This is a genomic window from Tersicoccus sp. Bi-70, assembly GCF_001968825.1.
Classification (GTDB): domain Bacteria; phylum Actinomycetota; class Actinomycetes; order Actinomycetales; family Micrococcaceae; genus Tersicoccus.
This window is the reverse complement of the sequence record NZ_MIEU01000011.1, coordinates 452198-556029: the sequence shown is the minus strand read 5'-3', so window position 1 is coordinate 556029 and position 103832 is coordinate 452198. Positions and strand designations below refer to the sequence as shown.

92 protein-coding genes, 1 tRNA gene and 6 pseudogenes (1 of these 99 cut by a window edge) are annotated in these 103832 nt (G+C 70.9%); 40 read left to right on the top strand and 59 right to left on the bottom strand.

All coding sequences use genetic code 11. From position 1 onward, the window contains the following. A pseudogene (locus tag BGP79_RS09175) lies at positions 1-366 on the bottom strand (DNA polymerase V subunit UmuC); the annotation flags it as partial. Positions 367-572: 206 nt separating this feature from the next. Between BGP79_RS09175 and BGP79_RS09170 the strand changes: the two are divergent. Further along, positions 573-1037 carry a hypothetical protein gene (locus BGP79_RS09170; RefSeq protein ID WP_233121303.1) on the top strand — a complete coding sequence of 155 codons (465 nt, stop codon included), beginning with the start codon at positions 573-575 and terminating at the stop codon, positions 1035-1037. A gap of 185 nt (positions 1038-1222) precedes the next feature. Here the strand turns inward: BGP79_RS09170 and BGP79_RS09165 are convergent, their stop codons facing one another. After that, positions 1223-2164, bottom strand: coding sequence for a GlxA family transcriptional regulator (locus BGP79_RS09165; RefSeq protein WP_076694684.1), 942 nt, complete (start codon positions 2162-2164; stop codon positions 1223-1225). 108 nt (positions 2165-2272) lie between these two features. Between BGP79_RS09165 and BGP79_RS09160 the strand changes: the two genes are divergently transcribed. The 4 genes and pseudogenes from BGP79_RS09160 (at position 2273) to BGP79_RS09145 (ending at position 6779) form a co-directional block, all read left to right on the top strand. Next, a complete protein-coding gene (locus tag BGP79_RS09160) occupies positions 2273-2584 on the top strand; it encodes a putative quinol monooxygenase (protein ID WP_014909223.1) in 312 nt (103 codons plus the stop codon). Positions 2585-3212: 628 nt separating this feature from the next. Then, positions 3213-4538 (top strand): annotated as a pseudogene (locus tag BGP79_RS09155) (ISL3 family transposase). A 418-nt stretch (positions 4539-4956) separates the two neighbouring features. Next, entirely contained in the window at positions 4957-5610 is a 654-nt protein-coding gene (locus tag BGP79_RS09150; protein ID WP_083701753.1) for a TetR family transcriptional regulator, read from the top strand. A gap of 125 nt (positions 5611-5735) precedes the next feature. Further along, positions 5736-6779, top strand: coding sequence for an NAD(P)-dependent alcohol dehydrogenase (locus BGP79_RS09145; protein ID WP_076694680.1), 1044 nt, complete (start codon positions 5736-5738; stop codon positions 6777-6779). A 693-nt stretch (positions 6780-7472) separates the two neighbouring features. Here the strand turns inward: BGP79_RS09145 and BGP79_RS09135 are convergent. Beyond that, positions 7473-8585, bottom strand: coding sequence for a YeiH family protein (locus BGP79_RS09135; protein ID WP_233121300.1), 1113 nt, complete (start codon positions 8583-8585; stop codon positions 7473-7475). 423 nt (positions 8586-9008) lie between these two features. Here BGP79_RS09135 and BGP79_RS09130 point away from each other — a divergent pair, with 423 nt between their 5' ends. After that, entirely contained in the window at positions 9009-9449 is a 441-nt protein-coding gene (locus BGP79_RS09130) for a hypothetical protein (RefSeq protein WP_143588354.1), read from the top strand. Positions 9450-9548: 99 nt separating this feature from the next. On the opposite strand, the gene BGP79_RS09125 is transcribed toward BGP79_RS09130, so the two are convergent. Next, on the bottom strand, positions 9549-10133 hold the full coding sequence (locus BGP79_RS09125; RefSeq protein WP_198928452.1) for a recombinase family protein: 585 nt from the start codon (positions 10131-10133) through the stop codon (positions 9549-9551). A 63-nt stretch (positions 10134-10196) separates the two neighbouring features. Between BGP79_RS09125 and BGP79_RS09120 the strand changes: the two are divergent. The 5 genes and pseudogenes from BGP79_RS09120 to BGP79_RS09100 all read left to right on the top strand — a co-directional run. Then, positions 10197-10325, top strand: a pseudogene (locus BGP79_RS09120) (DDE-type integrase/transposase/recombinase); the annotation flags it as partial. A 377-nt stretch (positions 10326-10702) separates the two neighbouring features. Further along, entirely contained in the window at positions 10703-11815 is a 1113-nt protein-coding gene (locus BGP79_RS09115; protein ID WP_198928451.1) for a low temperature requirement protein A, read from the top strand. Positions 11816-11920: 105 nt separating this feature from the next. Continuing rightward, positions 11921-12277 carry a DinB family protein gene (locus BGP79_RS09110; protein WP_233121298.1) on the top strand — a complete coding sequence of 119 codons (357 nt, stop codon included), beginning with the start codon at positions 11921-11923 and terminating at the stop codon, positions 12275-12277. A gap of 151 nt (positions 12278-12428) precedes the next feature. Beyond that, a pseudogene (locus tag BGP79_RS09105) lies at positions 12429-12995 on the top strand (transposase); the annotation flags it as partial. 327 nt (positions 12996-13322) lie between these two features. Next, a complete protein-coding gene (locus BGP79_RS09100) occupies positions 13323-14327 on the top strand; it encodes an IS481 family transposase (RefSeq protein ID WP_076694674.1) in 1005 nt (334 codons plus the stop codon). Positions 14328-14331: 4 nt separating this feature from the next. Here the strand turns inward: BGP79_RS09100 and BGP79_RS09095 are convergent, their stop codons facing one another. Together BGP79_RS09095 and BGP79_RS09090 are read right to left on the bottom strand one after the other, a co-directional pair. Next, the gene (locus BGP79_RS09095) at positions 14332-15051 is read right to left on the bottom strand and encodes a FadR/GntR family transcriptional regulator (RefSeq protein WP_143588352.1); all 720 of its coding nucleotides are present in this window, start codon (positions 15049-15051) and stop codon (positions 14332-14334) included. An 87-nt stretch (positions 15052-15138) separates the two neighbouring features. Beyond that, entirely contained in the window at positions 15139-16446 is a 1308-nt protein-coding gene (locus tag BGP79_RS09090; RefSeq protein WP_233121323.1) for a GntP family permease, read from the bottom strand. Between the two features lie 182 nt (positions 16447-16628). On the opposite strand from BGP79_RS09090, the gene BGP79_RS09085 reads away from it, so the two are divergent. The 3 genes from BGP79_RS09085 (at position 16629) to BGP79_RS09075 (ending at position 19487) form a co-directional block, all read left to right on the top strand. Beyond that, complete coding sequence (locus BGP79_RS09085; protein ID WP_076694671.1) at positions 16629-17825, top strand: mandelate racemase/muconate lactonizing enzyme family protein; 1197 nt, start codon at positions 16629-16631, stop codon at positions 17823-17825. Positions 17826-17901: 76 nt separating this feature from the next. Further along, positions 17902-18861: a sugar kinase gene (locus BGP79_RS09080; RefSeq protein WP_158067164.1), complete on the top strand. Its 960-nt coding sequence runs from the start codon at positions 17902-17904 to the stop codon at positions 18859-18861. After that, positions 18858-19487, top strand: a complete 630-nt coding sequence (locus BGP79_RS09075) for a bifunctional 4-hydroxy-2-oxoglutarate aldolase/2-dehydro-3-deoxy-phosphogluconate aldolase (RefSeq protein ID WP_076694667.1) — start codon at positions 18858-18860, stop codon at positions 19485-19487. Before BGP79_RS09080 ends, BGP79_RS09075 begins: the two co-directional genes overlap by 4 nt. Positions 19488-19546: 59 nt before the next feature. Here the strand turns inward: BGP79_RS09075 and BGP79_RS16940 are convergent, their stop codons facing one another. From BGP79_RS16940 to BGP79_RS09055, 4 genes and pseudogenes are all read right to left on the bottom strand, one after another. Continuing rightward, entirely contained in the window at positions 19547-19978 is a 432-nt protein-coding gene (locus BGP79_RS16940) for an integrase core domain-containing protein (RefSeq protein WP_076694666.1), read from the bottom strand. Beyond that, a pseudogene (locus BGP79_RS09065) lies at positions 19887-21032 on the bottom strand (IS30 family transposase); the annotation flags it as partial. The pseudogene BGP79_RS09065 and the gene BGP79_RS16940, both read right to left, overlap by 92 nt. A gap of 147 nt (positions 21033-21179) precedes the next feature. Next, positions 21180-22145, bottom strand: a complete 966-nt coding sequence (locus BGP79_RS09060) for a helix-turn-helix domain-containing protein (RefSeq protein ID WP_076694663.1) — start codon at positions 22143-22145, stop codon at positions 21180-21182. Between the two features lie 91 nt (positions 22146-22236). Continuing rightward, positions 22237-23430, bottom strand: a complete 1194-nt coding sequence (locus tag BGP79_RS09055; RefSeq protein WP_076694662.1) for an alcohol dehydrogenase catalytic domain-containing protein — start codon at positions 23428-23430, stop codon at positions 22237-22239. 192 nt (positions 23431-23622) lie between these two features. Here BGP79_RS09055 and BGP79_RS09050 point away from each other — a divergent pair. Beyond that, positions 23623-24198, top strand: a pseudogene (locus BGP79_RS09050) (excinuclease ABC subunit A); the annotation flags it as partial. A gap of 1181 nt (positions 24199-25379) precedes the next feature. Here BGP79_RS09050 and BGP79_RS09040 read toward each other — a convergent pair. Continuing rightward, a complete protein-coding gene (locus tag BGP79_RS09040) occupies positions 25380-25976 on the bottom strand; it encodes a GNAT family N-acetyltransferase (RefSeq protein WP_076694659.1) in 597 nt (198 codons plus the stop codon). Positions 25977-26103: 127 nt separating this feature from the next. On the opposite strand from BGP79_RS09040, the gene BGP79_RS09035 reads away from it, so the two are divergent. Then, positions 26104-27501: an MFS transporter gene (locus BGP79_RS09035; protein ID WP_076694657.1), complete on the top strand. Its 1398-nt coding sequence runs from the start codon at positions 26104-26106 to the stop codon at positions 27499-27501. A gap of 36 nt (positions 27502-27537) precedes the next feature. Here BGP79_RS09035 and BGP79_RS09030 read toward each other — a convergent pair whose 3' ends face one another. From BGP79_RS09030 to aceA, 3 genes are all read right to left on the bottom strand, one after another. Further along, positions 27538-28272, bottom strand: a complete 735-nt coding sequence (locus BGP79_RS09030) for a tyrosine-protein phosphatase (RefSeq protein ID WP_076694656.1) — start codon at positions 28270-28272, stop codon at positions 27538-27540. Positions 28273-28629: 357 nt separating this feature from the next. Next, positions 28630-30270: a malate synthase A gene (gene aceB, locus BGP79_RS09025; protein ID WP_076694654.1), complete on the bottom strand. Its 1641-nt coding sequence runs from the start codon at positions 30268-30270 to the stop codon at positions 28630-28632. A 305-nt stretch (positions 30271-30575) separates the two neighbouring features. Further along, positions 30576-31907: an isocitrate lyase gene (gene aceA / locus BGP79_RS09020; protein WP_076694653.1), complete on the bottom strand. Its 1332-nt coding sequence runs from the start codon at positions 31905-31907 to the stop codon at positions 30576-30578. Between the two features lie 138 nt (positions 31908-32045). On the opposite strand from aceA, the gene BGP79_RS09015 reads away from it, so the two are divergent. Continuing rightward, positions 32046-33533, top strand: coding sequence for a helix-turn-helix domain-containing protein (locus tag BGP79_RS09015; RefSeq protein ID WP_076694651.1), 1488 nt, complete (start codon positions 32046-32048; stop codon positions 33531-33533). Here BGP79_RS09015 and BGP79_RS09010 read toward each other — a convergent pair. Next, the gene (locus BGP79_RS09010; protein ID WP_076694650.1) at positions 33530-34099 is read right to left on the bottom strand and encodes a helix-turn-helix domain-containing protein; all 570 of its coding nucleotides are present in this window, start codon (positions 34097-34099) and stop codon (positions 33530-33532) included. The genes BGP79_RS09015 and BGP79_RS09010 overlap by 4 nt on opposite strands. Before the next feature lie 116 nt (positions 34100-34215). Between BGP79_RS09010 and BGP79_RS09005 the strand changes: the two genes are divergently transcribed. After that, on the top strand, positions 34216-35499 hold the full coding sequence (locus tag BGP79_RS09005) for an MFS transporter (RefSeq protein ID WP_076694648.1): 1284 nt from the start codon (positions 34216-34218) through the stop codon (positions 35497-35499). Here BGP79_RS09005 and BGP79_RS09000 read toward each other — a convergent pair. Further along, positions 35477-36403: a 5'-3' exonuclease gene (locus BGP79_RS09000; RefSeq protein ID WP_076694647.1), complete on the bottom strand. Its 927-nt coding sequence runs from the start codon at positions 36401-36403 to the stop codon at positions 35477-35479. The genes BGP79_RS09005 and BGP79_RS09000 overlap by 23 nt on opposite strands. Before the next feature lie 130 nt (positions 36404-36533). After that, positions 36534-37520: an aldo/keto reductase gene (locus BGP79_RS08995; protein WP_076694645.1), complete on the bottom strand. Its 987-nt coding sequence runs from the start codon at positions 37518-37520 to the stop codon at positions 36534-36536. 100 nt (positions 37521-37620) lie between these two features. Here BGP79_RS08995 and BGP79_RS08990 point away from each other — a divergent pair, with 100 nt between their 5' ends. Further along, the gene (locus tag BGP79_RS08990) at positions 37621-37998 is read left to right on the top strand and encodes a hypothetical protein (protein WP_076694644.1); all 378 of its coding nucleotides are present in this window, start codon (positions 37621-37623) and stop codon (positions 37996-37998) included. A 105-nt stretch (positions 37999-38103) separates the two neighbouring features. On the opposite strand, the gene BGP79_RS08985 is transcribed toward BGP79_RS08990, so the two are convergent. From BGP79_RS08985 to BGP79_RS08970, 4 genes are all read right to left on the bottom strand, one after another. After that, positions 38104-38970: a 3-hydroxyacyl-CoA dehydrogenase family protein gene (locus tag BGP79_RS08985; protein ID WP_076694642.1), complete on the bottom strand. Its 867-nt coding sequence runs from the start codon at positions 38968-38970 to the stop codon at positions 38104-38106. Continuing rightward, a complete protein-coding gene (locus BGP79_RS08980) occupies positions 38967-39755 on the bottom strand; it encodes an enoyl-CoA hydratase/isomerase family protein (protein ID WP_076694641.1) in 789 nt (262 codons plus the stop codon). Before BGP79_RS08980 ends, BGP79_RS08985 begins: the two co-directional genes overlap by 4 nt. Before the next feature lie 2 nt (positions 39756-39757). Next, positions 39758-40954: an acetyl-CoA C-acyltransferase gene (locus BGP79_RS08975; protein ID WP_076694639.1), complete on the bottom strand. Its 1197-nt coding sequence runs from the start codon at positions 40952-40954 to the stop codon at positions 39758-39760. A gap of 323 nt (positions 40955-41277) precedes the next feature. Further along, a complete protein-coding gene (locus BGP79_RS08970; RefSeq protein ID WP_076694638.1) occupies positions 41278-41889 on the bottom strand; it encodes a TetR/AcrR family transcriptional regulator in 612 nt (203 codons plus the stop codon). Positions 41890-42030: 141 nt separating this feature from the next. Here BGP79_RS08970 and BGP79_RS16605 point away from each other — a divergent pair, with 141 nt between their 5' ends. Further along, a complete protein-coding gene (locus BGP79_RS16605) occupies positions 42031-43464 on the top strand; it encodes an ABC transporter permease (protein WP_076694636.1) in 1434 nt (477 codons plus the stop codon). 252 nt (positions 43465-43716) lie between these two features. After that, positions 43717-44643, top strand: a complete 927-nt coding sequence (locus BGP79_RS08960) for a hypothetical protein (RefSeq protein WP_076694635.1) — start codon at positions 43717-43719, stop codon at positions 44641-44643. 288 nt (positions 44644-44931) lie between these two features. Here BGP79_RS08960 and BGP79_RS08955 read toward each other — a convergent pair whose 3' ends face one another. Next, positions 44932-45885 (bottom strand): L-lactate dehydrogenase, encoded by a 954-nt coding sequence (locus tag BGP79_RS08955; RefSeq protein ID WP_076694832.1) that lies wholly within the window; start codon positions 45883-45885, stop codon positions 44932-44934. A 110-nt stretch (positions 45886-45995) separates the two neighbouring features. Here BGP79_RS08955 and BGP79_RS08950 point away from each other — a divergent pair, with 110 nt between their 5' ends. From BGP79_RS08950 to BGP79_RS08940, 3 genes are read left to right on the top strand one after another with little or no spacing between them, the layout of a single operon-like run. After that, on the top strand, positions 45996-46970 hold the full coding sequence (locus BGP79_RS08950) for a 1,4-dihydroxy-2-naphthoyl-CoA synthase (protein ID WP_076694830.1): 975 nt from the start codon (positions 45996-45998) through the stop codon (positions 46968-46970). A 16-nt stretch (positions 46971-46986) separates the two neighbouring features. After that, entirely contained in the window at positions 46987-48222 is a 1236-nt protein-coding gene (locus tag BGP79_RS08945; RefSeq protein ID WP_076694633.1) for an AMP-binding protein, read from the top strand. Between the two features lie 2 nt (positions 48223-48224). Beyond that, on the top strand, positions 48225-49106 hold the full coding sequence (locus BGP79_RS08940; protein WP_076694632.1) for a 1,4-dihydroxy-2-naphthoate polyprenyltransferase: 882 nt from the start codon (positions 48225-48227) through the stop codon (positions 49104-49106). Positions 49107-49141: 35 nt separating this feature from the next. On the opposite strand, the gene BGP79_RS08935 is transcribed toward BGP79_RS08940, so the two are convergent. Further along, positions 49142-49603 carry a DUF4229 domain-containing protein gene (locus BGP79_RS08935; RefSeq protein WP_076694630.1) on the bottom strand — a complete coding sequence of 154 codons (462 nt, stop codon included), beginning with the start codon at positions 49601-49603 and terminating at the stop codon, positions 49142-49144. A gap of 83 nt (positions 49604-49686) precedes the next feature. Here BGP79_RS08935 and BGP79_RS08930 point away from each other — a divergent pair, with 83 nt between their 5' ends. Continuing rightward, positions 49687-50145: a PLD nuclease N-terminal domain-containing protein gene (locus BGP79_RS08930; RefSeq protein ID WP_076694629.1), complete on the top strand. Its 459-nt coding sequence runs from the start codon at positions 49687-49689 to the stop codon at positions 50143-50145. Positions 50146-50387: 242 nt separating this feature from the next. Here BGP79_RS08930 and ccsB read toward each other — a convergent pair whose 3' ends face one another. The 5 genes from ccsB to BGP79_RS08905 form a co-directional block, all read right to left on the bottom strand. After that, positions 50388-51437, bottom strand: coding sequence for a c-type cytochrome biogenesis protein CcsB (gene ccsB, locus BGP79_RS08925; RefSeq protein ID WP_076694627.1), 1050 nt, complete (start codon positions 51435-51437; stop codon positions 50388-50390). Then, positions 51437-53062, bottom strand: a complete 1626-nt coding sequence (locus BGP79_RS08920; protein ID WP_076694828.1) for a cytochrome c biogenesis protein ResB — start codon at positions 53060-53062, stop codon at positions 51437-51439. The genes ccsB and BGP79_RS08920 overlap by 1 nt, the downstream gene beginning before the upstream one ends. Before the next feature lie 110 nt (positions 53063-53172). Next, entirely contained in the window at positions 53173-53883 is a 711-nt protein-coding gene (locus tag BGP79_RS08915) for a cytochrome c biogenesis CcdA family protein (RefSeq protein ID WP_076694826.1), read from the bottom strand. Between the two features lie 74 nt (positions 53884-53957). Further along, on the bottom strand, positions 53958-54575 hold the full coding sequence (locus BGP79_RS08910) for a TlpA disulfide reductase family protein (protein ID WP_076694626.1): 618 nt from the start codon (positions 54573-54575) through the stop codon (positions 53958-53960). A 9-nt stretch (positions 54576-54584) separates the two neighbouring features. Beyond that, a complete protein-coding gene (locus BGP79_RS08905) occupies positions 54585-55241 on the bottom strand; it encodes a histidine phosphatase family protein (protein ID WP_076694624.1) in 657 nt (218 codons plus the stop codon). 140 nt (positions 55242-55381) lie between these two features. Between BGP79_RS08905 and BGP79_RS08900 the strand changes: the two genes are divergently transcribed. After that, complete coding sequence (locus tag BGP79_RS08900) at positions 55382-55942, top strand: YceI family protein (RefSeq protein ID WP_076694623.1); 561 nt, start codon at positions 55382-55384, stop codon at positions 55940-55942. A 154-nt stretch (positions 55943-56096) separates the two neighbouring features. Beyond that, positions 56097-56966, top strand: coding sequence for a hypothetical protein (locus tag BGP79_RS16750; protein ID WP_076694621.1), 870 nt, complete (start codon positions 56097-56099; stop codon positions 56964-56966). Positions 56967-56979: 13 nt separating this feature from the next. On the opposite strand, the gene BGP79_RS08890 is transcribed toward BGP79_RS16750, so the two are convergent. The 5 genes from BGP79_RS08890 to BGP79_RS08870 form a co-directional block, all read right to left on the bottom strand. After that, positions 56980-57252, bottom strand: a complete 273-nt coding sequence (locus BGP79_RS08890) for a glutaredoxin family protein (protein WP_076694620.1) — start codon at positions 57250-57252, stop codon at positions 56980-56982. Positions 57253-57357: 105 nt separating this feature from the next. After that, positions 57358-57456 (bottom strand): 30S ribosomal protein bS22, encoded by a 99-nt coding sequence (locus BGP79_RS08885; protein WP_003792170.1) that lies wholly within the window; start codon positions 57454-57456, stop codon positions 57358-57360. A gap of 175 nt (positions 57457-57631) precedes the next feature. Then, positions 57632-57841, bottom strand: coding sequence for a helix-turn-helix domain-containing protein (locus tag BGP79_RS08880; RefSeq protein ID WP_076694618.1), 210 nt, complete (start codon positions 57839-57841; stop codon positions 57632-57634). Between the two features lie 217 nt (positions 57842-58058). Next, positions 58059-58715: a helix-turn-helix transcriptional regulator gene (locus BGP79_RS08875; RefSeq protein WP_083701715.1), complete on the bottom strand. Its 657-nt coding sequence runs from the start codon at positions 58713-58715 to the stop codon at positions 58059-58061. A 41-nt stretch (positions 58716-58756) separates the two neighbouring features. Beyond that, positions 58757-59872 carry an acetoin utilization protein AcuC gene (locus tag BGP79_RS08870; RefSeq protein ID WP_083701750.1) on the bottom strand — a complete coding sequence of 372 codons (1116 nt, stop codon included), beginning with the start codon at positions 59870-59872 and terminating at the stop codon, positions 58757-58759. A 161-nt stretch (positions 59873-60033) separates the two neighbouring features. On the opposite strand from BGP79_RS08870, the gene BGP79_RS08865 reads away from it, so the two are divergent. Together BGP79_RS08865 and BGP79_RS08860 are read left to right on the top strand one after the other, a co-directional pair. Continuing rightward, the gene (locus BGP79_RS08865) at positions 60034-61443 is read left to right on the top strand and encodes a TrkH family potassium uptake protein (protein WP_083701749.1); all 1410 of its coding nucleotides are present in this window, start codon (positions 60034-60036) and stop codon (positions 61441-61443) included. Between the two features lie 22 nt (positions 61444-61465). After that, positions 61466-62104 (top strand): TrkA family potassium uptake protein, encoded by a 639-nt coding sequence (locus BGP79_RS08860; protein ID WP_076694612.1) that lies wholly within the window; start codon positions 61466-61468, stop codon positions 62102-62104. Between the two features lie 96 nt (positions 62105-62200). Here BGP79_RS08860 and proC read toward each other — a convergent pair whose 3' ends face one another. The 7 genes from proC to BGP79_RS08825 form a co-directional block, all read right to left on the bottom strand. Beyond that, the gene (gene proC / locus BGP79_RS08855) at positions 62201-63073 is read right to left on the bottom strand and encodes a pyrroline-5-carboxylate reductase (protein WP_076694611.1); all 873 of its coding nucleotides are present in this window, start codon (positions 63071-63073) and stop codon (positions 62201-62203) included. Positions 63074-63468: 395 nt separating this feature from the next. Beyond that, positions 63469-64293, bottom strand: coding sequence for a sugar phosphate isomerase/epimerase (locus BGP79_RS08850; RefSeq protein ID WP_076694609.1), 825 nt, complete (start codon positions 64291-64293; stop codon positions 63469-63471). Further along, the gene (locus BGP79_RS08845) at positions 64290-65318 is read right to left on the bottom strand and encodes a Ppx/GppA phosphatase family protein (protein ID WP_076694607.1); all 1029 of its coding nucleotides are present in this window, start codon (positions 65316-65318) and stop codon (positions 64290-64292) included. The genes BGP79_RS08850 and BGP79_RS08845 overlap by 4 nt, the downstream gene beginning before the upstream one ends. Positions 65319-65360: 42 nt before the next feature. Beyond that, complete coding sequence (topA, locus tag BGP79_RS08840) at positions 65361-68126, bottom strand: type I DNA topoisomerase (RefSeq protein ID WP_076694605.1); 2766 nt, start codon at positions 68124-68126, stop codon at positions 65361-65363. A 105-nt stretch (positions 68127-68231) separates the two neighbouring features. After that, on the bottom strand, positions 68232-68939 hold the full coding sequence (locus tag BGP79_RS08835) for a pentapeptide repeat-containing protein (protein WP_198928450.1): 708 nt from the start codon (positions 68937-68939) through the stop codon (positions 68232-68234). A gap of 19 nt (positions 68940-68958) precedes the next feature. Next, entirely contained in the window at positions 68959-70884 is a 1926-nt protein-coding gene (locus BGP79_RS08830; RefSeq protein ID WP_233121295.1) for a methyltransferase, read from the bottom strand. 37 nt (positions 70885-70921) lie between these two features. Next, positions 70922-71347, bottom strand: coding sequence for a pyridoxamine 5'-phosphate oxidase family protein (locus BGP79_RS08825; protein ID WP_076694602.1), 426 nt, complete (start codon positions 71345-71347; stop codon positions 70922-70924). Between the two features lie 73 nt (positions 71348-71420). Between BGP79_RS08825 and BGP79_RS08820 the strand changes: the two genes are divergently transcribed. Further along, positions 71421-73922 carry a DEAD/DEAH box helicase gene (locus BGP79_RS08820; RefSeq protein WP_233121292.1) on the top strand — a complete coding sequence of 834 codons (2502 nt, stop codon included), beginning with the start codon at positions 71421-71423 and terminating at the stop codon, positions 73920-73922. Positions 73923-73965: 43 nt separating this feature from the next. Here BGP79_RS08820 and BGP79_RS08815 read toward each other — a convergent pair whose 3' ends face one another. Continuing rightward, positions 73966-75972, bottom strand: a complete 2007-nt coding sequence (locus BGP79_RS08815; protein WP_076694600.1) for an FAD/NAD(P)-binding domain-containing protein — start codon at positions 75970-75972, stop codon at positions 73966-73968. 281 nt (positions 75973-76253) lie between these two features. Here BGP79_RS08815 and BGP79_RS08810 point away from each other — a divergent pair, with 281 nt between their 5' ends. Continuing rightward, positions 76254-76802: a GNAT family N-acetyltransferase gene (locus BGP79_RS08810; RefSeq protein WP_076694599.1), complete on the top strand. Its 549-nt coding sequence runs from the start codon at positions 76254-76256 to the stop codon at positions 76800-76802. Between the two features lie 83 nt (positions 76803-76885). Here BGP79_RS08810 and BGP79_RS08805 read toward each other — a convergent pair whose 3' ends face one another. From BGP79_RS08805 to ssd, 9 genes are all read right to left on the bottom strand, one after another. Beyond that, positions 76886-78283 (bottom strand): NtaA/DmoA family FMN-dependent monooxygenase, encoded by a 1398-nt coding sequence (locus BGP79_RS08805; protein ID WP_076694597.1) that lies wholly within the window; start codon positions 78281-78283, stop codon positions 76886-76888. Next, a complete protein-coding gene (locus BGP79_RS08800) occupies positions 78280-79539 on the bottom strand; it encodes an LLM class flavin-dependent oxidoreductase (RefSeq protein ID WP_076694596.1) in 1260 nt (419 codons plus the stop codon). The genes BGP79_RS08805 and BGP79_RS08800 overlap by 4 nt, the downstream gene beginning before the upstream one ends. Before the next feature lie 233 nt (positions 79540-79772). Next, complete coding sequence (locus BGP79_RS08795; protein WP_076694594.1) at positions 79773-80138, bottom strand: Rv3654c family TadE-like protein; 366 nt, start codon at positions 80136-80138, stop codon at positions 79773-79775. Beyond that, positions 80135-80599 (bottom strand): TadE family type IV pilus minor pilin, encoded by a 465-nt coding sequence (locus BGP79_RS16930; RefSeq protein ID WP_076694593.1) that lies wholly within the window; start codon positions 80597-80599, stop codon positions 80135-80137. Before BGP79_RS16930 ends, BGP79_RS08795 begins: the two co-directional genes overlap by 4 nt. 1 nt (position 80600) lies before the next feature. Beyond that, the gene (locus tag BGP79_RS16925) at positions 80601-81137 is read right to left on the bottom strand and encodes a DUF4244 domain-containing protein (protein ID WP_233121290.1); all 537 of its coding nucleotides are present in this window, start codon (positions 81135-81137) and stop codon (positions 80601-80603) included. Positions 81138-81299: 162 nt separating this feature from the next. After that, positions 81300-81932, bottom strand: a complete 633-nt coding sequence (locus BGP79_RS08775; RefSeq protein ID WP_158067160.1) for a type II secretion system F family protein — start codon at positions 81930-81932, stop codon at positions 81300-81302. Between the two features lie 43 nt (positions 81933-81975). Further along, complete coding sequence (locus BGP79_RS08770) at positions 81976-82773, bottom strand: type II secretion system F family protein (protein WP_076694588.1); 798 nt, start codon at positions 82771-82773, stop codon at positions 81976-81978. Further along, entirely contained in the window at positions 82770-83975 is a 1206-nt protein-coding gene (locus tag BGP79_RS08765; RefSeq protein WP_076694587.1) for a TadA family conjugal transfer-associated ATPase, read from the bottom strand. Before BGP79_RS08765 ends, BGP79_RS08770 begins: the two co-directional genes overlap by 4 nt. Further along, entirely contained in the window at positions 83972-85108 is a 1137-nt protein-coding gene (ssd, locus tag BGP79_RS08760; RefSeq protein ID WP_158067158.1) for a septum site-determining protein Ssd, read from the bottom strand. The genes BGP79_RS08765 and ssd overlap by 4 nt, the downstream gene beginning before the upstream one ends. On the opposite strand from ssd, the gene BGP79_RS16600 reads away from it, so the two are divergent. Beyond that, positions 85092-85328 carry a hypothetical protein gene (locus tag BGP79_RS16600; protein WP_076694585.1) on the top strand — a complete coding sequence of 79 codons (237 nt, stop codon included), beginning with the start codon at positions 85092-85094 and terminating at the stop codon, positions 85326-85328. The genes ssd and BGP79_RS16600 overlap by 17 nt on opposite strands. 400 nt (positions 85329-85728) lie before the next feature. Continuing rightward, positions 85729-87378, top strand: a complete 1650-nt coding sequence (locus BGP79_RS08750) for a bifunctional 3'-5' exonuclease/DNA polymerase (protein WP_076694584.1) — start codon at positions 85729-85731, stop codon at positions 87376-87378. A 13-nt stretch (positions 87379-87391) separates the two neighbouring features. Here BGP79_RS08750 and BGP79_RS08745 read toward each other — a convergent pair whose 3' ends face one another. Genes BGP79_RS08745 through BGP79_RS08735 form a run of 3 tightly spaced genes read right to left on the bottom strand, consistent with a single transcriptional unit; the run spans position 87392 to position 90742 of the window. Continuing rightward, positions 87392-88087, bottom strand: coding sequence for a CoA pyrophosphatase (locus BGP79_RS08745; RefSeq protein ID WP_076694583.1), 696 nt, complete (start codon positions 88085-88087; stop codon positions 87392-87394). Next, the gene (gene nth, locus BGP79_RS08740; protein WP_083701712.1) at positions 88084-88932 is read right to left on the bottom strand and encodes an endonuclease III; all 849 of its coding nucleotides are present in this window, start codon (positions 88930-88932) and stop codon (positions 88084-88086) included. Before nth ends, BGP79_RS08745 begins: the two co-directional genes overlap by 4 nt. After that, complete coding sequence (locus BGP79_RS08735; RefSeq protein WP_076694582.1) at positions 88925-90742, bottom strand: hypothetical protein; 1818 nt, start codon at positions 90740-90742, stop codon at positions 88925-88927. Before BGP79_RS08735 ends, nth begins: the two co-directional genes overlap by 8 nt. Before the next feature lie 248 nt (positions 90743-90990). Here BGP79_RS08735 and acs point away from each other — a divergent pair, with 248 nt between their 5' ends. Together acs and aroQ are read left to right on the top strand one after the other, a co-directional pair. Further along, on the top strand, positions 90991-92967 hold the full coding sequence (gene acs / locus BGP79_RS08730; protein ID WP_076694580.1) for an acetate--CoA ligase: 1977 nt from the start codon (positions 90991-90993) through the stop codon (positions 92965-92967). Positions 92968-93025: 58 nt separating this feature from the next. Continuing rightward, on the top strand, positions 93026-93478 hold the full coding sequence (aroQ, locus tag BGP79_RS08725) for a type II 3-dehydroquinate dehydratase (protein WP_076694579.1): 453 nt from the start codon (positions 93026-93028) through the stop codon (positions 93476-93478). Between the two features lie 41 nt (positions 93479-93519). Here the strand turns inward: aroQ and BGP79_RS08720 are convergent, their stop codons facing one another. Further along, positions 93520-94701: a MarP family serine protease gene (locus BGP79_RS08720; RefSeq protein ID WP_076694577.1), complete on the bottom strand. Its 1182-nt coding sequence runs from the start codon at positions 94699-94701 to the stop codon at positions 93520-93522. A gap of 342 nt (positions 94702-95043) precedes the next feature. Here BGP79_RS08720 and BGP79_RS08715 point away from each other — a divergent pair, with 342 nt between their 5' ends. Then, complete coding sequence (locus BGP79_RS08715; RefSeq protein ID WP_076694814.1) at positions 95044-95721, top strand: Crp/Fnr family transcriptional regulator; 678 nt, start codon at positions 95044-95046, stop codon at positions 95719-95721. 91 nt (positions 95722-95812) lie between these two features. Here the strand turns inward: BGP79_RS08715 and BGP79_RS08710 are convergent, their stop codons facing one another. The 3 genes from BGP79_RS08710 to BGP79_RS08700 form a co-directional block, all read right to left on the bottom strand. Beyond that, entirely contained in the window at positions 95813-96703 is an 891-nt protein-coding gene (locus tag BGP79_RS08710; RefSeq protein ID WP_143588349.1) for an NUDIX hydrolase, read from the bottom strand. 4 nt (positions 96704-96707) lie between these two features. Beyond that, positions 96708-97196, bottom strand: coding sequence for a RidA family protein (locus BGP79_RS08705; RefSeq protein WP_076694575.1), 489 nt, complete (start codon positions 97194-97196; stop codon positions 96708-96710). A gap of 61 nt (positions 97197-97257) precedes the next feature. Next, positions 97258-97464: a hypothetical protein gene (locus BGP79_RS08700; protein WP_076694573.1), complete on the bottom strand. Its 207-nt coding sequence runs from the start codon at positions 97462-97464 to the stop codon at positions 97258-97260. A 36-nt stretch (positions 97465-97500) separates the two neighbouring features. Between BGP79_RS08700 and BGP79_RS08695 the strand changes: the two genes are divergently transcribed. From BGP79_RS08695 to BGP79_RS08685, 3 genes are all read left to right on the top strand, one after another. Further along, the gene (locus tag BGP79_RS08695) at positions 97501-99759 is read left to right on the top strand and encodes a transglycosylase domain-containing protein (RefSeq protein WP_076694572.1); all 2259 of its coding nucleotides are present in this window, start codon (positions 97501-97503) and stop codon (positions 99757-99759) included. A gap of 89 nt (positions 99760-99848) precedes the next feature. Continuing rightward, the gene (locus BGP79_RS08690) at positions 99849-100805 is read left to right on the top strand and encodes a metallophosphoesterase (protein ID WP_076694570.1); all 957 of its coding nucleotides are present in this window, start codon (positions 99849-99851) and stop codon (positions 100803-100805) included. A gap of 399 nt (positions 100806-101204) precedes the next feature. After that, positions 101205-101281, top strand: a tRNA-Pro gene (locus BGP79_RS08685). Positions 101282-101382: 101 nt separating this feature from the next. On the opposite strand, the gene BGP79_RS08680 is transcribed toward BGP79_RS08685, so the two are convergent. Continuing rightward, on the bottom strand, positions 101383-102459 hold the full coding sequence (locus BGP79_RS08680; RefSeq protein WP_076694569.1) for a GlxA family transcriptional regulator: 1077 nt from the start codon (positions 102457-102459) through the stop codon (positions 101383-101385). Positions 102460-102510: 51 nt separating this feature from the next. Here BGP79_RS08680 and BGP79_RS08675 point away from each other — a divergent pair, with 51 nt between their 5' ends. Further along, complete coding sequence (locus BGP79_RS08675) at positions 102511-102906, top strand: cupin domain-containing protein (RefSeq protein WP_083701710.1); 396 nt, start codon at positions 102511-102513, stop codon at positions 102904-102906. A 153-nt stretch (positions 102907-103059) separates the two neighbouring features. On the opposite strand, the gene BGP79_RS08670 is transcribed toward BGP79_RS08675, so the two are convergent. After that, on the bottom strand, positions 103060-103832 hold the 3' portion of the coding sequence (locus BGP79_RS08670; protein WP_233121288.1) for an ABC transporter substrate-binding protein. 469 nt of this gene lie beyond the right edge of the window; the window shows 773 of its 1242 coding nt (coding positions 470-1242); the start codon falls outside the window, past its right edge; the stop codon is at positions 103060-103062.

Genomic DNA, 103832 nt, shown 5'->3' with positions numbered 1-103832 from the left:
GCGGGCCATGATCGCGTCCACGTGCCCGGCCGGCATCGCCTCGACGTCGCACACCCCACCCAGATGGCCATTCTGCTTGGCCACCCTGTTCGCGAACTTCGCCAGGGTCTTGGTCGGGCCAATGCCGACGCACACGGGCAGCCCGGTGTGCCTGGCGACGGCGGCGCGGATCACCCGCCCCTGGTCGGTGTAGGTGCCGCGGCGGGCGTCCAGGTCCAGGAAGCTCTCGTCGATCGAGTAGACCTCCTGCCAGGCGGCGTACCGGCCCAGCAGCTCCATGGTGCGGGCGGAGAGGTCGCCATAGAGCTCGTAGTTCGACGAGCGGGCGATCATGCCCCATTCCCCGCGGTATTGCGTCAGATGCATGATTCGTACTGGCGTCTGCGTCGGTAACACTATCGGTCGGCTCGAGTGCCCCGCGACTTTCCGCACGCTGAGTTGCACCGCCTCATTGATGTCGCGTTTAATGCATGATTAGAGCGTTACACGGATGGATTGGGTGCTGATGGGTCGGATTCCGCACGGTGCGTCGTCGCTGTATCTCGCAGGCGGGGTGACGTTCCTCAACGCCTATGAGGCTGACCTTCGACGTGATAGCCGCCGCCCCGGCACGAGTCGCGTGCCTGCAGGACAGTAGCGGCGTCTTCGGCGAAGTCGGCGTCTACGCGACGCCGCTACCGGGCAACAGAAACTACTCGGTCGGACTCAGCGACACCGTCGGCGTCCGCGACGACGGAACTTTCATCGACCCGGCGGCGATTCGATCGCTGGACGAACGCGCACGCGAATACGTGACACGGGCGCTGCCCGGTCTCCACCCAGAGCCGCGCGACTTCCTTCACTGCTGGGTGACCGACCTCCCGTGGAGTGAGGACGGCGTGGCCGTGTGGGAGGCAGGCTCTGTCCTTTTTGTGGCCGGTCACAATTTGTTCAAGCAGGCACCTACACTGGGTCGCGCTCTTGCCCGGGCTGCGACCGGCGGCGGTCTCCGCGCCGAGCTCACGCCCGAAGCGCGCCTCGGAGAGGCCCAGAGCTAGGGCGTGTCTCCCAATCGCGGGGGGGGTAACCCGCGATTCTGGCCGGCAAACTGCACAGCTGCCCAACCCCGACCGTCCGGGAAGCCGGGACACGTCGCATGGCTTGTGCTGCGGGCGTGTCGAGTGGGTCGTGCAGGGGCGTCGACGCGACGTGCTGAGAGGTGGTTCTAAGGCATGGCGATAGGTCAGGAACGGCGTCGCTCCCTGCGCAGGAGGGAGCGCAGAGTCTCGGCGTTCGCGTAGCCGACCCGTAGCGCGATCTCGGCGGAGGTGAGGTCCGTGGTTGCTGAGAGGTGCCGAGCTCGTTCGATGCGAAGCCGTTGGGCGAAGCCGAGCGGAGTGAGGTTGAGCGCCGCACGGACTCGTCGTTCGAGGGTGCGCCGGCTGGTGCCGAGCGACTGCGCGACGAAGGCGACGTTGAACGGTTCGTCCAGGCGGGCGCGCACGAAGCGTTCGAACTCGACGACGATCGGGTCCTCGTGCCGGAGATGTTCGTAGGCGACGAAGGCCGCCTGCGACGGGCGCTCGTCGATGATGAGCAGCTTGGCGACATGTTGGGCCAGGTCGGGACTGATCGATCGCACGAGTGAGAGCGCGAGGTCGATGTGGGCGAAGGCGGCGCCGGCGGTGACGAGGTTCCCGTCGACCACGACCATGGTGTCGAGATCGAGGGCGACGGTCGGATAGCGCTTCAGGAACTCCGGCCCCAGGAACCAGCTGGTCGTCGCCTGCCGACGATGCATCCGTCCGGTCTCGGCGACGGCGAACACGCCGGTGCACGCCGCGGCGATCCGGGTGGTCGCCTCGTCGAGGCGCCCGAGCGAGGCGATGACCGAACGAGCATCTCGGCTCTGGAGGGCGTCGTTGGTAGCGGCGGCCGTAAGGGTTCCAAGCGCAGGGACGACGACCACGTCGAACTCTCCGGACTCCGACAGCGGGTGGTCCACCGACAGGGTCATCGATGCCGTCGTGGTCACTCGCCGTTTCGGTCCGAGGATGGCGAGTTCGATCGGGTCGATCCGCGGGTCGACATCGCCGCGGGCTCCGTCGGCCACCCGCACGATGTCGATGATCGACGCGATGGCTGAACCGAAGCAGCCGTCGATTGCGATCAGTCCGATACGCATGACGTAAACAATAGCAATACTGCCGTGTACGCCACTCCCCACCGGCCCTCGCTCGTCATATGATGAGGTCGCTTCACCAAGAAACCTCGACACCTAGGAGAGTCCCTCATGTCCACACCCGCATCACTTCCGTATGCCTTCGTCGCCAAGATCGTCGCGGCCGATGGACAGCACGACGCGGTTGCCGATCTGCTCGCCGGCGCTGTCGCACTCGCCAACGAAGAAGTAGGAACGATTGTCTGGTTCGCGGTCAGGACCCACGCCGACACCTTCTGGATCTTCGATGCATTCCCCGACGAGGCCGCTCGCGACGCCCACGCCAACGGCGCCATCGTCGCAGCCCTGATGGCCAACCAGCACCTCCTCAGCGCAGCACCCGAGATCCTGGCGGCCGACGTCCTCGCGTCCAAGCTCCCGTAGTCCGCCAGCGCACGAGACGATCGCGCCCCGCCGAGCCGTCGCCAGGTGGCGACGTAACGCCATGCTGCGTTGCCGAGCGGTGCGAGGCCTATCGGCACACGGACAGGATGCCGGCCGCGAGTGCTCAGCCGGCGAGAGGTCCGTCGCAGAGGAGAGCGACGTCGGTGTCGGCAGAGCCGTGAGGCCAGCGCTTCGCGCGACCACCAGAACCGAACAGCCCCTGCCCTGCGTTTGCGCAGGTCAGGGGCTGTTCGCCGGAGCCGCCTGTCGGAATCGAACCGACGACCTAATCACGTCGGCTTTGCGTCTATCGCTTGATGCGCCCACTGGGCGAACGAGCCGCTGACCTGCGCAAACGCCGAGCGTAGGGGACGCCGCCATCCGGTGGTGACCGACGACGACCGACCAGTACCGACCGTTTCACCGGAGCTTGCGGCGGCGTCGAAGCCGAGCAAGCTCCATTCCTTTAGATCACCACGCCCTCCTCGCCGGTCCCGTCGTCGTCGAAGACGTTTCAGGGGTCTTCTCAGATGACGGTGTAGGTCGGCCGGGCGCGTCGGTCCGCAGATAGACGTCGAGATCTCCCGACGATGGAGGTTCCTACGCCATCCATCCGAAAAACCTCGACGTGTCCGACGCTACCCCGCCGGCCGGCTTCGGCCGCCCTGACCTGACCGCCTTCGCTCGACTCGACGGCTTCGGTCTGAGCGTGACCGGACAACGACTTGAACCGGATCGTGCGGTCCTCGCGTGCCGCGTGGTCGAACCAGATCAGTGGTGCCGACGGTGCGGCAGCGAAGGCGCTGCTCGTGACACCGTGATCCGGCGGTTGGCCCACGAGCCGCTGGGCTGGCGACCGACCGTGCTGTAAGTTGTAGTGCGCCGCTACCGCTGTGCCGACTGCGGACACGTGTGACGCCAAGACACCAGCGCCGCGGCGGAGCCACGCGCGAAGCTCTCGCGCACCGGGCTGCGGTGGGCGCTGGAAGGGATCGTGGTCGCACACCTCACCGTCGCCCGTGTCGCCGAGGGACTCGGGGTCGCGTGGGACACCGCCAACAACGCGGTCCTCGCTGAAGGCAAGCGGCTGCTGATCAGCGACCCCACGCGGTTTGAGGGCGTGAAGGTCATTGGGGTCGATGAGCACGTCTGGCGCCACACCAGGCGTGGCGACAAGTACGTCACCGTCGATCATCGACCTCACCCCGGTCCGCGATGGCGCCGGCCCAGCAAGGCTGCTGGACATGGTCAAGGGCCGGTCGAAGGCGGCGTTCAAGACCTGGCTCGCCGACCGCGACGACGCCTTCCGTGACGCGGTCGAGGTGGTCGCGATGGACGGCTTCACCGGGTTCAAGACCGCCGCTGCAGAGGAGATCCCGGACGCGGTCACGGTGATGGATCCCTTCCACGTCGTGCGCCTGGCCGGTGACGCCCTGGACAGGTGCCGGCGCCGGGTCCAACTCGCGATCCACGGGCACCGTGGGTTCAGGGACGACCCGCTCTACAACTCGCGGCGCACGCTGCACACCGGCGCGGACCTGCTCACCGATAAGCAGAGCGACAGGCTACGCGCGCTGTTCGTTGATGACGCTCACGTCGAGGTCGAGGCGACCTGGGGTGTCTGCCAGCGCATGATCGCCGCCTATCGCCACGAGGACCGGCAACGTGGCCGCGAGCTCATGGAGAAGCTGATCACCGACCTCAGCGCCGGCGTCCCCAAGGTGCTCACCGAGCTCACCACCCTGGGCCGGACCCTGAAGAAGCGAGCCGCTGACATGCTCGCCTACTTCGAACGACCCGGCACCAGCAACGGGCCGACCGAGGCGCTCAACGGACGGCTCGAACACCTGCGCGGCTCCGCACTCGGGTTCCGCAACCTGACCAACTACATCGCCCGAAGCCTGCTCGAGACCGCGGCTTCAGACCCCAACTCCTACACCCCCGATTGGGATGAGCCGCTATGCATGGCGTGACATTCGAAGAACTCGACCAGGTGAGCCCGACGCTTGCCCCTCGTGGAGGGTTCAGCACGGCGGAGGAACGGTGCGAGACATCGTCGTGAAGATCGCGGAACCTGTAGGGACCGTCGCTGAAGAAGAGGCAGCGAGGTCTTAACGTGCGCAGCCCGCCCGTGAGTGATCCGCTGACGGACACACGAGCCCGATATTCGTGAACGAGATCCTTGCTCACCGATGCAGTAAGAGGCTGTGCATAGATCTGCGCCCCACGACACGAAGGCAGCAATGCCGGCGGGAACTGAGGGCCGGATGTGATTGGAGATCTGCTGCAGGGTGGAACCTCCAGCGAGGGAAACTTCGCGCCTAGATAGGCCGTGGCAGTTTCTGCCAGGCAGGTGTAGCGTCACCCCCGTGATGGAGTGCGAAATCGAGCCGCGAGAGGGCGCGCGCCTTCGCGCATCGGAACAATGCTGCGCACTGTTCGTCATCCGCGGCACCATGGACCTGACGATCACAGAGATCGCGAGCGAGATCGGCATTTCGCAGCGAACGTTTCATCGGTACTTCTCGGTCAAGGCTGAGTCGGTTGGGCCAGTGTTCGACTGGTGCATTCGACGTTTCAACGCGGTGATCGTCGAAATGGATCCAGACATCGCCTTGACGGAGGTGCTGCGCCTCGCGTTCCGGGCAAGCTTGCTGAGCGAATCGGCCGAGCGCACTTTGCAGCTGTTTCCCCTCGTGTTTCGCAACTCGGAGATGTGGTCGGTGTTCATGAAAAGGGTTCATGACGGTGAGCTGTCGGTCGCGCCCGTGTTGGCTCCCCGGCTCGGGTTGGCGGCGGACTCTGTCGCCGCGCGCGCGGCTGCCGCAGCCGTGGCGAGTTCGATTCGGATCGCCCTCGAGGACATGGTCACAGCGGGCGCTGATCCGGAGATCGCTTACGTGCGGACCCTCGCACAATTCACGTCGGGACCTCTCGTTGCCACCCCGCGCCGCCTCCCCGAGGTGAGCAGCCCGCCTCGCCACGCGAACCTGACGTCGATGGGAGGTGCGAACTCAACGCCCTGATCGAACAACACTGGCGCTTCGACGAGTCGCCTCCTGCGATCGCAAGGCAACCAGGCGACCGCAAACCATCATCCCCCACGAAGCCCGCTAATGGCATATCTGTGAACAGAAAAGGAAGCACATTCATGAAAGCAGCACGACTGAACGAAGTAGGGTCGAATTTCGTTATCGAGGACATCCCGACTCCAGAACCTGGGCCTGGGGAGGTCCTGATACGAATCGGTGGATCCGGGGCATGCCACTCCGACCTGCACGTCAAGTCCGGCGAGATTCCGGGTGTCGCTTTCCCCCACACCTTGGGTCATGAGAATGCAGGCTGGATCGAGTCCTTCGGTCCCGGCGCAGAAGGCAACGGGTTCGAGGTCGGCGACGCCGTCGTCGTGTTCGGCGGCTGGGGCTGCGGTCACTGCCGTTTCTGCCTGGGAGGCAAGGAACAGCTCTGCAACACATTCCTGTGGGGCGGCATGGGTCCAGCAGGCGGGTATGCGGAGTACATGGTCGTGCCGTCCGTGCGGCATTTGCTTCCGGCAGACGGACTCGACCCCGTAGAAGCAGCCGCTCTCACCGATGCAGCCCTTACGCCTTACTCGGCGGTCAAGAAGGCACTGCCCCACCTCGTGCCCGGCACTAGCGCGGTCTTGATCGGCGCTGGAGGGCTCGGCCAGTACGGGGTCCAGTTCCTGAAACTGCTCTCCCCGGCAAAGGTGATTGTTGTCGACACCGACGAGAAGAAGCGCCAGGCCGCACGCGAGCTCGGAGCCGACGTCACCGTCGACCCCCGAGATACTGATGCCGCGGAACAGATTCGCACTGCCGCCGGCCGGGACGGGGTAGCGGCTGTTCTTGACTTTGTCGGAATCGACACGACCTTGGCCCTTGGCGCTGGAGCGGTGGACCGGCTCGGTATCTTTGTGCTCGTCGGGCTCGCGGGCGGCAGCTTCCCGTTCTCGTTCTTCCGCTTCGCCGCCGAAGCAGCGATGACGACGAGCAACTGGGGTACCCGGAATGAACTCGAGGAGGTACTCGCGCTAGCCCGCTCTGGGCGACTGGTATCGGCAATTGAACGACACCCACTTTCGGAAATCAACGAAGTGTTCGAACGCCTCGCCACCGGTCAGATCCCCGGACGGGCCGTGCTGGTCCCGGGAGCGCCCTCCTCGAAGGGCTGAGCGCCCAACGGCCAGGACGATGCCCCTCCCACGAGAGAACAACAAGCTGGGGCATCGTCCTCGCCACCACGATCGGGAATCGTTGACGCAAGCGGAACTGATCATTCCCGCGGACGTGCACCGTATCGCTCGACGTGTCGAAAGATTGAGCCGATTGCTCCGCTTGCGCGCTCCGAGTCGAGCACGATCCTCAGCATCAGAAGTTGGCGCACATCAACCTGAAGCACTTAGACCCGCTCATCTTCGGGGAAGCGCTCGCAACTCTGGACGCCGCGCGGAAGATCCGCAGGAAACCTCCGCTCGACCACACAACGAATTTGGGTCCCGCCCCTCAGGACAGCGTGTCGACGGAGTCACAGGTATCCGGCGTGAACGCCCGTCACGAGACCGGAGGAGTCCGCTTGCGCCCTTCACGCGGTGAAGCGAAACGAACGACGACGCGCCCACAAGCCGGTCCCTGCTCGAGCTGCGCGAAGGACTGAAGGTGCTTCAAAGTGTCGGACCTGCGGGTCTTGTCCACCCTCGCCGTACGGGATGACCTTGCGCTCGGCCGCTTGGTGCAGGTGCACATCGCCGACGCTCGGCTGGCCCGGCCTCTCACTGCTGTCTGGCATCCGGACCGGTCACCGTCCGGTGCCGCCGCCCTCCTGCTCAACACTGCTCGATCGACCGCTACCCGCTGAGACGCTCCGCTCAGAGCTGATTGAAGACCGCCTGCACGCCGAGACTCGTTGCGGCCACAAGCACCCACAGGATGATGCCGAGCAGCATCGGCCGAAACCCGGCTCGGCGCAGCGCGCTGAAGTCCGTGGAGATCCCGATTGCTGCGAGGGCGCAGGTAATGAGAAAGGTCGCCGCCGACCCGAGGGCGGGGGCCGCGGCCGCCGGAAGGAGCCCGACGGTGCGGAGGAACACGACCACAAGGAACCCGATCAGGAACCACGGCACCAGTCGGAAGATCCGGATGCCGCCGGCGCGTCCGGCACTGTCGCCCGACGTGCTCTGCTCGCGGGTGGTGCGTCGTGCCTCCAGTCCGGCCAGCCCAACCACGATCGGGATGATCATGAGAGTGCGCACCAGCTTCACGACAACGGCGGTGTCGGTTGCCTGACGGCCGTAAACCGTCGCCGTCGCGACAACCGACGAGGTGTCGTTCACCGCGGTCCCCGCGAACACGCCGAAGGCGTGCTGCGAGAGGCCGAGCGCGTGACCGACCAGGGGAAAGACGAACACGGCGGCGATATTGCACAGGAAAATTGTCGACATCGCGTAGGCAACATCCGCGCTGACGGCACCGATTACCGGTGTGACCGCCGCGATCGCGGACGCACCACAGATGCCGGTCCCGACGCCGATCAGGGTGCGGAGCGCGTCAGATACGCGCAGCAGACGGCCGATCCCCCACGCCGCGACGAGGCACACCACCAGCGTGGTCAGCATCACCGGCAACGTCTGCCCGCCGATGCGCAGCACCTCCCCGATGGAAAGCTGCGCGCCGAGCAGGACGACCGCAGCCTGCAGGACCCGGCTCGACGCGAACCGGACCCCGGACTGCAGGACACCAAGACCGCCACCCTGGCGCCGTCGGACCAGCCACCCCACAAGGGCACCGACGACGACCGCGGGGACGGGCCCCCCGACTACCGGGACGGCGCGCCCCACGAAAGTGGCGACGATCCCAATCGCGACGGCGAGGACAAGTCCCGGCACTAACGAACGAAACTGAGCAAGGGAACGGACGGTCACCTTGCAACCTTCCCATCTCGCCTCGAGCCGGGCAAGCATCGGCTCGTTGTCGGCCGACAAGCTGGTCTTGCTGCCGTGCTCAGGACCAGATGCTCCGGTCAGCTCTCGCTGTCGGCCACGTCGACGACGATCTGACCTCGGCCGATCATCGGCAGGTGCAGTGGCTGCTGAAATACTCGCGCGGTGATAGAAGCGATTGCCTCACCTGCTGGTGTTGGTCTCGGTGCTGGCACTGGGAGAGCCGTTCACTCAGGCTGACGTCGTTACCTACGCACCGCTTGCTGTTGCACTGCTGCTCCTGGGTGTTGATGCCAAACGCGTCGCGCCGGCCGTTCACTAGTTCCACATAGGAGATACGTCATGCACCGGTCGTGTTAGGGACTGCTGCAGCAGTCCCCCTTACCTCGGATTGTCTCGGCAGAGGATCGGAGAGACACCACTTCACGCAACGCCGCCGCGCAGTTGGTGAGGTACGGTCAACGGATGGCTGAGGGTGTGCAGTCTCGTCGTCGTGTCGAACCAGCGCTGATTGTTGCGGCGACGCTGTCGTGGATTCCGCCGCTCTTGCTCGTGCTCGTTCGGACAATCTGGACCGGAGCGCCGACCCGAATTCCTGTGCACTGGGCCGGGGACAGTCCGGATCAATGGGGCTCGGCGACGGCGTTCTTCTGGACGATGCTGGTTCCCGGTCTGGGCGGTTCGCTTATCTGCTCGCTGCTGGTCTTTCCGCTTTCGACCGATGTTTCCCGCCGCGCGGCAGCCGCGGTGATGGGAGGGCTCAGCGCCGGTACGGGGGCCATCGCGAGTGTCTGGATCGCCGCGCTGCTCACAGCGGCGCATGTCTCGGCCCCGTTCCTCGTCGTGCTGGTCGCTGTCGCCTGGGGCGCGCTGGTCGCCGCAGTCAGCCTCGTACGCCGGGAGTGATGGCAAGCCAGCGATCCGTCTGACTTCCCGTGCCGGCACCGCTCGCCGAGCAAATTGGAGACTGGGTCGCTTCTGATCCATCGACGCTGGCCACAAACACTACGCACGGTCGGCGGCCGTCCCGTCGCCGTCGGCGGCGACGGGACGGACTGCGAGCATCCGATACAGCGTCGTGCGGTCGATGCCGAGTTCGCGTGCGACCGCCGTCTTCGGCACCCCGGTGTTGACGAGTCGTCGGGCTTCGGCGATCTGGTCGTCGGTGAGCTTCCGCGCCCGGCCCTTGTACTTGCCGGCGGCTTTGGCGATGCGGATGCCTCCGCGTTGGCGTTCGCGGATGAGGGTGCGTTCAAACTCGGCGAACGCGCCGAGGAGGTTGAGCATGAGCCGGCCGATCGCGTCGTCGGTGTCGCGGCTGTAGGTCTGCTGTTCCTTGACGAACTCGACCGAGGCGCCCTTCGCGGTGATCTCGTCAACGATGTCTCGCAGGTCACCGAGGGAGCGGGCGAGCCGGTCCATCGATGCGACGCGGACGATGTCTCCGTCACGGACGTACCCGATGCAGTCGAGCAGTGCGGTCCGGTCGGTGCGAGAGCCGCCGGAAATCTTCCGGCTGCACACCACCAGCGACCAAGCTGCCCAGTCGACCGACAGTCCGGAGCGATCTCCGATGTCGCCGGTGTCCACCAACCTCCGCGATCGCCTGTGGCTCCCCGGCCAACGACGCGAACTCCAACTGCGCTGGCCGGGGACTCGAAGCTCTACCTGTGCGCGGTCAAGGACGTCTTCTCAAACCGGATCGTCGGGTACTCGATCGATCGCCACATGACCGCCCAGCTCGCCGTGGACGCGCTCACCATGGCCGTCGCCCGCCGTGGCGGACGCTCAAACGTGGGACAGCGCGAACGTGGTGGACCATGAGGTTGCCCGAGACGGGAACCTGGTCACCCAGCCGCTCACCCGATGACCTCCCGGCCCGCTGTTCCGCCATCGTGGTACCGTCCAGCCAGGCCGCCCAGCCCACCGGCGCCGGAAACCGCTCGTAAGCAGCCCCGGTACGCCACATGGCGCAGGCGGGGCTAATTGCAGGCTCGACACCCGGCATCTCACTACCCGCGACCCTCCTGGAGGTAGGTAGCACATGAAACGAGCAATGGTCATTGTGGTCCTGGCCGGCGCAGCCGCCGGCGGGATCGTCGCCAGAGAACTCTGAGCCGGGCAGCGAGGCCGGCGCGCGGGACAGCGGCAGCGGGTCGGTGGGCGACCTAGAGCTGTTCTTCGACCTGGTGTTCGTGTACGCGATGGCGCAGCTGACCGAGCTGGTGCGGGACGACGTTTCGTGGCGGGGTTTCGGTCATGGTGTGCTCGGCCTGCTGGCGGTGTGGTGGGCCTGGGTCTGCTACACGTGGCTCACCAACACCTTCACCACGAATCGGGTGGTATTTCGCTGCCTGGTCATCGCCGCCATGGCTGCGATGCTGCTGGCCGCAAGCGCACTCCCGACCGCGTTCAGCACCGGAGCCCTCGTCTTCGGGCTTGCCCTGCTCACCATCCGCGTCATCCACCTGGTCTTGTTCGTCGTGGCCGCCTCCCACGACGACGAACACCTCCGTGCAGGCCTACTGCGGCTGGTCCCGAGCCTGCTCATCGCACCCGTCCTGATCGCCGTCGCCGCCGCTTTCCCATCCCCCTACCGAGAGCTGCTCTGGATCGGTGCAGCCATCATCGACTTCGGCGGACCCCTGGTCGCCGGGGTCGAGGTTTTCCGGGTGGTGCCCTCCTACTTCGTCGAGCGCCACGGCAACATCATCATCATCGCGCTCGGTGAAGCCGTCGTCGGGCTGGGCACCGGGGCCAGCGAGCACCTGCAGCAACCGGTCGTGCTCGCCGCCACCGTCCTCGGAGTCCTGATCGCCGCCTCGCTGTGGTGGACCTACTTCGGTCTGACCGCCGGCGCCGAGCAACGCCTCAAAGACGCCGACGGGTCCGAACGCGCCCGACTGGCCCGCGACGCCTACAGCTACCTCCACCTTCCCCTGGTCGCCGGGGTCGCCTTCTTCGGCTTCGGCGCCAGCGCGGCGCTCGAGCACGTGTCCGACCCCTTACCGCTGCTGCCGGCGATCGCCCTCAGTGGCGGGGTGGGCCTGTTCTACGCCGCCGATGCCGCCTACCGATGGCGCGATCACCATCAGCTCGTGCTGGACCGCCTCCTCACGGCGGCCGCATCCCTGCTCATCATCCCGTCAGCACTGACCATGCCCGCATGGTCAGTGCTGACGGCTCTCACCGCGGTCGGCGCCCTGCGCCTGACGTGCGAACTCGTGCGACGGCCGCGGATCGGTCCCGCAGTCGCCGGCCAAGTCCACTGAGGTCGGAACGCCTAGGGCGTGTCTGACAATGAATCCAGGGGTCGGTTGGCACCTTCGAAGACGTGTCCGCAGTTCCCGACTCGCTGAAGCTCGAGGGTGCCCGCTTTGTCGGCAGGGGCCTGCGGGACGCAGCGGCGCGCCGGGGAGCCGTTCCACCCGCTCGGCCAGCCCCGCGCGGGTGCGGAGGACGATGGTGTCGACCTCGACTTCTTCGCGTCCACGCCCCCGCCCTACGAGGGGGTGCTCGCGGTACGGTCCGAGCGCCTGGCCCAGGTCCGCGAGTTCCTGGCGTCCGTGGACGACGTCGGCCTGGACGAAGAACGCCGCCACCCGTGGAGCCCCGAGTATCAGGAGACCGTGCGCTCGTGCTTCCACGTGATCCTCGAGGAGGAGTGGGAGCACCTGCGCTACGCCCTGCGCGACCTGGACGCCCTCGACGACGCCGCGGCCCAGGGGCGCTGAACGACCACGGTCGTCGCCGCAATATTCCCTGCACGGGGAATGGGACTGTGGAAGGGCACGGATGCGCGGTCTCGCGAGATCTACGAGTGGGCGCTCTAGTCGTTCGACCTCGTGAAGATCCCCTCCATCAGGGCGGGCAGTGCCGACCAGAGCGACCGCGGTGATGGATCCCTTCCACGTCGTCCGGCTGGCCGGGGATGCCCTCGACCGCTGCCGGCGCCGCGTCCAGCAGACACTCCACGGTCACCGCGGCCGGGCCACCGACCCGCTGTACCGGGCGCGGCGGACCCTGCACACCGGAGCGGACCTGCTCACCGACCGACAGAAGACCCGTCTGGAGGCGCTGTTCGCCACCGACGACCACGTCGAGGTCGAAGCCACCTGGGGCGTCTACCAACAGATGATCGCCGCCTACCGTGAACCCGATCCCGTCCGCGGCAAGGCCCGCATGCAGGCCCTGATCGACGCCACCGCCAGCAGCGTCCCCGGTGCGCTGACCGAGGTCATCGTCCTCGGCCGGACGTTGAAAAAGCGGACCGTCGACGTCCTGGCCTACTTCGACCGGCCCGGCACGTCGAACGGCCCCACCGAGGCCCTGAACGGCCGGCTGGAACACCTCCGGGGAAGCGCCCTCGGCTTCCGGAACCTCACCCACTACATCGCCAGATCGCTCCTGGAAACCGGCGGATTCAGACCCCAACTACACCGTGGATTGTGAAGAGCCGGGATAGTGCTCGAGGGATTGCGTGAACGGGGCGAGTTCGGGGAAGACGTTGCGGACGACAGCTATCCCGTTGAAGATTTCCCAGCTGCGTCGTCGGGGCCATCTCTCCCCCTCACCGGCTGCTGCTGACCCATCCGATGGTGTGGTGCCCAAGCCGGCATGCGAATGTGGATCCGCGCGCCGGAGATCAATTGAGTACAGCTAGCTGTGATGTCCAGGGACGTTGTCCCGTTCTGGGGCGGTGAGTGGGGGCTGACAGATGAAGGCCTCCGGATGTGAAGTGGAGCTGTCAAGGAACCACTCAACGACCCGGAGGCCTTCATGTCCCACGCTAACGCTGTCCTGACCCCGATCACCCGGTTACGGCTGGCCAAACTCGTCGTCGATGAGGGGTGGACGCTCACCGCGGCCGCGAAGATGTATTTGACCACGCCCAGGACCGCGAAGAAGTGGGCGAAGCGGTACCGAGCCGAAGGGGCCGCCGGGATGGTCGACCGCAGTTCCCGGCCCCACCGGTCACCGACCCGCACCCCGACCCGCCTGGTCCGGGCCATCGTGTCCCTGCGGTTGCGGCACCGGATGGGCCCGGTCCAGATCGGCGGGCGGCTCGGGGTGCCGGCCTCGACGGTGCACGCGGTCCTGGTCCGGTGCCGGCTCAACCGGCTGGCCCGGATCGACCGGGTCACCGGCGAACCCCTACGCCGCTACGAACACGACCACCCCGGGTCCCTGCTCCACGTGGACGTGACCAAGTTCGGCAACATCCCCGACGGCGGAGGCTGGCGGTTCACCGGACGGGCCACCGGGGTGCGCAACCGGGCCACCACCCTGACCCGGGCCAACGCCGGGGACCGGCCCCGGCCCACCCGCCGCCGGGTCGGCATGGCCTACCTGCACACCGTCATCGATGACCACTCCCGCGTCGCCTACGCCGAGGTCTGCGCCGACGAGAAAGCCGCCACCGCCGTCGGGGTACTGCGCCGGGCGGTCGCCTGGTACGCCGACCACGGCGTCACCGTCGAACGCGTGCTCTCCGACAACGGGGCCGCGTACCTCTCCCACGCCTGGGCCGACGCCTGCGCCGAACTCGGGATCACCCCAAAACGGACCCGGCCCTACCGGCCCCAGACCAACGGCAAGATCGAACGCTTCCACCGCACCCTGGCCGACGGGTGGGCCTACGCCCGCTTCTACTCCACCGAAACCGAACGCCGGAACGCCCTACCGGGCTGGTTGCACTTCTACAATCACCATCGACCCCACACCGCAACCGGAGGCCAACCACCCATCACCCGACTGACCAACCTCCCTGGACACCACAGCTAGCTGACTAACGGATATTGTCCAGTGCGCGCAGTTCCTGCCGCACCGCGTCGACGTGAGCGCGGGCGAGACGTGCTGCGTTCTCCGAGTCGCCGGCGAATACTGCCTCCGCTATGTCGCAGTGATCGAGGTGCGCGTGTCGTTGTCGGCCTGGGATTGTGATGACCCGTAGCGAGTACTGCAGGAATTGGGGCGCGATCGAATCCCAGATGTCGAGGAGGAGTGGATTGGAGCTCGCTTCGGCGATCTGCCGGTGAAACTGCGCGTCCAGCGTCACGAATACCTGCTGCGACACCTCCCTGGGCGCGGCGGCGGCAAGAATGGATTGGATCACCTCGCGATGATGATCGGATATGCGCGCGGCGGCCAGCTCGGCGCTGCGCGCTTCGATCGCTTCTCGTGCTTCGAGCAGGTCAGTCATCGTGTAGCCGCCTGACAGGGTGCGGTCGCTGATCGCCGTGTTGACGGGGCGGTCGCTCACGACGAAGACTCCGCTGCCATGGGAGCTGCGGAGGTAGCCCGCCGCTGACAGGGTGCGCACGGCCTCTCGCATCGAGCTGCGTCCGACGCCGAATTCCTTCGCGAGGGCGGGCTCGGCGGCGAGTTTCGTGCCCGCGGGGTACTCGCCTGAGGTGATCTTCAGTTCGAGTTGCTCGGCGGCGACATCGGAGACTTTGCGTCGTGCTCCACGATGGTCGGCGGACATCGACCCTTCGGCAACTTCCACGGGCGGGTGCTCCTCCTGCGTTTTGCTGTGCACTCTACTTCACCTCGTGTCGCGCCTCCGTCGGTGGATGTCGAGCGCCGGTTGCGCTCAGACGAAGATGTCTGCGATCAACACGAAGACCAGCACGACGAGCGAAAGCATCGACTGAGCCAGCGTGTACGTCTTGAGGGTGCCGCGCGTGGAGAGCCCGAACAGGCTCCGCAGCATCCAGAAGGCGTTGTCGCTGAACTGCCCGCCGAAGCAGCCGCCGGCGCCCGCGGCGAGGACGACCAGGATGGGCGAGACGCCCAGGTCGCCCATGAGGGGTGCCATGATGCCGATCGCGGTGATTCCGGCGACGGTCTGTCCGCCGATCGCCATACGCAAGATCGCGGCGATCGCCCACACTGCGAGCAGCGGCAGTACGGCGTTGGCGCCGAGGAGGCCGGAGAGCACTTCCTGGATGCCGGTTCCGGCGATGATGGCGCCGAGCGATCCGGCGACCGCGGTGACGACGAGGATGGTGCCCACGGTTTCGAGCGCCTTGCCCACCTCGATGTCCTGGGCGGCCAGTCCACGCTTCGCGACCGTGATGATCAGGGCCGTGAGGGTTCCGAGGAGCAGGGCGATGACGGGCGACCCGAGGAAGGCGATCACCGGCACCTCGACGCCGAACAGGGGCACGACGATCGCGGTGACGATCAGTCCGAGGACGACGAGCACTGGCGCCAGCGCTGTGAGCATGCCGAGTTTCGGTGCCTCGGACTCCTCCGGAACGAGGATTGCCTCGTCACGAGTGTCTTCGTCGGCCGCCTTCCACCAGCGCAGCCGTTCGATCACGAGCAGGTACAGGAACGTCGTGAGCAAGACGGCCGGGATCGCGAAGAGGAAGCCGGGAAGGAGCATCTTGCTGGGGGAGATGCGCAGAGCTCCGAGATAGGCGAGCATGGCAGCGCCCGGCACCACGAGGGCGTTGCCCGCTGCCAGACCCATGGCGACCGGGCCCGCCAGAGATGCGACAGGGCGGCCCGTGCGATGGGCAACGGTGCGCGCGATGGGTGCGACGAGCACCAGCAGGACATCGAAGTAGATCGACGGCGTGATGGTCGACAGCGTGAGGCTGAACGCGTACGGCGATGCTCTCTTGCCGAACAGGCCGACGATCCCGCCGACGATGCGTTGCACGGCGCCGTAGCTGGCCATGAGCGTGCCCATGATGACGCCGAGGCTGATGAGCAGACCGACTTCCGCCATCAGGGCACCGAAGCCCTCGTTCACGCCGGTGACGACGTCCTCGAAGCCCATTCCCGAGGCCAGGCCCAGCACGATCGTTCCCAGCAACAGCGCGAGGGCCGGGTTCACCTTCAATCGCACGATCACCAGCGCAATCGCCACGAACACCACGACGAAGAGCACGATCAACCAGGTTGCCGACATCATTGTCACCGCTTTCAGACTCGAGTCCGACTGACTCCTCAGATCACTTAACCATAGAGGGACACGGTAAATCTATCCATTCACCGCAAATTGCAAGGGTTGGAACTTGGCTGAGTCATCTGAGGACTGTTACGCTGAGGTAGACGTCGGAAGGACACTCAATGAAGATCGAGCGCGTCGAGACCTTTGTGCTCCGCACCCCTCTCGGTGCGGACACGTTCTACTCCTCGCAGGCCCAGTTCCCCGAGCGGACGAGCCTCCTGGTCCGTCTCACCACCACCGACGGCGTCGTCGGGTGGGGTGAAGGGGGTCAGTACGGGCCGCCTGAACCGGTGCAGAGCTGCATCGATGACGTTCTGGCCGGTCGGCTGGTGGCTGCCCCCGATGCGAGCCCCGGCGTCATCTGGGACTTGCTGTACTCGACGACTCGGGACTACGGGCAGAAGGGCCCGTACATCGAGGCGATCAGCGCGATCGACATCGCCCTCTGGGACATCATGGGCAAGACGTTGAACACATCTGTCTCCACGCTCATCGGCGGACGGTTCCGCAAGAGCGTGAAGGCCTACGGCACCGGAGGGTACTACTCCTCGGCGGGGTTCGTGCCCGGACGAGACCTCGACGAGCTATCCGACACCGTCTCGGGGTACGCGGCAGACGGCTTCGGCATGCTGAAGATCAAAGTCGGTCTGCTGGACGTCCGCGACGACGCCCGCCGGGTGATCGCCGTCCGCGAGGCCCTCGGCGACGATTTCACTCTGCTCGCCGACGCCAACCACGCCTACAACTCCAGTTCCGCGATCGCGATGGGCCGTGTCCTGGAAGACCACGGATTCCAGTTCTTCGAAGAGCCCGTTCCGCCGGAGGACCGGCAGGGGTACGCGCGGGTGCGTTCGCGCCTGGACATCCCGATCGCGGGCGGCGAGGCAGAGTACACGCGGTACGGGTTTCGCGACTTCATCGCCGGAGGATGCGTCGACATCATCCAGCCCGACATCTGCGTGTGCGGCGGGATCTCCGAGGTGCAACGCATCGTGGCCCTCGCCTCGACCCACAACCTGCGCACCATCCCGCACGTGTGGGGATCGGGCATCGCTCTTGCCGCTGCGCTGCAGGTGTGCGCCGCCCTCCCGCTCGCGCCCTACACGCACGTTCCGCGTCCGCTGCAGAATGAGCCCGTCGTCGAGTTCGACCGCACCCGCAACCCGCTCCGCGACGACCTCCTCACGAGTGAGTTCGAGCTGGTCGACGGATACGTACGAGTGCCGGCTGGTGCGGGGCTCGGCGTCGACGTCGACCCCGCAGTGGTGGAACGGTACCGGGTGGGCGGCAGCGACATCCGGAGCACAGCGGCATGACGTCCCTGGGCGGCCCGACCAGCTCTCCTCACCGGCGGCGGTGGGCAGCTGATCGGCCGTGATGAGTCCCCCACACATGCATGACGAGGAACTGATGCGATTCGAGGTGCTGTGCGCCGGCGAGGCGATGGTCATGCTCACGGATGTGGATCCGACCGGCCCGCCGCTGTCATCGACGCTCTCCGTGCACGTCGGCGGAGCCGAGGCGAACGTGGCTCGCCACCTCAGCGCACAGGGCGTGGCCACAGCATGGATGTCGCGGGTGGGCGATGATCCATTCGGTCAACGGGTGATGACGGTCCTCGAGGCGGATGGCGTCGACACGTCGATCGTGGCTGTTGATCGAGCCGCTCCGACAGGGATCTACTACAAGGAGCGCGCTGCGGGCGGCGGAGCACGTTCGCACTACTACCGCTCCGGGTCCGCGGCGTCTCGGCTGTCGGCGGAGGACGCTCGAACCGTCCAACTCGGGCCCGGGTTGATCGTGCACACGTCGGGGGTTCTCGCGGCCGTCTCGGACACGACCGCCGAGTTCGTCGACGCACTCTTCGTCGAAGCGGACAGGTTCGGTGCGACGATCTCGTTCGACGTCAACTTTCGCCGGCAACTATGGGGCGACCGCGATGCCGCGGGAGCACTGCTCGCGCTCGCGCAACGGGCCGACATCGTCCTGGTCGGACGCGATGAAGCGGAAGCGCTCTGGGGCGTGCCGTCCGTCGACGACATCATCGGGCTGCTGTCGGAACCGACGATCGTCGTCGTCAAGGACGGTGACGTCTCCGCCGTCGAAGTCGATCGCCGTGCGGACGAGCCGCGCGTCACGACCGTGAAGCCGGCACCGGTCGACGTCGTCGAACTCGTCGGCGCGGGGGACGCGTTCGCAGGCGGCTACCTGGCGGGTCTTCTCCGCGGCGAGGACGCCCCCAGCCGGCTCAACCGCGGGCACCGCGCAGCCGCATGGACGATCGGGGGAGTCGACGACGTCCGCCCCGGGCACCGACCGAAACCGTTCGCACGACAGGAGAGCACCAAATGACCGACACCTTCCACACGCGCGAGTTCGACGAGCTCTTCCTCGATCAACCCATCATGGGTGTCTTCCGCAATCTGGCACCGGCAGATGCCGTCGCGCGCGCGACTCGTGCGTGGGACATCGGGGTCGTCCACGTCGAGATTCCGGTTCAGACCCCGGACGCTCTCCCCGCCCTTCGCGCGGTCACCGCGGCAGGTCTCGAGCGTGGACGGAAGGTGGGCGCCGGCACCATCGTCGATGTCGAACAGCTCGAGGAAGTCGCCGCGGCCGGCGCGGCCTACACGGTATCGCCTAGTCTCTCCCTAGAGGTAGCGCGCGCGAGCGCGGCGCGCGGGCTGCCGCACCTTCCCGGTGTCAGCACCCCGAGCGAGGTGCTCGCCGCGCGTCGCGAGGGAATGCTGTGGACGAAAGCGTTCCCGGCGTCGGTGCTCGGCGCGGAGTGGGTGCGAGCGGTGCTCGCACCCTTCCCAGACCAGCGCTTCGTCGCGACCGGGGGTATGGATGCGCGCAACGCCCCTGCCTTCCTCAAGGCCGGAGTGCGTGTCGTCGCCGTGGGCGCAGCTTTCGACGACCCCGTTCAGAGCGACATCCTCGCCGAGATCCTGCGCACCCCTCAGCAAGAGCGATAGCTCCTTCTCGACGTCGCCCTCCACGAAACTCTCTCACTGGTCACTGAACCGCCCCGGGTTTAGTGGAGGGCGGGTTCTCCCAGCGCCGGGTGGTGCTGGGGATTGTTCTGACGGTAGTAGTCGTTCTCCGCCTCGATGGGCGTGCGGTAGTCGATCGATAAGTGCAGCCGGTTCTCGTTGAACCAGTGCACCCAGGACAGCGTGGCGAGTTCGAGGTGGTCGGCGGTGCGGAACGGGCCGTCGATCTTGACACACTCGGTCTTGTAGAGCCCGATCGTCGACTCGGCCAGGGCGTTGTCGTACGAGTCGCCGACGGTCCCGATCGAGGCGACAGCGCCGACCTCGGCGAGCCGCTCGGCGTAGCGCAGCGCAGTGTACTGCCTGAGTTCAATCGGTCCCGGCGGACCACCGGGACAGGTCGGTGCCCTTGGGGAAGTACTGACGCAGCAGCCCGTTGGTGCCCTCGTTCGTCGGCCGCTGCCAGGGCGCATGGGGGTCAGCGAAGAACACCCTGGTGCCCGTCTCCAACGCGAACTGGGCGTGCCCGGAGAGCTCTTTGCCGCGGTCCCACGTCAGTGTCTTGCGCAGCTGAGCAGGAAATCTCGCCATCGACGCGGTCAGCGCCGCATTCATCGCGGTGGCGCCGTAACCGCCCAGCGCCGGGCCGTTCTTCACCGGCGGTATCTCGCCCCAGCCTTCCAGCCGCGGCAGGTGCACCAGCAGGGTCGAGCGGCTCTTGCGTTCGACGATCGTGCCGATCGCTGACCGGCCGGTTCCGATGATCAGGTCGCCTTCCCAGTGCCCGGGCACGGCCCGGTCAGCGGCCTCGGCGGGTCGCTTGGAGAACACGACGTCGGCGGTCACATGCCCCTTCGGCCGGTTCTGTGCTCGAGCTCGCGGCCGGCGCAATGCACGCCCGGTCCGCAGGCAGGTCACGAGCTCGCGTTTGAGCGCACCCCGGCCCTGGATGAACAGCGACTGGTAGATCGCCTCGTGGCTGATGCGCATGGACTCGTCATCCGGGAAGTCCAGCTTCAGCCGGTGGCTGATCTGCTCCGGGCTCCACGCGTTCGCCCACCGCCGGTCCTGCCGGTGCGGCTTGTTCAGCCCCTTCCACCCCGGCGTCTCCGGCCCGGCCACGATGGCGCCGTCCGGTCGGCGAACGTTGCCCGCGAGCCGCTCCTGGACGTACTCACGCAGCCTGGCGTTGGTAACGAATATTGCCGTCTTCGGGCGCTTCGCCGCCTGCTGGGCCTTCCACTGCGCCACCAACGGTCGGTACTCCTGCTTCCCGCTGCGGGTGGCCGCGTTACGGCGCAGCTCGCGGGAGATCGTCGCCGGGTCGCGGCCAATGCTGCGGGCGATCTCATGAACCCCAACCTGTTGAGCGTGCAGCAGCGCGATCTCCTCGCTCTCTTCGAACGAGAGGTACCGCCCAGTGGGCTCGGCCAAGGAAATAGGAGGCATGCCGCCAGCGTGGCGAAACCAGCGGCTCCCGACCGGCACGGACACGCCCACCGTCGGCGCCGCTTCGGCCGAGGTGAGCGTCAGAATCGGTCTTTTTCGGACCTTCCTGCATTCAGGTCATCCCATAGACCAACCCTGGTCGCACGGACTGAGGCTCTTCGTAGACGGAGATGGCTCGACTGCACGATGGCGCGGGGAAGTTGCAGGGGGTCGTCCAGACTGCGGTTAGTTGCGGCGTTCTCGATATTCGCCAGGCGTGATTTGTGTGACAGAACGGAAGGCCCGATGGAAGTTGCTGGTGGTGCGGAAGCCGGTTTCGCGGGCGATGCTGCTGAGTGGCCGATCGGGGTAGCGGTGAAGGAGCTGTTTGGCAGTCTCGATGCGTAGGCTCCGGACGAGTTGCATGACTGAAGTGTCGGCGCCTTCGTAGAGGCGATAAAGGCTGCGGCGGGAGAGGTGTGCGCCGGTGGCTATGTCGTCGGCGTTGAGAGACGGATCCGCCAGATGCGTGCGGATGAAAGCTCGGATCTGGTCGTGTTTGAGGAAGTCGGGAAGTTCCGGGTCCTGGGTCCGAGCGGCGTAAGCGAGCAGGGTGGAGGCCAGGGCTGCTGCGTGTGGCACGAGGTACTCCACGCCGACCGGGTCGTGCTGCTGGATGGCCGCGAAGTTGATGAAGAACGCTGCGATGGCGGACATTGCGCCGTCGCACTCCATCGTGACCGCGAGGAGGTCGGAGTTGCGCTTCAGGCCGGCCAACGCGTAGGCGTTGTCAGCGTCGAGATGTACGACGACCTGGCGGTAGGGTCCGTCGTGGTACATCGAAAAGGGCAGCGAGCTATTGTACACGGCGAACGATCCAGGTGGCATCGTAGCGGTGCGTTCCTCTTGCTCGAGGACCCCTGTGCCGGAGATCTGGAAGATGGCGAACAGGTTTTCGTAGCTCTCGTGCCCCTGAGCCAGTTCTGTCCGACCCCGGCGGGCGTAGTCACCTGAGACTCGCTTCGTCGACAGAGCGAACGACCCGTAGTCGCCCCGAACAACATCGGCTTGAAGCTGCGCGGTGGTGGGATCGCAGACGACGTCGACGTAGGCGCGACGCCTGATCTCACGCCAGTAGTCGATCGCATCCTGGGGCGACTGATCGGAGATCGACCAATGAGTGACCCGCGGTTCTCCCTTGTCTGCTGGCACGACGACGTCCTACGGGTCTCAGTGAAGGTTCGCGGCCCGCAGCGCTTGCTGCCGGCCGCGAACCTTTCACGCTGGTACTGGTGTCGGCTGCTCAGGAGGCGAGCATCCCGTGCGGGTCGATGATGTACTTGTCGGCCGATCCCTCGTTGAAGACTTCGTACGCGTGCGGCACCTCGTCCAGCGAGATCACCTTGGGGTTGAGCATCGCGTTCAGGTACGGCATGCGATCCCACAGGATGGCCATCATCAGCTCACGGTTGTAGCGCATGATGGGGGCCTGACCGGCAGTGATGTGCGGCGACTTGATCCAGGCCTTGCCGAAGTCGAGCGGGAAGACGCCTTCCTGCATCGCCTTTGTCGGCGCGAGCGGGTCCGGGCCGTAAACGCCGATGATGCCAGTCGCACCACCAGCACGCGTGACGTCGAGGACCTGATTGATCGCCGCCTCCGGCATCAGTTCATCGGACTGGGCGCCGATGCCGTGTGCTTCGGATCCGACGTAGTCCACGGCGCAGTCGACCCCGGGCTCCCCCAGGATCGCTTCGATCTGATCGGTCAGCGGGATGTCCTTGCTCAGGTCGATGGTCTCGCACCCATTGTTCTTCACCAGGTCCAGACGGTCCTGGTCGTAGTCGCCGACGATGATGCATGAGGCTCCGAGCAGTCGGGCCGCCGCGGCGCCGCACCGGCCGACCGGGCCGGCGCCGGCGATGTAGACCGTTGATCCCGGCTTGGCCCCGGCTTCCATCAGGCCGTGGAAAGCGGTCGGCAGGATGTCGGACAGCACGGCCAGGTCCAGGATCTTGTCCATGGCCTGGTCCTTATCGGGGAAGCGCAGCAGCTGGAAGTCGGCGTACGGCACGAACAGGTATTCGGCCTGCCCGCCGGTCCAGTCGCCGAGGTTGAATCCGTACGCGCCGCACGCGGCGTCAGGGTTGGTGGTCTCGCACACCTCGGTGCGTCCGGCGCGGCAGTTGCGACAGCGCCCGCAGGCCACGTTGAAGGGCACCGAGACCAGGTCGCCTACCGACAGGAAGTGCACGTCGGAACCGACCTCGATGACTTCGCCGGTCATCTCGTGGCCGAGGACCGCGCCCTGCTTGAAGGGGAACGAGCCGCGATAGATGTGCAGGTCGCTCCCGCAGATGTTGGTAGCGACCATCTTCAAGATGGCGCCGTGGGGCGCTTTCTCGCCGTTGGGCATCTCCAGTTTCGGGAAGTCCAGGTCTTGCACCCGGAAGTCCTTCGGGCCTTCGTACACCACGGAACGGTTATTGGATGCCATGACTGTCAGCTCCTCCTCTTCGCGACAGGCCAGGCGTTCCGCCGGTCCTGTCGCGTGGTTGGGGTTGGCGCACTTGCTCGTGCCCTTCCACGCTAGAGCGACTCACCCGGCTTGTCACGGCCCATGCGTGCCACTGCTGTGACCGTTCGTGCCAGCACCCTGCAGTGTACGCAGGTGACTACAGTCCCTGCCATGACAGCGCGAACATCCGACCAGCCACTCGACCGCGAGTCGTGGCACGACGGCATCATGGTTCGCGGGGCCAGGCAGAACAACCTCAAGAACGTCGACCTGGACGTGCCTCGTGACGCGATCGTGGTGTTCATCTGGGTGTCGGGTTCGGGCAAGTCGTCCTTGGCATTCGGGACCCTGTTCGCCGAATCGCAGCGCCGCTACCTGGAGTCCGTTGCGCCCTACGCACGTCGGCTCATCCATCAAGCAGGGGTACCCGACGTCGACGAGATCGAGGGAATGCCCCCGGCCGTCGCACTGCAGCAGCAGCGAGGCGGCGGCAACGCCCGCTCTAGCGTCGCCTCACTGACGACCCTGGGAAGCCTGGTGCGAATGCTGTACTCCCGCGCAGGCTCCTACCCGCCCGGTCAGCCGATGCTCTATGCCGAGGATTTTTCACCCAACACCGTCTAAGGGGCTTGCCCCACCTGCCACGGCATCGGACGTGTCTTCGAGGTCACCGAAGAACAAATGGTGCCCGACCCCTCGCTGACGATCCGCGACCGCGCCATCGCCTCATGGCCTCCTGCCTGGCGGCTCTGCATCTGTCGTCACCTGTGGAGGAGTGTGCGATAGGCGAACAGCTACCGTACGACGCGTAAGAGACCAACCCTAGACTCTCGCGAATCGGTCCCAGCAGCCCGATAGACGATGGTCTATCGGGCGTTTCAAAACCTTCACGAAGCCTGAACGTCGACTGGGCAGGCGATTGCTCTCGAGACGAGTTGCGGCGAACCGTCTCTAGCGCGCTCGGCTCTCGGTCATCATGCGGTACACACCGACGAAAACAATCACCAGGCCAGCGGCGGCCAGGAACCATGGGATCACGCCTCCGCCGCGCGCGACTCCCCAAATCCCGGAGAGAGCGACGCATGTCGCCGAAGCGATGACGAGGATGTAGACGGCACGCGTCGACCCGCGCGGCGGTCCGGGATTGCGCCCACTCGGATCCGACATGAAACTCCCCCAAGATGTGACTCAGTTGGAGCGCTCGGGGCCTTCGCAACCCACGAACACCGGTCAAGTGGAGCGTCCCTCGGCTCTACTCGCTCACATCTAAGCACGCAACGCTTCCCGACGGCTCCTGGCTCGGCCAATCGCCCGATAGACGAAGGCTCAAAGACCCGCTCCACGCTTGTCCCGAGAGGTCCTATCGTTTGGCGGGTGGGCCCTTTCATTCGATTCCAGAGCGCCGTCCCCAACCGTCGAGGACGTCACCCTGGCTTATTCGCTATGGCAAACGGCCTCGCGCGATCGGATGCCCTCAGCGTCGCTGACGCAACGTGGCTTGCTGACGCAAACCGGTCGATGGAAGCTGCGTATGCGGATCCGACCAAGCTGGTGCCCTCTTGCTACGACCCTGCTTTACATCCAGGCGCGCGGTCGTGGTTCAAGGTAGACGCAGTGAGGCTGCTCAGGCTGACCGAGGACTACCTCGCTCTGCTAGACCGATACGACGTCCGATGGACGGAACTGCGCACCCGCCACCCGGGTCGGGTCACGTACGAAGACGATGTTCAAGTCGTGGCTGTCCCATTCGTACATCCCGCCCACTGGCCTTTTGAAGGCGCCCGATAGACGAACGTCTACCGGGCGGGCATCGTCTCGCGCGCTCATCGTCGCCCCACGTCAGAGGCCACTGTCCGATAGACCCGCCCGATGACGATGCCCGCAACGGGGCCCTTTCTGCAACACCCTCGACACTGCCGCAAGGGCCGTCAGCGCTGGTGCGCCGCCAGCCGCCGGCGCAGTTCGTTCCGCACCGCCGGCCACTCCGAGGCGGTGATGGAGAAGACGACGGTGTCCCGCAGGGAACCGTCCGCCATCCGCTGGTGGTTGCGCAGCACCCCGTCCTGCTTCGCCCCGAGCCGGGCGATCGCCGCGCGGGACTGCTGGTTCATCCAGTGCGTGCGGAACTCGACCGCGATGCAGTCGAGCGTCTCGAAGGCGTGCTCGAGCAACAGCAGCTTCGACTCGGTGTTCGTGCCGGTCCGCTGCGCCGACGCCCGATTCCACGTCGACCCGATCTCCGCCCGCACATTGGCGCGGTCGATGTGCATGAACGTCGTCATGCCGAGCACCACACCGTCGGCGTTCCGACGCGTGACGAACGGGACCATCGACCCTGCCTCCTGCAGCGCGAGCCGCCGCGCGATCTCCGCCCGCATGCGATCGGGCCGCGGCACCGTCGTGTACCAGAGCGTCCACAGCTGCCCGTCGGTGGCGGCCTCGACCAGGTCGTCGTGGTGCTCGAGCGTGAGCGGTTCAAGGGTGACGAGGTCACCGCGCAGGGTCACGGGGGCGAAGTCGGTCATGACGACGACGGTACCGGCCCGCCGCCGCCCTCAAGGAGGACCGCTGACATCGCCGCATCAAGCTGGGAGTAGCCTGAGAGCGGTCGGGCGGCAGTCCGTCCTCGATCAGCGCCGACGAGGGGATTCCATGTCCACCAGTACCGCAGCACCCGCGAACAGCGCCCGGACCCGTAGAGCGATCAGCAACACGCTCAAGGGCTCGGCCGGCAATCTCATCGAGTGGTACGACCTCTACGTCTACGCGGCGTTCTCGTCCTACTTCGCCACGTACTTCTTCAACCAGAAGGACCCGGCCCAGGCCCAGATCGACGCGTACCTCACGTTCGCGCTGACCTTCCTGATGCGCCCGGTCGGCAGCTGGTTCTTCGGCCGCTTCGCCGACCAGCGCGGGCGCAAGGCCGCCCTCACCCTCAGCGTCACCCTGATGTGCGCGGGTTCGCTGATCATGTGCGTGCTGCCCGGGCTGAACCAGATCGGCGTCTGGTCCACCGTGCTGCTGTACCTGACCCGGTTGCTCCAGGGCTTCTCCGTCGGCGGCGAGTACGGCACGAGCGCCACCTACATGTCCGAGGCGGCCACCGCCGGTCGGCGCGGTTTCTTCTCCAGCTTCCAGTACGTCACCCTCGTGGGCGGCCAGGTGCTCGCCCTCCTGACCCTGGTGATCCTGCAGAACACGCTGGGCTCGGAGGCGCTGACCGCCTGGGGCTGGCGCATCCCCTTCTTCATCGGCGCGCTCGCCGCCCTGGTCGTGCTGTGGCTGCGCCGGACGATGGACGAGACCATCACCGAGGAGCAGCGCAGGGCGGCGTCCTCGGCCGCCGACGCCGCCAGTCACGGCCTCGCCGCCCGTCCCGGCAGTCTGAAACTGCTGTTCACGCAGCACTGGAAGCCGTTCCTCGTCGTCGTGTTCCTGACGATGGGCGGGACGATGGCGTTCTACCTCTTCACCACCTACATCCTCAGCTTCATGAACAACGTCTCCCACATCCCGAAGACGCAGACCTCGGTGATCAACTTCTGGGCGCTGTTCATCTTCATGCTGCTGCAGCCGGTGTTCGGCGCGCTCTCGGACCGGATCGGCCGCAAGGCCCAGCTGATCGCCTTCGGCGTCCTCGGCACGGCGTTCACCTGGCCGATCATGTCCACCCTCGCAGGCGTGACGGACGCGATGGCCGCCTTCTGGCTGATGCTGGCCGGCCTGACGATCAACGCCCTCTACACGTCGGTGAGCGCGATCGTGAAGGCGGAGATGTTCCCGGCGTCCATCCGCGCGCTCGGGGTCGGGCTCGCCTATGCCGTCGCCAACTCGCTGTTCGGCGGCACGGTTCCCTTCATCGGGGAGTCCCTCTCGGCGGCCGGGCACAAGGAGTGGCTCTTCGCGTACGTGACGATCGCCATCGCCCTGTCCCTGGTCGTGTACATCTTCTTCGTCCCGGGCAAGCGACACCCGAAGGTCTCGTCCTTCGACGACGCCGTCACCAGGGTCGCCGCCACCACGGAGACGGGTCCGCGGTCGCGGCCGTGAGGCCGTCGTCGTCGCTCATGCGCGGTGACGACGGACTCAGTCGCCCTCGGTGAACCGGCTGCGGATGGCGTCCACGTCGCGGGCCGACAGGCCGGCCCGCTGCAGGAACGCGGACGCGTCGATCTCGTCGAGGGTGCGGAGCAGGTGCTCGCGGGTCTCCGCGACCCACGCGTCGAGCTGCTCGGGCGTGCGGTAGCGCTCGACCGGGTGGTCGATGACGCGGAAGCGTTCGTTGGCCGCGCGCACCCCGCGCTCGTAGTCATCGGCGATGGTCTCGTGCGGCACTCCGAGCAACTGCAGCAGGAGCATGACGACGAGGCCGGTCCGGTCGCGCCCGCCGGAGCAGTGCACAAGAATGCCACCGGGCGGCGCGACGGCGATGTCGTGCACGATCCGCACGAAGCGCTCCGGCCACAGCCGCAGGTTGTCGGCATAGAACTTCGGCGTGTTCAGGTACGGCCAGCACAGCTGCTTGAAGTCGACGTGGTCGGGATCCTCGGTGGGCCGCTCCAGCCGGTTCAATCCGTCGAGGGCGCCATCGGCGACGACGGCGTCGGTCTCCCGCCTGCCCCGCTCGTCGTCGTTGCGCAGGTCGATCACGGTGCTCACGCCGTCGGCCCGCAACTGGACCCACCCGGCGGTGGTCATCGTCTCGGTCCGCCCGGAACGGAACAACCGCCCCACCGCGGTGCGCCCTCCCCCGGCCACCGGCAGCCCACCGAGATCGTGGACGTTGATGGCACCTTCCCACTGCGGCGTGCTCACTCCCATGCCGGGAGGCTATCAACTCTCTCGTTACTCGAAGTACCCCGCACTCCACCCCACGTCACCAACCCTCCCCAGCAACTCTCGTCGCACCCAACCAACGCTCCCTGAACTCATCCCACCCACGCACCGTCAGAATCAACGCACCCTTCCCCACCGCCGTCCCGATCGTCGATCGCCAGGCGGGGACCGGACCGCACGAAAGGGGACGTGTCGACCAAGCGAGCTCTGCGAGCGCCGGGAGATCCAGTCCCCGTGTACGGTCCGGCCCACGCCGGACCCGACCACTCAGAAGGACGACGTGAACAACGAAGCAGGGACGCCGACCCACGCGGTCGACGCCCCTGCGACAACGAGCCAGACTCAGGCCGAGACGAGTTCGGCCATCTCCTCCTCCACCCACCGCACCGGCCGGGTACGGCACAGGTACTCGGCGTAGGCGGTGGTGGTGAGGAAGTCCGGGAACTCGGCGCGCATCGCCGAGCGCTCCAGGATCTCCCGCGCCTCGTCGAACCGGTCCTCGGCGGATCGCTCGAGCGCGTCGACCTCCTCGTCGAGCAGCCGCTCCACGTAGTCGGCGGTGACGATCTCCCCGTCCTTGGTCAACGCCTCACAGTGGATCCACTGCCAGATCTGAGCGCGGGAGATCTCCGCCGTGCCGACGTCCTCCATCCGGTCCCCCACGGCCACGGCACCCTCGCCGCGCAGCCACGACTCGAGATAGCGCAGCCCGACCCGCAGGTTGGCCCGGATGCCGTCCTCGGTGATGCTGCCCGTGGTCGCGGCCACGTCCAGCAGCGCCCGGTCGGAGAACTCGACGTCCTCACGCAGCCGGTCCAACTGGTTCGGGGCCTGTCCCAGCACGCCGTCGAACACGTCGCGGCACAGCGGCACCAGGCCCGGGTGGGCCACCCACGACCCGTCGAACCCGGCCTCGGCCTCCCGCTCCTTGTCCCGCACGACGCGGGCCAGGGCCCGGTCGTTCTCCTCGCCGTGCTCGGGCGCCGGGATGACGGTGCTCATCCCGCCGATGGCGTGCGCACCGCGGCGGTGGGCGACGGCGACGAGCTGCTCGGTGAAGGCCCGCATGAAGGGCTGACTCATACTCACCCGCTCCCGGTCCGGCAGGATGAACCGGGGGCCACGCTGCCGGAAGTTCTTGATCATGCTGAACACGTAGTCCCACCGGCCGGCGTTCAGCCCGGCGGCGTGCTCGCGCAGCTCGTACAGGATCTCCTCCATCTCGAACGCGGCCGTGATGGTCTCGATCAGCACGGTGGCGCGGACGGTGCCGCGGGGCAGGCCCAGCAGCTTCTGCGCCAGCACGAAGACGTCGTTCCACAGCCGCGCCTCCTCCGCCGACTCGATCTTCGGCAGATAGAAGTACGGACCTGAACCGTGGCTGATCAGGTGGTCGGCGTTGTGGAACAGGTAGAGGGCCATGTCCACCAGTCCGCCCCACACGGGCCGGCCGCCGATCTGCAGGTGCTTCTCGGGCAGGTGCAGGCCGCGGGGACGCACGATGACGGTCGGACGCGGCCCGTCGGGGTCGAGCTCGGGGATGGCGCCGCGCAGGCCGTCGTGCAGGTTGAGCTGGGCGTTGATCACGTTCTCCCAGGTCGGCACGCTCGCGTCCTCGAGGTCGGCCAGCCAGACGTTGGCGCCGGACGTCAGGGCGGTGACGGTCGACGCGCGGTCCACCGGGGTGGTGATCTCGACGCGACGGTCGGTCAGGTCCGGCACGGCCGGTGCGACCCGCCATTCCGCGTCAGCGCGCAGTGTGGCGGTGTCGGCGCGGTAGGCGGGGTCCTTGCCCAGGGCGATCGAGCGACGGCGCGCGCGCCGGGCCTCGAGCAGCTCGTCCCGGCGGGCGAACGTCGCCCGGTGGAGCGCGGCGACGAACCGCAGCGCGTCCGCGGTCAGGACCTCCTCCTCCCGTCGGATCGACGGCGCGAGCAGTGTCACGCCGTTCATGGTGCAACCCTCGGTGCTGATGTGGTTCATCTCGATTCCCTCCCTGCGACTGCGCGTCTCGAGCGGAAGATCTCCGCGTCCTTCAACACTGCGGGAGCGGTACCGCCGTTGCACCCGGAAGTTCGAGAGAATTAGTGCCGTTCTTCCCGGTCGGGCAAGAAGGTCGAGTAGCGCATCCACTCACCCCGCCACCGCCGGGGTGAGTGCGATGGACGGAGGCCACCGCCCGCGCCGGACAGACCGGAGGGCCGGCACCTCCGACGTCGTCGGTGGTACCGGCCCTCGGCGGACTCGTCGAACGAGGAGCGCTCAGCGGGTTCCGGGTGTGCGGCGACTCAGTGGAACTGGCCCTCCTCGGTGGAGCCGACCAGCGCCAGAGTGGAGCCGGTGGGGTTGAGCGCCGTGGAGACGAGGTCGAAGTACCCGGTGCCGACCTCGCGCTGGTGCTTCGTGGCGGTGTAGCCGCGGGACTCGGCACCGAACTCGCGCTCCTGCAGCTCGACGTAGGCGGACATGCCGTCACGGGCGTATCCGTGTGCCAGGTCGAACATCGAGTAGTTCAGCGCGTGGAAGCCGGCCAGGGTGATGAACTGGAAGGTGAAGCCCATGGCGCCGAGCTCGCGCTGGAACTTCGCGATGGTCGCGTCGTCCAGGTGCTTCTTCCAGTTGAACGACGGCGAGCAGTTGTACGCGAGCATCTGGTCCGGGTGCTCGGCCTTGACCGCCTCGGCGAAGCGGCGGGCCAGCTCGAGGTCCGGCGTGCCGGTCTCCATCCAGATCAGGTCGGCGTAAGGCGCGTAGGCCTTCGCCCGGGCGATGCACGGCTCGATGCCGTTGCGCACGGTGTAGAAGCCCTCGGCGGTGCGCTCCCCGGTGAGGAACGGGACGTCCCGCTCGTCGACGTCGGAGGTGATCAGCGTGGCGGCCTCGGCGTCGGTGCGGGCGACGACGACGCTCGGGGTGCCGGACACGTCGGCGGCCAGCCGCGCGGCGTTGAGGGTGCGGACGTGCTGCTGCGTGGGGATCAGCACCTTGCCGCCGAGGTGACCACACTTCTTCTCGCTCGCCAGCTGGTCCTCCCAGTGCACGCCCGCGGCGCCGGCGGCGATCATCGACTTCATCAGCTCGTAGGCGTTCAGCGGACCGCCGAAGCCGGCCTCGGCGTCGGCGACGATCGGCACCAACCAGTCCTCGACCGTCCGCTTGCCCTCGGAGAACTCGATCTGGTCCGCCCGCAGCAGCGCGTTGTTGATCCGGCGGACCACCGTCGGCACGGAGTTGACCGGGTAGAGCGACTGGTCCGGGTAGGTGTTCCCGGAGGTGTTGGCGTCGGCCGCGACCTGCCAGCCCGAGAGGTAGATCGCCTGCAGGCCGGCCTTGACCTGCTGCACCGCCTGGTTGCCGGTCAGGGCGCCGAGGGCGTGGACGTAGCCGCCGTCCGCTCGTCCGTCCTGGAGCGTCCGCCACAGCTTCTCGGCGCCGCGACGGGCCAGGGTGTGCTCCTCCTGCACCCGGCCGCGCAGCCGGACGACGTCCTCGGCGGTGTAGTCGCGGGTGACGCCGTCCCAGCGGGAGTCGGCCTCCCACTCCAGCGTCAGGGCCTCGGCCTGCTCCGTGAGGGACGGGGTCGTGGGCTGATCGTTCGTGGGACGGGGATCCGTGCTCATCGGATGCTCCTTCGCGTCGATACGGGCGGCGCTCGTACTGCGGTGCGCCTTGCTGTGATCCTCACTTTTCTCGATCTGCGCGGCTCTTGACCCACAGATTGCTGCGAAGAACGCCAGTTCTTCCTCTAGAGTGCAGAAATGACCGCCGACGGATGGTACCGAGACCCCGCCGACCGCCGCGTCCGCGAAGCGGCGCCGGATCTGGACGTGATCAGCCTCGGCCGGCGTGTGCGGTACCTGCGCAAGCACCGGGGGATGACGCTCGACCAGGTGTCGGCGGCGGTCGGCACGGCACCGAGCCAGCTCAGCCTGATCGAGAACGGCAAGCGCGAGCCGCGGCTGAGCCTGCTGCGCGCCCTCGCCTCGACCTTCGACGTCACCCTCGACGACCTGCTCGGTGCCGAGCCGCCCAGCCGGCGAGCGGCCCTGGAGATCGCCCTCGAGAAGGCGCAGCGCGGGCCGCTCTACCAGTCGCTCGGCCTGCCGACCATCCGCGTCGGGCCCCGCACGTCGACCGAGGTGCTCGAGGCGATCGTCGGGCTGCAGGGGGCGCTGGAACGGCAGCTGGAGGAGCAGATCGCCACCCCCGAGGAGGCGCGGCGCGCGAACACCGAACTGCGGGGCGAGATGCGCCGGCGGGACAACTACTTCCCCGCGATCGAGCAGGAGGCCGGTTCCCTGCTCGAGGCCGTCGGCTACACCGGCGGCCCGCTGTCCCAGCACGTGATCGCGGACATCGCGCGCCACCTCGACTTCACGCTGCACCACGTGGGGAACCTGCCGCACTCGACCCGGTCGGTCACCGATCTGAAGAACCGGCGGATCTACCTGCCGCGGGGCGACGCCGAGGGCCACGACCCCCGCTCGGTGCTGCTGCAGGCCCTCGGGCACCACGTCCTCGGCCACGGGACGCCGAGCGACTACGGCGAGTTCCTGCGCCAGCGGGTGGAGACGAACTACTTCGCCGCGGCCCTGCTGCTGCCCGAGACCGCCACCGTGGCGTTCCTGCAGCGGGCGAAGGCGGCCCGGGAGCTGGCCGTCGAGGACATCCGCGACGCGTTCGCGGTCTCGTACGAGACCGCCGCCCACCGGTTCACGAACCTGGCCACCCACCACCTGGGCATCCCCCTGCACTTCCAGAAGGTGCACCGCTCCGGGATCATCTACAAGGCGTACGAGAACGACGGCGTCAGCTTCCCCGCGGACCACACGGGCGCGATCGAGGGCCAGCCGGTGTGCCGGTACTGGACGTCGCGCGAGGTGTTCGACGTGCCGGACCAGTTCTCGGCCTTCAACCAGTACACCGACACCCCCGCCGGCACGTACTGGTGCACGGCACGCACCGAGCACAGCGCGGGCGGCCTGTTCTCGCTGAGCATCGGGCTGCCGTACGCGCACGTCAAGTGGTTCCGCGGCCGCGAGACGACGGCCCGCTCGGTGTCCCGCTGCCCGGATCCGGACTGCTGCCGACGGCCCCCGGCGGGCCTCGCGGACACGTGGGCGGGGCAGGCGTGGCCGAGCGCCCGGGCGCACTCGCACCTGATGGCGGCGCTCCCGCCGGGGGCGTTCCCCGGGGTGGACGAGACCGAGGTCTACGAGTTCCTGCAGACGCAGGCCGAACGCTAGTCCCGGCCCGGCCGCCGCGGGATCGTCACGACCCACACGAAGTCGGCGATGGGGGTGACGGCCTCGAAGGCCCGGTCCTGGTCGGCGTCGAGGCGTGCGGAGTGCCGCTCGCCGATCCGCAGCTCCGCGTCGCCCGCTCGCACGCGCACCTCGCCGCTGCTCACGTGCACCATCGACGGCGGCGCGCCCACCGCCGGACCGGTGCCGTAGCTGTCGCCACGCACCAGGTGCCAGGTCCACAGCTCGACCGTGGCCTCGGGCGTCTCGACGGCGTTGACCAGGTAGGCCCAGCTGCCCGCCGTGGTGGACCAGACCTCGACGCCGTCCGGCGCGGGCCGGTCCTGCACGCCGACGAGCGTGGCGAAGCTGGTGCCGAGCGCTCCGGCGATCTTGTCGACGGTGGAGAGGCTGGGGTTGGCCTGCCCGAGCTCGACCTGGGTGAGCATCCGGCGACTGACGCCGCTGCGCTCGGCCAGTCCCACCACGCTCAACCCCTGTTCCGTCCGCAGGGTGCGGATGCGGTCGCCGACGAGACGGGCCACATCGGGCCGGATCTGTTCGCTCATGCGCCCCTCACTCGTGGTCCTCGCCCGGGCGGCCGGGTCACCCGCGGCGCTCACATCGTCAACATGAGCACTATAGTGCTCATACCAGCAGGCACTCGAGGAGGGACGGCGGCGACATGACGAACGCTCCCGCGCCCAGCCCGGCGCGGGCCGGCGCACCCCGTCGTCGCCGCGGGGACGTCCTGCGCTGGCAGATCGGCTACGGGACCTTCGGCGTGCCGCAGGCCGCCGCACCGATCGCTTTCGGCCTGGTCACCCTGGCGATCACGGGATCGGCCACCGCCGGCGCGGCGCTCGTCTTCGCGATGACCACCGCCCAGGTGCTCGGCGCCGTCCCGGTGGCCCGATTCGGCGCCCGCTTCGACAGCGTCCACTACCTGCGCGGCCTCATCGCGCTGCGGACGCTCGCCCTCGCCGTCCTGACCGTGCTCGCGGCGGTGGGCGCACCCGTCGCCTGGCTGGCGGTGCCGGTCGTCGCGGCCGGGCTGGTCAACGGCGCCGCCTACGGCTTCCTGCGGCTGCTGCTCAACCACCTCGTGGAGCCGGCCCGGTTGCCCCGCGCGCTCGGGGTCGCGGCGACGCTGAACGAGGTCACCTTCGCGGTCGCTCCGGCCCTCGCCGCGCTCCTGGGAGCGATCTCACCGACCTGGGCCCTGGCAGCGGTCACCGCGCTCGGCGTCGCCCCCCTGCTGCTGATCCCGCGCATCCCGGGGTCGGCACCCGCCCGGGCCACCGAACCGGCCCGTCCGCGGCGCCCGCGTGAGCCGATCGGCCGGGGAGTCGCCCTCTGGCTCCTGTGTGCCGGGGCGAGCGGCGCCGTGGTCGCGGCGATCGAGGTCGGCGCCGTGTCCTTTGCGCTCGCCTTCGGGCTCGAGGCCGGCTGGGCGTTCCTGTTCGCCCTGGCGCTGTGCGTGGGATCGGTGACCGGGGGGATCTGGGTCAGCGTCCGCAACCGTGTCCCCGCGCTCGGCACGGTCGCCGCGTACCTCGCCGTGACGGCGGCCGCGGCCGGCCTGGTCCTCGCCGGGGGCCACCTCGCGGCGACCTTGGCCGGGGCCGCCCTCATCGGCTTCCTGCTGCCGGTGCTCGGCACCTTCTACTCGCTCGTCGTCGACCGGCTCTCGCCCCCGCACCGGCGCGCGGAACTCTTCGCCCTCCTGCGCACCGCCAACAATCTCGGGGTCATCGCCGTCAGCGGGTTGCTGGCCCTGCTCGGCCTGCGGGCGGCGCTCCTCGGGTCGGTCGCGTTGCTGGTGATCTCGACCGTCCTCGTGACAGTCCACGCCGCGCGCGCCCATGGCACCCTCGCACCGGCCGACGACGTCCGGCCGGGAGCGGCTGACGATGTCCGCGGCCCAGCGGAGGCGTCGAGCGACGTCAGCGGGCGTCAAGGGCCGTGAGGATCCGGCCGACCGAGCCGCCGAGGTTCCACTGCTCGCCGAGCGCCTCCACGGCGGCGCGGCGCTTCCCCGTCACCGGGCGCAACCGGGCGTCGATGTCCCCGAGATCCAGGTCCCGGACGACGCGCACGACCGGGGCGGCGGCGGCCAGGTAGTCGGCCGCCGCGGTGAGCTTCGCGCGGGATCCCCGGGACATGCCGCTGCGGTCGTCCGACGCCGCGGCGATCACGCCGTCGAGGTCGCCGTGGTCGGCGATCAGCCCGGCGGCGGTCTTCTCGCCGACGCCGGCGACGCCGGGCAGCCCGTCCGAGGTGTCACCGCGCAGCACCGCGAAGTCCGCGTACTGAGCGGCGCCGATGCCGTACTTCTCCCGGATCACGGCGTCCGTCACGACCTCGATCCTGTTCATCCCCCGGGCGGTGTTGATCACCCGGACACCGGCGTCGTCGTCGACGAGCTGGAACAGGTCCCGGTCGGAGGTGACGATGTCGACGGGTACCGAGGAGGTGGTCGCGAGGGTGGCGATGACGTCGTCGGCCTCGTGGTCCTCCGCCCCGACGATCGGGATGCCGAGCGCGTCGAGCACCTGCCGGATGATCGGCACCTGCGGGGAGAGCAGGTCCGGGACCTCCTCGACGTCGATGCCGTCGGGATCCTCGCGACGCACGCGGTGCGCCTTGTATCCGGGGACGAGGGCGGTGCGCCAGTGCGGCCGCCAGTTCGCGTCCCAGCACGCCACCAGCTCGGTCGGCTCGTACTCCCCGACCAGCCGCGCGATGGCGTCGAGCAGCCCGCGGACGGCGTTGACGCTGGTGCCGTCGGGCGCCTTCAGGGAGTCCGGCAGCCCGTGGAAGGCACGGAAGTACATCGCGGCGGTGTCCAGGAGCATGAGGCGATCGGCCATGCGGTGATCATGGCATGCCGCCGCGTCCCCCACGAGCCGCGCCGGTGAGGCGCCCCCGACGCAGACGGGCGACCGGCCACCCCACCGGCGCTGACGGGGAGCGGACGGTCGCCCGTCACGCGCACGCCGCTCAGTGGTTGACCGAGCGCATGCCGTTCTCGTCGTACCGCTCGCCGGAGGCGACGCCGACCGGGGCCACCTCGTCGAGCGCGGCCAGTTCGTCCGCCGTGAGATCCAGCTCGGCCGCCGCGACGTTCTCCTGCAGGTAGGTGCGCCGCTTGGTGCCCGGGATCGCGACCACGGACTCCTGCGCGAGCACCCAGGCCAGGGCGAGCTGCCCGGGCGTGACCTTGCGGGCGTCGGCCAGTTCCTTGACCTTCGCGACGACGGCGAGGTTCGCGTCCATGTTCTCGCCGCTGAAACGCGGCGCGTTGCGACGGAAGTCGTCGTCGGCGAGCTGGTCCGGGCTGGTGATCGCGCCGGTCAGCAGGCCGCGGCCCAGCGGCGAGTAGGCGACGAACGCGATGCCGAGCTCCCGGGTGGCGGCCAGCACGCCGTTGGACTCGGGCTCCCGCTGGAACAGCGAGTACTCGGTCTGCACCGCGGAGATCGGGTGGGCGGCGTGGGCCCGGCGGATGGTCTCCGGCGACGCCTCGCTGATGCCGAGGTACCGGACCTTGCCCTCGGTGACGAACTCGGCCAGTGCACCGATGGTCTCCTCGATCGGCCGGTCCGGGTCGATGCGGTGCACGTAGTAGAGGTCCACGTGGTCCCGCTGGAGGTTCTTCAGCGACCGCTCGAGCGCCGTGCGGGCGTACTCGGGGCTGCCGTTGACCGGTCCCCGGCTGCCGTCCTCGCCGATCTCCGAGCCGAACTTCGTGGCCAACGCGTACTCGTCGGCGCGGTGGCCGATCGCCTTGGCGATCAGCTGCTCGTTGATGAACGGCCCGTACAGCTCGGCCGTGTCGATCAGGCTGACCCCGAGATCGAGGGCGAGGTTGAGCGTCGCGGTCGACTCCTCGTCGTCCCGCGGCCCGTAGAAGGCGCTCATGCCCATCGCGCCGAGTCCTTCGTTGCTGGCTCGCAGCCCCTGGCTGCCCCATGCCACCGTCTTCACGGCGTCTCCTCTCGTCGTCTGTCACTCGTCCTTCGTCCTCAGTATGCTGCCGATCAGGGGCCGGAGAAAGCCGCCGGCCCACCACCGGAGGGAGAGACGCATGTCCAAGGAGAACGAGTCGCGCCTGACGTCGGACGGGCTGAGCCGCAACCTCGGCGGCGAGTACGCGCAGGAGCACGGGTACGGGGACGCGGAGACCTACTCCGACGGCAGCCCCAAGCACGTGGAGGACGACCGGTTCCATGTGCACGCCGACGGTGCCTCGACGGAGGACGCCACGACGGACCCGCTCGACGCCACCGACGCCACCGACGCCAGCGGCGGCGAGAACGCGGGGATCACGACCGGGACCACCGGGCAGGACGGCGAGTCGGCGGAGCCGAACGAGGAGCGCACCGAGCAGCTCGAGCAGGACGCCTTCGGCGAGAGCGGGTCCGGCAAGTCCGACCCCGGTGCATTCACCCAGGCGCCGGGCTGAGCCGGTTCCTCTGAGCCGGGGTTCTTCGTCCGGCACCACCTCGACGACGACGGCCCGGGCTGATGGTCAGCCCGGGCCGTCGCGCGTGGTCTCGTCAGTGACGCCTCACCAGTCGTAGAAGCCGCGTCCGGACTTCTTGCCGAGCTCCCCGGCGGCCACCTTGTCGCGCAGCAGCTGCGGCGGGGCGAACCGGTCGCCGAGGGTGGAGGCGAGGTACTCGGCGATGCCGAGGCGCACGTCCAGGCCGACGATGTCGGTGAGCTTGAGCGGGCCGATCGGGTACTTGTAGCCGAGCACCATCGCCGCGTCGATGTCCTCCGCGGAGGCGACACCCTCCTCGAGCATCCGGATCGCCTCCAGACCGATGGTGACGCCGAGGCGGGAGGACGCGAAGCCAGGAGCGTCGCGGACGACGACGGGGGTCTTGTCCAGCTCGCGCACCCAGGCGGGGGCGAGGCCGGTCAACTCGTCACCGGTCCGCTCGCCGATGACGACCTCGACCAGGCCCGAGGCGGGCACCGGGTTGAAGAAGTGCAGCCCGCAGAACCGCTCGGGGTGGCGCAGGTTGGCCGCCAGGTCGTCCACGGACAGGGACGAGGTGTTCGTGGCCAGCCAGGCGTTGGCGCCGAGCCGCTTCTCGACCTCGGTCAGCGCCGTCGTCTTCAGGCCGATGTCCTCGGGCACGGCCTCGACCACCAGGCCGCGACCGGTGAAGGCGTCGTAGTCCGTGGAGACCGTCAGCCGCCCGGTCAGGGTCGCCAGGTCGTCCTGCGTCGTCGCGCGATCGACGGAGGCCTTCAGCGAGGACTCGACCCGCTCCCGCGCCGCGGTCGCGGCCGCCTCGTCACGCTCGACGACGACCACGTCGGCACCGGCCAGGACGAACGCGTGGGCGATGCCCGCGCCCATCCGGCCGCCCCCGAGGACCCCCACGCGAGCGGGGAGGGAGGTGGGGATGCTGGTGGTGCTCATGCCTGCTGTCCTTTCGAGGCCCGCTTGGCGAGGAACGCGTCCATGCGGGCGAACTTGGCGTCGGATTCGAAGAGGATGCCCTGGGCGAGGGTGTCGATCACCGGGTGGGACTCGCGCGGGGCGTGGAAGACGGTCTTGGTGAGCCGGATCGCGAGCGGGTCCTGGGCGGCGATCCGGTCGGCGAGGGCGTGCGCGGCGTCGAGCAGGTCCGCGGACTCGTGCACCTCGGTGATCAGCCGGGCCGCGAGGGCCTCGTCGGCGTCGAGGATGCGGCCGGCCAGCAGGATCTCCTTGGCCAGCGGTTCGCCGACCAGTTCCTTCAGCCGCCAGGTGGCCCCAGCCCCGGCGGTGATGCCGAGCCCGGGCTCGGGCTGGCCGATCCTCACGCTCGGCGTGCCGAGGCGGAAGTCGGCGGCGAAGGCGAGCTCCGCGCCGCCGCCGAGGGCGTAGCCGTCCAACGCGGCGATGACCGGCATCGGGAGCTGGGCGATGCGGACGAAGATGCCGGAGTTGATGCCCGCCAGGGCGTCCCCCCGGCGGCGCTCCCGCAACTGGGCGATGTCCGCGCCGGACGCGAAGATGCCCTTGCGGCCCTCCGCGGCCGGGGTGCCGGAGAGGAGGAGGATGCGGGGGTCGCGCTCGAGTCGGGCGCAGACGTCGTGCAGCTCGGCGACCATGGTGGCGTCGATCGCGTTGCGCACCTCGGGACGGTTGAGGGCGACGTGGAGCCGGTCCTCCCGCTCGTCGACGAGCAGCGTCGTGTAGTCGGCGGCGTCGTCGGTCATGCTCACACCCGCTCCAGCAGCAACGCCGTGCCCTGACCGACGCCGACGCACATGGTCGCGAGGCCCTTGTCGGCGCCCTCGCGCTCCATCCGGCCGAGCAGGGTGATGGCGATGCGGGAGCCGGACGAGCCGAGCGGGTGGCCGAGCGCGATGGCGCCGCCGTCGTTGTTGACGATCGACGGGTCCAGGCCGAGGCGACGGATGCAGGCGAGCGACTGGGTCGCGAAGGCTTCGTTCAACTCGACGGCGCCGAGGTCGTCGAGGCTCCAGCCGGTGCGGTCGAGCACCTTGTGCGTGGCCGGGACCGGGCCGATGCCCATGATGGGGGCCGGCACACCGGCGGACGCGCCGTCGGCGATCCGGGCCCGCGGCGTCAGGCCGTACTTCGCGATGGCAGCCTCGGAGGCGACGACGATCGCAGAGGCGCCGTCGTTCAGGGAGCTGGCGTTGCCCGCGGTGACCACGGAGCCCCCCTTGACGACGGGCCGGAGCTTGCTCAGCACCTCGACGGTCGTGCCCTCGCGCGGGCCCTCGTCGGTGTCCACGACGGTCTCGCTCTTGCGGGTCCTGACGGTCACGGGGACGATCTCGTCGGCGAACCGGCCGGCGGCGATGGCGGCGAGCGCCTTCTCCTGGGATCCGGCGGCGAACGCGTCGGCGTCCTCGCGGCTGATGTCGTCGACGCGCGCGACCTCCTCGGCCGTCTCCGGCATCGAGTAGGTCGTCTTCTCCTGCGCCTGGAAGATCGGGTTGACGAACCGCCACCCGATCGAGGTGTCGAAGGCGTCGCCGGGCTTGGCGAACGCCGTCGTCGGCTTGGCCATCACCCAGGGTGCGCGGGACATGGACTCGACCCCGCCGGCGACGACGATGTCGGCGGCTCCGGCCTTGATCATGTGGCTGGCCATGATGATGGCGCTCATGCCGGAGGCGCAGAGACGGTTGACGGTGATGCCCGGGACGCTGTCCTCGAAGCCGGCGAGCAGCCACGCCATCCGCGCGACGTTGCGGTTCTCCTCACCGGCGCCGTTGGCGTTGCCGAGGATCACCTCCTCGACGGCCTCGGACGGGATGCCGGCCCGCTGCACGGCCTCCTTGACGACGAGGGCGGCCAGGTCGTCGGGCCGGACGGACGAGAGGGCGCCGCCGTACCGGCCGACCGGGGTGCGCGCACCGCCGACGAGAAACGCTTCGGGCATGAGAACTCCTTCGTCCAGCTGCTGGGCGGGTCGCTGTCCCGTCGCGGGCACACGGGTGTCCTCCGACGAAATACCGACCGATCGTTCAAGAATGTCACGGGGTCAGGAGCGGGTCAATGTCATGACGCGATGACGGCGCGGGCCGAGGCCGGCAGGCATCCGATGCGACACCTGATCCCCGGTCGGTCAGCGGCCGTCGGGCCGGTTGGCGACGTCGGCAGCAGCCGTCGCCTCGTGCAGGGACGCCCCGGGTCGCTCGGTCGGTCGGATCAGCCGGCTCGGTCGGATCAGCCGGCTTGGTCGGATCAGCCGGCTCGGTCGGATCAGCCGGCGGCGGCGATCGCCGTCAACACGGCGTGCGTCGCGTCCTCGTAGTCCTGGTCCTGGTCGGGCGCCACGACGGGACGCAGGATCCACGCCTGCAGCAGTCCCACGATCGCCGGCGTCAGCACGCCCGCGCGTCGCCGGGCGGCGGCGTCGGACAGCCCCGGGCCGTCCGCACCGGCGGAGAACCAGGCCGCCAGGTAGTCGGCGACGGCCGCCCTGACCCGGCCGTAGGCCTCGTGGGCGAGCTGCGCCATCGGCTCCGAGACGGTCGCGAGCGCCCACACCTGGACCACGAGCCCGGTGTCCCGCGGGGCGGCGAGGGTGCTCAGCAGCTCGCCGAGCACGTCCGCGGGCGGCCGCACGGGCCGTTCCTGCGAGGCGACGGCGAGCGCGGTGAGGCGCACCTCGAACGCGCGGTGGGCGACGGCGCGGAGCAGCTCGTCCTTGCCGGAGAAGTACCCGTAGATGGCACCCGCGGACAGGCCGGAGGCCTCGATGATGTCCGCCATCGAGATCTCGTGCAGCCCCCGCTCCCGCGCACGGTCGAGGGTCGCTTCGGTGATCCGATCGATCATCTGCTGCCGATGGGCATCGCTGACGCGGGGCATGTGACCAGCGTACCCGTGAAACAGAACGACCGTTCTTGATAACTTGAGCGCTCCGTGGCCTAATAGAGAACAACCATTCTTTTTACCGTGCCGCATGCGGTGGCTCACCGCCGGCGCCGTGCTCGATCGAGGACCACCACCATGACCACCTCCACCCCTGTCGCTCCGGCAGACGCCTCCGCAGCGCCGCACACCTCCGCACCGCGGACGCCGGCCGCACGCATTCCCGCGGCCCGCACCCGGTGGCGGGTGACGATGATGGCCGGACTCGGTGCCGCGGCGGCCGTCGCCATTGTGCTGCTCGCCTTCGTCTGGCCCACGGTCACCTCGAGCGTCAAGGATCTGCCGGTCGTCGTCGTGGGCTCCGGGGACGCCGCGAGCACGCTGCACCGCACCCTGACTGACGACGGTCGCTTCGACGTCCGCGACGCCGCCACCGAGGACGACGCCCGCGCGGCCCTCACTCACCGCGAGGCGTACGCGGCGTTCGTCGTCTCGGGCTCCTCCCTCGAGGTGCTCACGGCGTCGGCGGCCTCCCCCGTGGCGACCCAGCTCGTCGCGCAGAAGGTGGCGACCATCGGGCAGGGCTTGCAGCGGGACGCGATCACGTCCCAGACGGCGCTCGCCCGCACGGCGGCGCAGGACGGCGCGAAGGCAGCGGCTGCCGCCGCGGTCGCCGGGACGCTGCAGCGGGTCGCCGCTCAGCAGTTCCCCACCCCGCAGTCGCACGCCGGGCCGGCGTGGGCCGCGTTCTCCGGCCAGTTGGCCGGTGCCCAGCAGCAGGCGACGGCCGCGAAGAGCGCAGCCACGGCGGCCGCCGCCGCGGTGACCGCCGCCCCGAAGCCGTCGGTGACGATCAGCGACGTCGCCCCGCTCAGCTCGGGCGATCCCCGCGGGACGGGACTGGGCCTGCTCGGCCTGCCCCTCGCCATGGGCGGGATGATCGGCGGCCTCATCGTCGCGCTGCTGATCTCCGGATTCGGTCGCCGGATCGCGGCCGCGGGGACCTACGCGCTCGTGGGCGGCCTCGTGCTGATCCTCATCATGCAGCCCTGGTTCGGCCTGCTCCCGGGCCCGTTCCTGCTCAACTGGCTGGCGATGGGCCTCGGCCTGTTCGCGACGGCGATGACGATCGTCGGCCTCGAGTCGCTGATCGGCCGCGCGGGCATCCCGATCGGCGCGATCCTCACCATGTTCGTCGGCAACCCGCTGTCCTCGCTGGCGTCGCCGCCGGAGTTCCTGCCGTGGGCGTGGGGCGCCATCGGCCAGTGGTTCGTGCCGGGCGCCACGGGCAACCTGCTGCGCGACCTCTCCTACTTCCCCGACGCGAGCACGACGCACGGCTGGCTGGTGCTGGCGTGCTGGTCGGTGGCCGGCGTCCTGCTGGCCGTGCTCGGCCGGCACCGCAATGAGGAGACCGTGCACCTGGAGGGGGCCACGGAGGTCGCCGGTGGGCGGACCGGTGGCGTGGCGGACGCAAACTCGACCGACCGGCCCGCCGCCGAGTCCCGGCCGGCCGCCGACGACTCGGCTGCCGTCACCCCGTCGCACGGCCGGCACGTCGCGCAGGTCTGAGGTGTGGGGCGGCGCGGCTCGCCGTCGCCGTCCCCGCCCCCGCCTCTCGCCGAGTGTGCGGATAACGCACCCATTCACCCCGAGTGAGGCCGCCAACCGCACACTCGACGCGGATGTGCGAGCCAGTCGCACACGGGGCACACTCGGCGCGCCGTGTCGCCGATCCCCTGTGGATAACTCCGCGCGGCCGACGGCGTCAGCGGCCATGCTGTGCCGATGAGACTGGCACGACCGCTTCCACCGGCGCTGCAGGTGGCGAGCTTCACCGTCGATCAGGCGCTCGACCTCGGCGTCACCATCGGGCGACTCCGCGGCGACGACCTCGTCGCGCCGTCGAGATCATTGCGAAGGCGCTCGACGACGCAGCCCGACCCGCTCGCGGACGCGCGGAGCCTGCTCGCGCTGCACGGTGACGCCGTCGTCAGCCACCAGACCGCTGCGTTGTGGTGGCAACTCCCTCTGCCGCTTCGCCTGGCGGGCGACCGCCGTGTCCACCTCAGCCTTTCGGCGACGGACGGAGCTACTCCACACATCCGTCGCCGCGGCGTCGTCGCCCATCGCACCAGGCTGCCGCCCGAGGATGTCCGCCGGGTGGGCCGCTGGACGGTGTCGACCCCCGAGCGGACCTTCCTCGACCTCGCGCCCCTCCTCGCGGAGGACGAACTCGTGATCCTGGGGGACGCCATCGTGTGTGCACACCCTGGCGGACGACCATCGACCCGTCGCACGCTGAGCACGCCGGAGCGGCTGGTCGAACGGTGCGCCGATGCGCATGTCCGAGGGGTGCGGGCGGCCCGAGCAGCTCTCGCCCTCGTCCGGGTCGGAAGCGACTCGGCACCGGAGACGCAGCTTCGGCTCGACCTCGTCCGAGCGGGGCTGCCCGAGCCCGCATTGAACGTCGTCCTCGTCGCGCCGGGTGGTCGACGCCCCGTCTTCCCCGACCTGGCCTTCCGGCGACATCGGGTCAGTGTCCAGTACGACGGCGCCCATCACGCCGACCCTCACCAGCACCGGCTCGACATCGAACGCGCCGATCTGACCGCGGCCGCAGGCTGGGTCGAGGTCCGGATCAGCGCCGACGACCTGCGCGTTCAGGTCCGCCACCGCTCCGGCCCGGCCTCTCGCGCTGTCGTCAAGATCGAAGCGGCGCTCCGAGCCCAGGCTGCCCGCCTCGGATGAGAGTCACTGCGTCCCCCGCCGAGTGGACGGCTGACGCACCTGATCCGACCCAATAGGGCCGCCAACCGCTCATTCGACACATCGTCACGACTGCCGAGTGTGCGGATAACGCATCCATCGGCTCGGATGAGGCCGCCAACCGCACACTCGACGACGCGAGGCTCAACTGGCCGTGCCGAGTGGACGGATAACGCACCCATTCGGCCCGAATGAGGCCGGCAACCGCACACTCGGCGAGTGACCCAGGTGCCGCGTGCGCCTCGGCCGCGCGAGTGGCCGCCGCAGTCCTCAGAAGCCGAGGCCGGCCAGCGAGTGCCGGAGCGTCTCCGCCGAGTCCCGCAGCAGGCCGAGCTCCCGGCCGTTCACCGGCACCTCGAGCACCCGCTCGATGCCGTTGCCGCCCACGACGGTCGGCACGGACAGGGCCACGCCGGAGATGCCGGCGTAGTCGTCGAGCACGCTCGAGACGGGCAGCACCGCGTCCTCGTGCCGCAGGATCGCCTCGACGATCCGCGCGCCCGAGAGCCCGATCGCGTAGTTGGTGGCGCCCTTGCCGCGGATCACCGTGTACGCCGCATTGACCACCTGGTCGGTGAGCTGCTCGAGGTACTCCCACGTGAACAGCTGCCGCCCCTCGACGGTCCAGTCACGGATCGGCACCAGGCCGATCGTGGCGCTGGACCACAGCGGGAACTCGCTGTCCCCGTGCTCGCCGACGATGGTCGCGTGCACGCTCGACGTCGAGACGCCCGCCTTCTGCGAGATCAGCCAACGCAGCCGGGACGTGTCCAGCACGGTGCCCGAGGAGAACACCCGGTGCGCGGGCAGGCCGCTGATCTGCCGGGCGGCGACGGTGAGGACGTCGCACGGGTTGGTCACGAGCACGTACACCGCGTCCGGCGCCTGCTCGAGCAACCGGGGCAGCACCGTCTTCAGGATGGCGATGTTGGCGCCGGCGAGGTCGAGCCGCGTCTGGCCGGGCTGCTGCTTCGCCCCCGCGGTGATGACGATGACGTCGGCGCCCGCGACGACCCCGATGTCGTCGCCGCCGATGATGGTCGACGAACCGGTGAATTGGGTGCCGTGCGCCAGGTCCAGCACCTCGGCCTCGACCTTCTCGGTCGCGACGTCGAACAGGGCCACCTCTCGCGCGGAGCCGCGGATCAGGGCGGCGTACGCCAGCGCGGTCCCCACCGCCCCGGCGCCGATGATCGCGAGCTTCGTCCGGGGCAGCGTGCTCATGACGATCCACTCCCTCTCGAGGCTGGAGCCGGGGCCGTCCGCACCGGGCGGCTCGGTCATCAGCCTAGAAAAGGGAGCCATCGCCGCGCTACTAGACTTGCGGGGTGACGATGCCAGGCGAGCCGAACCCCCCGCGGCGGGACCAGCTCCCCGCCTCCGTCTCCGATCTCTTCGACCCGCAGCAGTGGCGGGTGGTCGAGGGCTTCGACTTCACCGATGTCACCTATCACCGGCAGGTCGAGCGCGACGCCGACGGCGCCGTCGTGACGGACCTGCCGACCGTGCGCATCGCCTTCGACCGGCCCGAGGTGCGCAACGCCTTCCGCCCCCACACCGTGGACGAGCTGTACCGCGCGCTGGACCACGCCCGGATGACGCCCGACGTCGGCACCGTGCTGCTGACCGGCAACGGCCCCTCCCCCAAGGACGGCGGCCACTCCTTCTGCTCCGGCGGCGACCAGCGGATCCGGGGCCGGGACGGCTACCGCTACGCCGAGGGCGAGACGTCCGAGACCGTGGACCCGGCCCGGGCCGGCCGGCTGCACATCCTCGAGGTGCAGCGCCTGATCCGGACCATGCCGAAGGTCGTCATCGCCGTCGTCAACGGCTGGGCGGCCGGCGGCGGTCACAGTCTGCACGTCGTCTGCGACCTGACCATCGCCTCCCGCCAGCACGGCAAGTTCAAGCAGACCGACGCGACGGTGGGCTCGTACGACGCCGGGTACGGCTCGGCCCTGCTGGCCCGGCAGGTCGGCCAGAAGGCCGCCCGCGCGATCTTCTTCCTCGCCCGGGAGTACTCGGCCGAGGACATGGTGCGGATGGGCGCCGTCAATGAGGCCGTCGACCACGCGGACCTCGAGCGCACGGCCCTGGCGTACGCCGCGGACATCGCCCGGCAGTCCCCGCAGGCGATCCGCATGCTCAAGTTCGCCTTCAACCTGCCCGACGACGGCCTGTTCGGCCAGCAGGTGTTCGCCGGAGAGGCGACCCGGCTGGGCTACATGACCGACGAGGCCGTCGAGGGCCGCGACGCGTTCCTGGCCAAGCGGGACCCGGACTGGTCGCGCTTCCCGCACTACTTCTGAGGCGGCGCGCGCACCCGTGACCGGCCTGACCTCCCTGCACACCCCCCGCGGTACCGACCCGCTCGCCCTGCTCGGCCCGCTCGCGGCGGCACTGGACGGCGGCCCCGCCGTGGTCGCCTCCCCCGACCCGGAACTCCTCGCCACCGTCACGGCCCTGGCCGAGCGAACCGGTGTGCCCGACGGGACCGCGGCGATCGTCTCCACCTCCGGGTCGACGGGCGCCCCCAAGCACACCCTGCTGCCCGCCGCGGCCCTGCACGCTTCCGCGGACGCCACCCGCGCCGTCCTCGGCGGCTCCGGGCAGTGGCTGCTCGCCCTGCCCGGACACTACGTCGCCGGCCTGCAGGTGCTCTCCCGCTCGATCCTCGACGGCACCCGGCCCGTGGTGGTCCCCGACGACGCGCCGTTCGACGGCACCGCCTTCCGCGCCGCGGTGGACCGGATGGACGGGTCCGGGTTGGACGGCGCCCGCCGCTATGCCTCGATGGTGCCGGCGCAGCTCGCCCTGCTGATCGACGGCGCTCCCGGCCGGCCCGTCGACGACGCCGAACGGGCGGCCAACGCGGCCGCGCTCGGCGCACTGGACGCGATCCTGCTCGGCGGCGCCCGTGCCGATGCGGCCCTGCTGCGCCGCGTCCGCGACACCGGTGCCCGGGTGATCACCACCTACGGGATGAGCGAGACCTGCGGCGGCTGCGTGTACGACGGCGTGGCCCTGGCCGGGGTCCGCGTGGACCTGGCCGACGGCGTGATCCGGCTCGGCGGCCCCGTCGTCGCCGGCGGATACCTGGGCGACCCGGTGCGCACCGCCGCGGCCTTCACGGAGCGGGACGGGACCCGCTGGTTCACCACCAGCGACACCGGCACCCTGACGGACGGCGTTCTCACCGTCACCGGCCGCGCGGACGACGTCATCAACACCGGCGGCCTCAAGGTCTCCGCGACCGTCCTGGCGCAGACCATCGAGGAACTGCCCGGCGTGCGCGACGCGTTCGTCACCGGCCTCCCCGACCCGGTGTGGGGCCAGCAGGTGGCGGCCTGGGTCGCGGGCTCGGCGACACCCGAGGCGGTCCGCGCCTACGTGGCCGGACGGCTCGGGGCCCGGCTCACCCCGAAGATCCTGCGCGTCACCGACGCCCTGCCGATGCTCCAGACCGGCAAACCCGACCGGCAGCGGATGATCCGGCAGCTGACCACAGCGACGACACCAGCAACGACGACGACGGCCCCGCGGGCCGGACAGGAGGCATGAGCGTGGCGACCACGGCCCAGTGGGTGGAGGGAGCGCGGCTGCGGACCCTGCCGATGGCGATGGCTCCGGTGATCGCCGGGTCCGCCGCGGCGGCCGGGCTCGGGGCGTTCCACCCGGTGCGGGCGCTGCTCGCGCTCGTCGTCGCCCTGCTCCTGCAGGTGGGCGTCAACTACGCCAACGACTACTCGGACGGCATCCGCGGCACCGACGACGCCCGGGTCGGCCCGCTGCGCCTGGTCGGCTCCGGGGCCGCCTCCCCCGCCGCGGTCAAGCGCGCCGCCTTCGCCTGCTTCGGCGCGGCCATGGTCGCGGGGCTGCTCCTCGTGGTGCTCAGCGGGACCTGGTGGGTGCTGCTGGTCGGCGCCGCGTCCGTCGTGGCGGCCTGGTACTACACCGGCGGGTCACGCCCCTACGGGTACCACGGCCTCGGCGAGGTGTTCGTGTTCGTGTTCTTCGGGCTCGTCGCCGCGCTGGGCACCACCTACACGCAGGCCCTGACGATCAGCGGGCCGGCCGTCGTCGCCGCCGTCGCCACCGGACTGATCGCGACCGCCCTGCTGATGGCCAACAACATCCGGGACATCCCGACGGACCGCGAGGTCGGCAAGCGCACCCTGGCGGTGCGGCTCGGCGACCGCGCGGCCCGCACCACCTACGTCGGGATGCTCGCCGTCGCTCTGCTGCTGGTGCTGACCGTGGCGCCGGCGCACCCGTGGCTGCTGATCGTGCTGCTGCTGGCCCCGGTGTGCGTCCCCGCCTGCCGCCGGGTGCTGACGGCCACCGAACGGGCCGAGCTCATTCCCGTGCTCAAGCAGACGGGCATCATCAACCTCGCCTGGAGCGTGCTGTTCACGGTCGGCATCCTGCTCGACCTCGCCGTCTGACGGACCCGCGGAATGCCGACGGGACGACGACGGGGTCAGGCGCCGCGGCGCCGCTGCACGGAGTCGTCCTGGACAGCGTCAGCGCGACCGGCGTCATCCCGACCGGCGTCATGCCGAACGGCACCGTCGTCCGCGCCGTGGGTCGTGCCGCTGTGGGGGTCGGTGCCGACGGCGGTGCTGCCCTGCGCCCGCGCGTCGGTGCCGGCCGTCCATTCGGCCGGCTCGGCCGTCTGCTCGTGGTCGTCCCAGTAGCTGTCCTCCGCGGCGGCGTCGTCCAGCTCGGTCCGCGAGCGGCGGCCCGTGCGACCGGTGATGCGGTTGCCGACCTGCGAGGCGGCGGCGTCGCGCATCCGCCCGAAGAAGAGGTAGCTGATGCAGAACGAGGCGACGAGCGCCACGATCATCGACATCACGACGCCGAGGTGCAGCAGCAGGCCGAGCACGAAGATCAGGACGACGAGGCCGAGCCGGGCGGCGGAATACTTCAGAAGAGCCACCGCGCCATTCTAGTCGCCGGTCCTCGTCGAGCCGGTCGGCGATCACCCAGCCGACATCCAGACGCCGCGACTACACTCTCGGCATGCGTTACCTGCCGTTCGCCCTGCTGGCGATCGCGATGATCTACACGCTCGTCGACTGTGTGCGGTCCGACGGCAACCACGTGCGAGCCATGCCGAAGGGGATCTGGTTCCTCGTCATCCTGGTGCTGCCGGTCATCGGCATCGTCCTCTGGTTCCTCTTCGGCCGGCCGCAGGCCGTGCCCGCGTCGGCCGCTCCGATCGCCCGGCCGCTGGCGCCCGACGACGACCCCCGCTTCCTCTCCGACCTCGCCGAGCGTCGTCGCCGGGAGCGCGCGGCCCAGCAGGCCGCCGATCGTGCGGCGGAGCGGGCCGCGGCGCAGCGTGCGGCGGAGACGCCGAAGCCCGAGGGTGAGCGTCCGGCCGCGGATCCGCACCGCGATCAGCGTCCCGACCGCAACGGCCACAACCCCGCGCAGGGGTCCGCCGGCACCGGACCGGACGAGGTCACCGGCTCCTGACCAGCGGGCTCCACTGCCGCCGCGACCACTCCCATCTGGTCCCGAACAGTGCGGCCCTCGATCGGGACAGAGCACCCCGTCCCGGAATGCACCGCCGCTCGGTGGGATCAGATGCGAACCGTGAGCGATCCGGGAGAAGCGGCACCGACCACACCCACCGACGACGAAGCCCCCGCCCGAACCCGGGCGGGGGCTTCCGTCATGTCCGGGCGGACCCTGCTCGGCAGGATCCGATCAGCGGCTCACAGTCCCGAGTAGGAGTGCAGGCCCGCGAAGACCGTGTTGACGATGGTGAAGTTCACGATCACGCACAGGTAGCCGACGATCGAGAGCCAGGCCGCCCGCGTCCCGGTCCAGCCGCGGGTCGCCCGCGCGTGCAGGTAGCCGGCGTAGACGGTCCAGATGACGAAGGTCCAGACCTCCTTGGGGTCCCAGCCCCAGTACCGGCCCCACGCGTGCTCGGCCCAGATCGCACCGGCCATCAGGGTGAAGGTCCAGAACACGAAGCCGACGGCGTTGATCCGGTAGGCGCCGTTCTCCAGCGTCAGCGCGGTGGGCACGCGGCCGAGGAACGACATCCGCGGCGTGCGGCCCTCCGCGATCGCGGCCTCGCGACGCGCCTGGAGCAGCTGTAGGACGCTCATGCAGAAGGAGAGCGTGAACAGCGCCGAGGAGAACACCGCCACGGAGACGTGGATGACGAGCCAGTAGCTCTGCAGCGCCGGGATCAGGTGCGCCACGGGCGTGCGGAACGCGATGGTGGCCGCACACAGCATGATGAGCACGAGACCGACGACGAAGGTGCCGAGGAAGCGCAGGTCGCGGCGGATCAGGAAGAGAAGGAACACCCCGGCGACGATGAGGGCGCCGGTCGTGCAGAACTCGTACATGTTGCCCCACGGCACCCGGGCCGCGGCCACGCCACGGGTGATCACCGCGGCGGCGTGGATGACGAACGCGAGGGTCGTCATGGCGACCCCGATCCGGGCCGCCCGGCGACGAGCACCGGTGTAGCGCAGGTCCTCGCGCGGCACGGTGTCGGCCTGCACGTGACCGTCCGGACCCGTGCCTGCGGGGTGCACCGGCCGCTCGCCGCCGCCGCCCGCCATCGCCGGGGTGCGTTCACGGGTGCGCTCGGTCGCGGCCGCCGCGGCGCGCGCGTCGATGGCGCGCAGAGTCTTCGAGCTCGACGCCATGTCCCACGCGAAGGCGACGAACGCCACGAGGTAGACGAACGCGGCCGAGAGCATGAACAGCTCGCTGTACTGGCCGAGGGTCTCGTTGATTCCCATCACAGTCCTGTCGTTCGACGATCGTCGCCGGTGTTGCCCCCGGCGTCATTCTTCCCGCTCCGCGCGCGATCGGCCACCAGGTCGTCGTCGAGCGCCTGGCCCAGGGCCTGGCGTGCTCGTTCCAGCCGGTGGTCCTCGCCGCGCGCGAGCAGCCCGTACTCGACCATCACGCGGCCGTCCTCGGCCCGGCCCGCGCGCACCCACGCGCGACGGCGGGGCACGAACAGGGAGCCGATCAGGCCGAGCAGCGCGGCGGTGGAGAACACCAGCGCACCGATCTGGCCCGGGTCGTGCCGCACGTCGATGGCGATGTAGCGCTTGACGCCCTCGAAGGTGATGGAGCCGAGCCCGCCGGGCAGCTTCTGCGTGGCCCGCGACCCGTCGAGGACGATGCCGCCCGCGGGGAGGTTGCGGGCGTTGACCGGGGTGAGCTTGGAGGTGTCCAGGGCGAAGACCGAGGTCGGCACCCCGTTGTTCAGCCCGAGGTCACCCTTGAAGGAGTTGAGGTTGAGCTGGGGCAGCAGCGGATCCGGGTCCCCGGAGAAGGCCACCTTGTCCGCGCCGGCCACCGCCGTCGGCAGGAAGAAGCCGACGAAGGAGAGCTGCTGGGGCTTCGCGTCGGGCACCTTGAGGACGAAGGCCGAGGTGTACATGGCGTCGGTCGGGGTGCTGACCACCGGGCCGCTCCACGCCACCTTGCCCTCGCCGTCGCGCACGGTGACGACCGGCGCGTACCCGTTGCCGACCAGGTAGACGCTGCTGCCGCCGAGCTCCACCGGGGAGTTGACCTTGAGGTCGTGCTTCACCGGGGACGACGACGGCGTCTCGCGGGTCGTCAGGTGGGCGTTGAAGTCGATCGGCTGCCCGTAGTGGGAGGTGGACTCGCGGTCGAACGTGACGTCGAACTTGTCCAGCTGCAGCGAGAACGGGTCGAGGTGGTCGTCCGCGAAGTTGGTACCCGGGTTGAAGGAGTCGTAGCCGACGAGGGTGTTGACGAAGCTGTCGCCCTCGACGAGGGTCCGCTGCCCGCGGTAGCCGAACAGGCCGCCGACGGCGACGGAGACGAGCACCCCGATCAGCGCGGTGTGGAAGATCAGGTTGCCGGTCTCGCGCAGGTAGCCGCGTTCGGCCGCCGCGGAGGGACGGTCCCCGTCGAGGTCCTGCAGCCGCACCCGGTAGCCGCGGCGCTTGAGCACCGCCGCGGCCCGGCGCGCGACGTCCGCGGCGCCGGTCCCCGCCTCGGCCGGCACGACGAGCGTGCCGTACTGCGGCATCCGGGACAGCCGGCGCGGCGTCCTCGGCGGCGGCTGGCGCAGCGCCTTGAGGTGCGCGATGCTGCGCGGCACCACGCAGCCGATCAGCGAGACGAACAGCAGGAGGTAGATCGCGGAGAACCAGACGGACGCGTACACGTCGAAGAACTGGAAGCGGTCGAGCCACGGCCCGGTGACCGGATTGTTCTGCAGGTACGCGGTGACGGTGGCGGGGTTCGACGGCCGCTGCGGGAAGATCGACCCGGGCACGGCGGCGACGGCCAGCAGCAGCAGGAGCATCAGCGCCACGCGCATGCTGGTCAGCTGGCGCCAGGCCCAGCGCAGGGAGCCGAGGAAGCCGAGCCGCGGCAGCGCGGGACCGCCGTCGCGCGCGGACCCGCCACGGGACCCGCGGGATGCGGCGGTGGCCCCGGGAGCGGACGCGGACGCGTCGCCGGTGGTCGGATCGGTCTTCTGCGGTGTCAAATCGGCAACCTCACGGAATCGGAGAACCAGGCCTGCAGGGCGGCCACCCAGGTGTTCCACACCCCGGTGACCATGAGCAGGCCGACGACGATGAGCAGGCCCCCGCCGATCCGCTGGATGGCCAGCCGGTGCCGCCGCAGGACGGCGAGCGCGCTCGCGCTGCGGCGCAGGGCCAGGGCGATCAGCAGGAAGGGCACGCCCAGGCCGAGGCAGTAGAACAGGGTCAGCCACGCGCCGCGGACGGCGCCGGCGCCGTCGGAGAAGGAGAGGGCCTGGACGGCGGCGAACGTCGGGCCGATGCAGGGCGCCCAGCCGAGCGCGAAGGTCAGACCGAGCACCGGGGCTCCCCACAGGCCGGCCGGCGGGCGGGCGTGGATGCGCCGCTCCCCCTGCAGCCGGGCGAAGCCGCCCATGAACACGACGCCCATCACGACGACGACGAGGCCGAGCAGCTGCGAGACCCAGGGGGCGCCCTTCAGCCATGCGCCGGCCTGGCCGAACACCGCGCCGATCAGCACGAACACCACGGAGAACCCGAGCACGAACAGCCCGACGCCGGCGAGGACGCGGCCGCGGCGGTGGTCCTGCAGGTCCGCGCCGGTCAGGCCGGTCACGTAGCCGAGGTAGCCGGGGACCAGGGGCAGCACGCACGGCGAGGCGAAGGAGACGAGCCCGGCGAGCATCGCGACGGGCACGGCGACGAGCATGGACCCGCCCCAGGCGGCCTCGGCGAAGGAGTTGGCCGCGGCGGGAACGCTCAGCGGACCGGCAGCGGGCGGGATCACGACTGCTGCGCGGTCTGGATCAGGGATTTCAAGGTGCCCTTGTCGGCCGTGCCGAGGATGCGGGCGCTGACCCGGCCCTGCTTGTCCAGCACCAGGGTGGTGGGTACCGACTGCGGCGGCACGTACTGCGTCATGGCCAGCAGGACGGTGCCGTTGCGGTCCTCGAAGGAGGGGTACGTGGTGCCGAAGGTGCGCTCGAAGGCGGCGGCCGTCGGCTCCTCGTCCCGGACGTTGACGCCGTAGAACTGCGCGCCGGAGGTCTTGAACTGGGAGTAGAGGGACTGCAGGTCCTTCGCCTCGACGCGGCACGGTGCGCATCCGGCGTACCAGAAGTTCAGCACCGTGACCTTGCCCTTGAAGCTGGCCGCGTCGACGGTCTTCCCGCCGAACAGGGTCGAGGAGAAGGCGACGGGCTTGCCGCGGTTGTCCGCCGCGTACTCGCGCACGGACCCGTCACCGGCGATGTAGTTCTTCTCGTCCCCGGCGCGGGCCTGCTGCGCCAGGCTGTCACTGGCGGCGCAGCCGGCGAGGACAGGGGCCGTCAGCAGCAGCAGTGACGCGGCAGCGGCCACGCGGGCGCGGGCGGACGGACGGCGGGAGTGGTGCGAGAACATCACCGCGGATTATGCCCCGGGAAGCTGGTCAGCACCTGAGAGCAGGGCACCCGCGGGCTCGCGGTAGCTCACCCCGGTCAGGTCGCCGCCGGTGAAGTGGAAGCTCGTCACGGAGGCCAGGCCGCACTCGCGCTTGCGCGGATCGTGCCAGAGCGGACGCCGCTCGGCGCTGAGCCGGGTGACCCAGATCGGCAGCTGGTGGCTGACCATCACGGCCTCGGCGTCGGGGCCGCCGGCCGACTCGGCCTCGGCACGGACGTCGTGCACGGCCGCGACCACGCGGGCCACCTGCGCCCGGTAGGCCTCGCCCCAGCTGGGCCGGAGCGGGTTGATCAGGTAGGGCCAGTGCTTCGGCCTGCGCAGCTCGTCGCGGGTCATGCGCAGACCCTCGAAGTGGTTCTCCGCCTCGATGACGCGCGGCTCGGTGCCCACGGGCAGCCCGAGGGCGGCGCCGAGCGGAGCGGCGGTCTGCTGGGCGCGCAGCAGGGGGGACGCTTTGACCACGACGACGTCGGCACCGTCCGCGGCCCGCCGGGCGAAGTCCTCGGCCACGGTGTCGGCCATCCGCCGGCCGAGGTCGGAGAGCCCGTATCCGTCGAGGCGGCCGTAGAGCACGTGGGCGGGGTTGTACACCTCGCCGTGGCGAAGCAGGTGAACCGTGGGCATGGGTCCCAGTCTCGCAGACCGGAGGCGGGGAATAGATTCCGCGGGGCCCCGGTTGACACTACACAGTTGAGACTTCAACTGATATTTGGACGAAGACAGTATCGAACGCGGCAGTTCCACTGCCGGGAAGGACGACCATCATGACGACCTCCATCGAGCAGATCCAGGGACTCCAGCAGGGCGTGTGGACCGCGGACGCCTCCCACAGCCACGTGGCGTGGTCGGTGCGGCACGCCGGCATCAGCAAGGTGCGCGGCACGTTCGACTCCTTCACCTCGACCCTGAACGTCGGCGAGACGCTGGAGCAGACCTCCGTCGTCACCGACATCGACGTCGCGAGCATCAACTCCAAGGACGAGAACCGTGACGGCCACGTCCGCGGTGCCGACTTCTTCGACGCCGAGAACCACCCCACGATCTCGTTCCGGTCGACCTCCGTCTCCGGCACCCCCGACGACCTGACCATCACCGGTGAGCTGACCATCCGCGGCACCACCCAGGAGGTCACCCTGACCGGCGAGCTCAGCGGCGTCGTCACCGACCCGTTCGGCATCACCCGCACCGGCGTCAACGCCTCCACCTCGATCAGCCGCAAGGCGTTCGGCATCACCTGGAACGCGGCGCTCGAGGCCGGCGGCGTGCTGGTCGGCGACAAGGTCACCATCGACCTCGACGTCGAGTACGTGGCTCCGCAGGCCTGATCCGGACCGCCGATCCGGCGGATCCGTCTCACGGTAGGGTTGCAGTACGTCCGCAGTGACGTGCTGCAACCCTGCTGTGTCTCCGGGCCGGGACGACCTCGCGACCGATGCCCGCCGCACACGGCGACGACGGCCGAGACCAGGAGCTGGATCGATGAGCAACGGCAACCCGGAGAACCCTCGACCGGCCGACGACGACGGCCAGGACCGCGCACGGTACCCGGAGTACGGTCAGCCGTCCTCGAGCGGCCAGGGCTATCCCGCCTACGGGCAGCAGCAGCCCTCGTCCGACCAGGACCAGCAGGGCTACGGACAGCCCTCGTACGGCCAGCAGCCGACGTACGGCCAGTCCTCCCACGATCAGCCCGACCAGGGCTACGGCCAGCCCTCCTACGGGCAGCAACCGACGTACGGCCAGGGCCGGCAGCCCGCGTACGGCCAGGACGGGCAGCAGGGCTACGGGCAGCAGCAGTACCCCGCCTACGGGCACCAGCAGCCCTACGGTCAGCAGAACTCGTACCAGCAGACTCCGTACCAGCAGGACCCGAATTCCTGGGGCGCCGGGTCGCCGTCGCGCCCGGCGACGATGCCGCGCGAGGTGAACATCGGCTCCTGGCTGATCGCCGCCGGTGGCCTGCTCGCCATGATCTACACCGCGATGCAGGCGGCCTTCATCGGCTCACCGCAGGGTCAGGACTACATCGAGCGGGCGCTGCAGCAGACCGGGCAGAACACGCAGGGCTTCAGCTCCGCCGAACTGGCCAGCGCCGCCCAGTCGGTCCTGCTCGTGGGCGGCGTCATCGCCCTCGCCCTCTACGTGCTCGTCGTCGTGTTCGTCCGGCGCGGCAGGAACTGGGCCCGGATCCTCGGCACCGTGCTGGCGGCGTGCTCGCTGCTCTTCTTCGGCATCAACCTCGGCGGCCTGGCCATGGTCGTCGGTATCGTCGGCGTCGTGATGCTCTGGCTGCGCCCCGCGCGGCCGTGGTTCCGCAAGGCGTCGGCCGCCGCGCCCTGGGCGCGCTGAGCCGGCCTTCGCGTCAGGCGCCGGCGAGCAACCGGCGCAGCCGCTGCGGGTCGATCCGCCAGAAGTCGCGCTGCACCCCGTCGATCATCAGCACCGGGATCTCCTCGCCGAATCGTGCGGTCAGCTCCGCGTCACCGTCGATGGACCGCTCCGCCCAGGTGAGGCCGAGCGAGGCGGTCACCTCCTGCACCACCTGCCGGGCGTCCTCGCACAGGTGACAGCCCGGGCGGGTCAGCAGCTCCACCCGCGGCGCGGGGGCGGGCGTCGATCCGGCGGATGCGGCCATCGGGTTCCTCCAGGCGAGTGCGGGGCCGAACCGGTGAGCGGCCCGGAGAACAGTCGAGCGCCGGCCCACGCGATGGGAGCCGGCGCTCGTTGACCGAGGTGTCGCCTACTTCTTGTTGCGACGCTGGTGACGAGTCTTGCGCAGCAGCTTGCGGTGCTTCTTCTTGGCCATCCGCTTCCGGCGCTTCTTGATGACTGAACCCACGTGTCCTCCACTCATTCGATGTCTGTTGACGGTCCGGCGACCGCTTCGGGCGCACAGCGACACCCGTGGCCGTGCCGGCGGTTCCCCTCAAGGGTACCCGCATCACCGGTTCCGGCCGTCACCGCCCGGATGCCCGGGGGTCACCGTCCGTTCGCCGGGGACGGCGGCAGGGCGGTCAGGCGGTGTCGACGTCCGGCATCCCCGCGGAGCGCAGGTAGTCGGTGACCGCGGACTCCGGAACCCGGTAGGAGCGGCCGAACTGGACCGCGGGCAGGTCACCGGCGTGGATGAGACGGTAGACCGTCATCTTCGACACGCGCATCATCTCGGCGACTTCCGCCACGGTCAGGAACTTCACGTTGGCGAAGTTCTGCTCTGGAGCCATTCCCCTGTCCCTCTCTGCCCGACGAACACTCCCACGCACGGGTGTGTTCGACACGCCGGGGACGGTGCTCACGTCACTCTAGTGGCTGGCGTGGCAGAAGTGAAAGCGCGCACCTTAACGCCCGTCGGCGCGCGGGTAGCGCCGACACGCACGGACGCCGGCACCGGATCCGGGAGGCGTGGGCCGGCTCGACGCCGCACGGCGGTCGGTGGCGGGTTCAGTACCGGCCGTTGCGCCGACGCAGCCGAGGGATGTTCGCGATCATCTCGGCGGCGCGGCCGGCGGCCCGGCCGACGGTGCGTCCGATCGGGGACGTGCCGTCCTCGTCCGGGGCCGCCTCGTCGTCCGCTCCGGTCGGCCGACGCTCGGCCTGCTCCGCCGTAGCTCCCGCGGCGACCCGCGCGGCGGCACCGGTCTCGGCGGCGCGCCGGGCACCCTCCCCCGCCGGTTCCCCGCCGGGGGTGGCCGCCGCGACCGCGGCCACGGGCAGGAAGTCGCCGAGCCACCGGGAGGCCTCCTGGAGCGGCTCGAGCCGGATCGAGTACAGCCGGCGCTGACCGGAGGCGCGCATCCGCACCAGGCCGCCCTCGCGCAGAGTGCGCAGGTGCTTGGACACGGTCGGCTGGCTCACGGCGAGCTCGATCACCAGGTCCCCGACCGACTTCTCCTGCCCGCGCAGCGCCGTCAGGAGGCGGCGCCGCGTGGCGTCGGCGAGCACCCCGTACACCTCACCGGCGCGCCCGTCCGGACGCTCGGCGGTGCTCGCCTCGGCGATCGTGGGCGGCAGCGGGCGGCCCGGCGTCTCCGGCCTGTCGGCCGGCACGTCCGTGTTCCCGTCGATCGCCAGGGCCTTCTCACCCGCGGGTTCCGCCATCAGTCGTGCCACCTCGATCGCACCATGTCAGTCGAACCATGTCAGTCGAACCACGGATCCAGTCCGTGCAGCGGGAAGAGTTCCTTGCGCGTGGCCATGACGGCACGGTCGACGTCGTCGTTCGGGTCGTAGCCGACCTCCCACGAGCGCCACCACAGGTCCACGTCGTCCGTCATCCACAGCGGCGCCTCCTTGCCGTAGCGCTCGAGCACGTAGTCCTGCCAGCCGCGCGGGGTCGGCGCCTGCACGGGCACCGGATCCCCGGTGACGATGCCGACGAGGTGGGCCCACACCCGCGGCACGACGGCGGTGGTGCTGTAACCGCCCCCGCCGGTGGCCAGCCAGCGGCCCTCGCACAGGTCGGTCGCCAGATCCCGGACGTCGAGCGCCACCTGCCGCTGGGCGTCGACGCTGGTGCGCAGGTCCGTCAGCGGGTCCTGGAAGTGGCTGTCGCAGCCGTGCTGGCTGACGATCACCTCGGGCGCGAACGCACGGGCGAGCTGCGGGACGACGGCGTGGAAGGCACGCAGCCAGGCCCCGTCGCCCGTCGTCGGCGGGAGGGCGACGTTGACGGCCGACCCCTGCGCCTCGGCTCCGCCGATGTCGTTGGCGAAGCCGGTGCCGGGGAAGAGGGCGAGCCCCGTCTCGTGCAGGGAGATGGTCATCACCCGCGGCTCGTCCCAGAAGATGCTCTCGGTGCCGTCGCCGTGGTGGGCGTCGACGTCGATGTAGAGCACGCGGGAGACGCCCCGGTCCAGCAGGCGGGCCACCGCGGCCGCGGCGTCGTTGTAGATGCAGAAGCCGCTGGCCCGGTGCCGGGCCGCGTGGTGCATGCCGCCGGCGAAGTTGACCGCCCGGGTGGCGGTGCCGTCGACGATGGCGTCGGCGGCCTGCAGGGAGCCGCCGACGATCCGGGCGCTGGCCTCGTGCATGCCCGCGAAGGCCGGGTCGTCGGTGGTGCCGAGCCCACGGGTCTCGTCCGGGACGCTGGGGTCGTCGCTGACCCGCCGGACGGCGTCGATGTACGCGGGATCGTGCACGGTGGCCAGCTCGGCGTCGGTCGCGACGTGCGGCTCGATGCGCTGCACGCCGGGCCGCTCGAACAGGCCCAGCTCGGTGGCCAGGCGTGCCGTCAGGTCCAGCCGGCTGGGGTGCATCGGGTGCTGCTCACCGAAGTTGTAGGCGGTCAGCGACTCGCCCCACACGACAGCGGAGGTGTCGCTGCTCCTCGGTCGGTCCCTCACCGTCCCTACCCTACGGGGCGAGCCGACCGGTCGTGCCTCCCGCGTCGCGCGCGCGAGCGTGGACAATGGAGGCGATGGCCACCACCCGCACCCCCTGGACGAGGGACGACGACCGCAGCCCGTTCTGGCTGCTGTCCGTCGCGCGTGACTTCGTCGACCGGCTCGCCGGCAGTTCGCCCGCGAGGCTGGCGCTGATCACCTTCGCCTGCATCGTGCTCGTCTTCACGGGGCTGCTCTCGCTGCCGCTGGCGACCACCAGCGGTCAGTCGACGCCGCTGCACGACTCCCTCTTCACTGCGGTCTCCGCCGTGTGCGTCACCGGACTGACCGTCGTCTCGACCGCGACCCACTGGTCGGCCTTCGGCCAGGTGGTGATCCTGCTGGCGATCCAGATCGGCGGCCTGGGTGTGCTCACCCTCGCCTCGATCCTGGCGATGGCGGTCAGTCGCCGGCTCGGGGTGCGCGGCAAGCTGATCGCCCTCGAGGAGATGAACATCGGCCGGCTCGGCGAGGTCGGTGCGCTGCTGCGGATCGTCGTGACGACGTCGGTCACCATCGAGCTCGCGATCGCGCTGATCCTCGCGCCGCGGTTCATGATGCTCGGCGAGTCGGTGGGCCAGGCCCTGTGGCACGCCGTATTCTACGCGATCTCCGCGTTCAACAACGCCGGCTTCACCCCGCACAGCGACGGCATCGTCCCCTACGGCGAGGACCTGTGGATCCTGCTGCCGCTGATGGCCGGCGTCTTCATCGGCTCGCTGGGCTTCCCCGTGATCATGGTGCTGCTCTTCACCCGCGCCCGGTTCCACGCGTGGACCCTGCACGCGAAGCTGACCGTCGAGGTGTCGGTGATCCTGCTCGTGGTCGGCTCGATCGCCTGGGGCGCGTTCGAGTGGTCCAACCCCGGCACGATCGGCTCGATGAGCACGCCGGACAAGATCCTGCACGCCGTCTTCGCGTCCGTGATGACCCGGTCGGGCGGCTTCAACCTCGTCGACATGAACCACCTGGACCAGACGTCGATCCTCGTCACGGACGCGCTCATGTTCGCCGGCGGCGGCTCGGCCTCGACCGCGGGCGGCATCAAGGTGACGACCATCGCCGTCGTCGTCCTCGCCATCGTCGCGGAGGCCCGTGGCGACGCCGACGTGCGCAGTCACGGCCGGACGATCCCGCCCTCGGTGATGCGGGTGGCCATGGCGGTGATCGCCATCAGTGCGACCATGGTGATGGTCGCGACCGCCGTGCTGCTGCAGATCAGCGGGCAGTCCCTGGACCGGGTGCTGTTCGAGGTCATCTCCGCGTTCGCGACCTGCGGGTTGAGCAACGGCCTGTCCGCGGAACTGCCCCCGGTGGGCAAGGACGTGCTCTCCGTGCTGATGTTCCTCGGCCGGATGGGACCGATCACCGTCTCGACAGCCCTCGCCCTGCGCCAGCGCCGTACCCTGTACCACTTCCCCGAAGAGAGGCCGATCCTTGGCTGACCGCCCCGCACACAACCAGCCGGTGCTCGTCATCGGCCTCGGCCGGTTCGGTTCCGCGACGGCCGACCAGCTCGTCAAGCAGGGCCGGGAGGTGCTCGCGATCGAGCGCGACCCCGTACTCGTGCAGAAGTGGTCGGGCACCCTCACCCACGTCGTGGACGCCGACGCCACGGACATCGACGCGCTGCGCCAGCTCGGGGCACAGGAGTTCAACTCCGCGGTCGTCGGGGTGGGCACGTCCATCGAGTCGTCCGTGCTGATCACGGTCAACCTCGTGGACCTCGGCGTCGAGCACCTGTGGGTCAAGGCCATCACCCCGGCGCACGGCAAGATCCTCTCCCGCATCGGCGCGAACCACGTGATCTACCCCGAGGCCGACGCCGGCCGCCGGGCGGCGCACCTGGTGTCGGGCCGGCTGCTGGACTACATCGAGTTCGACGACGACTTCGCGATCGTCAAGATGCGCCCGCCGCGGGAGACCCAGGGCTTCACCATCCGCGAGGCGTCCGTGCGGAAGAAGTACGGCGTGACGATCGTGGGCGTGAAGTCGCCCGGCGAGGACTTCACCTACGCGACCGGGGACACCAAGGTCTCGGGCCGGGACCTGTTGATCGTCTCGGGCCACGTGGACCTCATCGAGCGGTTCGCCGCCCGTCCGTAGGCGCGCCAGCACGCCCGGGCGAAGGCGCGCCAGCGCCGCACGCCCGGGCAGCAAGCACCGCCCGGACGGGCAGAAGGCACAGCCCGGCCGTAGGCCTCAGCTGCCGGAGAGTTCCTCAGTGATCTCGGCGGCGCGGGCGGCCGCGTTGGCGGTGCCGTGCGCGACGATGTCCCGCAGGCCCTCCCGGTCGAAGGTCGCGATGGCCTGTTCGGTGGTGCCCTTCGGGCTGGTGACCTTCCGGCGCAGGGTGGCGGCGTCGTCGTCGGAGGTCCGCATCAGCTCGCCCGCTCCGGACACCGTCTCCTCGGCCAGCCGGGCCGCCAGGTCCCGGTCCAGTCCGAGGGCCACGCCCGCCTCCGTCATCGCCTCGGCCAGGTAGAACACGTACGCCGGCCCCGAGCCGCTGATCGCCGAGACGGCGTCCTGCTGCTCCTCCGGGACGGTGACGACCAGGCCCGAGCCGGCCAGCACGCCCTCCACCAGCGCGGTCTGCGCGTCCGTGACGGACGTGCCCGGCGAGACGGCGAGCACGCCGCGCTGGACGCGGGAGGGCGTGTTGGGCATGACGCGCACGACGGGCTGCCCGGCGGGCAGTGCCGCCTCGATCATCGCGTTGGTGACCGCGGCGGCCACACTGACGACGACGGTGTCCGGCGCCAGCGCCGGCGCGATCTCCCGGGCCATCGCCTCGATGCCGACGGGCTTGACGCCGAGGACGACGACGTCGGCGCCCTCGACCGCGCTGGTGTTCGCGGCGTCGTCCTCGCCCGTCGCGTGCACCGTGATGCCGAAGCGGGACCGCAGCTCCTCGGCACGCGCGGGGCGGCGGACGGTCGCGACCACGGTGCCGGGATCCTTCCCGGAGGCCAGGACGCCGGCGAGGATCGACTCGTTCATCGACCCGGTGCCGACGAACGCGAGACGTGCGTCGGTCGCGGTGGGGACAGGGCTGGTCGTCGCATCGGTCATGGTGCCGATTGTGCCAGCCGTACCGTCGCCCTCGCACACCGTGCGGAGCCGTCGAGGAATCCAGGAGTGACGCGTTGCCAGCCACTTCTCAGCCGGTGCACGGGCCCGTCACACGTTCGCTTCCTACGCTGGTCCTACCTCATGAAGGTGCGAGTGATGATGATGATGGACCGGGTTGCCCGACCTGGTCCGAGGGCCGGTGGCCCGGCCGCTTCGGCGGACCGGACCACCGGCCCTTCTCGTGTCCCACGCGTCGGCCGAGCGCACGGCGACCACGCCGGTCATCCTTCGAGGGTCCCATCGGTGTGGGACGTGCATCCGACCGACGTCCAGAGAATGCCCAGACGGCGTCGAGTGCCCGCCCATCCGGCATCCCTAGAGTGAGGACTACCTCCTCAAGGTGCGAGTGATGACGGATCGGGCTGCCCCGCCCGGTCCAGGTGCCGGCGAGCGAAGGACAGCGTGTCTCCCAGCAGCTGTTCCCGCTCGCCGGCACCTTTCGCTTTTCGGGTCGAGACCTCGGCGATCACCGTGCCGTCCCAGTCGGTCTCCACGAGGTGGCGCAGCACCGCGGCGGGGTCCTGGTTGCCCTCTCCCGGCAGCAGGTGCTCGTCCCGGTTCTGGGCGCCCGAGCCGTCCGTCAGGTGCACGTGCCGCAGCCGTGAGCCCAGTTCCTGCACCGAGCGCAGGCTGTGCGAGCCGGCGCAGGCCGCATGGGAGAAGTCCCAGGTGACGTGCTCGTACTCGAGCGGGACCGGATCCCAGTGCGGCAGGTAAGCACGCCTGTCCCGGCCGCGCACACGCCACGGGTACATGTTCTCCACCGCGATGGTCACACCGTAGTCCGCCATGATCCGCCGGATGCCGGTGGCGAAGTGCTCCGCGTACCCGGTCTGCCAGCGGAACGGCGGGTGCACGACGACGGTCGGCGCCCCCACCTCCGCGGCCATCGCACAGCTGAGCTCGACCTTCGTCCACGCCGCACCCCAGACCTGCTGGGTGAGCAGCAGCGTCGGGGCGTGCACGGAGAGGATCGGGAGCTGGTAGTGCTCCCGCAGGTCCCGCAGCCGGGACGGGTCACGGCTCGTCGCGTTGTTGGTGACCATCACCTCGACGCCGTCGTACCCGAGGTCGTGCGCGATGGCGAAGGTGTCGACGACGGTGAGCGGGTAGACGGACGAGGACGACAGCCCGACGGGGATGTCCCGGGGCGCGCTCACGCGGTCGGTCCCGGGGCGGCCGAGGCGGCCGGGCGGCGGAGCTCCTGCGGCAGCCGGCGCTGGGTCTCGTCGCGCCACTCGGACGGAGCGGCCCCGGTGATCACCAGCTGGTCGAGACGGCGCAGGATGAGGCCCTCCCGCAGCGCCCACGGGCAGATCTGCAGCTGCTCGACGTCGAACGCGAGCATCGCGGCCTCGGCGACGAGCGCGCCGGCGAGCACCTGCCGGGCCCGCAGGTCCGAGACGCCGGGCAGGTTCACGCGGTCCGCCGACGCCATCGCGGACATCCGCTGCGCCCACAGGGAGAGGTCGTGCCGGTCGAGGGTCCGCCTGACGTACGGACCGGCTCCGCTCGGCGCGGCGCCCGCGATGCGGGCCAGCGAGCGGAAGGTCTTGGAGGTGCCCGCGACGAGGGTCGGCCGCCCCAGGTCGGCGAAGGACTTCACCACGGGCTTGAGGGTGGCCTTGATGTGCGACCGGAGCGCCTTGACGCTCGCCGCGGTCGGCGGATCCTCCGGCAGCCAGTCCCGGGTCAGCCGGCCCGCGCCCAGGGGCACCGAGACGTTCCGGGTGGGCAGCTCGTCGTCGCCCATCGCCATCTCGAAGGAGCCGCCGCCGATGTCGAGGTTGAGGATCGTGCCCGCACCCCAGCCGAACCACCGCCGGGTGGCGAAGAACGTGACCGCGGCCTCCCGGTCGCCGGGCAGCTCCATCAAGGTCACCGCGGTCTGCTCGGCGACGGCGTCGAGCACCTCCTGCCCGTTCGTCGCCTCCCGGATCGCCGAGGTCGCGAACGCGAGCAGGTCCTCCGCGCCGTGATCCCGCGCGACGTCGTGCGCCTCGCGGATGAACCCGATCAGCTCGCGCTGCCCCTCGGCACTGATGCGGCCCTGCTCGTCGAGGTACCTCACGAGCGCGAGCGGCCGCTTGTGCGACGCGTACGCGGCCGGCTGAGCGCCCGCGTAGGCGTCGACCAGCAGCAGATGGACGGTGTTGGAGCCGATGTCCAGGACACCCAGACGCATGCCACTCCTGTCGTTGGCCCGCGGCCGGCCGCGGGGGTGGGGTCAGACCTTGCTGCGGGTGCTGCGCGCGCGCCCGGTCGAGGCCTTGCCGCCCCCGCCACGGTTCGCCGGCCGCTTGGCCGGGCCCTTGGCGCGCTTCTCGGCCAGCAGTTCCACCGCTCGCTCGTGGGTCAGTTCCTCGATGGTGTCGCTGCGCGGCACGGTGATGTTCGTGGCGCCGTCCGTGATGTAGGGCCCGAACCGGCCCTCCTTCACGGTGATCGGCTTCTCCGAGACGGGGTCCGTGCCCAGTTCCTTCAGCGGCGGCTTCGCCGCGGCGCGGCCCCGCTGCTTCGGCTCGGCGTAGATCTTCAGCGCCTCGTCGAGCGTGACGGTGAAGATCTGCTCCTCGCTGGCCAGCGACCGGCTGTCCGTGCCCTTCTTCAGGTAGGGCCCGAAGCGGCCGTTCTGGGCGGTGATCTCGACGCCCTCGGGGTCGGTGCCGACCACGCGCGGCAGGCTGAGCAGCTTCAGGGCGTCCTCGAGGGTGACCGTCTGCAGGCTCATCGAGGAGAGCAGTGACGCCGTGCGCGGCTTCGCCTTGACCGGCTTCTTCGGCGGCTTCGGCTTGCCGTTCTTGTAGTACTCGACCGGCTGGTCCTCGATCGAGGGCTCCGGCACGATCTCGGTGACGAAGGCGCCGTAGCGGCCGTTCTTGGCCACGATGGGGTGCCCGGACTCCGGGTCGATCCCGAGCTCGTTCTCCTCGGGGCCGGCGGTGGCCATCAGCTCCTCCGCCTTCTCGGGGGTCAGCTCGTCCGGCGCGAGGTCCTCGGGGACGTTGGCCCGCTCGGGTTCGGTGCCCTCCGGGGCGTCCGCGGCCGCGGCCCGCTCCAGGTAGGGCCCGAACTTGCCGACGCGCAGCACGATGTCATCGGTCACGGGCAGCGAGTTGATGGCCCGCGCGTCGATGTCGCCGAGGTTCTCGACGATGGTGTTCAGGCCCGAGTCGTCCCCGTCGCCGTAGTAGAAGTCTCGCAGCCAGTCGGCGCGCGCCTGCTCGCCACGGGCGATCCGGTCGAGGTCCTCCTCCATCTGCGCGGTGAAGTCGTAGTCGACGTAGTCGTGGAAGTGCTGCTCGAGCAGGCGCACGACGGAGAACGCGACCCAGCTGGGCACCAGGGCCGAGCCCCGGTTGCGCACGTAGCCGCGGTCCATGATCGTCGAGATGGTCGCCGCGTACGTGGACGGGCGGCCGATGCCGGCCTCCTCCAGCGCCTTGACCAGCGATGCCTCGGTGTACCGCGGGGGCGGGGAGGTCTCGTGCCCGTGGGCGGCCAGGTCGTCGGCGGTCAGGGCGTCGCCCTCGTGCACGTCCGGCAACCGCGCGTCCCCGGACTGGCTCCCGGCGCCGTTGTCGCTGCGCGCCTCGTCCGTCCCCTCCTCGTATGCGGCCAGGAAGCCGCGGAAGGTGATGACGGTGCCGGACGCGGAGAACTCGGCGTTCCGGCCGTCGGCGGCGACCGCCCCGACCCGGATGGTCGCCGTGGAGCCCTTGGCGTCGGCCATCTGGGAGGCGACAGTGCGCTTCCAGATCAGTTCGTAGAGCCGGAACTCGTCGCTGCTGAGCTGGCCGGAGACCTGCGCGGGGGTGCGGAACGCGTCACCGGCGGGACGGATGGCCTCGTGGGCCTCCTGCGCGTTCTTGTCGCCGCCCTTGTACACGCGGCGGGAGTCCGGCACGTACTCGGGGCCGTACAGCTCGGCGGCCTGCCGGCGGGCGGCGTTGATCGCCTCGTCGGACAGCGCCGGCGAGTCGGTACGCATGTAGGTGATGTAGCCGTTCTCGTACAGTCGCTGGGCCACCTGCATCGTGCTGCGCGAGGAGAACCGCAGCTTGCGGGCCGCCTCCTGCTGCAGCGTCGAGGTGGTGAACGGTGCCGTGGGACGGCGCGTGTACGGCTTGGTCTCGACGGCGCGGACGGCGAAGTCGGCGCTGCCCAGCGCCTCGACCAGGCCACGGGCCTGCGTCTCGTCCAGCGCCACGGCCTGCCGGTTCTTCAGCTGCCCGGCGTCGTCGAAGTCACGGCCGGTGGCCACGCGGGCCCCGTCGAGGGTGGCCAGGCGGGCGGTGAAGGCGGGGGCCGACGCATCGGTGCGGTTCTCCTCCGGCACGGCGAACTCGCCGGTCAGATCCCAGTAGCCGGCGGCGACGAACGCCATCCGCTCGCGTTCCCGCTCGACGACGAGTCGGGTGGCGACGGACTGGACGCGGCCGGCGGAGAGGCCGCGGGCGACCTTGCGCCACAGCACCGGGGAGATCTCGTAGCCGTAGAGCCGGTCGAGGACGCGGCGGGTCTCCTGCGCGTCGACCAGGGCGATGTCGACGTCGCGCATGTTGCCCAGGGCGCGCTGGATGGCCTCGCGAGTGATCTCGGGGAAGGTGAGCCGGTGGACGGGCACCTTGGGCTTGAGCACCTCGAGCAGGTGCCACGCGATGGCCTCGCCCTCGCGGTCACCGTCGGTGGCGAGATAGAGCTCGTCGGCGTCCTTGAGCGCGGCCTTGAGCTCGCTGACCTTCTTCTTCTTGTCCGGCGTGATGACGTAGTAGGGCTCGAAGTCCTTGTCCAGGTCGACGGCGAACTTGCCCACGGAGGACTTCTTCAGCGCGTCGGGCAACTCGGACGGCTGCGGCAGGTCACGGATGTGGCCCATCGATGCCTCGACCTCGAATCCGGGACCGAGGTAGGACGCGATGGTCTTCCCCTTGGCCGGCGACTCGACGATCACGAGCTTCTTGCCGGTCTGCTGACGGGCCTTTGCGGGCACTGCGGATTCCTGACTTTCCTTCGGTTCCGAACCGGTCGGGTTCGTGACCATCGAATCATACGACCGGGGCCCGAGCGTCCACCGGGCGTCTCACGGCGGCGTCGGTCACCGTCCCCGGCCCGACCGCGACGGCCCGCGCGGCGCCGGCTCGTCGCTCACCGTGATGCCGAGATGCGCGGCGAAGGCCTCGGCCAGGTCGGCAGCCTGGGCGGAGGAGAGGACGGCACCGCGCAGCGCGTCCACCCCGCTGATGGTGCGCAGTTCGGCGCCGCGCAGGTCGACGTGGCGCAACCGGGCATGATCGATCAGGAGGGTGCCGACGGTGCAGCCGTCGAGGGCCACGCGATCCGCCTCCGCCTGGGTCAGGTCGAGTTCGTCGATGACGCAGTCGGTGAAGGCGACGTCGCGCAGACTCGCGGTGCGCAGGTTGACATACGTCAGTTTGCTCCCCGTGATCGCGACGGACCGCAGGTCGGCCCCGTCCAGTTCGACGGCGCCCAGCCGGGACCCGGCGAGTCGGGCGTCACGCCACGTGGACCGGGAGGCGCGCAGCACCGGGGCGGTCAGCCGCGCGACGCTCGTCTCGAGGAACCGGGCGCCCCGCAGGTCCGCGTCACCTGCCGTCACACCGTCGAAGGCGCACTCCGTGAACACGGTGTCGGCGAGTTCGCGCTCGCTCAGGTCCGCGTCGGTGTACCGCTGGGCCTCGTGATGCCCGCCGGCGCGGATGGTCACCGGGTCGGCGTCGGTGAGGTCCGGCAGGTGCAGGTCCTCGATCAGCGGGGCGGTGAGCTTCCGGCGTCCGGGTGCCATGACCATCCTTCCGGCGGGTTCAGCCCGCCACCGTGAGGAAGCCGTCGACGACGGCGCGGCGGACCTGCCCGAGCAGGGTGGCGCCGAAGTGCGGGTCCTCGGGGGTGAGCAGCACGGTCAGCGCGGTGACGAGCTGCCCGGCGGTCAGCTCCCCGTCGCACGCGCCGACGAAGCCGGCGAGCGCGGTGGACGCCTGGACGGTGCGGCGGAAGCCGCCGCCCTGGTGGAGCAGGATGACCGTCGGATCGGGGGCGCCCGGGGTCGCGTGGCGTTCCTCGGTGACGTCGGGGGCGACGATCAGGCGCAGCCCGGTGAGCGCGCTGTCATCCAGGCCGGCGAGCCGGTCGTGGCGTTCGACGGTGGCGGCCAGGGCCGGGCCGAGCGGCTGGTCGACCGCATGGGTGACGGTCTCCAGGCGACGCAGCGGGGGACGGACCCGCCCGTCCTGCGCGTCACCGGCTCCGGCTCCGGTTCCGACTGCGCGGCGCAGCCAGATCATGCCGAAGCCGATCGCGGCGACGTCGCGGGCGGCGAAGTCGGCGAGGTAGGCGGCGTACGCACGGCGGTAGTCGGCGGGGTCGGCGGCCTGGGCGGCGTCGCGCAGCCACAGTTCGGCGTACTCGGCGGGGCTCTGGGTGTCGCGCTGGATCACCCACCACTCGCGGTGGTCGTCTCTGGTCTCCCCCGTGTGATCGTCCTGCCCGAACCAGGCCGCGGTCAGGGCGTCGTCCCAGTCGGCCCCGTGCGGCGTCTCCCAGTTGCCGAGCAGCTGCGCGGTGCCGCCCGGAGTGAGGTGGGCCGGGAGGGCGCGGACCAGCTCGGTGACGAGCCGGTCCCCCGCCTGTCCGCCGTCGCGGTAGGTGTAGCGGGAGTCGGCGGCCTCGTCCGCGGCCCGCGGCGTGATCACGAACGGCGGGTTCGAGACGATCAGGTCGAAGGTCTGCCCCGCGACCGGGTCCAGCAGGCTGCCCTGGCGCAGATCGACGCGGGCTGGCAGGTCGGCCGGGTCCAGGTCGAGGGCGGCGGCGTTGAGCAGCAGGTTGAACCGCGTGTAGGCCAGGGCCCGGGCGGAGAGATCGGTGGCGGTCACGTGCCGGGCGTGGCGGAGCAGGTGGAAGGTCTGGATGCCGCAGCCGGTGCCGAGGTCGAGGGCGGTGTCGACCGGGCGGCGAGCGGTCACCTGGGCAAGGGTGAGGGACGCGTGTCCGATGCCGAGCACGTGGTCGCGGCGCAGCGGGCCGTCGGTCTGCAGGGCGCCGAGGTCCGCGGCCACCCACAGCCGCGTGCCGTCGTCCGCCTCGTAGGGCCGCAGGTCGACGCGGGAGCGCAGGATCCGCGGCGGGATGTCGCCGGCGTCCGCACCCTCGACGTCGCCTCCCGTGCCGCCTGGCGCGCCGGGGTCGTCTGCCGTGTCCGCGTCGGTGTCGGCTCCCGTGCCGGCGTCGTCGCTCGCGGCCGACACGGTCGTGACCGCCCGGCAGGCGATCAGGTCCGAGGCGAGGTCCGCACCCACGGCGTCCGCGGGAACGGGCAGCCCGAGCAGCAGCAGGCGGGTCAGCGCCGCGCGCACCCGGGCGGCGCGGTTCGATGCCGCAACGGCGACGATGTCCGTGACGGTGCCGGCCGCGCTGTCGACGTCCTCGCCCCCCAGGACGCGTGCCGTGGCGAGTTCGGCGGGGACGGTCTCGTCGCGGTCCAGGGCGGCGGTGGCCTCCTCGCCGAGCAGCTCCGCCACGCCGTCGACGGTCCAGTCGGCGGCCGCGAAGGCCGCGACGAGCCGGGCCAGGAGGGCCGGGTCGTCGGCGTCGGGCGCGTCGTGCGGGTCGTCGAGGCCTCCCGCCGGCGCGGAGTCGTCGGTCGCGGTGACGTCGATCGCGGCGTCGGCCCTCCCGTCGGTCAGAGCCGGATCGGTCGGGATCGGCGTTCGGGGGGAGGCGGGCGACACGGTCCTCAGCGTACCGATCGGTTCACCACCGACCTGTTCACCACCGCTCGGGCTCCGGGCCGAGGGCGAAGGCGCGCCCGGTGAGCTCCGTGGGGATCACCTCGACGAAGATCTGCTTGAGGGTGGGGATCCACGGGCGCAGGGGAAGGGCCTCGGCGGCCTCGATCTCCTCGCTGGTCTCCAGGGCGCGGGCGGTACCGTGCACGACGACGCTGCGGGCCTGACCGCCCGTCACCTCGTCGACCTCGACGGCGACCGCGGCGTCGACCGTCAGCGACAGCAGCTTCGTGCCCTCGGCGGTCCGGAACACGATCCGCCCGTCGCGCGCGACGAGGTTGATGGGGAACAGGTCGATCCGGCCGGCGGGCGCCACCGCGAGGCGCCCGAACCGGACCCCCTCCAGGAACTCCCAGCACTCGTCATCGGTCAGGGAAAGGATGGCGGCGACATCGTCGGTGCTCATGGGTCGATGATCTAACTTCTACGCTCTGTAGAACAGGGCGGTTCGGTCGGTGGCCGGTGGGATGATGAAGCAGATGAAGGACGGACGCACGAGCCTGGCGATGCTGGGGCGCGGCCACGGCACCGGTGGGTCCGTGCCGGGCCGGGACGACGCCTCCGGCCACGGTGTCGAGCGCCGCGATCTCACGCAGTACGACATCGCGGAGCATGGCGCCGCCGGTCTGGGTGCTGCCCTCGCGTCCGTCGAGCCGGGCGGGGACGCGACGCCGCCCCAGGTGCGTCACGTCCGGGTTCTGCCGGCCCGGGACGCCGTCACGGCACCCTGGCCCACCTGGCTGCATCCGGCCGTCGTCGACGCGTATCAGCGGCGCGGCGTGCCGGCCCCGTGGGTCCACCAGGTACAGGCGGCCGAGGCGGCCCACGCCGGGCAGCACGTCGTCCTCGCCACCGGGACCGCGTCCGGCAAGTCCCTGGCCTTCCAGCTGCCGGCGCTCGACGCGGTCGTGCGGGCGGAGGAGCGTGCCGCCACGAGTCTGGATCCCGACGGCGCCGTCGTCCTCTATCTCTCCCCCACCAAGGCCCTCGCCGCGGACCAGCTGGCCTCCTGGCAGGGGCTGGCCGTGCCGGGCGTGCGGGCGGCGACCTACGACGGGGACACGGAGCAGACCGAGCGCGCGTGGATCCGGGAGCACGCGAACGTCGTCCTGGCGAACCCGGACATGCTGCACGTGGGCATCCTGCCCAACCACGTCCGCTGGGCCCGGTTCCTGCGCCGCCTGCGGTACGTGATCGTCGACGAGGCCCACGGGTACCGCGGTGTGTTCGGGGCTCACGTGGCCAACGTGCTGCGGCGGCTGCGGCGGGTGTGCGCCCGCTACGGCGGGGACCCCGTGTTCATCGGGGCGTCGGCGACGTCGTTCGAACCCGAGCAGTCCTTCTCCCGGTTGATCGGGGCGCCCGCGACCGCGATCGAGACCGACTTCTCCCCCCACGGCGAGGTGACCGTCGCCCTGTGGGAGCCCCAGTTGACCGACCACGACGGCGAGAACGGCGCCGCTCGCCGGCGCACGGTGATCGCCGAGTCCGCGGACCTGATGGCCGACCTCGTGTCCGGTGCCGTGCGCACCATCGCCTTCATCCGCTCCCGGCGCGGCGCGGAGAGTATCGCGGCGACCGCTCAGCGGCTGCTCGCCGACGTCGACCGCACGTTGCCCGGCCGGGTGGCCGCCTACCGCTCCGGATACCTCCCGGAGGAGCGGCGGGCGCTCGAGCACGCGCTGCGCGACGGGCGGCTGCTCGGGGTGGCGAGCACGTCCGCCCTGGAGCTCGGCATCGACATCGCCGGGCTGGACGCGGTGCTGATCGCCGGCTGGCCGGGTACCCGCGCGTCCCTCTTCCAGCAGATCGGCCGGGCCGGGCGCGCCGGTCAGGACGCGCTGGCGGTGTTCATCGCGAGCGACGACCCCCTCGACACGTACCTGGTCAACCACCCCGAGGCGATCTTCGACCGGCCGGTGGAGGCCGCGGTGTTCGCCCCGCAGAACCCGTACGTGCTGGGCCCGCACCTGTGCGCGGCCGCGGCCGAGGCGCCGCTGACCCGCGCCGACCTCGACCTGTTCGGCCCGGCCGCCCCCGCCGTCGTCGACGACCTGGCCGCGCAGGGCTTTCTCCGCCGCCGTCCCGCCGGCTGGTTCTGGACGCACCCCCAGAGCGCGGCCGCGGCCGTGAGCCTGCGCGGCGAGGGCGGCCAGCCGATCGACATCATCGACGCGGCCACCGGTGCGCTGCTCGGCACGGTCGGCGCGGCGCAGAGCCACCACCAGCTGCACCCGGGCGCCGTGTACACCCACCAGCAGGTGACGTTCGTCGTCGACGACCTGGACGAGGAGAACCACTGCGCGATCGTCCGCCGCGGGGAGCCGGACTTCTACACGACGGCGCGCGACATCACGGACATCGAGGTGCTGCGCACGGACCGCACGGTGCCGTGGGGGCCGGTGACGGTGTGCTTCGGGCAGGTGCGCGTCTCGACGCAGGTGGTGGCGTTCCAGCGGAAGCGGTTCGCGTCGGGCGAGGTGATCGGCGAGGAGCCGCTGGACCTGCCCGTGCGCGAGCTGATCACCCAGGCGGTGTGGTTCGTGGCGCCCGCCCCGATGCTGGAGACGGCCGGCGTCACCGCACCGGAGCTGCCGGGCGCACTGCACGCCGCCGAGCACGCCGCGATCGGCATGTTGCCGCTGGTGGCGACGAGCGACCGCTGGGACATCGGCGGCGTCTCCACGGCCCTGCACGCCGACACCGGGCACCCGAGCATCTTCGTCTACGACGGGTACGCGGGCGGTGCCGGGTTCGCCGAGCGCGGCTACGAGGCCGCCGGCACGTGGCTGCGCGCGACGGCCGACGCCATCCGGGCGTGCGAGTGCGAGACCGGCTGCCCGTCCTGCATCCAGTCGCCCAAGTGCGGCAACCGGAACAACCCGCTGGAGAAGGCGGCCGCCGTCCGTCTCCTCGACGAGCTGCTGCGGTACGAGCCCTCCCCCGAGTCCCCCCAGGACGCGGCGGACGCCACGTCCTGACCGCCGTGGTGGCGGGAGTCCTGGCTGCCCGCCGTCGGCGTCGTCAGGAGCCGGTGGCCGACCCGTTCTGACCCGCCCCGGCCGCGGCGGTGTCCGGCACCGTCGCGGTCCGGGTCGTGTTTCCGCCGCCTATCTCGGCGAGCTCACGCAGCACGGCGCGGGCCACGGCGTCGTTCTCGCGGAAGGCGATGGCGTTGGTGTTCGGCCGGGAGAACGCGCCCACGAACGGGGAGCTGGTGTAGGGGCCGATGGCCCAGCGCGCGGGGTGCGGCCGCCCGTCCGGCCGGGTGAGCCGGGCGTCGGCGCGGTCGACGAGCAGTTTGCCGGTGTGCGTCGTCCAGTCGGCGTCGCTGACCACCTGCTCCGCCCCGGCGCCGGCGGCCAGCAGGTCGCGCAGGGCGGGGTTCTCGCTCGTGCTGCCCCGGCCCGGCGGCAGCCAGGCGTCCACGAGGGCACGCGCGGTGACCTCGTCGTCCGTGGCGGACCCACTGGCCCGGAACACGCCCGCCTCCCCGTCGGCGTGCACGCTCACGTCCGGGCCCAGGAAGGTCACGACACCGGCCGCCGAGAGCGCCAGCAGCTCGTCCAGTCGGTGCCCGGGCGGGCCGCTGGCGATCGAGGCGACGTACGGGTTCCACCAGCCGTTCAGGTCGCGTTCCCGGGAGCGGGCCGTCCAGTTGGGGCGGTCCGCGAGACCGGCGACGAGGAACATGACGCCGAGCAGGGCGAGGAACAGGCCGAGGGTGGCACTGTGCCGGGGCAGCGTGCGACGGTCCAGGTCGTCGCGGACGTGATCGCGGACCAGGTCCTGCAGGGCGGCGAGGTCACCGGCGTGCGCGCCGCGCAGGGGCTGGTTGAACCGGATCAGATCCAGCCGGTCGGCCGGGTCGATCACCGTCTCCTCGGCCAGGCGGCGCAGCGGGTCCCCGAAGGGATCGAGGTCGGCGAAGCGGGCCGCGAACTGCTCCCACGGCGCCCGCACCCGGTCCGGGTGGCCCGTGAACAGCTCGGCGTAGTACCCGTACAGCAGTTCCTTGGCGATCAGCGGCCACACCTGCTCGGCGAAGTCCAGGGCGGGATTCTCGGCGAGCAGCCGGTCGGCGATCTCCGGGGAGAAGAACCGCGGCTCGGGCCGGGTGCCCGCCAGCGGCGCCGTGATCTTGGCGTGGTGCGGCACCCCGCGGCGTGAGCCCATCAGGATGCGGGGCTCCCGGCCCGAGGGGATGTAGCGCAGGACGCCGTCGTCGCGGACGAACCGCCCGCCGCGACCCTCGCCGAGCAGCACCAGCAGGTCGATCGCGGCCAGGCCCATGCCGCGGACGATGACCGGCTCCCCGGCCGCGAGCGCGCTCAGGTCGGCGTCCGCGGTGAACGACGGCGGCAGGTAGGTCAGCCCGGCCCGCCGGGCGACGGCCGTCAGCGCGGCGGTCTCCGGCGCCGGGGCGCTGCCGTTGTGGCCCAGCGAGTAGACGACGGCGTCGGCGTCCAGGTGCTCACCGGAGTCCAGCTGCACCCGCTGCCGGCCGTCGTCCAGCTCGGTGACGCCGGTGACGGTCCGCTGGTGCCAGGTGGCGGTGGCGTCCCCGTCGCTCTGCGCCTCCAGGCGCGCGACGGCGCGGCGGTGGAACCAGTCCAGGTAGAGGCTCTGCAGCCGGCGGGTGGGGAAACTCGCCGGACCGAGCGCGTCCAGCTCCGCCGCCAGCGCCGGGTCCTCGACGACCACGTCCGTCAGTCGTCCCTCACGCACCGCGGCGGCCCAGGCGTCCAGGGCGGGTCCGTCGACCACCGGCCCGTCGATGGTGCAGGACGCATCGGTGAACATGGTGACGTCCGCAGCCATCGAGTTCAGCTTCAACAGCGGGGACTGGTCGTAGCGCCAGAGCCGGCCGCCACCGGGCGGGAACGGATCGACGAGGTGGATGTCCACCGGCCCGATCCCGTAGCACCGCTGGTTCTCGGCGAATCGCTCGAGCCAGCCCGAGCCGCGGGGGCCGGCTCCCACGACGACCACCGTGCGGGGGGCCGCCGGCGCCGTCTGCGGGCCGGTCATGCCGACACCGTCCCAGGGGCGGTGCTGGCGGTCGGGGCCTCACCGGCAGAGCCGCTGCCGCGGGCGGTGAGGCCGCTGCCGCCCGGGATGGCTCGGCGGCTCGGGACCCCGCTGCTGTCGGGCATCCGGTGCTGCCGGGCATCGTCGCCGCCGGTGCGGGAATGCGCCGCGCACCCGGTGCGCTGACCCTGCGGAGACAATGGAGTGGGGCAGGGGCCGGCCGGGCGATCGACCGGCCCGCCCACCCACCGGCCGCACGGCCACCCGGATGGAGGAGACGCATGAGCACGGACCCGGACGCGCGGTCCACCGGGGTGACGCCGGTGTACCTGCACGCCACCGACCCGCGGGCCGCGGGACTGATCGCCGACCTGGCCGACGTGTACGGGACGCTGTACGGTCCCGGGGCTCACGACGAGATGACCCGCTACCCCGTCGACCTGTTCGATCCGCCGCACGGCGCCTTCATGGTCCTGATGCGCGACGGCACCGCGGTGGCGGGTGGAGCGTTCATGCCGCACAGCGCGGGCACCGCGGAGTTCAAGCGGATCTGGACGCATGCCGACCACCGCCGGCAGGGGCTGAGCCGGCAGGTCCTGGCCGAGCTCGAGGCCGAGGCCGTCCGGCGTGGCTACGTCCGCGTGTTCCTCACGACCGGTCCGCGGCAGCCCGAGGCGATCGCCCTGTACCGCAGCTCGGGGTACACCGCCCTCTTCGACGTCGACGCGGACCCCGAGCAGATCGGTCTGCACTCGTTCGAGAAGCTGATCGGGACGCCGTCGCCGGATCAGCCGCTGTTGCCGATCACGCCACCGACCTTCCCTCACTGATCCCGTCGTCCTGGTTCCGGGCGCTCGGCGGGTCCCGGTTTCGGGCGCTCGGCGGGTCCCCAGCCTCATGACCGTCGCGGTGCTCATCGGGCCGCCGGCGTTCCGGCGCCGGCGCCGCGCGCGGCGAGGACGCCGTCGTCGGCCTCCAGCGGCGGCAGGTCGAGCAGCTCCCGCAGGGTGGCGCCCTCCGGGTAGGCGGTGCGGAACGACCCGCGTTCCTGCAGTTCGGGGATCACCCGGTCCGTCACGTCGTCGAGGCCACCCGGCGTCAGGTGCCCGATCATGACGAAGCCGTCGGTCGCATCCTCCTGCACGTACTCGTCCATCTCGGCCGCGACCTGGGCGGGGGTGCCGACGAAGGAGTAGGAGCCGGACACCCGGATCATCAGCTCGCGGATGCTGAGGTGTTCAACCTCGGCCTGCTCGCGCCAGCGGTTGGCCGTCGCGAGGGCGTCCTGGTGCTGCCGCACGCGGCCCTGGACGATCGACCCGCCCGGGTCGGGATCGACGTCGGGCAGCGGGCCGTCGGGATCGTACGCGCTGAGGTCACGGCCCCACACCTGTTCGAGCAGGGCGATCGCCGTCTGCGGGCTGACCTGTTGCCGGCGGATGTGCCGTGCTCGCTCCTCCGCCTCGGCCGGGGTGTCGCCGATGACGCACGTGACGGCGGGCATGATCTTCAGTGAGTCGTGGCTGCGGCCGTAGCCGGGCAGCCGTCCCTTGACGTCGGCGTAGAACGCCTGCGCATCGGCGAGTCCGCTGTGCCGGGAGAAGATGACCTCGGCGTTGGCGGCGGCGAACTCGCGGCCGTCACCGGAGTCACCGGCCTGGACGATGACGGGGTGGCGCTGCGGTGAGCGCGGCAGCGTCCCGTACCCGGAGACGTCGAACTGCGGGCCGTGGTGATCGACCGGGTGCACGGCTCCGTCGGCCAGGAACCGGCCGTGCTCGGTGTCGGCGGTGACCGCACCCGGGTCCCAGGAGTCCCAGAGCCGGCGGGAGACCTCGATGAACTCCGCCGCGCGGTGATAGCGGTCCTCGCGGTCGAGGTAGCCGCCGCGGCGGAAATTCTCCCCGGTGAACGCGTCCGACGTCGTCACGACGTTCCAGCCGGCGCGGCCCCCGGAGAGCCAGTCGAGGGTCTGCAGCTGCCGCGCGAGTTCGTACGGCTCGTTGAACGTGGCGCTCAGGGTGCCGACCAGACCGAGGTGCGAGGTGATCCCGGCGAGGGTCGCGAGGATCGACAGCGTATTGGGCCGGCCGACGACGTCGAGGTCGTGGATGTGCCCGCGATGCTCCCGCAGCCGCAGGCCCTCGGCCAGGAACAGGAAGTCGAACAGCCCGCGTTCGGCGTTCTGCGCGAAGTGCCGGAACGACGCGATGTCGATCTGACTGCCCGACGCCGGGTCGTTCCACACCGTGGCGTTGTTGACGCCCGGGAAGTGGGCGGCGAGATGGATCTGCTTCTTCGTGCCGCTCATGCGGGCGCTCCGGTCGGGGTCGTGGAGGAGGGCGAGGTGGTGGAGGGCGAGGTGGTGGAGAACGGCGGAGTCGCCGCGAAGCGATTCGCGGCGGACCCGAGTCCGAGGCGCTCCTGCAGAGTGGCGCTCGCACCGGTCACCTCCGATTGCCGGGCCGTCCGCCGGATCAGCGGAACGAGGTGATCGGCGATGGCCGGGACGTCGACGGCGGTGGTGAGGGGGCGCAGCCGGACGCCGTCCAGACCGGCGGCGTGCCAGGCGTTCAGCCGCTCGGCGACGGTCGCTGCGCTGCCCGTGAGCAGTGCCGCGTCGCCGGCGAACGGCTCGCCGGCCCGTGCGTCCAGGTCGTCCAGCCGCGTGGCGGCGGCCGCGTCGGACGAGGCGAGCCCGACGGCCGCATCCGCCCAGATCTGCAGCGGCCGTCCGATGCGGCCCACCCGCTGCTCCGCGACGCGGACCTGCTCGATCAGCAGGGGGATGTCGGCGTCGGTCTGCGGGGTGACGAGAACGACGTCGGCACCACGGGCCGCGAGCTCCTGGACGACGGGCGTGTGAGCGAGCACCATGACGACGGGTTGGCCCTGCGGCGGGCGGGGCGTGATCGACGGCCCGAGCACGCTGAACCGCGACCCGGCGAAAGCCGCTCGGTGGAGCCTGTCGCGGTCGATGAAGCGACCGGTCGCCGCGTCGCGGATCTCCGCGTCCGTCTCCCAGCTGTCCCAGAGCAGGCGCGCCACCTCGATGGCGTCGCCGGCCTCCCCGAGCAGGTCGGCGACGGCGGCCTCGCGCTGGTTCGGGTCGTCCAGCGCCGACAGGTCGCGGCGACCGACGTGGTCGGCCTCGTGGGCGCGGGCCGAGATCTGCACGCGCCACCCGGCCCGGCCCTGGCTCGCGTGGTCCAGGCTCGCGATGTTGGTGGCGGTGTGGAACGGCTCCGTGTGGGTCGTCGTGATGGTGGGGATGAGACCGATCCGTGTGGTCTGACCGGCGAGCCAGGCCGCGATCAGGGACGCGTCGAGCCTCCCGGTGAGCCGGCCGGATTCCGCCGGGTCGGCCAGGTGCCCGGTCGGCGGCTGCAGACCCAGGCCGTCCTCGAAGGACACGGCGTCGACGTCCGCATCCTCCAGCCGGCGAACCGCCTCGAGCCAGGGTCGGCCGGTGAAGACGTCGGCGGCCCGCGTCGGCGCCTCCCGCCAGGCGGCCGGGTGCCATCCGGCGCCGTCGAGGCCGACCGCGAGGTGCAGAGGGGTGGTCATCGCTTCTCCTGTCCGCGCGCTGACCGGGCACATCACGGACGCGACACGGTCCGGCCAGTACGGTCTCCAGCCAAGCGCGCACGACTCTCCCGGTCCATCCGCGCCGTCACGGCCGGTAACACGCTCGCGTCATCACGGCAGGAGGCATAGGCGTCACGACGTCGTCGGAGCCCGGCGTCGGAGGCGCTGCGTCCGCCAACCCCCCCTGGGCGTGCCGTCCGGTGCACCCGGCGTCACGGGGGTGCACCGGCGCGGGCTCGCGCGATGGCGGCCGGCCACGGATAGGGCATCGGGGCGCTGACGACGATCTCCGCGGTCCCGCCGCGTTCCGTCCCGATCCGGCAACCGGTCATGCGCACCCGGTTCGCCGCGGCAATGGAGGCCGCGGCTGCACACGGATCACCGGACCGCAATCCTCGGGCGGTGTCTGCGGCGGTCAGCGCCGCCAGGTCGGCGCCGGTGGATGCTCGCGCCTGCGCGGCCGCCGCCTGGCCGACGAGCATCAGGACGCCGAGCAGTACGAGTGCCACCGCGCACAGGCCGAGCACCAGCACGGTTCCGGCACCTCGGTCGCCGTCCCCGGCAGTCCGACCCCTCACCGGTCTGGCCGCTGATGCACGGTCGCGGCCGACCCGACTGTCGCCGCCACCGATCCCCGACGGGCGCGGCCGTCCGGTCCCGGTCCGTCAGGGCCGGCGGGCCGCGCACCGGCTGCCTCCCGCGAGGCAGTCGCCTCCGCCGCGACGGACAGGGGCAGGACCACCCCACCGAGGACGGGCACCCGCTGTTCGACGCGGACCCGCACCTGTGCTCCTGCGCCGATGATCGACACGCGTGCGCCGGCGCCGGCCTGAGCGAGTGCCAGGGCGGTGGCCGTCGGGGCCGCATCCCCGCGGGCGAGTGCTCGTACCGCGGCGCGGGCGGCGCCCTCCACGCGCACCTGCGTCATCCCGGCCACGGCGCCGGTGACCAGCAGCGCGAGGAGGAGCACGACAGCCGGCAGGGTGACCGCCAGCTCCGCGGTCACGGCGCCGCGTTGCCGCGACGGAGGCGCGTTCATCTCAGCCGCCGAGAGCCTGACGGATGATGGCCGTCAACAGGCCCTTGACCTCATTGCCCTTCAGGATGAGGACGAGCAGTCCTGCGAAGCCGACGGCGGCCAGGGTGGCGATGGCGTACTCCGCGGTGGCCATCCCGTCGTCACCGCGCAGAACGCGGCGGCACAGGGCCATCCGCGCTGCTAGACGCCGCCGGGCGTGACGGGGGCGCCACCGCGCCGTCCTCCGTTCCGTGCCCTCCTCCGTCGAGTCGGCGTCCGCGCGCATCTGCCCCGCGTCCGCTCCGGTCGTCGTCCCGCCGGGGTGACGACGAGCCCGGTGCTGGTCGAGCCGGATCACCCCGCGGTCGTCGGCATGCTCGCGAGACACACCGCCGAGGTGATCGCCCGGTCCGTGTTCGAGCGTCGAGCGCGTTGCTCCCGGGTGGTCCGCGCGCAGCGACCCGTCCGCGGTGCCCGGGGCCGAGCCGCCGGACGGCTCGACCGCATCACCGTCCGGCGTCAGGTCGGTGAGCGCGGGGTGAAGTGCGGGGTGTGACATGGCTGTTCCTCTCCTCGGTGGCCGTCCAGCACGGCCGCTGGTCCCAGCGTCGATCGGGGACGTCGACGAACAAAGGGGCGTGTCGGCGTCGGTGGACAACTCGGCGAGGCGCCGGTCCTGTGGAGGAAGACCCGACGGAGCCGGCAGGTCGCCCACGGGCGATCACGAGCCGAGGGCCGGTAGCAGCGCGACCACGACCGGGGCGATGCCCAGGCAGATGAAGGCCGGGAGCTGGCACAGCCCCAGCGGGAGGACCAGTCGCACCCCGAGCGACGCCGCCCGTCGTTCGGTCTCTCGCCTCCGCCGGCCGCGCAGCTCGCCCGCGCGGGATCGCAGCAGCTCCGCCGACGGCGTCCCGGTCGTCGCCGCGAAGACCACCGCCTCGAGCAGCGGGCCGAGTGACACGAGCGCCTCGCGGGACTCCGATCCGGGACGCAACGACGACGCGGTGCCCTCGACCATGGCGACGGCGGACGGCCAGTCGGCGCCGAGGCGCCGAGCGGCGACGACCCGGTCCAGGGCGGCTCCCACGGAGTTCGCATGTATCCCGGCCAGTAGAGCGAGCGCGGTATCGATCGAGACACCGGCGTCGAGCATCGCGGCGAGCAGATCGAGCAGCAGGGCAGCGTCCGGCCGCGGACCGCGGTCGGACGTCCTCCCCTGTCGCGCGGTGCCGGCAGGCAGCCTCGGGTGAGTGAGCGCGGCGCTACGAGCCCGCGGCCCGCTTCTGCCGCCGGACAGACCCGCGACGACGACGGCCGCCGCACACAGCGCGGCGACTACCAGCCCGGTCACCATGGCGGTGTGCCCCGTCGCACGGCTCGGAGCCGTCGGCGCATCAGGCGGCCGCCGCGATCAGCAGACGCCGGACCCACAGGTGGCCGAGCACCATCAGGCCGGCGGCAAGGATCGTCAGCACCCACCCGGCGGGGGTCGTCGCCAGCACCCGGAGCGGGTCGGTGCCCATGAGGATGCCCAGGGCGAGCCCGGCCGCCGGCAGCCACCGGAGGATGCGGACCGTCACCGCCGGACCGGCGAGGGCGACGGCGCGGGCGGCGTCGGCGTCGCGGGCGTCCGCCTGGGCGGCGGCGAACCGGTCGAGGAGGCCGGCGAGCGGCGCTCCCGTCACCCGGGCGATGTCGATGCAGTCGGCCAGACCCACCCACCCTGCCGCCAGCGCACCGGCGACCGCGCGATCGGCTCCTTTCCGCGATTGCCGCCCGGTCGAGCTCATGGGCGCCGCCCATCGGACGTCCCGGAGGGCTTCGGTCGGGTCGTGTCCCCAGCGGGCAGCCCGTTCGGCCGCCTGCAGCATGCGATCCACCGCCGTGTTGGGTGCGACGTCTCGGTCCGAGGTGGCCGCGCGACCGGCCAGGACGTCCGTCCACACCGCGGTCAGGGGCCGCCCGGCTGCGAGCAGTGCGCTGAGCTGACGCAGGGTGCGAACCTGATCGTCGAGGTCGTCGGTGGCCGGTCGTCGACGTCCTGCCCGGCCGCGGCGGCGTAGGTGGCGGACGTCGGGCAGCGGCGTGACCCCGGAGCGGCGACGCGTCCGGGTGCTCGCTCCGGCGGTCGCGGTGACGGCCGCCAGCGTCACGGCCGCCGCCAGCAGGGAGGCGACCAGCACGCCCGTCACGGCGGACCCGCCTCGTCGAGCGGACGGTCGTCGAGCAGGGCGGTCAAGCGCTCCCATCCCGGTCCGCGGGTCAGCCCTGAACGTGCGGCGGCGATGGTGGGTGCCGTCAGCGCCGAGTCGGCCCGCAACCGGCCCCGGTCCTCGAGTCCGAGCACCGCGATCTCCGTGACGGCACGGCCACCGGTCCCGCGACTGAGGTGGATCACCACGTCTAGCGCGGAGACGCACTGGATCGCGGTCGTCTCGGGAGACCAGCCGGCGAGCGCCCCGAGGGCGACCAGTCGCGCCGGTACCGTCGACGCGGTGTTGGCGTGCACGGTGGCACCCGCCCCCCGGTGACCCGTGTTCATCGCTCCGAGCAGGTCCCGGATCTCCTCGCCGCGGCACTCCCCCACGACCAGCCGGTCCGGTCGCATACGCAGCGCCTGGCGCACGAGGTCGGTCAGTTCGACCGCACCTGCCCCCTCGACGTTCCCGCGCCGGGCCTGCAGTCGCACGGCGTGGGGGTGCTCCGGTTCGAGTTCCGGGACGTCCTCGATCAGCACCAACCGCTCGCTCGGGTCCGCTTCCCCCAGCAGGGCCGCCAGCAGGGTCGTCTTGCCGCTGCCCGTGGCCCCGCTGATGAGGAGGTTCCGTCGCGCGGCCATGATCGACCGGAGCAGGTGCGCGTCCCGCTCGGCGAGCATGCCGGCGTGCTCCAGGTCGGCCAGCGACGCCCTCCGGTGCCGCTGCAGGCGGATGGACAGCAGGGTGCCCGTGACGGACACCGGAGGCAGGACGGCGTGCACGCGCGTGCCGCCGGTCAGCTGAGCGTCGGCGCTGGGGCGCCCGTCGTCCAGGCGCCCTCCGGCCGCGGCGATGAGCCGGACCGCGAGAGCGCGCACCTCGGCCTCCGAGCCGAAGCGCACAGCGGTCCGCTCCATCCCGCGCCCGCGGTCCACCCACACGGCGTCCGGGCCGTTGACGACGATGTCCGTCGTCAACGCGTCGCGAGCAAGCGGCGCCAGCCGGCCGAGCCCGGTCAACTCCGCCGTGATCTCGTCGATCGCGGTCAGGGTGCCACTCGAACCGAGCAGGTGACCACTGTCCGCGAGGGCGCGGGCCACGCTGGCCGGAGTGACCGCCTCCCCCTGATCGAGGAGGAGGCCGGCGGCAGCGGACAGGGAAGGTCGGAGGGCGCCGTGGTCCCGTGATGCGGTCATCCGGGCGCCCCCGCGCCGGCGAAGTGGAGGATCGCCTCGGGCGCGTGGCACCGGCGGCCGACCAGACCGGAGGGTTGGAGGCCCGCCCCCAGACGACGGCCCACCGACGGCAGCGAGCGCCACACCACGTAGTGCCGCGCGCCGGCGTCGGCGGCCACCGCCTCGGGGTCGAGCCCGTCCGGGGGCCTTCCCGCGATCACGGCGAGCACGCGATCCGGGTCGACGTCCTGCAGCACGGCGGTCAGGACGGCGGCGCTTCCCACGGCGCGAGCCGGTAGGACGAGGATCACCCGGTCGACGAGCCGGACCCACTCGTGCAGGGCGGCGCGGTCGCGGCCGACATCGACGACCGTCACGGCGTAGGCCTCGCGCGCGGCCGTCATCACGGCGGCGAGGGCATGAGCGGGAACGGTGTCCACGGTGCCGGTGAGCAGGGGAAGGCCGTGGGCCTGCGGCACCGCCTCCTTCAGCTGATCACCCGCGATCCGGCCGACCGCTTCACGCAGTTCTGTCCACCGCACACCGGGCTCCTCCGCCGCGTCGAGCATCTCGTCCATGCCGCCGCCCCAGGCGTTCGCGTCGACGAGGAGCGCCTCGACACCCGTGCGACGCGCCGCCTCGGCCACCGCGATGCACAACGACGTGGCGCCGACCCCGCCGCATCCCCCGATCACCCCGACGACCGACCCTCCCTCGGCGGTGATGTCCTGCGCGAGGCCGCGAGCGCGCGGCCGAGTGTCGACGGCGTCGTCGGCCAGCACGTCGACCAGCCAGGCAGAGGCGTCCGGGACGACGGCGACGCGATCGGCGTCCCAGTGCCCGGCGGCCTCCCACAGTGCGGCCCCCTCACCGGCCAGGCCCACGATGATCGTCGTTCCCCGCCATGGCCGGTCCCTCGACCGCGCCACCGCGTCATCCGCCGACAGCATTCCCGCGAGCGCGACGTCGCTGCCGAGCAGGACGACCGGCGCGGACAGCAGGAGGGGGTCGACGGCGGTGGCCTCGCTCGCCGGGCCGCCCTCCCGGAGATCGGCGATGACCGTGACCGTGCGCCCCGCCGCGGAGGCGACGCGTTCGATCTCCGCCTGCAACAGCGCCGAGCCGGTCACCGCGACGATGCCCGATCCCGCCATCGCGGCCGGCACCCACCCGATCGAGGCCGAGGGCAGAACACGCGACGGTGTCCCGCTCAGCGCCAGCGAGTTCGACGACACCCTTCTCGACAGCGGCGGAGCCGTCGGCGGACCCGCGCGCACGTCGGTGGACGTCGCCGGTGCCACGCCCGCAGCCGGACCCCCTGGAGGCGGGTCCTCAGCGGCCATGCCGACCGCGTCCACCCCGGTCGAACGGTGACGGGCCGGGCGCGCCATCGAATGCGCGGTCGGGCGTGGGCCCGGGGGTGGGGCCGAGTCGAGACGTGGAGAGAAGAGGACCATGCCTCACGGTGCGCCGGCGGGCGGGATGCGGCCACTCGGACGCCGACGGTTGTGCACAACGCGCGGCCCGCGGCCGCCTGGGGAGGGAGAAGCCGGCGCAGCACCCGGGAAGGAGGGAGACCTGCGGCCGCTGGGGAGGAAGAAGCCCACGCTTCCTCCCGCGGACCCCGCGCCGCGGTAGCCCACACCGAGGCCCCCGCACCACCTCGCTCCCGATGCCGGCGCGTGACTCCGGCCACCCGGGAACGAGCTGCCGCGACAGCCCACACCAAGGCCCCCGGGCGAGAACCGTCCGCGGCGCACGGCAGGATGGACGCATGTACACCCTGGTCGCCCGCGACGCCGGCGCCGTCCTGCTGCAGGACGCCGACGACGCCGGGGTGCCCACCGGAGCGGCCGAGCGGCTGCAGCCGGACGAGCTGGCGGCCGCCGTCGCGCACCGCGAGGCGACCCTCAGCACCCGCTGGGTGTTCGCCCGCGCCACGGACTGGTATCCGCGCTGGCTCCGCGCGGGGGTCACCGTCGCCCGCGCGCACGACCTCGGGCTGTCCGGCCGGATCCTCGGCCACGCCCAGGACGCGGCCGCCTCCGGTTACGCGCCGGATCCCCGGCTGGCCCCGCGGACCGTGGACGACCTGGACGGGGAGACGGCCCCCGACGAGAGCCAGGCCGCCCTGTTCGACGCCGCCCTCGGCGCCGCTCCGGCCGGCGAGCAGGACCCGTCGGCCGAGGAGCTGATCGCCGAACTCGCGGCCCAATTGGACGCCGTCGCCACCAGCGAGCACCCCGGGCGGCTGCGGCTGTTACTGGCCGCCGAGTCGGCGGGAGCGCTGGCCGGCGCCGAGATGCACCACGCCGGCCTGCCGTTCCGCGCGGACCTGCACGACGCCTATCTGCAACGGGTCCTCGGCCCCCGGGTTCCGCACGGCCAGCGCCCGCAGAAGCTGCAGCAGCTCGTCGGCGTCCTGCAGGAGACTCTGGGCGCACCGACCCTCAATCCGGATTCGCCGCAGGAACTGCTGCGCGCGCTGCATCGCGCCGGCATCGACGTCGCCACGACGCGCAAGGGCGAGCTGGCGCGGCACTCCCACCCGGCGATCGCCCCGCTGCTGGAGTACAAGCAGCTGTCCCGGCTGCTGACGGCCAACGGCTGGGCCTGGCAGGACGCGTGGGTGCGGGACGGCCGGTTCCGGCCCGACTACGTGATCGGTGCCGTCGTCACCGGTCGTTGGGCGACCAGCGGTGGCGGTGCCCTGCAGATCCCGCACCAGATCCGCGCGGCGGCGCACGCCGACCCCGGCCACAAGCTCGTCGTCGCGGATGCGGCGCAGCTCGAGCCGCGGGTGCTCGGCGCAATGGCGGTCGACGACGCCCTGGCGGCCGCCGCCCGGGGCCGGGACCTGTACGCCGGTGTCGCCGAGCGCGGGTTCGGTGGCGAACGCTCCGCGGCGAAGGTCGCGATGCTCGGGGCGATGTACGGGGCGACGACGGGCGAGGCCGGCCGGTTGGTTCCCCAGCTGGCCCGCTCGTTCCCGCGCGCGGTGGCCCTCGTCGAGGCGGCCGCGCGGCTCGGGGAGGCCGGCCGACCCGTCAGCACCCACCTCGGGCGCAGCACCCCGCAGGCGGGTCCGCGGCTGCGGGCGGCGCTGGCCCGGGGCGATCAGCCGGTGCTGCGTGCCCACGGCCGGTTCACCCGCAATTTCGTGGTCCAGGGCTCCGCGGCCGAGTGGGCGATGTCCTGGCTGGCCGACCTGCGGCGACGGTTGCGGGAGCAGCGGCGCGCCGCCCGCCTGGTGTTCTTCGTCCACGACGAGCTGGTGCTGCACGTGCCGGACGACGAGGTGGACGCGGTGGTCGCCGAGGTGAAGGCCGCCGCCGCGGCGGCCGCCGCCCTGCTCTTCGGGGCCGGACCCGACGACTTCCCGGTCACCGTCGCCGTCGTCGACAGCTACGACCAGGCCAAGTGAGGAGGCGGACCCCTCAGAGCGGTGCGGGGATGCGCCGCGACTCGTCCCACGGCACCGTCCAGCCGAGCTGGTCGAACAGGCCGCTGAGCAGCAGGCCGGTGAAACCCCACACGACGCCTGCGTCGCCGGCGTCGGCTTCACCGTCGAGCAGGAAGGCGGGCGAGCGGTGCCGCAGCCGTCCGCGCTCGACGACGGCCGTGACCCTCCGGTCCGGGTCCAGCAGGTCCGAGACAGGGGCCCGGAACACGCGTTCGGACTCGCCGCGGTCGACGACGGTGATCGCCGACGTGGTGGCCCACCAGCCGAGCACCGGTGTGACCCGGTAGCCGGAGACCGGCACACCGACCTCGGGCATCGTGCCGAGCAGTTCGACGCCGGTGGGGTCGAGACCGGTCTCCTCGCGGGCCTCCCGCAGGGCGGCGGCCTCGACCGAGGCGTCGGTCGCGTCCACGCCTCCGCCGGGGAAGGCGATCTGGCCGGGGTGGTGGCCGAGCCGCCGCGACCGCTCGACGAGCAGCACGTCGAGATCGGCGGGCGCCCAGGTGCTGCCCGTGTCGGCGGGACGGTCGTCGAGCACCCCGAAGAGCATCAGCACGGCCGCGGCGCGGGCGGTGGCGGGGTCGAGTCCGCGCAGCGCGTCCGCCGCGGACCCGCGGATCAGCGCGTCCCCGCGGGCGCCGAGAGCGGACAGATCGGTGTAGGCGCTCATGTGCCGAGTGAGAACCCCTCGGCGCGCAACTGCTCGCGGGTCGCGCCCTCCCGCGCGCGGGCCAGGAGGGCCTCCCGCCCGGGAGCCAGCTCGTACTTCAGCAGGGAGCGGGCGGCGGCCGGGTCGGTCTCCCCGATCCCGGCGGAGGGGCACAGGCCGGCGATCGCGCACGCCCCGCACGCGGGCTTGCGGGCGTGGCACACGCGGCGCCCGTGGAAGATGAGCCGGTGCGAGAACATCGTCCACTCGGACCGTTCGATCAGCTCGGCCACGTCCTTCTCCACCTGGACCGGGTCCTCAGACGTCGTCAGCTCGAGACGGCGGGACAGGCGGCCGAAGTGGGTGTCGACGGTCAGCCCAGGGATCCCGAAGGCGTTGCCGAGGACGACGTTCGCGGTCTTGCGGCCGACGCCGGGCAGGGTGACGAGGGCGTCCAGCTTCGGGGGCACCTCGCCGTCGAACTCGTCCACCAGCCTGGTGGCCAGGGCGAGCAGGCTGCGTCCCTTGGCGCGGAAGAACCCCGTCGGCTGGATGAGTTCCTGCAGCCGGGCCTCGTCGGCGGCCGCGAGGGCGTGCGCGTCCGGGTACGCGGCGAAGAGGGCGGGCGTGACGGAATTGACCCGTACGTCCGTGGTCTGCGCCGAGAGCACGGTCGCGACGAGCAGCTCGAACGGGTTGCGGAAGTCCAGCTCCGCGACCGCGTACGGGTAGGTCTCTGCCAGCTCCCGGTTGATCCGGCGGGCACGACGCTTCCGGGCGAGGGCTGACTCGGCACTGGCCGCCCGGGTGGCTGACTCGGCACTGGCCGCCCGGCTGCCCGTGCGGCGCGACGCCGGATCAGGCACGTTCGATGCTGTTCAGGTCGTGCAGGACGGCGACCCGGCCGTCCGTGTGCTGGACGACGAAGGAGCTGCCCCGGTCCTGCAGGGCGAGGATCCAGGCGCCGGGCTCGAGCATGAACTGCTGCTGCCCGCTGCGCTCGTCGAAGACGGGACGCGCGTAGCCGACGGCGAACCAGAAGGCCTCGTACTCGTCCGCGCGACCGCGACCCGTGTCATCGGTCTCGTGACCGTCAGCGTCATCCTCGGGATCGACGACGGCGCCGATGGGTGCCGAGACGGCCGACGCCCCGCGGCCACCGGCCGACCGCTCGTTCGCGCGGGAGTCATCGGTGAGCTCGGTCTGCTGCGTCGGCGGCTCCGCGTCGCGGACCGCCGGCCGCGCGACGGTGTCCGCGTCGTCCGCCCACACCGCGTCGGCCGTCTGCCACTGCTGCGGGCGGATGGCGGTCATGTCGTCGTCGTCCGCCCCGGTCGAGACGGCATCGGTCGTGATCGGTCGGGCAACGGTGTCGTCGAGGTCGGCAGCGTCGTCGCCTCGATCGTCGTGGTGGCCCGTGGAGCCGTGCTCCGCGCCCGTGACCGTCGGGACGGCGGTCGTGCGGGCATCATGTGCCTGTCCCGGAGCGTCGGTGTCGGCCGCATCGCTCCCGGTGGTATCCGTCCCGTCGAGGGCGTCGTCGGTGTCGGCGCTGTCGGTGTCGGAGCCGTCGGTGTCGGAGGTGTCGGTGTCGACGTCGTCGCGAGTCGTGGCAGACCGGGTCGCGGACGACGAGAGCGAGGACGTCTCGGGTGAGGACGAGGCGAGAGACGAGGACGACCCCGTGACCCGCGTGTCCTCGTCGGTATCGGTGCTCGTGTCCGTGTCGTCATCACCGTGGGTCGAGCCGGCGTTCCGGCCGGTGAAGGCACCGGCCGCACCTGCCGCACCCGCGCCGAGACCGGCACCGGCGGCCATCGCGCCCGGATCTGAACCCGTGCCGGCGGTTCCGCCCGCAGTGGCGCGGTTCTCATCGGCGTCCCGGCGGGTGCCGGCGGCGTTGCCCCCGACCGGGCGGGCGGCCGAGCCGGCCACCGTGCCGGACGACGTGCCGGACGACGTGCCGGCGGAGGAGGTGTCGGATTCAGGCTTCTCGGGCTTCGGCGCCTGATACGCGGGCACCGCCGGCCGGGCGACGAGCCGGGCCTCGACGGAGGGACGCACTACGAAGTCGGAGGCGAAGCCGGGGATGTGCGGCCCGCCCACCGTCGCGACGAGCATGCCGAGGGCACCGATCAGGGCGATGATCGGCCCGGCCTGGAAGAAATTCGCCACGCTGAGGAAGTGGAACACGGTGGCCACCGACGCCACCACCGAGGCGAACTGGTCCAGGGACAGGGAGCCGACCCGCAGGATCTCCTCCTTGCCGCTGAGCCGTCGCGCGATGAAGAGGGCACCGACCACCAGCGGCAGCATGAGCCCGAAGACGACGATCTGGGCCGAGGACCCGATGTTCCACAGGTTGGCGTACACGTTGTAGCCGTTGCCGACGTCCATGACCAGCGGGATGACGCTGCCGATGAGCAGCACGACGATGGACCCGAGCACCGTCAGGTCGCGGACCGTGAACGGCCCGGCGACGGCGCGCTGGCGCTGGTCCTGTCCGATCCCCTCCTGCGCGGCCCGGCCGGTCGCCTCACGGGATGACGCGGCGGCGGATCCGGGAACGGTCGCCGACGCGGTCGTCCTGCCGGTTGCGGACCCCGGCGAACCCGGCGTCGTCGTCTCCGGCCGGCGGCTGCCGATCCGGTCGTTCTCGAGCGGGTCCTGACCCATGGGTCCTCCTCGCGGTGCAGCGCCGGGTGCCGCGGCGCACGGCATCGATTCGCGTCCAGCCTAGTCATGGCGCGGACACGGGAACCAGCCGCCCCCGGGCCGGGCCGCACGCGAACGCCCAGCCGAGCCCGGTGCAACCCCACGGCAACCCCGTACGCGTGACGCACGGCACACCCGCCCGGCCCGGTCCCGTAGTCTGACGGAAACGACACCCGACGAGCACGAACGCGACCAGAGAAAGGTGCGCCATGTCATCGGATCAGTCCACCGGCAGCGAGACCGCCCCCATGGACAACCTCTCCCACGAGAGCCGCTCCTTCGCCCCCGATCCCGCCTTCGCGCGCGACGCCGTGGCTCAGCAGTCGCTCTACGCCGAGGCGGGCGAGGACCGGCTCGCGTTCTGGGCGGCGCAGGCACGTGAGCTGCTGACCTGGGAGACCGACTTCACCGAGACCCTCGACTGGTCCAACCCGCCGTTCGCGCGGTGGTTCGGGGACGGCAGGCTGAACGCCGCCTACAACGCGCTGGACCGGCACGTCGAGGCCGGCAACGGCGAGCGGGTGGCCATCCACTTCGAGGGTGAGCCCGGGGACACCCGCACCTACACCTACGCGCAGCTGACCGAGGAGGTGAAGAAGGCCGCCAACGCCTTCACCGCCCTCGGGGTCACCGCGGGCGACCGGGTGGCCGTCTACCTGCCGATGATCCCCGAGGCGGTCATCACCATGCTGGCCTGCGCGCGCATCGGCGCCGCCCACTCGGTGGTCTTCGGCGGCTTCTCCGCCGACGCCCTGCGCAGCCGGATCGACGACGCCGAGGCGAAGCTCGTCGTCACCGCGGACGGCACCTGGCGGCGCGGCAAGCCGAGCGCCCTGAAGACGGCCGTGGACGCGGCCCTGGCGGACGGGAAGTCCACCGTCGAGAACGTCGTCGTGGTCAAGCGCAACGGCGAGCCGGTCGAGTGGACCGAGGGGCGGGACCAGTGGTGGGCCGACACCGTGGAGACCGCGTCCGCCGAGCACACGGCCGAGGCCTTCGAGGCCGAGCAGCCGCTCTACATCCTCTACACCTCCGGCACCACCGGGCGGCCCAAGGGCATCCTGCACACCACCGGCGGCTACCTCACGCAGGCCGCGTTCACCCACCGCAACGTCTTCGACCTGCGCCCGGAAACGGACGTCTACTGGTGCACCGCCGACATCGGCTGGGTCACCGGGCACAGCTACGTCGTCTACGGCCCGCTGGTCAACGGCGCCACCCAGGTGATCTACGAGGGCACCCCGGACACGCCCCACCAGGGCCGCTGGTGGGAGCTGGTGCAGAAGTACGGGGTGACGATCCTCTACACGGCGCCGACGGCGATCCGCACCATGATGAAGTGGGGCGAGGACATCCCCGGGCAGTACGACCTCTCCTCCCTGCGCGTCCTCGGCTCGGTCGGCGAACCCATCAACCCCGAGGCGTGGATGTGGTACCGCCGGGTGATCGGCGGGGAGCGCTGCCCCGTCGTCGACACCTGGTGGCAGACCGAGACCGGCGCCATCATGATCTCGCCGCTGCCGGGTGTGACGGCGGCCAAGCCGGGCTCGGCGCAGGTACCGCTGCCGGGCATCACCGCGGACGTCGTGGACGAGACGGGCGCCTCGGTGGGGGACGGCGGGGCCGGCTACCTGGTGGTCCGGGAGCCGTGGCCGTCCATGCTGCGCACCATCTGGGGCGACCCGGACCGCTTCGTCGACACCTACTGGTCCCGGTTCGAGGGCATGTACTTCGCCGGCGACGGTGCCCGGAAGGACGACGACGGCGACGTCTGGCTGCTCGGCCGGGTGGACGACGTCATGAACGTCTCCGGTCACCGGCTCTCCACCGCCGAGATCGAGTCGTCCCTCGTCGGTCACCCCGCGGTCGCGGAGGCCGCCGTCGTCGGTGCCGCGGACGAGACCACCGGGCAGGCCGTGATCGCTTTCGTCATCCTCCGCGGGTCCGCCGCGGACGAGGACCACGACGCGATGAGCGAGACGCTGCGCCAGCACGTGGGCAAGGACATCGGCGCGATCGCGAAGCCGCGGAAGGTCCTCATCGTCCCCGAGCTGCCGAAGACCCGGTCCGGCAAGATTATGCGGCGCCTGCTCAAGGACGTCGCCGAGGGCCGCGAGGTCGGCGACGCGACGACACTGGCGGACAGCACCGTGATGAACCAGATCGCGGCGGACTTCGCGAAGTAGGCGGCGACCGACAGGTAGGCAACAACAGAGCGCGGGCGGGCTGCGGCACACTGGTCCCATGAGTGATCGCCGCAGCCTGCTCGTGCTCAACGGGCCCAACCTCAACCTGCTGGGCACGCGCAAGCCCGAGACCTACGGGCACGCGACGCTGGCCGACGTCGAGGCGCAGGTGCGCGACGCCGCCGCGGCGCACGACCTGGACGTGCAGTTCGTCCAGTCCAACCACGAGGGCGCCCTGCTCGACGCGATCCACGCCGCCCGCGGCGTGCACGCCGGCATCGTCATCAACCCCGGCGCCTACAGCCACACCTCGATCGCGCTGCCCGACGCCCTCGAGGCCGTGCAGCCGATGCCCGTCGTGGAGGTGCACATCAGCAACGTGCACCGGCGCGAGGCGTTCCGGCACCACTCGTACGTGTCGGCCCAGGCGGACGCCGTCATCATCGGCGCCGGGGTGCACGGCTACACCCTCGCCGTCGAGCACCTCGCGCGGCTGCTGACCGAGGGCTGACCGGCCGGGTCGGCTGAGAGCAAGCGAGCAGCAAGCCGGCGTCAGCCGCGGATGCAGGCTCCGGTCGACACCTCGGACGTGCCGGCCCCGTCGACCACGGAGCGCACCTGCGCGAGGGTCAGGGCGTAGCCGACCGGGACGTTCTCCCGCGACTTGGCGAACACCATGCCGACCACCCGGCCACGCGTGTCCAGCAGCGGCCCACCGGAGTTGCCCTGCTGCACGTCGGCGGAGAGCTGGTACACCTCGCGCGACGAGGTCCCGGTCCCGTAGATGTCCGGGATCCGCACCGAGCCGCGGGACTGCACCCCCGCCGGCTTCGCCTGGTACGGCCCGCCGAGCGGGTAACCCGCCACGACCGCCGAGTCGCCGCCCGCGAGGGGGTTGCCCGCCTCCAGCGCCGCCGTGCCCAGTCCGTCGACCGCGAGCACCGCGATGTCCTTGACCGGGTCGAACAGCACGACGTCGGCCGGCAGGGCGTTCTGGTTCGGCACCTCCACGACGGGCTGGCCCACCCCCGCGACGACGTGCGCGTTGGTCACCACCCGCCCCGGCGCCATCACCCAGCCGGAGCCGGTCTGGTTCTGCCCGCACTGGTAGGCGTTGCCGGTGATCCGCACGACCGAACCGGCGGCCGCGCGCAGCGCCGGGGTGTCGGTGGACTCGTCCGGCACCGGGACGGGGGTGCTCTGCAGGTTCTCGGCGAGGATGCGCGGGATGCCCCCGTTCGCGAAGAGTCCCGCCCGCACCCTGGCCATGGACGCGGCCAGCGGCGGTGGCGTGAGCCGGTCGACGGTCTGCAGCACCGCCGAACCCGCGATGGCGCGGGAGAGCATGGGCACGCCCATGGTGGAGACCGCGAACGAGAGCAGGCTGAGCACGAGCGAGCACACGATCACGTTGACGGCGGCGCCGAGCCCGCGGTCCAGGGCGCGGATGGGGCCGATCCGACCCACGGCGCGGCGGATCACGGCCCCGAAGCGGGAGCCGAGACTGCTGCCGATGACGAGGAGGACGATGATGACGGCGATGGCCGCCGGTGTCCGCCAGGCGCTGTCCGTGACCCACTGGCTGACCAGGGGCACGGCGAAGAACGCGGCGACCGCGCCGAGCGCGAAGCCGGCGAGACCGCCGATGCTGACGAGGAACCCGACACGGAATCCGTGGACCAGGTAGCCGATCAGGACGAGCAGCAGGACGACGTCGAGCAGGGAGATGGGCACGGGTGTTCTTCCTTCCGCGGTCCCCAGCCGATGGCCGGCCGGACCGTGGTCCGAGCGTAACGGCCCGCGCTGGCAGCCGACTGGACCGGAACCGACAACTCGCCGGTGCCCACCGGCGCAGCCGGGACGACGGCGGCTGAGGACGGCATCCGCCGTTGTCAGCGGCCGATCACGGTCCGTGGGTAGTGTTCTCGGGTGGTCTCCGGCCCGGTGCGCACGCCTCGGCTGTGGCTCATGCCACAATGAACGCAGACGACGTCGTAGCCGGAGCGCGAGCACATCGCGCCCGGTCGACCCGCGAAGATGATCAGCCGCGCCCGGCGGAGAGGAACGGTAATGTCGATGGACCTGGAGGTACTGCGTCGGTCGGCGCTGTTCGCCCCGCTCGCGGACGACGTGTTCGCCGCGGTCACCGAGGGGTTGACCGAGGTGAACCTGTCCCGCGGTTCCTCCGTGTTCCGCGAGGGCGACCAGGGTGACGAGCTGTACTTCATCCTCGCGGGCAAGATCAAGCTCGGCCGTACCGCGGCCGACGGCCGGGAGAACCTGCTGGCGATCCTCGGCCCCGGTGACCTGTTCGGTGAGATGGCGCTGTTCGACCCCGCCGCCCGCAACGCCACCGCGACCGCCGTCTCCGAGACCCGCCTGGTGGCCCTGAAGCACGACGACCTGCGCAAGACGATCGAGACCCGTCCCGAGGTGTCCACCCAGCTGCTCCGCGCGCTCGCCCAGCGGCTGCGCCGCACCGACGAGTCCCTGGCCGACATGGTGTTCTCCGACGTCCCCGGCCGCGTCGCCAAGGCGCTGCTGGACCTGGCGGACCGGTTCGGCCGTCCCGCGACGGACGGCATCCTCGTCGCTCACGAGCTCACTCAGGAGGAGCTGGCCCAGCTGGTCGGCGCCTCCCGCGAGACGGTGAACAAGGCCCTCGCCGAGTTCGTCCAGCGCGGCTGGCTGCGCCTGGAGGCCCGCGCCGTCGTCATCCTCGACATGCAGCGTCTGCGCCAGCGTTCCCGCTGACTCACGCACGAGAGAAGGGGCGCCGGATTCCGGCGCCCCTTCGTCGTTCTCGACCTCGCGTGTCCTCCACAGCGTGGACGCCGGGGGTGACCTACAGGGAGTGGACGACCGGGCGCGCGGGAGCGGGCAGACCGTCGACCCGCAGCATCGGCGTGCCGTCCTCGGTGACCAGCACCGGTTCGAACTGGCGCGACGGGCGCTTCTCCGAGATGTAGGAGATGGTGCAGGAGAGGTTCGCGAGCTTGCGCAGCATGATCAGCACGGCGGGCAGTACGAGGTCCTCGACCCGCCGGCCGACGGTGTCGGGCTGGTCGATCTCGTCGCCGAGCGCGGTCGACGCGGGGTCGGCCATCAGCTCGACCGGTGAGCACCAGCGGCCCCAGCCCGTGACGCCCTCGAGCGGAGCCGGTTCCTGACCGAGCGGCAGGACGACCGCGAAGTACTGGGTGCACAGGCGCTTGTGGAGGAACGCCGGCGAGATCCAGCGGCTCAGGGGTCGCAGCAGGCTGGTGTCGAGGTCGAGCGCGCGACGGCGCAGCACGTCCCCGAGGGTCCGCTCCTCGTCGTGCACCTCACGACGGCGCTGCTCGCCGTCGGGTCCGCTCGTCACCTCCGCGGCACGGTCGCCGTCACTGCTGCCCAGGAGGATGCCGGCCCGTTCGAACACGACGCGCGCGGCGCCGCAGACCAGGCGCTGAGCCAGCTCCGGGTCCTCGACGTCGAGCAGCTGGCCCCAGCGGGCCGCGACGGGTCCGGTCCACGGCAGCGGGGCGGTGTCGTTCTCGCGCAGGGGGGCGCCCACGAAGGTCACGGCGCCGAGGCCGGACCGTGCGGTCTGGTACTCGAGGAACACCTCGACACCGTCGGGCCCGTCCCGCATCAGCATCACGGCCACCGCCCAGCGGGACTTCGCGGGCGGCAGTGCGTCGTCGGTGTCCCAGTGCTCCGCCTCGTCCCGCCAGGGGGCGGGCATGGGCAGCAACCGGCTAGTCGAATTCGACAACCAACTCCACCTCGACCGGGGAATCCATCGGCAGCACGGCGACGCCGACGGCCGAGCGGGCGTGCACGCCCGCGTCTACGAACAGGGCGCCGATCAGGTCGGAGGCCCCGTTGAGGACCTGCGGCTGACCGGTGAAGGAGGGATCGGACGCCACGAAGCCGACGACCTTGACGACGCGGACCACGCGGTCCAGGTCGCCGATCACGCTCTTGATCGCGGCGAGCGCGTTCAGCGCGCTGGTCGCGGCGAGGTCCTGGGCGGTCGCCGGGTCGACGGTCACGCCGACCTTGCCCGTGGCCGGCAGGGCGCCGTCCACGAACGGCAGTTGCCCGGAGGTCCACGCCCAGCGGCCGCTGACGACCGCGGGCGCATAGGCACCGACGGGGGCGGCGACGGACGGGAGGGTCCGGCCGAGGTCGGCCAGCCGGCTCTCGACCGCCCCGGTCGGGGCGTCGGAGGAGAGATCAGTCATGGAGGGGTCTCACTCGTCACGTCGGCGGGGCACCGGGAGGTGCCCCCTGTCTGCCGACAGACTAGTCCCCGCGCGGCCGCTTGAAGTACGCGACCGGGTTGCCCGGCGGCGGGGGAACCATGTTGCCCTCCGGCGTGGAGGTGGGGGTCCCGGTGGGGGCGCCCGGCAGCACGGCCACCAGTTCCCACCCGTCCGAGCCCCAGTTGTCGAGGATCTGCTTCGTCGCGTGCACCATCAAAGGCACCGTGGCGTACTCCCAGGTGGTCATGAGTTCAGCGTAACCCTCCCTTGTACACTGGCCGTCATGGCATCAGGCAAGTCCGCGGGGGCTCGGACCATCAGCACGCTGGCCCGATTCGTCACCTTCCTGGGGGTGAGTGTGCTGTGCGGCGTCCTCGCCGCCGGTCTGCTCGTTCCCGGCGCGGCCGTCTCCGCGATGGGGGCGACCGCGTCGATGGACTTCTTCGACGAGCTGCCGACCGAGCTCGAGGTCGGGCCCCTCTCCGTCCCGTCCCGCGTGCTCGCGGCGGACGGCTCGGAGCTCGCGTCCTTCTACGTCGAGAACCGGCAGCCGGTCAAGCTGGACCAGATGTCGCCGTACGTGAAGACCTCCCTGTTGGCCATCGAGGACAGTCGCTTCTACGAGCACGGCGGCATCGATGTGCAGGGCACCGCACGCGCGCTCCTGAACAACATCGCCGGCGGCAGCACGCAGGGCGCCTCCAGCATCACGCAGCAGTACGTCAACAACGTCCTGAACGAGGCGCGCAGCCGCGCCGGTGAGGACGCGTCGATCACCCTCAACGGGGCGAAGGGCATCGGGGACAAGCTCCGCGAGGCCAAGCTCGCGATCGCCGTGGAGAAGAAGTACTCGAAGGACCAGATCCTCGAGAACTACCTGAACATCGTCTTCTACAACCCCAACGCGTACGGCGTCGAGGCCGCCGCCCAGTACTTCTGGGGCACCTCCGCCAAGAACCTGAACCTGCAGCAGTCGGCGATGCTCGCCGGGCTCGTCAACGGGCCCACCCTCTACAACCCGGTGACGCAGCCGGCGCAGGCCACGAAGCGCCGCAACCTCGTGCTCGACGTGATGCTGGCCCAGAAGAAGATCAGCAAGGCGCAGCACGACGCGGCGGCGAAGGCGCCGCTGGCCCTGAAGGTGAACGCCCCGAAGCAGGGCTGCGCGGCCTCCAGCCGGGGCGCCTACTTCTGCTCGTACGTCGAGCAGCAGATCTACAACAACGCCGCATTCGGCCAGACCCGGGAGGACCGCCAGGCGCTGCTGGTCCGCGGCGGGCTGACCATCAAGACCACGCTCGACCCCCGCCTGCAGGACAAGGCGCAGGCCCAGGCCGACCGGATCGCGCCGCCGCGGGCGAATCCGTCGAAGATCGGCTCCTCCCTCGTCACGGTCGAACCGGGCACCGGCAAGATCCTGGCGATGGCGCAGAACTCCCGGCTGACCGGCAAGGACAACTGGATCAGCGAGATCAACTTCAACGTCGACAAGAAGGACGGCGGCGGCAACGGCTGGCAGCCGGGATCGACGTACAAGCCGATCACCCTGGCCACCTGGCTGGACGAGGGCCACCACACCGAGGACATCGTCGACGGCTCCAAGCGGCGCTACCCGGCCGACTTCCGGTGGAAGGCGTCCTGCCAGACCGCCGACCACCGCGTCACCGGCGCATACGACGACACCCTGCAGGACTCGCACGACCTGAAGAACGCCGAAGAGGGCTGGTACCGGAAGATGCGGGCCGCGGAGGGCATCTACCAGTCCATCAACACCGCGACGTACGCCATGGCCTCCAAGGTCGACCTGTGCAACATGGGCCAGATCGCGCAGAATCTCGGCATCCACAACGCCTCGACCGGGGATCCGATCGACTCCCTCAAGATCGCCAGCTTCATCGGCGGTACCGACGGCGTCTCCCCGGTGACGATGGCCAGTGCGTTCGCCACCTTCTCGACGGACGGCAAGTACTGCGCTCCGGTGGGCATCACCAGCGTCACCGACCGGAACAACAAGACCTACGAGGTCCCGCAGGCCAACTGCCGCCAGACGATCAAGACCGAGGTCGCCCAGGGCGTCAACAGCGTGCTGCAGCAGGTGCTGATCCGCGGCTCCGGCTACCAGCGCGGGATCGACGTCCCGGCCGCGGCCAAGACCGGCACCACGGACAACTCCGAGTACACCTGGATGGTCGGCTACACCAAGGGCCTGGCCACCGCCTCGTGGGTCGGGTACCCGGACGGTTACCGCTCCCCCAACGCCCGTGGCGCCAACCCGGGCGCCCAGTTCTACGGGGACGGCACGACGCTCGAGTACGTCGACGGTGCGACGGTCGCCGGCAGCGCCTGGCAGGAGTACATGAAGGAGGTCGCGCCGCTCTACAACACGGGAGCGTTCAGCGACCCGCCGCAGAGCGTCGTGCGGAGCAACGACTCCGACGCCAGTAGTTCGAGTTCCAGCTCCACGGACAGCACCGGCTCGACGGACAACACCGGTTCCAGCGACAGCAACCCCTTCGACAACACCACCGGCAACAACGGCTGACCCGTCCACCGGGCCGCTCCGCGCGGTGCCCCACGACGGGTGAGTCGATCACGCACGTTCGACGACCCCCGACCGACCACGATCACAGGATGGCCATGACCCGCACTCGCTCCCGCTCGCACGTTCCCCTGGCAGCCGGCGCCGCGTTGACCGCGGGCGCCGCCCTCGCCGGCGGCCTCGGACTGGCCGGGTGGGGCGTCCTCGTCGAACGGCAGCGATTCCAGCTGCGGGAGGCCACCCTGCCGATCCTGCCGCCGGACTCCCCCTCCATGCGGCTACTGCACCTCTCGGACATCCACATGGTGCCGGGACAGCGGCTGAAGACGTCGTGGCTGCGGTCGCTGGCCGATCTCGAACCGGACTTCGTCGTCAACACCGGTGACAACCTCGGGCACCGGAACGCGCTGACCCCGCTGCTCGAGGCGCTGGAGCCGCTGATGCGATTCCCCGGCGTCTTCGTGCCCGGCTCCAACGACTACTTCGCCCCGGTGCTGAAGAATCCCCTGACATACTTCACCGGCCCCAGCGATCGCTCGGCGAAGCCGCCCACGTCACTGCCCACGGGCGCCCTGCACACGGCCTTCGGCAACGCGGGCTGGATCTCCCTGGCGAACCGGAACCAGTCGCTGGCGATCAAGGGCACCCGGCTCGACTTCTCCGGTGTGGACGACCCGCACATCGGCCGCGACCGCTACACGGGCTTTCCCCTCGGCGCCGTCAACCAGGACGTGTCCGCGCACGTGCGGATCGGCGTCACCCACGCCCCGTACCGTCGCGTCCTCGACGCCTTCACCCGTGACCAGGCGCGGCTCATCCTCGCCGGGCACACCCACGGCGGCCAGGTGTGCGTGCCGGGCGTCGGCGCCCTCGTCACCAACTCGGATCTGCCGACGTCGATGGCGAGCGGCGTGCACCGCTGGACCGTCGCGGGCCGCGAGTCCGTGCTCGAGGTCTCCGCGGGCCTGGGCACCTCGTTCTACGCGCCCGTGCGGTTCGCCTGCCCGCCCGAGGCGGTGCTGCTGACGCTGACGGCGTCGCAGCGCTGACCACACCGGAGCACGCCGGATCGCCTCCGATCACCGTCGACAGTCGATGGGTAGTTCTACCCATCGACGTGATCATCGTCTCGGGATAGATTTCGGGTGGATCAGCGTTGATCCACACAGTGGCGCCGTTCTGCAGCACACCAACCGTTCCCCCTGGCTGGCTGCGGAGCGGCTGCCGCTGGCGCCCGGCCCGTGATCGGTGCTTACCCCAGATTCGCACCGCGCACGGCGGCCCGCGCCGCGTGGGCCCGGTACCTCCGTACCGGGCCCGCGCCCGTCTCCGGCCCGCGATGAGCCGGACGCGTCGGCGCCGTCTGCTCGTGGCGCCGGTTTCAGGATCGGGCCGTTCGTCGGCTATCCTTGACAAGTTGCGTTGGCCGCCCTCGAGGCGGATCTCCGCGGGGTGTGGCGCAGCTTGGTAGCGCGCGTCGTTCGGGACGACGAGGCCGCAGGTTCAAATCCTGTCACCCCGACCAGCAGATGTCACAGGACATCGACGAAGGCCCGGACCCACGGATGTGGGTCCGGGCCTTCGTCGTTGCTCGGGATGTGTCCCGCCGGCTGGGCCCCGCACACGTCAGGTTCGCAGGAGGTCCTCCTGCGCGCGGTCGCCCTCCGGGCACGGGACGCCCGGACGGGTCGAGGTCGCCCGATTCCGGGCGCGGTAGTCGCTCGGGGTGAGGCCGGTGTGGCGCCGGAGCAGGGCCCGCAGGTTGGCCGCGGATCCGAGCCCGCTGCGCGCCGCGATCATCTCCACCGACCCGGCGTCGTACTCGAGCAGTCGCCGGGCGAGTTCCACGCGCCGGAGGGTGAGCCAGGCCAGCGGCGTGGTGCCGAACGCGGTGCGGAAGCGCCGGTGCACGGTGGCGACGCTGACGCCCGCGTGGGCGGCGAGGTCCTGCACGCCCAGCGGCGCGTCGAGCTGCGCCTCCGCCCAGGCGATGGTCGCCGCGAAGGAACGGTCCGCGGCCTCGGGCGCCGGGTGCTCCGCGAACTGCCGCTGGCCGCCGTCCCGGAACGAGGCGTAGACGAGGCGCCGGCTCACGTGGTGGGCGACCGCCGCGCCGTGGTCCTTCCGCACGATGTGCAGGCCGAGGTCCAGCGCCGCGGCGCTGCCCGCCGAGGTCAGGATGTCCTCGTCGTCGACGAACAGGACGTCCGGCTGCGCCCGCACCCGCGGGTACCGGGCGCGGAACGCCGCGGCCAGCTGCCAGTGCACGGCGGCGGGGCGGCCGTCCAGCAGGCCCGCCTCGGCGAGGGTGAAGGCTCCGGTGCAGAGGCCGACGAGCCGGGCGCCGCGTTCGTGCGCCGCCCGGATGGCGTCGAGAACCGCCGGCCGCGTGGGCGTCGCGACGTCGGGCCGGTTGGGGACGATGACGGTCTCCGCCTCGGCCAGGTCCTCCAGCGTGCCGGTCGCGGTGATCTCGAACAGGCCGGCCCGCATGCGCGTGCGCGAGGACGGCGCCACGACCGTCAGCCGGTACGGATCGAAACCGATCTCGGACCGCCGGGACGCTCCGAAGATCTCGCACGCACAGGACATCTCGAACGGGTTGGAGCCGTCGTCGACCAGCAGGGCGACCCGATGCGGCTCCTCGATCGACGACGGAGCGGACGGGATCGGGCGCGGCGGCTGCCAGGATCCTTGCGACATGTGCCATTCCTAGCACTCGTGCGCCGACACGCGCGACCGTAGCGTCGAAGGATGTCACACATCGTCACCCAGCCCGTCACCCTCGCCGCAGCCGCCGCCGACCTGGACTCCTACTGGTCGCAGCGGGTCGTCGCCTCCGCCAACGGCAGCCTCGTCAAGGTCGCGAAAGGCATCGGCGAGGTGAACTGGCACCACCACGACGATCAGGACGAACTGTTCCTGGTGCTCGAGGGCGAACTGACGGTGCGCCTGCGCGACGACGAGCGCGACCCGGCGGCCGAGCGTGCCGTGCGCCTCGCCACGGGCGACCTCTTCGTCGTCCCGCAGGGGGTGGAGCACGCGCCCGTCGCCCGGGAGGAGGCCCGCTTCATGATCATGGGCCGGTCGATCACCTCGACCGCGGCGGGCGGGAAGCCGGCCTGGAGCGAGGTCCCGCCGGCGTCCTGACGGACCACGCAGCGACGGACGACAGCACGACAGCACGGCAGCACGACAGCACGGCAGCACGACAGGAGCCCGCGGTCACCGAGGTGGACGCGGGCTCCTGTCGTGGACGATACGGCGTCACCCCGGCCGCTGAGCCGGCCGGGGTCACGTCGATCAGCCGAACTTGGCGGCGGTGGCGTACCCCTTGCCGTTGAACTTCTGCACCACCACGGAGGAGATGGCCGGCTGGCCCTCGACCGTCGTGTCGACCTGCGTGCCCTGGAGCATCAGCGGCGCCTGGAAGCCCTTGATGTTGCGCAGCGCGGACATGAAGCTGTCGCGGGTCGGCTCGGTCATGGTGGAGAACGCCTTGTCCAGCGTCGCGCCCGCGATGTAGCTCCACATGCAGTGCGGGAACGCCGGGGCCTCCTTGTAGTCGCCGTACTGCTTGAGGTCGGCGAGGAACTTGACCACGTCGGCGTCCTTGGCGAAGGCCGGGCTCTGCGGGGCCTTCGCGAAGGAGACCGAGTAGACCCCCGGGTACGCCGTGGCGCCACCGGGCTGCAGGATCGCCGTCGGGCTCGATGTGTTCGAGGGCAGGAACCAGCTCGGCTTCCAGCCGATCTGCTGCGCCTTCTGCAGCGCCGAGATGGCCAGCGGCGTGACGGACATGGCGTTGAGGATCACGTCGGCCTTCGACGACGCGAGCTGCGTGATCTGCGCGTCGACCGAGGTGTCGGTCGCCTCGTAGGTCTGCTCGCCGACGATCGAGATACCGGACTTCCCCTTCACGGCCTCCTTGAACCCGGCGACGTAGCCCTTGCCGTAGTCGTCGTTCTGGGAGAGGATCGCGACCTTGTGGGTCCCGCCCGAGTCGGCGAGCAGCTTGCCGAACGCGGCACCCTCGTTCTGGTAGACCGGCACCAGGCCGAGCTGCCAGGGGCTCT

Excerpts from the sequence above, each read along its gene's own strand:
- aceA (WP_076694653.1), bottom strand. The coding sequence starts at position 31,907 with ATGAGCACGGATCCCCGTCCCACGAACGATCAGCCCACGACCCCGTCC.
- aceB (WP_076694654.1), bottom strand. The coding sequence starts at position 30,270 with ATGAACCACATCAGCACCGAGGGTTGCACCATGAACGGCGTGACACTG.
- BGP79_RS08875 (WP_083701715.1), bottom strand. The coding sequence starts at position 58,715 with ATGGCGGAACCCGCGGGTGAGAAGGCCCTGGCGATCGACGGGAACACG.
- proC (WP_076694611.1), bottom strand. The coding sequence starts at position 63,073 with ATGACCGATGCGACGACCAGCCCTGTCCCCACCGCGACCGACGCACGT.
- BGP79_RS08825 (WP_076694602.1), bottom strand. The coding sequence starts at position 71,347 with ATGAGCACCGACGATGTCGCCGCCATCCTTTCCCTGACCGATGACGAG.
- BGP79_RS08990 (WP_076694644.1), top strand. The coding sequence starts at position 37,621 with ATGTCCAAGGAGAACGAGTCGCGCCTGACGTCGGACGGGCTGAGCCGC.
- BGP79_RS09085 (WP_076694671.1), top strand. The coding sequence starts at position 16,629 with ATGAAGATCGAGCGCGTCGAGACCTTTGTGCTCCGCACCCCTCTCGGT.
- BGP79_RS08690 (WP_076694570.1), top strand. The coding sequence starts at position 99,849 with ATGGCCATGACCCGCACTCGCTCCCGCTCGCACGTTCCCCTGGCAGCC.
- BGP79_RS08955 (WP_076694832.1), bottom strand. The coding sequence starts at position 45,885 with ATGAGCACGCTGCCCCGGACGAAGCTCGCGATCATCGGCGCCGGGGCG.
- BGP79_RS08680 (WP_076694569.1), bottom strand. The coding sequence starts at position 102,459 with ATGTCGCAAGGATCCTGGCAGCCGCCGCGCCCGATCCCGTCCGCTCCG.
- BGP79_RS16930 (WP_076694593.1), bottom strand. The coding sequence starts at position 80,599 with ATGAACGCGCCTCCGTCGCGGCAACGCGGCGCCGTGACCGCGGAGCTG.
- BGP79_RS09040 (WP_076694659.1), bottom strand. The coding sequence starts at position 25,976 with ATGACCGACTTCGCCCCCGTGACCCTGCGCGGTGACCTCGTCACCCTT.
- BGP79_RS08865 (WP_083701749.1), top strand. The coding sequence starts at position 60,034 with ATGGCCACCACCCGCACCCCCTGGACGAGGGACGACGACCGCAGCCCG.
- BGP79_RS08675 (WP_083701710.1), top strand. The coding sequence starts at position 102,511 with ATGTCACACATCGTCACCCAGCCCGTCACCCTCGCCGCAGCCGCCGCC.
- aroQ (WP_076694579.1), top strand. The coding sequence starts at position 93,026 with ATGAGTGATCGCCGCAGCCTGCTCGTGCTCAACGGGCCCAACCTCAAC.
- ssd (WP_158067158.1), bottom strand. The coding sequence starts at position 85,108 with ATGGCGGGATCGGGCATCGTCGCGGTGACCGGCTCGGCGCTGTTGCAG.
- BGP79_RS08745 (WP_076694583.1), bottom strand. The coding sequence starts at position 88,087 with ATGAGCGCCTACACCGATCTGTCCGCTCTCGGCGCCCGCGGGGACGCG.
- BGP79_RS08930 (WP_076694629.1), top strand. The coding sequence starts at position 49,687 with ATGCGTTACCTGCCGTTCGCCCTGCTGGCGATCGCGATGATCTACACG.
- BGP79_RS08910 (WP_076694626.1), bottom strand. The coding sequence starts at position 54,575 with ATGTTCTCGCACCACTCCCGCCGTCCGTCCGCCCGCGCCCGCGTGGCC.
- acs (WP_076694580.1), top strand. The coding sequence starts at position 90,991 with ATGTCATCGGATCAGTCCACCGGCAGCGAGACCGCCCCCATGGACAAC.
- BGP79_RS09170 (WP_233121303.1), top strand. The coding sequence starts at position 573 with ATGAGGCTGACCTTCGACGTGATAGCCGCCGCCCCGGCACGAGTCGCG.
- BGP79_RS08810 (WP_076694599.1), top strand. The coding sequence starts at position 76,254 with ATGAGCACGGACCCGGACGCGCGGTCCACCGGGGTGACGCCGGTGTAC.
- BGP79_RS08800 (WP_076694596.1), bottom strand. The coding sequence starts at position 79,539 with ATGACCACCCCTCTGCACCTCGCGGTCGGCCTCGACGGCGCCGGATGG.
- BGP79_RS08750 (WP_076694584.1), top strand. The coding sequence starts at position 85,729 with ATGTACACCCTGGTCGCCCGCGACGCCGGCGCCGTCCTGCTGCAGGAC.
- BGP79_RS08900 (WP_076694623.1), top strand. The coding sequence starts at position 55,382 with ATGACGACCTCCATCGAGCAGATCCAGGGACTCCAGCAGGGCGTGTGG.
- BGP79_RS09150 (WP_083701753.1), top strand. The coding sequence starts at position 4,957 with ATGGAGTGCGAAATCGAGCCGCGAGAGGGCGCGCGCCTTCGCGCATCG.
- BGP79_RS08880 (WP_076694618.1), bottom strand. The coding sequence starts at position 57,841 with ATGGCTCCAGAGCAGAACTTCGCCAACGTGAAGTTCCTGACCGTGGCG.
- BGP79_RS08905 (WP_076694624.1), bottom strand. The coding sequence starts at position 55,241 with ATGCCCACGGTTCACCTGCTTCGCCACGGCGAGGTGTACAACCCCGCC.
- BGP79_RS08980 (WP_076694641.1), bottom strand. The coding sequence starts at position 39,755 with ATGACCGACGACGCCGCCGACTACACGACGCTGCTCGTCGACGAGCGG.
- BGP79_RS08735 (WP_076694582.1), bottom strand. The coding sequence starts at position 90,742 with ATGGGTCAGGACCCGCTCGAGAACGACCGGATCGGCAGCCGCCGGCCG.
- BGP79_RS09030 (WP_076694656.1), bottom strand. The coding sequence starts at position 28,272 with ATGGGAGTGAGCACGCCGCAGTGGGAAGGTGCCATCAACGTCCACGAT.
- BGP79_RS08695 (WP_076694572.1), top strand. The coding sequence starts at position 97,501 with ATGGCATCAGGCAAGTCCGCGGGGGCTCGGACCATCAGCACGCTGGCC.
- BGP79_RS09165 (WP_076694684.1), bottom strand. The coding sequence starts at position 2,164 with ATGCGTATCGGACTGATCGCAATCGACGGCTGCTTCGGTTCAGCCATC.
- BGP79_RS08975 (WP_076694639.1), bottom strand. The coding sequence starts at position 40,954 with ATGCCCGAAGCGTTTCTCGTCGGCGGTGCGCGCACCCCGGTCGGCCGG.
- ccsB (WP_076694627.1), bottom strand. The coding sequence starts at position 51,437 with ATGGGAATCAACGAGACCCTCGGCCAGTACAGCGAGCTGTTCATGCTC.
- BGP79_RS09005 (WP_076694648.1), top strand. The coding sequence starts at position 34,216 with ATGACGAACGCTCCCGCGCCCAGCCCGGCGCGGGCCGGCGCACCCCGT.
- BGP79_RS09160 (WP_014909223.1), top strand. The coding sequence starts at position 2,273 with ATGTCCACACCCGCATCACTTCCGTATGCCTTCGTCGCCAAGATCGTC.
- BGP79_RS08835 (WP_198928450.1), bottom strand. The coding sequence starts at position 68,939 with ATGGCACCCGGACGCCGGAAGCTCACCGCCCCGCTGATCGAGGACCTG.
- BGP79_RS09035 (WP_076694657.1), top strand. The coding sequence starts at position 26,104 with ATGTCCACCAGTACCGCAGCACCCGCGAACAGCGCCCGGACCCGTAGA.
- BGP79_RS08890 (WP_076694620.1), bottom strand. The coding sequence starts at position 57,252 with ATGGCCGCATCCGCCGGATCGACGCCCGCCCCCGCGCCGCGGGTGGAG.
- BGP79_RS08815 (WP_076694600.1), bottom strand. The coding sequence starts at position 75,972 with ATGACCGGCCCGCAGACGGCGCCGGCGGCCCCCCGCACGGTGGTCGTC.
- BGP79_RS09080 (WP_158067164.1), top strand. The coding sequence starts at position 17,902 with ATGCATGACGAGGAACTGATGCGATTCGAGGTGCTGTGCGCCGGCGAG.
- BGP79_RS16750 (WP_076694621.1), top strand. The coding sequence starts at position 56,097 with ATGAGCAACGGCAACCCGGAGAACCCTCGACCGGCCGACGACGACGGC.
- BGP79_RS09075 (WP_076694667.1), top strand. The coding sequence starts at position 18,858 with ATGACCGACACCTTCCACACGCGCGAGTTCGACGAGCTCTTCCTCGAT.
- BGP79_RS08700 (WP_076694573.1), bottom strand. The coding sequence starts at position 97,464 with ATGACCACCTGGGAGTACGCCACGGTGCCTTTGATGGTGCACGCGACG.
- BGP79_RS08705 (WP_076694575.1), bottom strand. The coding sequence starts at position 97,196 with ATGACTGATCTCTCCTCCGACGCCCCGACCGGGGCGGTCGAGAGCCGG.
- BGP79_RS08950 (WP_076694830.1), top strand. The coding sequence starts at position 45,996 with ATGCCAGGCGAGCCGAACCCCCCGCGGCGGGACCAGCTCCCCGCCTCC.
- BGP79_RS08970 (WP_076694638.1), bottom strand. The coding sequence starts at position 41,889 with ATGCCCCGCGTCAGCGATGCCCATCGGCAGCAGATGATCGATCGGATC.
- BGP79_RS09145 (WP_076694680.1), top strand. The coding sequence starts at position 5,736 with ATGAAAGCAGCACGACTGAACGAAGTAGGGTCGAATTTCGTTATCGAG.
- BGP79_RS09100 (WP_076694674.1), top strand. The coding sequence starts at position 13,323 with ATGTCCCACGCTAACGCTGTCCTGACCCCGATCACCCGGTTACGGCTG.
- BGP79_RS08765 (WP_076694587.1), bottom strand. The coding sequence starts at position 83,975 with ATGACCGCATCACGGGACCACGGCGCCCTCCGACCTTCCCTGTCCGCT.
- BGP79_RS08820 (WP_233121292.1), top strand. The coding sequence starts at position 71,421 with ATGAAGGACGGACGCACGAGCCTGGCGATGCTGGGGCGCGGCCACGGC.
- BGP79_RS08915 (WP_076694826.1), bottom strand. The coding sequence starts at position 53,883 with ATGCTCGTCGCCGTGCCCGTCGCGATGCTCGCCGGGCTCGTCTCCTTC.
- BGP79_RS16940 (WP_076694666.1), bottom strand. The coding sequence starts at position 19,978 with ATGCGCCCTGGCAGCGGCCGACGAACGAGGGCACCAACGGGCTGCTGC.
- BGP79_RS09055 (WP_076694662.1), bottom strand. The coding sequence starts at position 23,430 with ATGGCATCCAATAACCGTTCCGTGGTGTACGAAGGCCCGAAGGACTTC.
- BGP79_RS08805 (WP_076694597.1), bottom strand. The coding sequence starts at position 78,283 with ATGAGCGGCACGAAGAAGCAGATCCATCTCGCCGCCCACTTCCCGGGC.
- BGP79_RS16600 (WP_076694585.1), top strand. The coding sequence starts at position 85,092 with ATGCCCGATCCCGCCATCGCGGCCGGCACCCACCCGATCGAGGCCGAG.
- BGP79_RS08870 (WP_083701750.1), bottom strand. The coding sequence starts at position 59,872 with ATGCACCCCAGCCGGCTGGACCTGACGGCACGCCTGGCCACCGAGCTG.
- BGP79_RS09130 (WP_143588354.1), top strand. The coding sequence starts at position 9,009 with ATGGCTGAGGGTGTGCAGTCTCGTCGTCGTGTCGAACCAGCGCTGATT.
- BGP79_RS16925 (WP_233121290.1), bottom strand. The coding sequence starts at position 81,137 with ATGTCACACCCCGCACTTCACCCCGCGCTCACCGACCTGACGCCGGAC.
- BGP79_RS16605 (WP_076694636.1), top strand. The coding sequence starts at position 42,031 with ATGACCACCTCCACCCCTGTCGCTCCGGCAGACGCCTCCGCAGCGCCG.
- BGP79_RS08985 (WP_076694642.1), bottom strand. The coding sequence starts at position 38,970 with ATGAGCACCACCAGCATCCCCACCTCCCTCCCCGCTCGCGTGGGGGTC.
- BGP79_RS09000 (WP_076694647.1), bottom strand. The coding sequence starts at position 36,403 with ATGGCCGATCGCCTCATGCTCCTGGACACCGCCGCGATGTACTTCCGT.
- BGP79_RS09015 (WP_076694651.1), top strand. The coding sequence starts at position 32,046 with ATGACCGCCGACGGATGGTACCGAGACCCCGCCGACCGCCGCGTCCGC.
- BGP79_RS08715 (WP_076694814.1), top strand. The coding sequence starts at position 95,044 with ATGGACCTGGAGGTACTGCGTCGGTCGGCGCTGTTCGCCCCGCTCGCG.
- BGP79_RS09010 (WP_076694650.1), bottom strand. The coding sequence starts at position 34,099 with ATGAGCGAACAGATCCGGCCCGATGTGGCCCGTCTCGTCGGCGACCGC.
- BGP79_RS08845 (WP_076694607.1), bottom strand. The coding sequence starts at position 65,318 with ATGCGTCTGGGTGTCCTGGACATCGGCTCCAACACCGTCCATCTGCTG.